Below are 115,343 nucleotides of genomic sequence, written 5' to 3'. Positions count from 1 at the left end.
GAACATCCGTATCAGAGATCCGCTTAAAGTAAAGTTTAAAATGGAAAAACAAGAATATACCATTACCCTATATACAGAGAATTCTATCGGTCTTATCGGCAGGATCTCAACGATTTTTTCAAGAAGAAAAATCAATATCGAAAGCTTGAATACCTCCCCTTCTGAAGTAGAAGGCATACATCGATTTACCATTGTCATTACAGAGGCTGAAGATGTTTTGCGCAAGCTTTGTCGCCAGTTGGAAAAACAGATTGACATTCTTAAAGCCTACTACAACACCAATGACGAAGTAATCTGGCAAGAACAAGCTTTATATAAAGTCCCTGCTGACGTTGTCAATGAAAAGGTATATGTTGAACGTTTACTACGTCAATATGGAGCCAATGTGGTTGTGATCCGTAACGATTATATCGTTTTCGAAACTGCCGGTCACCGTGAGGAAATTGACAAGTTGACTGAGGAATTGACAAAATACGGATTGATCGAATTTGTCCGTGGTGCCCGTATCGCTATCATTAAAGATAGCGCTGGTTTCCACTCCAAATTGGTTCAGTTTGAAGCAAAGGAACCTTCCATAGAAATCGTTGAAAATGAATATCTCGACAAACGGGATGATGTATTTACTATGTAATCACATGCAAGAAACATTTAATTTTATCTTACAGGCACGCCAAAAATTCATTGAATTGGTGGATAGTCTTTCCATAGAGCAACTCAACAAAATCCCCACTGGGTTTAATAATAATATTATCTGGAATTTCGGACATATCGTCGTGAGTACACAGACTTTAGTCTATGTTCGTACAGGTATCAAAGCTGACACTTCTTGGGTGAAATACAACGAAGATTACAGAAAAGATACCAAACCCACACGTTTTGTGGAGCAGGCTGAAATTGATGAATTAAAAGCAATCGCTATCCAAAGTATCGAACAGATCGCCAAAGACTACGAAAATGGTATTTTCGGAGAGATTACCTCTTTTTCAACCGCTACCTATGGTTATCCAATGGATACAGTTGAAGATGTTATCGCTTTGACCTCTGGACATGATAATGTTCATTATGGCTATGCTTTGGCGCAACGTAAATTAGTACAATAAAAAAATAAATAATCAACAACCAATAACAGAAAGTAAAACAATGGCAAATTATTTCAACACCTTACCGCTTAGAGAGCAGTTAGAACAATTAAGTCACGCTGAATTCATGGATAATACTGAATTCACCGATGGTGTAAATGCTTTAAAAGGTAAAAAAATCGTAATCGTAGGATGTGGTGCTCAAGGCTTGAACCAAGGTTTAAACTTAAGAGATAGCGGATTGGACGTATCTTATGCTTTACGTAAAGAAGCTATTGAACAAAAAAGAGATTCTTGGAAAAACGCTACGGACAACAACTTCAATGTAGGAACTTATGAAGAGTTGATTCCAACAGCAGATTTGGTCATTAACTTGACTCCAGATAAACAACATACTTCGGTTATCACCGCTGTTATGCCGTTGATGAAAGAAGGTGCAACCCTATCTTATTCACACGGTTTCAACATCGTTGAGGAAGGTATGCAAATCCGTAAAGATATCACTGTCATCATGGTTGCTCCAAAATGTCCAGGGTCTGAAGTACGTGCTGAATACCTTCGTGGATTTGGTGTCCCTACGTTGATCGCTGTTCACCCAGAGAATGATCCTCAAGGAAAGGGTTGGGCTGAAGCTAAAGCATACTGTGTAGGAACAGGTGGCCACAAAGCTGGTGTATTGAAATCTTCATTCGTGGCGGAAGTAAAATCAGATCTAATGGGTGAGCAAACTATTCTTTGTGGTTTGTTGCAAACAGGCTCTATTTTATCTTTCGACAAAATGATCGAAAAAGGAATTGAAGCTGGATACGCATCCAAATTGGTACAATATGGTGTTGAGGTGATTACTGAAGCCTTGAAACATGGTGGTGTAAGTGGTATGATGGACCGTTTGAGCAACCCTGCAAAAGTAAAAGCTTTTGAGATCTCTGAAGAACTGAAAGATATCATGCGTCCATTGTTCCAAAAACACCAAGACGATATCATGTCGGGTCACTTTAGCAAGACGATGATGGAAGATTGGGCAAATGGCGATGCTAACTTATTGAAATGGAGAGCTGAAACAGGTGAAACTGCATTCGAAAAAACAGCTGCTGGTGATGTTAAAATCAACGAGCAAGAATACTTCGACAATTATACCTTGATGGTCGCTTTCATTCGTGCTGGGGTAGAATTGGCATTTGAAACAATGGTTGAAGCTGGTATCAAACCAGAGTCTGCTTATTACGAATCATTGCACGAAACACCATTGATCGCAAATACGATCGCACGTAAGAAATTGTTTGAAATGAACCGTGTTATTTCTGACACAGCAGAATACGGTTGTTACCTATTTGATCAAGCTTGTAAACCTTTATTGGCTGATTTCATGAAAACTGTTGATACAGATTTAGTAGGTAAAAACTTTAACGAAAACAAAGATGCTGCAGTTGATAATGCACAATTAGTTGTTATCAATGAGATTTTACGTGATCATCCAGTAGAAATCGTTGGCCGAAAATTGCGTAAAGCAATGACCGCAATGAAAGCGATCAAAACTGTTTAAAAATTCATACGAATTATCTGTTTTTTAACGGCCGTATGGACTATCCAAGTGAATTCAATAGACATATGTGCTTCGAAATCATGGAAATTTCGTAATTTAGTATATTAAAACCAAGGTGATATTGAGACATTTACAATATCACCTTGGTTAATATAAAAATAACATAAGAGAGAATAAAAATGTCAAAAACATTAGTAGAAAAGATTTGGGATGCTCACGTCGTCAAGCGTGAAGAGGGATTTCCTGATATTATATATATCGATACCCACTTGATTCATGAGGTTACTTCACCTCAAGCTTTTGATGGCCTACGCAAAAGAGGAATTCCAGTCTTTCGTCCAAAGCAAACGGTAGCTACTGCCGACCATAACGTACCGACCCTCAACCAACATTTACCAATTAAAGAAGAGCTATCGCGATATCAAGTTGATATGCTGACCAAAAATTGTACTGAATTTGGTATTGAATTATATGGTTTGGGACACCCTTATCAAGGGATTGTACACGTGATTGGTCCAGAGTTAGGTATCACACTACCCGGTAAAACAATGGTCTGTGGAGATAGCCATACCTCAACACATGGTGCCTTTGGAGCTATTGCTTTTGGTATTGGAACCTCTCAGGTTGAACAGGTCTTTGCGACGCAATGTTTACTGCAGTCCAAGCCCAAAACAATGAAAATTGAAGTCAATGGTACCTTGCAAAAAGGGGTTGGCGCAAAAGATATTATCCTCTATATTATCGCCAAGATTTCTGCAGCAGGTGGTACAGGCTATTTTATCGAATATGCCGGTTCAGCAATCCGCTCTTTGAGCATGGAAGCACGTATGACCATCTGTAACATGAGTATCGAGATGGGTGCACGCGGTGGACTTATTGCACCGGATCAAATCACATTTGATTATGTGGAAGGTCGTGAATTCGCACCAAAAGGAGAAGAATGGGACAACGCCTTAGCCTACTGGAAAACATTGTATTCAGACGAAGATGCCATCTTTGATAAAGTATTGACCTTTGATGCAGCAGATATCGCTCCAATGATTACCTACGGTACAAATCCAGGCATGGGTATGGGTATTGCAGAACATATCCCAGCAACAAGTGCACAACCTGAATCAGAAAGACCATCGTATCAAAAAGCCTTAGACTACATGGGCTTTAAAGACGACTCCACGGTCTTGGGAAACCGTGTTGATTATGTATTCATTGGAAGCTGTACCAACTCCCGTATCGAAGATTTACGTGAAGTAGCATCATTCGTTAAGGGAAAACAAAAAGCACAGGATGTCGAAGTATGGATTGTACCAGGCTCCAAGCAGGTAGAAAAACAAGCCAAAGAAGAAGGTTTGGATAAAATATTTGAAGCGGCTGGATTCCAATTGCGTGAACCTGGATGTTCGGCATGTTTAGGTATGAACGAAGACAAAATTCCTGCGGGTAAATATTGTGTTTCGACGTCAAACAGAAACTTCGAAGGGCGTCAAGGGCCTAACGCGCGCACCATGTTGGTATCACCACTGACAGCAGCAGCAGCAGCGGTAACGGGTAAAGTAACAGATGTTAGAGAGTTGATCTAGTACTGAATAGTGAGACATGAGAATTGATTTATTTTTGACTTTTTAATTTTTGACATGAAAAAATTTGAAACTTTAACATCACAGGTAGTTCCATTGCCTATTGAAAATATTGATACTGACCAAATTATTCCAGCACGCTTTCTAAAGGCGACCACACGAGATGGCTTTGGAGATAACCTTTTCCGTGACTGGCGTTTTGATAGCGAGAACCAGCCTAAAGCAGATTTCGTATTGAATAACCCAACCTATGCGGGAAAGATATTGGTTGCTGGTAAAAACTTTGGTTGCGGTTCTAGCCGCGAGCATGCTGCATGGGCAATTCAAGACTATGGTTTTGATGTGGTCATCAGTTCGTTTTTTGCAGATATCTTTAAAGGTAACGCCCTTAATAATGGTGTATTGCCGATACAGGTTTCGGAAGAATTTTTAGCGAAAATCTTCGAATTGGTACAGCAAAATCCAAACACAGAAATTATCGTTGATCTCGAAAAACAAACGGTTATGTTAACAGAGACTGGCGATCAATTTGAATTCGAAATCAATCCATACAAAAAATCATGCTTGATTAATGGATACGATGATATCGATTTCATCCTTAATCAAAAAGATTTAATTGAATCATTTGAAACAACTAGAAAATGGTAGACCCAGTCGTCCATATTGCCAATTTAACGATTCAGCATGGTAAAGATACCGTGCTGCAAGATTTAAATTGGCAAATTTTTCCTGGTGAACAATGGATCTTAGGTGGTCCGAGTGGCACTGGAAAAACAACGCTTGCGAAAGCAATTGCGGGACAACTAAAATATCAGGGCAGCCTATCCTTTCATCTAGATATGGATAGCCCTTTACCAGCTCTTGTGCATTACGTCTCCAATTGGTTTCAATTTACCAATCTGGAGGGTGATCGCAATTTCTATTACCAACAACGCTACAATAAATTTGCAAAAAACGATACACTAACGGTTTTTGCTGAATTAAAACATTTTGCAAAGGAACAACAGCTTGCCTTTGAAGATGTAGCACCTTACCTCTCTATCTTTGGATTTGAAAACTTCAAAGATCAACAGTTGATCGAACTTTCCAGTGGCGAACATAAAAGGCTACAGTTGGTCAAAGCGCTATGGCTTCAACCCCAGCTATTGATTATCGATCAGCCTTATACCGGGTTGGATGTGCAGTCCAGAAAAGATCTGAATCAGGTCTTTGATCAGCTTGCAGAAAAAGGTGTATCACTGCTGCTGATCAGTAATGATGACGAGCAACCTGATTGCATCAATCGTTTTGCTGAAATCCAGGAAGGGAAAATAGTCATTCGTCAAAACGGTGGCGAAATTTCAAAAGGAATACCACGAAAGCGAAAGGAATTACCTTATTTCTTGCAACAATCGCCTAAAGTCTCCGCTCCCATCATGGTAAAGATGAAACAGATTCATATTTCCTATGGCGAGAAGCAAGTCTTAAAAAATATTGATTGGGAAGTTAAAGCAGGTGAAAAATGGTTATTGCAAGGACATAATGGCTCTGGAAAATCGACCTTATTAAGTCTGATCAATGGAGACCATCCGCAGGCCTATGCAAATGATATCCACCTTTTTGGTAAAAAAAGAGGATCAGGAGAAAGTATCTGGGAAATTAAAGAACACCTTGGCATCATTTCTCCCGAATTACATTGGTACTACGATATGAATGCCAATGTAGGACAAACAATCGCCTCAGGGTTCTTCGACTCGATGAGTCTCTATCAGAAACTCGGGTACGAGCAACAGCAGAAGCTGGATCAGGTACTTCATTTTTTTGATCTCAAAGAAGTGAAGCATAAAACATTAGGATCTTTACCTTTAGGCCAACAACGATTAGCCTTACTAGCGCGAACCATCGTAAAACATCCCGAATTGCTTATATTAGATGAACCTTGTCAGGGATTAGACAAGGAACAATCGCAATATTTCAATGATGTGATCGATGACCTGAGCAAGAATGGCCAAACCCTTATTTATGTCGGTCATTTCCAAAGCCAATTACCAACCTGTATAGATAACAAGATGGTACTGGAAAAGGGTGAAATTAAATCCGTAGAACGAGTTATCCACAAAAAAGAAACTTTATCAACATAGAAATTGTGGAAAACGATAATTAACAATAGATATTTAGACAATGGACATGAGCAGATGTATATTCAAATTTTATAAAAATAGCATCTCAATACTCATATCTCAATACGCAATACTAATAAAACAATGAAAAAAAATATATTAATCATCCCTGGAGATGGCATTGGCCAAGAAGTAACAACATGGGGTAAAAAAGTTTTAGAAAAGATTGGTGAAAATTATGGTCATGAATTCAGTTTTGATGAAGCGATCATGGGACACACTGCGATTGAGGCTACAGGCAATCCGCTTCCGGATGAAACTTTAGCGAAAGCAAAAGCATCAGATGCTATTCTTTTTGGCGCGATCGGACATATCAAATACGACAATGATCCATCTGCTAAAGTAAGACCAGAGCAAGGCTTATTGAAGATCCGTAAAGAATTGGGTTTATATGCCAATCTTCGCCCTATCCTTTTATTTGATGAGCTATTGGATGCATCGAGTTTAAAGCCTGAAATCCTGCAAGGAACAGATATTCTTTTCTTCCGCGAGTTGACGGGTGACGTTTATTTCGGGGAGAAAAACCGCAATGAGGACAATACCTTCGCTTCGGATCTGATGAACTATCACCGTTATGAAGTAGAGCGTATCGCACGTAAAGCTTATGATGCCGCCCGTACGCGTAACAAGAGATTATGCTCGGTTGATAAAGCCAATGTATTGGAAACTTCCCGTTTGTGGAGAGAAGTTGTCCAAGAAATTGCGAAAGAATACCCCGATGTTGAAACAGAACACATGTTTATCGACAATGCAGCAATGCAATTGGTTAAGAATCCAAAGAAATTTGATGTCGTATTAACAGCGAATCTTTTTGGTGATATTTTGACAGACGAAGCATCTCAGATTGCGGGATCAATGGGTATGTTGGCCTCAGCTTCAGTCGGTGATGGCACAGGTTTCTTCGAGCCTATCCACGGTTCGGCACATGATATCGCGGGCCAAAATAAAGCGAATCCACTTGCCTCAATTTTATCAGCGGCATTGATGCTTGACATTAGCTTTGGACTTCAAGAAGAAGCAAAAGCAGTTACAAATGCTGTTGCTGAAACACTAAAAGCAGGTTGGAGAACGGGGGATATCGCCAATGCCCACACTGAAGCTTCTAAAGTCCTAGGTACGCAAGAAATGGGTGAAAAAGTATTAGCGTTTATTAAATAGTAATGAGATATGGGTAGGGAGTTTTGCTTCTTACTTTTTTATTTGTAAATCTTTTGAATTAAGAAATTATGTTACACGATCCTAATCATCTTTACATCTTCGACACCACATTACGTGATGGCGAACAGGTACCAGGATGCCAATTAACTACTCCAGAGAAAATTGAGATCGCAAAGGACTTAGAAAAACTAGGTGTCGATATTATCGAAGCCGGTTTCCCTGTTTCCAGCCCCGGAGACTTTCAATCTGTAGTAGCGTTATCCCAGGCGGTGAATGATGTTATTATATGTGCATTAACCCGTGCTAATCAAAACGATATTGACGTAGCTGCCGAAGCATTGAAATATGCCAAGCGTCCACGTATCCATACCGGCATTGGTTCTTCAGATATGCATATCAAATATAAATTCAATAGTACGCGTGAAGAAATTTTAGAGCGTGCGGTAGCGGCTGTAAAACATGCGAAATCCTATGTGGAAGATGTCGAGTTTTATGCAGAGGATGCGGGCCGTGCAGATCTGGAATTTTTAGCTAAAATGATTGAATCAGTTATTGCTGCTGGCGCGACAGTGGTGAATATTCCAGACACCAACGGATATTGCTTACCAGACCAATATGGTGCTAAAATCAAGTATCTCAAGGAGAATGTACGTAATATTGATCAAGCCATCATCTCTGCACACTGTCACAATGATTTAGGACTAGCTACCGCTAACTCCATCGCTGCAATACAAAACGGCGCCCGTCAGGTAGAATGTACCATCAATGGTATCGGTGAACGTGCGGGTAACACCTCATTGGAAGAAGTTGCGATGATCCTTAAAGTACACAACCAATCTTTCGGTAGCTTAACTTCAAATATTGATAGCCGTATGTTTACCTATATATCACGTAAAGTGAGTGAAATGATGAACATGCCTGTGCAGCCCAATAAAGCGATTGTTGGCCGGAATGCTTTTGCTCATAGTTCAGGTATCCACCAAGATGGCTTCTTGAAACACCGTGAAAATTATGAAATTATCAGACCCGAAGATGTGGGTCTTGACGATGCAGATATCATCTTAACTGCCCGTTCAGGAAGACATGCACTTAAACACCATTTAGAGCGCTTGGGTTTCCATCTTGAAAAAGATGATCTTGCGGATTGCTATCAACGCTTTTTGGTTTTGGCCGACGAAAAGAAAAATATTTGCGATGATGACCTAAAAAGCCTCATCCAAGAAAAGATATAAAAAAAGGAAAGGCTGCTGATGCAGCCTTTTTTTATCAAGAACATATTTTTTAAGAGGATTTCACAATCACATGTATACACTTTTTTGTTCTATTCACTCGTGGTCTTTCTCATAAAAATCAACTAAATTTAAATCAACTTTTAAACACAGTATAGGTAGAATCTCTAACATAGCGGTGGATATCCCCACTATCTTTACTACCTTCATTAGACATATCATCTAACTATGGATCTATCAACCCTAAACATCGATTCCGAAGCTACACTTGAGCGCATCAAATCTGTGGTCAATCGTACACCCCTACAATACAATCGACATTTATCCGAAAAATATGACGCAGAAGTCTATCTCAAAAGAGAAGATTTGCAAGTCGTACGTTCTTATAAATTACGTGGTGCCTACAATAAGATTATTTCGCTGACAGATGAAGAAAGACAACGTGGCGTAGTCTGTGCAAGTGCAGGTAATCATGCCCAGGGTGTAGCCTTTTCATGCAACAAATTAGATATTAAGGGCGTTATATTTATGCCTGGACCGACCCCTCGTCAAAAAATCTCGCAGACCGAAATGTGGGGTAATGGCAATGTTGAAATTGTATTGACCGGCGACACATTTGATGACTGTCAAAAAGCCGCTCTGGCGTACACAGAAGAACATGGTATGACTTTCATTCCCCCATTTGATGACCTCAAAGTGGTGGAAGGACAAGGTACTGTAGCCGTTGAAGCATTGCAGGATCTTCCCGATATGGACGCCATATTTATTCCGATCGGTGGTGGTGGACTAGCTGCCGGAGCAAGCTATTACCTGAAAAGCAAAAACAAAGCGATCAAGTGTTACGGTGTAGAACCTGAAGGTGCACCATCGATGCAGGCTGCTCTCGAAAACGACGCACCCTTTGAATTAGAGCATATCAACAAGTTTGTGGACGGAGCTGCTGTAAAAAAAATAGGAGCTATAACATTCGCCATTGCTAAGCAATTGCTTGATGATACACGCTCTATTCCTGAAGGTAAAATCTGTACCTGCATTTTGGAGTTATACAACAAAGATGCAATCGTCGTTGAACCTGCAGGAGCACTTTCTGTTGCTGCATTGGAGTTCCACAAAGATGAAATTAAAGGAAAGAAAGTAGTCTGTATTATTTCAGGTGGCAATAATGATATTGACCGCATGAGCGAGATCAAAGAGCTGTCTCTACTTTATGAAGGATACAAGCACTATTTTATCGTTCGTTTCCCACAGCGTCCCGGTGCATTGAAACTTTTCGTTTCCGAAGTTCTCGGCCCTAAAGACGACATTACGCGATTTGAGTTTATCAAAAAAACAGAACGGGAAAGGGGGCCAGCTTTAGTCGGCATTGAACTTAACAAGCCCGAAGATTACGCGACATTGATCGCACGGATGAAAGAATACAAATTCGATGTCATTGAAATCAATAAAGATCAAACATTATTCGAATATTTGGTCTAACAATAAAAAGCCAGGGATTAAATCCCTGGCTTTTTATTGTCGCCTGTTTCCTTTTTTACTTATGACGCTTGATAGACCCCGGTCACAATTTCGTCAAGTTCTAATAAATCAAAAAATTTTCATCATATAAAAATCTTATATTTAAGTGTTTAATCAAAAATAAGCACATATGAGAGTACTAATTCTAACGATTTTGACCCTAATCGGTCAACTTAGTTTCGCCCAGACAGACAAAAGCAAACGTCCAAGTCCTCCAGACAACACCAAGGTAACCACAACAGATGGTGTTACCATCGACATCAATTATAGCCGTCCTTCACTCAAAGGTCGCAAGCTCGGTGTTGATATTGTTCCTACGGGCGTGGTTTGGCGTACAGGTGCCAATGAAGCCACTACAATCGAATTCAATAAAGATGTATTGGTTGAAGGAAAAAAACTAGCCGCAGGGAAATATGGTCTTTACAGTATCCCTGGAGAACACGAAACAACCCTTATGTTCAGTAAAGTGTGGAACCAATGGGGAACAAAATATGACGCCAAAGACGATGCGCTACGCGTTTCGGTCAGTAATGGTAAGTCGGATAACAGTCAGGAACAGTTCAAAATAAATGCGACTCCTGAAGGTAGTATTTCACTGGAATGGGGAGAATATATCATTCCTTTCAAGGTCAAAGCAAGTAACTAGCTTAGCCGAGCATTCCGTTCTATAAAAATAGGCTACCCGTTGAAGTACAGCGGATAGCCTATTTTTGTATGTTCAAAAAGCAGTTCGTATGGGTAATCAATTACGTCTTTTCAGTAACGGTCTTGTCTGTTTTATTCAACCCGTACTTTACCATAAAGGCATTATACTCTTCCTCATCTCGATTCATTTTATCATACCAGTTCTTTTTGAGGATAAGCGTAGTAATACCCAATATCAAAATTGTTGCGAACAAACCCTGTCCCTGTTTGATCACAATATACATTGGCACCAAGGTCAGACAACATTGCCATACAATGCCAACGGCCACGTTGATCATATCCCGTTTAAAATGATTATTCTTCTTGAGATCCGGGTATTTCTCTAGTGCTTTTTGATGAATCGGTCCCCAAAATCCCCAAGGGCGTACACGTACATAAAAGTCTACCAGCACTACCTCCTCGGTAGGCCGGGATAACCATGTCCCCGCAAAACAGCCCAATAAAGATAGGACAAACAAAAAAGGAAAGAAATATAGTGGCAGTGTATCCGGAAAAACCTGTGGCAATATGATCGCGCCAAATATGCCCGCCAGCATCCCCCAGAAAAATCCGGCACCATTAAAACGCCACCAATGCCATTTCAATACGTTTGCGGCAATATAACCACCATATAACGCGGAGACAATCCATTGTAAAACGGAATTTATATTCTGCACATATAAGCCGATAATAGTACTACAGACGACCACAGCGATTGAAACAGCATAACTCAGACGGATCTGCTTTTTAGGTGAAGCAGAACGGTACATAAATTTCAACAACACGTCATTTACAAGATAAGCCTGAGCAGCATTTATCGTTGAAGCAAATGAAGACATGAATGCCGCCAATAGCCCAGCGAGCAATAGCCCAGTCAAGCCAACCTTGCCGAAGCGGCTGATAGCTTTAGGCAGAATAATTTCAAAATCCATCTGATTGCCCATATGTGCAAATTCATCCCGAAAAAATACTAGCGCTAATACCGTGAATCCCATAATCATCAGATACCGTGGGATAAGTAGAATGACCGACACTGAACCGCTCATTAAGGCAGCCTCCTTAGGGGATCTACAGGCTAATATCTTCTGCATGTCATAGTTGGCAGCCGGTCCTGCCATGCTCATAAATATGCCTTTAAATAGCATCATCATGACAAATACCGTAAAAAGATTATATTGATCGTCGGCGATCCGGTCCATTATGGAAGGAAGTAAAGTACTCCAGTCCAAATCCAGGTGCCAACCGAAGAAGGGAGAGTCCCAGCCTTCCGGTGTGTTTGCCGCCAATAGCTCGGGGCTAACCTGCTGCATGGCAATGACAGCGATGGCAATTCCCGAAATAATCATAATACCAAACTTGACCATATCCGCCCACACAATACTATGCATCCCACCAAGCATGACGTAAAAAGTCGTAATCGCTGTAAAGAAAATACCATACAGTTGAGGGGCCATCGCCGGATCAATCCTCAATGGAATAAAGCGGGATACCTGTTCCCACGGAAAAAAAACTTCCATGAATTTCCCTATACCGATAAAGCCGTAACACAGAAAACCCATTACCGCAACAATGGCATATAGAATGACGATGGTATAGGCTCCATCAGCTCCCCGGCCATGACCAAAACGTGTACGGATCCATTCTGCTCCAGTCAGGACATTGGATCGTCGCAACCAGACCGATAGATAGACCATCAAAAAAATCTGATTGAAAACAGGCCATAACCAGGGGATCCACATGCTTTTTAAGCCATATACAAAAGCAAGGTAGACCATCCACATGGTTCCCGAGATGTCGAACATACCCGACGCATCAGAAATACCGAGCATATAATAGGGAAGCGTTTTTCCGCCTAAAAAATAGGAATCAAGATTCTTGGCTGCTCGCTTTTTAAGGATCAAACCAATGACAATCATCGCAAGCAAATAACTGACGATGATAACTATATCTATTACGGAAATTTCCATGAATATTCTTTTCGTGGTCATCCGCAATCTACAATTATATTTCTATTTCTCCAATTGATCAATCACGACCGAAACTGGGTAGTGATCGGATATCCCCTCCAGTGCAGGACCATTATGCACTTCCACCTGTTTCACATGAGATGCTAAAGGCTCAGACAACAAAATATAATCAAGACGTTCAGAAACAGCCTCTAACCGGGAGTCTCCCCATTTCCAATTATAAAGCGTCGCTGCAGGGTAGCTGGCACGTTTGATTTCAGGGAATACATACCGTCCGATACAATCTTCAAAACCGGCGGTCAGAAAAGTTGATAATACACGATAATCAAATCTACCGCCGTTCATATTGCCATACTGTGGATGCTCCTGATCCCATTTCATCAAATTTGTCTTCAATACAGATTGCTTTTCTAGCCAAATAGCGTCCAATGGGGAGTATGCATTTAGGTCTCCCATAATAACACAACTGTCCAGGTGATTGTTCTTTACATAATCTACAATTTGTCTCGTCTCTCCAAGCCGGTATTTCCAGGAAAAAGGACTTAAATGTGTTACGATAAGATCTAAATTTTTGATCTTCACATGCAACATCCCATGCCAAAACTGATCTACTTGAGCTTTTACAAGTCTGATCGGATAACGTGAGGAAATACCGACAGGATAGCCTTTCTCTTTTAATAAAACCGTGTAGGTATGTCCATATGTTTGAGCCAGTTCTGCGAGATCTGTTTGCTTAAAATCGACCAGTTCCTGCAATGCCACAATATCAGGCTGCTCCTTTCGCATCCAATCACTAAATTTATCCTTTCGATCCTGCTGCTTCTCAAAACCATTCCAGATATTATAGGAGATAATTTTTAAGGTACTCGGTTCCTGAGCGTGCACAGAAAACGCCAAACTGAAAAGACTGATCAAAGCGAGAATTTTAACACAAACATTCTTTAACATAGCATTGGTTTGTTCATTGTACATTTTTTTATTCATTTTATTGCACTGCAACTGAAGTGTGCTAAGCGCACTATTTTAGGCATACAATTTACGATCATTTACTGTGGCTCTGTTATACTTTGTATTTCTTGCTGATCGAACACTATTGCGAGAGATGGCCAACCTCTCCTCGACTTTTATTATTTATATAGTGCATGTTATGATCAATCAGATTAATCACCTTGCGTAATGATTCCGCTGAGCGGAGTCCATCTGCTGGTGTATTCAGGCAATAATCCAACAATTTGGTTACAGAAGAAACCGCAACATGCGTACGCGTATCACTGGAGGCATAATAAATATACACGGTACCATCCGCATCCATGATCCAGCCATTTGAAAAAAGTACATTGGAAACATCTCCCACCCTTTCTTCACCTTCGGGGGCCATAAGATAGCCCGCGGGTTCTGCAATTAATTCACTTGGATCCTCTAGGCTCGTGAGATAAAGGTATAATACATAACGTAAGCCTGCTGCAGTTCCCCTGACTCCGTGTGCGAGGTGCAACCAGCCTTTCTCTGTCCTTAGCGGCGCCGGCCCTTCCCCATTTTTTAGTTCCTTGATGGTATGATAAAAACGTTTATTAATAATCTTTTCCTCGTGGATAACAGCTTTAGTGATATCTTCCACCAGGGCCCATCCAATACCACCGCCACTTTTTGCCAGAATAAAATCGTCCTGAGGACGTGTATAAAACGCGTATTTTCCTTCCACAAACTCAGGATGCAGTACCACATTGCGTTGCTGGCTGCCAGCTTTTAAATTAGGTAATCGTTCCCAATGTATCAAATCTTTTGACCGAATGATTCCTGCAGAGGCAACGGCACTAGAAAGATCGCCCGGAGCAGCATCAGACGCACGACGTTCACTACAGAAAATTCCATAGACCCAGCCATCGTCATGTGCCGTAAGCCGAAGATCATAAACATTGGTTTCATCAGATTCCGAATCCGGGAGTAAGACAGGATGATCCCAGAAGCGAAATTGGTCAATTCCATTGTCACTTTCGGCAATTGCAAAGAAAGACTTCCGGTCTACCCCCTCCACACGAACGAATAACAGGTACTTTCCTTTCCAATAGATTGCTCCGGCATTCATGGTTGAGTTGAAGGCAATTCGCTCCAAAAAATGAGGATTTGTCAATGGATTGAAATCGTAGCGCCAGGTAAGCGGAATATGTTCTTTGGTGACAACAGGGTTAAAATAACGTGTGACAATTCTTCCCGGACTGGATAATCCAACGTTTGCTTTTTCTAATAATAAACGTTGTGTTTCGATAATATAAGCTTTTTGGCGTTCAAAGGATTCGGACATAAAATTGCGTAAGTTCAAAAAAATAGTTCTTTATAAATTCGTTGGATAAAGTGGTATACGTGTTACCCTGTGAAATGCTGTTCCGCTACCGGTAGCAATTTCAAGTTCAAACAAAACTTCCTTTGTCTTCGGATCAATTTCCATCACGCGGCCTCCGGTTCCTATGCTTGTTTTCACCCCCATACCTGGGAAAAACAAAATATTACCAGTCTGCGGCAGGTATTGTACTCCAGATAAAGCTTGAGAAAATGCATTTGCTCCTCTTTCTTTGCCATAAGACCAAAGTTGTTGTACTGTTTTCTTAGCCGCATCAATTTTATATTCGACCACTCGGCTATAATTGTTTACACCCGTTCCAAAATTGGGGATCCAACTTCGATTGTATCCATTATCAAAGACTAAAATACGATCTTCGGAAAGTGCTACTGGTGTATGAGGGCCCCAGGGCCAGTCAAATCCCGCGACACTTGCATCACCATTGATGACAGCTGGATCGGTAATAAGGGTACCATCTTCGGCGATAGGTTTTAGCAACAACGATTGATAATTGGCTCCCCAGAATTTATGTGGAGAGATCATCCATTGGGGTTGTCCTGCATGGTTAAAACGCACAATACCCTGATAACGTAAGGTCGCCAATAAGTCATTTCCTATCTCGGCAATGGAGTTGTTGTGTGCCCAGTTATTTGCTGTCTGCGAAAATGCAGGTGGCGTAATACCGTCAGGTTTCACGTAACGAGTGGTATCAAGCTGCTTGGCCAGATCCCATTCATTGACTAAACTCCCTGTTTGGGGATTCAGTTCAACGATATAGTCATTGATACGCGGTTCACCATTAACTAAACGCGCGGCTGTTTTTGTCACTGTTATTAAAAAATTGCCGTTGGCAGCCTCTGTAATTTCATGGTGAAATCCGAATCCCAGTTTAGCGAGGTCCCATTCTCGCTTCAAATTACCGAACATATCAATTTCCACTACCCTTTGCTGTGCTTGATCACCAGCAATAAAAGTTCCGCTTTTCGTACGCTTGAGGCCAATGGAATAAGAGAGCCGTTTTAGTTCGGGAGATGATTTGAGCTGCAGAAGCCAGCGCAATTCCCCTTCCTGATCGATCATGTAAGGAAGTGAAACATCAGCTTCACTCTGACCGGGATAATGCACCAGATTGACACCCGGTTCCATTTTACCGGCTTGGGCTTTTACAATCTTCCACCTTGGGAAGTCCTGTAGACTCAATGCCGCAGTCTGGATATGTATGGTCGTTTTCCCTCTTTCATTGCCTTCCCGATCGGTAAAAATCAAATCGATAACATTATCGTGATCAGGATATAAGCCCAGAACAGGCACACTTTGTCGCGGAATATCGGTATGGCACAAATGTGTAATTGCACCCGCAGCTCCATTTTTTCCTTTCACGGTCACTTTCACACGACCATAAGTAGGCAGCCACACATCGACCATCGCCGCCAACGGATTATACCCGGAGGGGTTGAGCTTGATCTTTTCAATAATATAATCGAGTGATGTCCCTTTCGTCGGAACGACCAATTTGGAACCGTCACTAAATGTAAGATCAGTCCGCCAGCGGGCCAGTTCAGGTTCTATTTTTGAAATATCCGCCAACGGAATGTTTACACTTCCTTTTTCAAAATTGAAGATATACCCATCCACTTTCTTAGTGACGTCCAATAGCAATTCGCCATCCTTAACCTTTACATCCAGGGAAAGCTTAGCTGTTGATTCTACTGCCGTTTCCCGGTCTTTCTTACAAGAAACAAACAGCAACAGTAAGGTTGCTCCATATAAGAGCAAACCTGCAAAAGTACTACCTATTTTTCTCGTTGCTATCATACGTTTATTTCGTTAAATTCGAGCTTTTCTAATATTCCAGCAGTAGGAATTCTACTGCTGGAGAAAAATTTAGGTTTATGTATGCAGTATTGTACTATCAATTACTGCTTTTTGGGGGGTATTTTAATTAGATAACTTACCATGTTCAGTGTCAACCGAAGCCATAGGCTATCTCACATCTATCGCCACAATGGATGCTGCTGAATTTTTGAATTTGTATTGATTTCAGCTTCCGGAATCGGCAAATAGTAATGCTTAGGCTGGAAATTATTAGCACCCTGCTTTTTATTATCGACAAAGATCTGTTTCATTTGTGCGGGTGTATACCAACGTTTTAGATCGAAAAAGCGATGTCCCTCAAAGAAAAATTCCAGCTCATTTTGTTTGATCACCTCCTTCATCAGCTCATCGGCATTGGCCCAGGTTTTATTTGCTAAACCCGCACGATCACGAACACGCTTCAAACTAGATGCGGCTCCCGCTGTATTTCCATTTTTTGCACAGGCTTCGGCATGCAATAACAAAACTTCAGCAAAACGGAATACGCGAAGATTATTATTCCGGTTAGCGGCGTCATACATACTATTCGCTCCGGATATATTTCTATAAAAGTTGGTATATTTCTTAATCAGGAAACGACCAGTTTTACCATCAATTGCGGGAAAAGTGGGCTCGCCGCGTTGACGTTTAGGTCCAGCATTGCTCCACATCAGGTCAAAAGATTGATTACCAAACCAGGCACCATCAGTAAGCCCTGTTTCATAATCAGAGTATTTCCAAAAGAAACTCGTATACATCCTTTTATCAAAGCGCGTATCAGAGCCCACAGGACGTTCTTCGGAAATAAAGTCACGAACGACAGCTGCCCCCGGCATTAATTTAAACCAAGCACCTGTACCATCTGGTCCAGCAAAATTAGGTAGAACGAATCCCATTGCACAAGAAGCACAATCTACGCCCCAATTTCCATCTCCTCCAAATTTGCTGTCGTAGACTATTTCCCAAACTGACTCTTTATTAAGCTTGGTCGTTTCCTTGAAATTATCTTCAAAATTAGCCGTCAAATCGTAAGTATAGGGTGCTGTCAATAAGGTTTTCAGTTCTGCTTCGGCCTCAGCGTACTGCTTACTGTATACAAGTGCCTTACCCAGATAAGCAATCGCCGCTCCTTTCGTAATTCGTCCAGCTTCGGCTGCCGATCGTGTTACTGGTAGATTGTCCTTCGCTATTTTAAAATCTGCAACTACCTGTTTCCATACTTCGGCCTCGGCTGCAGAAGGTTTGCTCGCACCGTCTGGATCATCATCTGTCGGTAACAATCTCAAAGGCACATCACCATAATTTGCCGCCAGCAGAAAATAATACATTCCTCTTAAAAAGTTCGCTTCCCCGATCAATTCCTTCTTCCTGTTTTCATCCATCGAAACACGTGGAATATTTTTCAGAAATACATTCGCTCTGTTTATTCCATTATACAAGCTTCCGAAATCGCTCTCCGGTGTACCTGCTGAATTGAGAAAATTGATATATTCCCAAGTAAACGCCTCTTCACCGCTGAGAAACCACATATCATCCGCCCTGTTCATCGTTTGATAACCACCATATGCTCCATAATAGCCTGACATTTGTGAGCGAATTGGTGAATAAATAGTAGCCATGGCAGATTGAGCGTCGGACTCAATTCTCCAATAGGTTTCCTCAATAGGTAAATTAGGATTGGTTCGATCCAAAAAATCTGACTTACAGCCTCCTAAGAACAATAAGGACGCTGCTATAACCGTATATTTTTTTATTGAAAAGTTCATCTATATCGTATTTAAAACATAAAATTTATTTATATAACAGATCAATTATCCGTTAAAAATTAGCCTGAACACCAAACATAATGGTTCGTGCCAATGGGAAACGACCATGATCCGTACCAGCTGTTAATACACCCGATGGCGTTCCGTTGTCACCATTACTTTGACCTAAATCTGGTGTATAGCCTTTATATTTTGTCACTGTAAACAAATTGTCCCCAGCCAGAAATACGCGTGCATTTTTCAAAGTAGCCTTACTTAGCCATTGTGCTGGCAATGTATATCCTACTTCAATAGTTTTTAAACGGAAGAAAGCTCCGCTTTCAATCCAACGGTCACTGACCCGACGCTTATTGTCATTTGGATCCTGTCTAGTGTAACGAGGGATGTCAGTATTGGTATTGCTGGGTGTCCAAGACTCTAATAAACGAGCGGAATGATTATTCACTTCGTTGGTTTGTTCCATACGCGCTCGGGTATAGTTATAAATTTTATTACCATACATACCATCAAAAAAGACAGTCATATCGAATCCTTTATAGTCTAGACCTCCCCGAATACCATAGGCTAGACTTGGGAAAGGGCTACCAACATACTGACGGTCATTATTGTCAATACGACCATCTTTGTTATAATCTACAAATTTGATATCCCCAGCAGCAGCATTTGGTTGAATTACCTTGCCATCTGCGGATTTATAGGCTTGTGCTTCTGCATCTGATTGGAAAAGTCCATCGGTTTGAATCACCCAGAAACCGCCAATTGGATAACCAACTTTAGCCCAAGTAATTGTTCCTTCTCCTTGTGGATTATAGCCGCCAAATTCTTGTACATTACCTACTGTAACTGCTTTCACTTTATTTTTCACAGTTGAAGCATTCACGCCAATGTTATAGTTCAATTCTCCAACAGAATTCTTGTATGTCGCTAATAACTCAAAACCTTTATTGCTAATTGTTCCAGCATTCATTACTGGTGTTCCTTTAAGTCCAGCGGAAGGAGGTTGATTGATACCTAAAAGAATATCCTTTGTCTCACGCACATAATAATCAGCACTGATGTTCAATTTCTTTTGCATAAATGCTAAATCCAATCCAATATTGCTTGTTGCAGTTTCTTCCCAAGTCAGGTTTCGAGGCGAAACCCAGTTGATGCCTGTACTTGCTCCCTGCCACCAGGTACCGCCTTGTAAGTAATTGATACCGTATGTAGTTATCCGCTGTGTGGTGTAATTTGCAATTTCCTGATTACCTAGTCGACCATAGCTAGCACGTAGTTTAAATTCATTAACTGTACCTTTTGCTGTTTCGAAGAATTTCTCATTCATCACATTCCAGCCTAAAGCGATAGACGGGAACACCCCATATCGCGCTCCATCTGCGAATTTGGAAGAACCATCGCGACGTATTGTGGCAGTAAGTAGGTAACGACTATCATAACTATACATTATCCGTCCAAACTGGGAGATCAATGCAGCCTCATTTAGGCTTCCAGAAGTCGTTTGTTCTGTTGGAGAAGCGGCATCAATAGCATCAGTCCCCAATGGGAGATTATTTCTTCCCACACCAAAACCTCGATTCGTATTTTCCTGCGCAGAATAACCCGCTAAAGCTGAAATGGTGTGTTTGTCAAATGTATTATCATAATGTAATGTATTTTCAACTAACCATTGATTGTTAAAAAATGCGCTTTCATTGAGAAAAGATTTACGCACATCGGTACCATAGGTATAGGCATCCCCTTTATTATAATTCCGGCCAGTTGTCTTGTTGACCCCAACATTTAATTTATATTTTAGCCCCTTAACAAACAAATCTACTTCGGCATATCCATTGAGCATAAGATCTGTCTGATATACATGTCGATTAAATAAGTTCAAAACCCCCACTGGATTGTCCAAGTTCTTCATCCAAGGAGCATAAGTAGCATATCCACCAACTAAATTGGCATCATAAATAGGTACCAGCGCGTTTTGCCGTAAGATATCTGTAATGGTCAGGTCTGAAAATTTTCGGTCACCTGATTTTATCAAAAAGGTATTTCCTACCCGTAAGTGGTTATTAAAAAAACTGAAGGTATTTTTTGTACGTAGATTGAATGCTTTATAACCGGTAGTCTTCAGAATACCTTGTTGATTTAAATAACCTCCGGACACACTATAAGTAGACTGTTCCCCTCCACCCGAAATATCTAGGTTGACCTTATTAACTGGGGCTGTATGAAACACCTCATCTTGCCAATTTGTATTCGTATTCAGATTTTGCGCTTCTGTTGGTAGATACCCGTTATCCTGTTGAAACTGTTTCCATTGTGGGCCATCCATCAAATCCATTTTTTTAGGAAGGCTTTGAATACCTGTGTATGCATTTACGCTTAAAGTCGCTGGAGTTGCTTTTCTCCCGCCTTTTGTGGTAATGATAACAACACCATTGGCCGCCCGAGATCCATAGATCGCAGCAGCTGAAGCATCTTTCAAAACTTCCAGTGAAGAAATATCATTCGGATCCACCATATTGATATCGCCAAATACACCATCAATGACGTAAAGAGGTGCATTATTCCCCATAGAACTTAGCCCACGGACATTAATACTCATACCTGCTCCTGGCGTTCCGCTAGCGCTAGATACCGTCACCCCCGCAACACGACCTTGCAAGGCACCAGCAGCACTCTTCGCTAAATTAGACTGTAGATCTTTACCTGTAACAGAAGCAACAGCTCCTGTCAGATCACTTTTTTTCACTGTACCGTATCCGATAACAACGACCTCGTCTAATTCCGTTCCCGATTGAAGTATAATACTATATGTCGATGCGTCATTAACAAGAACCTCCTGTTCCTTCATTCCCACATAGGTAATTTTTAAGGTTTTCCCTTTCTCAACATCAATCGCGAACGAACCGTCAGCCTCAGTTTTTGTCCCCCCGGTGCTACCTTTGATGTTTACCGTGGCCCCCGCCACTGGCTTATTATCTGCATCAAGGACTTTCCCTCGTACTTTTTGGGATTGTTGCGCCCAAGCAAATGTGCCATAAGCCGAAAGTAAAAGCAGTAGAGCTGTTTTTCTCATATTTTGTGTATTTAAGGTTTACAATAAATAGATAGATTGTATATAATATGTCTATACTTAATTTGGTATGCTATTATTGGTCTATAGGACGAAATTAGAGAAAAGGAAAAGCCAAGGATAGCAAGATCAGGTCATTTGTATTGCACTTTTAATTCATATTTCCGAAAAGTAGATCTCAATAAAAACAAACGCAAACGATTGCGTACTCCTAAAAAGAAAAGAGGTTAATAAAAATATGCGCTGGTTCAACACAAAACACAACGATATGAAAAACAATACGTTATAAATAACGAAACAATAATTCATTGAACTATGAGTTCATTTTTATTGAATTATTTCACAATGTTGAACAACGCTATGCAATCGTTTGTCAGACAACATGGTCCTGTTCTCTGACAAATTGCCTTTGCTTGCCTATTGGTATCGTATGCATGAAAGAATGTACTCAGAATCTGAGTATAGGAGTAAGTTGCGACCAGACCGCTAGATAATCATCTGCTGCTTCCGTAGGCTATTTCTGTATTCAATGGGGGTTATCCCTTTTTTCTTCTTGAATACACGGTAGAAATAAGAAACACTATTAAAACCACATTGCTCGACGATATCAGCAATTGGAGTCTCCTCTTTTAACAGCCGAACGGCCATATTGATCCGGAAGTCTAGTAAGTAGTCGGTAAAATTCAATGTTGTAGCTGATTTCAAAAAACGAGAGAAGGTCGATTTGCTCATGTTCATGATCGCAGCCACCATAGGCAGACTCAATTCCTTGTTGATATTCGCAACAACATATTCCTGTAAGCGTCCCATAAGCAACTCACTATTGCTCAAGACGGAATTTGTTGCTGTAGATAATACACGGATATCCTCACCTTTTGATAATTCATAAAGCAAGACAAGCAGCTTCATAACCGAATAAAACCCATCGCGCTCCAAGGTCAATATGCGAAGCAAAGGAAGCACCCTGTCAACCGTATCTTTACCGAATACAACGCCACGCGACGCTTTTGACAAAAGCTGCTGTATACTTGCAAATTGCTTTTTGTCCAGATATTGATCAATAAGCGAGGGGTGAAACTGTATCGTAATTTCATGGATATCGTTGGACTGACATTCACCATCTTTCCAGGCATGTTCAAGCTCTGGACTCGCAATCAGTACCAGATCCTGCTCACCGATCGTTTCTACAGAATTACCAATGATACGCTGCGCACCGGAAGCCCCCTCCACATAATTGAGTTCATATTCAGGATGGATATGTACCGGAAAAGTGAAAGAAGATTTTCGCCTGTCAAAGACCACAAAGCAATCATCAGAGGACAATGGCGATTTTTCTCGAAATATATCAGGTCTCATAATTAGTTCTTTTTCCCTTTGGTAAATTACCCAAACTTAGCTAAAATTATATGCATAATCAATGCTTTCTTCCTGTCACGAAACATTTCAAGGCAGCAGCAATACGCTAATTTCAGCTATTGTCTCCCAGCGATTCAAGTATTGATCATCAACTTACAACATAGCACAAACGCACTACCATGCATTTTATACAGCCGCAAAGTACCTGATGAGACTTTATTCTCCTTATAGGATAGTCAAAAAAATAAGCTGTCTAAAGACAGCCTATTTTTTCTGAATTGTTGTTTTTTATTGATTCGTATTTTTTCCATTAAGGCATCAATGAGTTCCCTATGGCCGATTTATTGACCCGAAAGAACCTTCAGTCGATTTTCATAATAGCTGGTACTCGCGAAAGCATGCAGGTTATATCATTCAAATACAAGGACTAGTTCTTTAAGTATTTTTCAAGGAATTGATCCTGCTCCCATAGGAGGTGAAAGATATTCTCCTTCGCTACATAACCATGGGCCTCACGTGGCAAAATCACCATACGCACAGGGGCTCCCAAATTCTTTAAGGCCTGAAAATAACGTTCTGTTTGTAGGGTAAATGTTCCCGGATTATTGTCCGCTCCACCATGAATAAGCAGCAATGGTGTCTTCATCCGGTCAGCACTGACAAATGGAGACATTGTCATATATAGTGCTGGGTCATCCCAAAAGTTGCGTTGCTCACTTTGGAAGCCAAATGGTGTTAATGTTCTATTATAAGCTCCCGAACGCGCTATCCCAGCTGCAAATAATTTTGAATTAGACAATAAGTGTGCAGTCATAAAGGCCCCATACGAATGCCCGCCCACAGCAACCTTTTTCCGGTCGATATAACCCAATTTATCCACGGCATTGATTGCCGCTTCTGCATTAGCAACCAATTGCTCAATAAAGGTATCATTCGGTTCTTTCTTTCCCTCTCCTACAATGGGAAATGCAGCATTATCCAAGACTGCATAACCTTTTGATACCCAATAAATAAATGATCCATAGCTTGGAAAAGTAAATTCCTTTGGGTTCGCCGTGCTTTGGCCAGCCGTATTTTTGTCTTTATATTCCCTTGGATAAGCCCACATCAATAAGGGTAATTTCTCCTTTTTATTCAGATCATAGCCGGCCGGCAGATATAGTGTACCCGAAAGCGCCACCCCATCCTTACGTTTATAGTTTAAGATTTCTTTATGAACTTTTTCAAGTGATTTAAATGGATTTTCCAATGTTGTCAATGCAACCTGTTTGCCCGATTTCATGTTTTTCAGGTAATAATTTGGATAGACTGATGCCGATTGGAGCGAGATCAACAATTCGCCGGTTTTTGGATTTACAATCTCTCCAATCCGTTCCTGCAATTCAGATGCTGCAGCCGTATATAAGCGTTTTTTCTTTAACGTTTGCAAATCCAACTCTTCCACAAAAGGAAACTCACCTTCTTTGGTAAAGCCCTTGCCTACAAATAGGACTTTGTCCTTGTCCAGATACATACTGTATGTTCCAAGGGCATTTTTTTGCTGATATACTGTACCCGGATCATTATAGACATCTTGGCTGTTGCGATCATACAACAATTTGGATTCCCCAGTAGAAGGATTGACAATAAAGGTTTTCGCATTACGTGTATCATACCATTGCGAATGAACCAATGCATATTTATCGTTGCCCCAAACAACCCCTGCATAGCGATCTTTAGTTTTGAAAATCAGCTTTCCCGCACCTGTATATGGGAAGTCCAATGTATAAAGCGCATCGCGAAATTCTGCCGGTTTGTTGGCATCACCAGCATCTAGGGCTTCAACATAAGTTAAGGTTGCAGGCTGATCGTCCCGCCATTGCAAAGAACGCCTACCTGGACGTGTAGAAGAAAATCCTTTAGGCATGATCTCCGTTAAAGGCACCTCGTTCACGAGGGCAATCTCTTTTCCCGAAAGATCATAGACCCTCGTCTGTTGTGGAAAACGCGACGCCGGAACCACATAGGAATAGGGTTTGGCAATTGTTGTTACCATCACATAGGCACCATTTGGCGAAAAGGCAACCCCGGTATAGATATCCTTATCTTTGAATTTGGAAATCGTCCCATCCAGATCGACGAACTGTAGATTGGACTGTACCAATGTTTCAAAATTCCGTTCATCCTGCGGACTCTTCAATAAATCTTGGTATGTCCTGAGTTGAGATACTTTGCCATCGCTTGTGGATACGACCGGTCCCGTCGGCAGATCCTTGGCAGGATCCAATAAGGCATTTTTTTCCTTTGGTAAAGCCGTAATAATTAATCGGGTTGAATTGCCCAACCACTGAAAAGGTGCATCCAATGTTGCATTCAGATTATAAGCTGTCAATTGTTTCGCTCTCCGTGTTGCTAAATCCAGTACAAACAAAGCCGTTCCATTGTCGTTTGTATTTGTAAATGCCAAACGGTTATTGTCTGGGGAGAATGCAAAATTTGACAAAAAGGGGTTTTCTGGCATGCCCACAAAGTCTGTTTCTTCCAACTGTTGTCCAATTTTCTTCAGGCCAATCTTATTGTAAAAGACCGTTGAACTTTCCATATTTGTACGTGGATTGATACGCAATCCGGCCAATTTCATTTCCTCCTGTCCCAGTTCCTCCAAGCTCTTATAGGTCGAACGGTAAGTGAATAACATCCATTTGTTATCACTTGACATTTTTATTTGAGGTGGTCGAATAAAATCGGCCAACGCCAAAATTTCGGAAGTCGGTTTTTGGAACGTGATATTCTCCTGTGCCTGCGTCTTCAACGACAATAACAACAAGAGAGCATAGCATAGCTTCTTCATAAATTTATTTTGCAAATTAGGGCAATAAAATGTAATAAATTTATGAAAAAAAAACAAGTATTGTAGCCGTTTTATGACAGTAAAATTAAACTTAGATTGTTTCGTAAAAAACAGGTAAAATTTCTTGATTTAAAGTTATCCACATTCATATTACCCACTATAACAAACACTTAGCGTAACCAACAAGCAGTAAACGCATCCTATGACAAACTTTTACCCAAAATGTGGAAAAGTCAAACTACCGCTTCGCAAGAAAATATATGATATTTGTTAAGCTAATGAAAGAATTGGCAATTCAACGAAGTAACGACCTTTCTTTTTCTACGAAGATTGGATAAAAAAAATAAACATACAAACATGGCAAGAATTATCAAATTTGAGAAAAACGATTGTGCTCCTTGTGCACAAGTATCGGCTTATTTGGATCAAAAAGGTATCCAATATGAAACGGTTAATCCTTTTGATGAACCTGACTTGGCCGCAAAATTCAAAATCCGTACGGTACCAACAGTAATCGTATTGGAAGATGAAGAAATTCAACACCGTATCATTGGCTTTAAACCAGAAGAATTGGCTGCCATTGCGCTTTAATAAATCGAGGGTATCATTAAATTAAAGACAGCAGTATGATACACATTTATTACGATTCCAGAACGGGTAACGTACAGCGTTTTATGGACAAAGTCGCACAGATCACTGGCTGGCAGATCCATAAAATCAGTGCTGACCTTGAGGTAAATCACCCTGGCCATTTGGTCACATTTACCACGAATTTTGGACAGGTGCCCGAAAACACAAAAGAATTCATGAAACGAGAAGCTAAAAATATCTATTCCGTAACCTCCAGTGGTAACCGCAACTGGGGTCCAAATTTCGGTTTGGCAGCTGATCGTATTTCACAGGATTTCGACATTCCACTGGCATTCAAATTTGAACTGTCCGGAACAATGGAAGACATAAACCAATTTATTGACATCTTAAAGAACTTTTGCGATGGTAGCAAACGAAGTAGCAAAAAACTGGATATTGCTTAATAATGAAATCATGATTAAGCATGATGACGAGTTCAGCTTACATAAAGATAAGGAAGCTGTTCGCGCATATTTCCTGGAATATGTAAATAAGAACACTGTGTTCTTTTATACATTGAAAGAAAAAATAGACTATTTGATAGAAAACAACTACTATATTGATTTTTACCAATGGTTTACATTTGAAGAAATGGAAGAGGTATTCAATTATGTGTATGCTAAAAAATTCCGTTTCGAATCCTTTATGGCAGCCTTTAAATTTTTCCAGAGCTATGCACTTCGCGACGACTCTGGTGAAAAATTCTTGGAGCGCTATGAAGACCGCGTTGTTGCTGTATCCCTGTTCTTAGCACGAGAAGAAGGTGTAAAAAAAGCGATAGAATACGCAGAGATCATGATCAATCAAGAGTACCAACCTGCTACACCAACATTCTTGAATGCAGGTAAAAAACGCTCTGGGGAATTGGTATCCTGTTTCTTGGATGAAATTGGTGACAACTTAAACGGTATCGGTTATGCGGTTGATTCAGCTATGAAATTATCCTCTATCGGTGGCGGGGTTTCATTCAATATCTCCAAAATCCGTGCACGTGGTGAGGCTATCAAAGGCGTTGAAGGCCGTGCAGGTGGTGTACTTCCGATCATGAAAATCATGGAAGATACCTTCTCTTATGCAAACCAATTGGGACAACGTCCTGGTGCTGGAGCAGTATACTTAAATATTTTCCACTCTGATATTGAAGAGTTTCTTGATTGTAAAAAAATCAATGTGGACGAAAAAGTACGTATCAAATCGCTTTCAATTGGCATTATCGTTCCGGACAAATTCATGGAGCTAGCAGAGAAAGATGAGCCTTGTTATTTGATCTACCCACATACAGTAGTACAAGAGTATGGACAATTCTTGGATGAAATGGATATGGACAAGATGTACGATGAGTTAATCACCAATCCAAATGTCAAAAAGAAAAAAATCAACGCACGTCACCTGTTAGTTAAGATCGCACAGACACAAAAAGAATCAGGTTACCCTTATATCTTCTTCAAAGAAAACACCAATCGTGTGCATGCGCTGAATGAAATTGGTCAGGTAAAATTCTCCAATCTATGTACCGAGATCATGCAGGTATCACAAGTATCCGATATCGAGATCTATGGCAAACAAGATACAATCCGTTATGGTATCTCCTGTAACCTTGGTTCGTTGAATATCGCTACGGTGATGGACAACAAACGCATCAAAGAAACGGTGAAAACAGCGATGCGTGCGCTAACAGTGGTCACTGATGTAACCAACATCGATATGGTACCTTCGATTGCAAAAGCAAACCGCGAATTGCACTCCGTAGGACTTGGTGCGATGAACCTACACGGTTACCTTGCGAAAAGCTTTATCATGTACGAATCTAATGAAGCCTTGGATTTTGCCAATACGTTCTTCATGATGATGAACTACTATTCATTGGAAGCATCTATGGAAATTGCCAAAGAACGTGGTAAAACATTTGTTGGATTTGAGAAATCAGCCTATGCAGATGGCACTTATTTCAATAATTACATAAACCGTGATTACATTCCAAAAACAGCTAAGGTAACTGAGTTGTTTGAAGGTATACGCATCCCAACTGTTGAAGATTGGTTAGAATTAAAAGCAAAAATCAAAGAACATGGTATCTACCATGCGTACCGTTTGGCGATTGCTCCAAATCAATCTACTTCCTATATCATGAATGCAACAGCGTCTGTCATGCCAATAGTGGATATTATTGAAGTGCGTGAATACGGTGATAGTACCACCTACTACCCAATGCCATATTTGACAAACGACAACTATTTCTACTTCAAATCGGCATATGATATGGATCAGTTCAAAGTATTGAAATTGATTTCGGTCATCCAACGTCATATTGACCAAGGGGTATCTACAATTTTGCATACCAATTCGAAAGACTCCACAAGAGATTTGTCTAGATATTATATCTATGCACATAAATTGGGATTGAAATCCCTTTATTACACACGAACAAGAAAATCGACCATCGACGAATGTGTCTCTTGTTCAGCCTAATCTTGAGATTTTAGTATTTGGATATATAATGTGAGTAGGTCAAAAGTTGCCAAGTTATCGGCAACTTTTGGCTTAATCAACAGATCAGACTTCAAATACATGATAATAAATGCCTAATACTTTAAAATAAAAATGAGTAAAACATATAAAGCTGTCAATTGGAATACTCCCGAGAACGATTATGTATTGATGTTCTGGGAACAAAACATTCGTCAATTCTGGATTGACACCGAATACATTCCATCAAAGGATATCGATAGTTGGAAACGTATCAGCCCAGAAATGAAAGATGCCTATAAAAAAGCATTAGGTGGTTTGACCTTGTTAGATACCTTGCAGAGTCATACAGGTATGCCAAAAATCATCGACCACATAGATACTTTACAGAATAAAGCTGTATTGTCCTATATGTGTATGATGGAGGCCATTCACGCGAAATCATATTCAACTATTTTCACAACGGTTTCAACGACAGCTGAAATCAATGATATCTTCGAGTGGGTTCAACAAAATAAATACCTACAGTACAAAGCGCAGATGATCGACGGTTATTACCGTGCTATCGATAAAGAAGATGCTTCCGATGAGGAGATCTACATGGCTATGGCCGCTTCCGTATTGTTGGAATCTTTCTTGTTTTATTCTGGATTTTTCCTACCATTATGGTTATGTGGTCAAGGTGAAATGGTTGCTTCTGCAGATATCATCAAGAAAATCGTCGCTGACGAATCCATTCACGGTGTATTCGTAGGATTGATGGCACAAGATCAATTCAAAAAATTAAAGAATCAAGATCAGGTAAAAGCACGTTTCTTGGCTTTACTTTATAACTTGTATGAAAATGAGTTGAAATATACAGAAGAGATCTACACTGAAGTAGGTTTGACTGCTGAGGTGAAAGAATATGTTCGTTACAATGCTAACAAGGCATTGATGAACTTAGGGTTTGATCCGATCTTTGAAGTAAAACAAGTCAACCCAATTGTATTGAATGGCTTGAATACAGAAACGACACAACACGACTTCTTCTCTAAGAAATCGACAAACTACGAAAAAGCGACAGAGATCGTCCATCTAAAAGATGATGACTTCAAAATGGATGTAGTTGTTGATATATAACGATTGTCAATAGATCCGATAAAAAAATCCCCAGAAGCGAAAACTTCTGGGGATTTTTTTTGGATAAATAGATGCTATTGCTGAAAAGCTTTAATTGCCTGACCACGCCAAGCAGCATCAAGCGGTGCGCCAAGCAACCAGGTCAATGTAGGCGCGATATCATAAATCATGACCGTACCTTTGATCTCTTTACCTTTTGGTACCCCCGGCCCAGTCATAACCCAAGGAATCTCAACTTCTGCCAATGATTTACCGCCATGGCCTTTACCCGTTCCGCCGTGATCCGCAGCGACAACAAAGATAGTTTCATCAGCAATACCTGCATCCTTGACGGCTTGTTGTAAAGTTCCTATCCGTCGGTCAACATTTTTTAGTTCAGCGTAATATTCTGGTGTATCATGCCCTATATTATGACCAACGCCATCAGGTTGGTCGAAATGCACAAAAGTGATAGTTGGTTTCTCTTTTTTGATGATATCGACAGTAGTATTCAATGCTGCTTCGTCATCATCCTTGGTATTAATGATTTTTTGGACGACCTTATTATCAATTAAATACCCTATCCCAGGCCAGCTATGTACCACAGCAAATTGAGCTTTAGGATTTTTCTGAGCTACAGCATTAAACAAAGAAGGAAACATCCCATTTTCAGTTTTGGTCGTTGACGGGATTTCAGGAGTCTTACTATCCCATTCTGTATAACCATGTGTTGTAGGCCCTGCCCCCATCAGCATGGAAGCCCAGTTCACCGCACTTGACGAAGGTAAAACGGTACGCACATGTGTACTATAGGTTCCATCCTGCATCATCTTTTTGAGATTTGGCATTTCGGCTTTAGGTAAGGCATAAGCACCGAATCCATCGAATCCCACTAAAACGACATGTTTGATTTTTTTACTTTGTGCCATCACAGCAGAGGTAGATAGACCTATCAAAAGGAATGGCAATAATAAATTTCTAATTTTCATAATTGTTGAGCTTTCAAAGACTTAATAATTCAAAAATAAAAACTTTATTCTATTTATTATGTTAAGTAAACATTATTTAATATACCTAACCAACATGTTACATAAGAACCCTAGCACATTAAAAAAACCGCTAGAAAAAAAATCCTAGCGGCTTTCTTAAAACCATTGTAGCCAATAATAGGCTGACTTCCGTGGTTAATTATTTTATTTAAATACTAATAACCCGGATTTTGCTTTAAGTTGGGATTAATAGACAATTGATTTAATGGAACCGGAAACAGCTCTTTGTTCGGATCATTAGAAGGTTTATGATCCCACCAGGTTGCCGTGGTATACTTACCAAAACGTATTAAGTCCGTTCTTCTTTTACCTTCAAAAATAAACTCACGGCCACGCTCAGCCAACAACTCATCCAGGGTTAAGCTAGCGGTGGTATATTTGCTCGCCGCCCAATCGGCATCTTTAAATGCTCTTTTGCGCGAAGTATTAATTAAATCAACTGCTTCTTGCGGAGCGGAGCCTCCATTTTTTCGGATCAGTGCTTCAGCTTTATCAAAATAAATTTCGGTCAGGCGATAAATGATATAATCATTTTCCCAGTAATTTGGATCCTCCAAAGTACCTGATTTATATTTGTTAAAACGTGCTCCTGAATTCTCCTCCCCTTTTGTCATTCCACCTTCTGAAGTTTTATCGCCCTCACTTTCCCGACGGATAGTGTTGACAAATACTAAAGGTTTTCCGCTATATTCTTCCGTTCCAAGGACAGCTGTGCTTGTCCCATACCTATACTGCGGACCGAACAAAAACCATTCCTTCTTTCTAAGATCATTTTCGGTATAAGCATTGAACGCACTTGGAATCACCACCAATGCATTCCAACCACCATAACCAACTTTCAGCACCTCTTTCATATAGTCATAGCCCATATAAAAACCACCCCAGTCGAAGGTTAATCCAGCTTTGCGACTATATTGAAATTGGAAAAGAGACTCTGGGTTTGCACTATTATTATTACTATAGAGCGAAATAAGGTCATTGGATAACGCTGGTGTACCACCTACACCACCGGCCTGGCCTGAAATGATTTTATCACAAACCTGAATACACTGGTCATACATTTTTTTTCCGCCCCATTTCTCTGCATTTAAATACAGCTCGGCGAGCATAGCATAACCTGCTGCCATTGATATTTCCCCGACATTACTTTTCTCGGTTTTTGGCAGTTTAGGGACATTTTGCTCCAGCTCAGCCTGAATAAATGCAAAGACCTCAGCTCTGGGCTTAGTCTCCGGGTTTATGGGTTTATCAACAATTTCCGTAGCAATGGGTACATTTCCCCATAAGTCCATGATTCTGATATAATGAAAGGCCCGCATCACTTTGAGCTGCGTGATGACAATATCCTTCTCCGCCTGGGTCATTCCAACTTTTGCGATATCAGTAGCTTCAATATCATGAATTGCATTGTTCACAAAGCCCAAGCCTGTCCACATACCTTCCCACGCACTTTTTGTCCGGCTTTCCGTACTTGTCCAAGTATGATAATGCTGACGGATATGGTCACCACTATCGTAACCATGTCTGCCCTTTTGCGGCCAGGCGACTTGATCAGCACTCAGTTCCGAATGATAATAATAACCACTGCCCCCCGTGGGCGCCAGCCAGGATTGCATATGTGTAAATGGACGCATTGCAGCCTGCATCACTTCCCTTTTGTCTTTGTAAAAATCTTCCTTGGGTATTGAGCTATATACATTCTCATCCAATTTTGTACAGGATTGAAGTCCATTTGCGCAAACCGCTGCCATCACGACAGGAAATATATAGTGATTGATCTTTTTCATCTGTATAATTTTTTTTAAAATCCAACATTTAAACCTATTGTCCATGATCTTGTCCTTGGATAGAATCCACGACTGTCAATACCCGCATCAAAGCCAGTATCCTTAAGTTCAGGATCCAGGCCCGAGTATTTCGTTATTGTGGCAATATTTCTTCCAGTCATATACACATAAAGATTTCTTATATAGTCAGTCTTCAACTTGAAATTATACCCCAATGTGATATTGTCGAGTTTAACGAAGCTGCCATTTTCTAAGTAATAATCTGAATATTGCGGATCATCTTTAATATTGGCATGTTTGGTAAAAGCGCTTTCAAAGACGTTATTTGGAAGCCATTTCTGGTTACCAAAAAACATATCAGCAGTGTTGAGGATATCGTATTTGAATTTGCCCCGGAAAAATATCGTCAGGTCAAAACCTTTATAGGCGAAACGATTCCCCAATGAGGCTTGAAATTTAGGAACACCATTACCAATGTAAGCACGATCGTCATTGGTCATTTCCGCTGCAGTACCTTTACTGCCGTCAGCTCTGTAGAACTGCCATTTCCCATCCTCTGTAAATCCGGCGAAACGTTTGCCGTAGAAAGATCCGATTTCTCCACCTTCTTCCAATCGGATTGCATTCCCAAGATTTCCTGGCGAAGGCAGACCACCATATTCAAGGAAATCACTTTTAAACACGTCACTCGACATTTTGACTAGCTTGTTCTTTTGGTAATTCCCGGTGAAATCCACCGTCCATTTAAAATCCTCTTTTTGAATTGGAACAGCAGTCAGCTGCAGTTCTACCCCTTTGTTGGATACTTCCCCGACATTGTACCATATTTTGGACTGTGTATAAGAAGGTTGCTGTGCTTGATATTCATAGAGCAGATCTTTTGTTTTCCGGTTATACAGATCGATCGATCCTGTCAGGCGGTTGTTCCATAGGCCAAAATCCACCCCGAAATTGACTTCCGCTTTTTGTTCCCACCTTAAATCAGGATTATAGTTGGAATTCGGGCCATAGGTCTCATAGTATGATCCGAATATCGGATAAGCTCCTCCCCCACCCAGAAGGTAAAGAGATTTATAATTTGGAAAGCCTTGATTACCCGTCACCCCATATCCTAAACGTACTTTCAGATTATTAATAACCTCTTTATTGGAAAAGAATTCTTCATTGGTCACAGTCCAACCCGCTGAAATTGCTGGAAAATTTCCCCATTTATGGTTCTTGCCAAACCGAGATGATCCCTCACGCCGAAGAATTGCACTTACGAAATATTTATCCGCATAATTATAGTTTACCCGTCCGAAAAAGGCGATCAGCTTGTTATCCTCCTTAAAAGAACCCATTGTTGGCCGTGGAAGCTTATCATTTTTCAGGCCAGTTCCAGAGCCCATATCCCAATCCTCCGTTGCGTTTGTTGTAAAGCCATTATTTGCCATCTCAAAGCGTTCATATCCTGTATATTGAAAACTGTAGCCAAGCAAGCCTGTAATGGTATGTTTCTCGTTAAAGGTTTGGTTGTAATCCATCGTCGTTTCAAACGTTTTTGACCAGTTCAGTTCATTGCGCTTCCAAGCATAACCCATACCCTGATATTCGGAATCCTGACGTTGATCCCAATCCAAGCCCGAACGGAATTGCCTATCATTCCAATTATCCCTGACATAGGATCCAAAAGCCGAAATACTCAATGGTTCGATAATCTTTAATTTCAAACGGGCATCTCCCGAAAAAGTCTGTTGATTACGTTCATCAACCCTGTTCGCCAAGCGGCCTAATGGATTAAAATTGTTGTATCCCTGTGTCTGATAGAAGCTTCCATCTGCATTGTATAATGGAGCTGTCGGATTGCGTTGTACGGCTTGTTCAAAATCCGGGACGCTTTCGCTATTGCTATCCTTTTTTCCACCGAGCAGGTTAGCTTTGTTAAAATTTGCGGCTATATTTCCGCTAAAGGTCAAGCGGTCTTTCAGCCCCGTTTGTGAAAAGTTTATCCTTCCACCGAATTGCTGCCGTCCATTTTCCTTGGCAATACCTTCCGCATTCTCATAGTTAATAGAAGCCCGATAATTGGATTTATCTCCACCACCGCTAGCCACGAAATTGTGAAAATTAGAAAAGTTCTTTTTGTTGATCAATTCATCATAGAGGTCGGTTGAAGCACCCAAATCTAGATCCGGTTTATTCTGCCCTTTAATCACATAGTCGCGAAACTGTTGCGCGCTGAGCATGGGTGGTTTTCGTGCCACGGACTCGTGCTGACCATAGGTATAATATTCAAAACGAGGTTCTCCAGACTTCCCTTTTTTTGTTGTTACCAAGATGACCCCACCGTTACCCCGAGTACCATAAATTGCTGCGGCAGAACCGTCTTTCAACACGTCAATGGACTCAATATCACCTTGTTTTACCAGATCCAGATTTCCGCCCGGAATACCATCTATAACAACTAAAGGAACGTTTCCACCATTAATAGATGCCATTCCCCGCAGCTGAATGCTTGTGCCCGAGTTGGGATTACTCCCCTGGGTTCTTGTGACATTAAGGCCGGCAACTTTACCTTGCACCAGATCCATTGGATTTCGCATCCCACCTTGGTTGAAGTCTTTTTCTTTTACTGATGCTACGGCCGAGGTAACCTCGCTTTTCTTCTGTGTACCGTACCCGACGACGATCACTTCTTCCAGCTGATCTTCTGCCGCTGTCAGTTGGATAGTCAATGGACCATTTCCGGATATTTTGACCTCATTGGAGCGGTAACCGATGGAGGAGATAACCAGGATATCCCCGGTTTTCGCCTGGATAACAAAATTACCCTGTCCATCGGCTGTTGTTCCTTTATCTGAGCCTTTTATACTCACCGAGACGCCAGCAATTCCTGCTCCAGTTTTGACATCCTGCACTTTTCCTTTAATCAGCTCCTGGACATGAATTCTACTACTGGAGTAAGTTCTCTCCAATACATTTCCAGAGACAGCAGCATCTGCCTGCTGTATCGTCCCTGCAATAACAGCCAGCGAAAAAAACAACCTCGTGTTCTTCGGTAGCTGTGCAATTGTTTTAAAATCAATCTTGCTCATATAACTAGTGATTTGGGTTTATAAAACGTTTTAGCCATTTGGTAACTAAAACGCTACTATTGATATTAGTCTGTTAAACTGATCGGATCAGGACATAGTGCTAGACAAACTGAGCGATACGATTCTCAATTTAAATTCAAAAAAACGTAAAAAATAGACCTCTTGTGAACAAGCACGCACAAAAGCATGATAAAAAATAGCAAAATCGGTTTTGCTATTTAAAGAAAAAAAACGAAATATAGAATTTGCTTATTGCTATGCAATGTTGATTTTTATTCGCTTTTGGTTATTATTTTTTAGTTTAAGTGTTTGATTATGGATTGAAGATAATGTTTTAATTTTAAAAAAAGAAAGGTTTTTTTGTAAAAAAAATAAAAGATCAGCATGCTTGACAACTCATATATTCCCCAGTTGTCTAGATGCGTGTCTCGCTATTTGGTATAGGAAAACTATCGAATTATTAATTTTTACGAAGGTAATGAAGTAAAGGTTTTACATAATCAGGGAAAGGGGGCCCAATAAGGAGAAAGACTTTGGGCATTGATTCAGATGAATGATCCTTGTTTGAGCGCCAAGCGATATTAATTTCAACGCATTTTATACGATACCTGTTGTGGAGGGAAATTGGAAAGTATAGGATATTGAGTTTGTAGGTCAGCAATTTTTCTCAAAAAAAATGGCCATCATGAGGACGGCCATTTCTTATGCTATGTATTGTCTATTGATACCCTGGATTCTGGGTCAATTTATTGTTACGTTGGATCTCATCAGGAGAAATAGGCCATAATAAATCGGTTTCTTTAAACGTTGCTCCGGATGCATTTTTCGCACCGATTAAAGGTACAAAGTCTATTTTTCCGGCTTCTGTCGTAGAAATTACAGGGAACATCTTCGTCCGTAGGATATCATCCCACATCTTGAATTCCAATGGGAACTCCCGCAACCGTTCTCTCCAACATTCTTTGACAAAATTGTCAGCAGATAAGGTTTGTAATTCTGTTGTCCATGTGGCAACTGTTTTACCTTCGGTATTTGCACGAGCCTTTACCTGAGCTAGATAACCAGCTGCTTCTGCACTAACGCCAGTTGATTTGGCAATACCCTCTGCTGCGATCAACAAGGCTTCAGGGAAACGGTAGAAATTCCAGTCTTTGGTTCCGCGACCCGTTACGGTTGCCGCTTGCTCGTCAAAGTAATACCAAATGCCCGGTACATCCGAAGTCCAGGTTTTACCATTTACCGGATTGGTGTATTTATAATGGAAAAACTGATTCGGTTGAATACGTAAATCTTTCGTATTATAGGCATTCAAGAACTGATTAGTTGGGCCATAAATTCGTTCAAAAATTGAATATTTGTCAAAAACTGAAGTAGCCGAAGAACTAAAAGCATAAGTTGTCCACCAACCACTATTGTTGATTGTCGCATCATACTCTTGTGCGTAAATTACTTCTTCAAGATCATCGGTAGTGCGCAACTTATTGTACGCGCTATTGAATTGCAGATCCACATTGGCTGTCATCTTATGTGGTGAATTGATGACGATCTTAGCCGCAGCTGCCGCATCAGCATATTTACCTTGTTGCAAATAAACACTCGCCAGGGTCATTGCCGCGACATACTTCCCAATACGGTGTCCCCTTGCAGCAAAGGTAGCCGCAGGCAAATCAGCGACAGCATCTTTCAGATCCGTTTCAATCAGCTCATAAACTTTAGCAACATCTGTTCTATCTAAATAAAGCTCGTCTGCCAGCGTCTCATTTGGTTTCACTGATAGCGGAATTGCACCAAATGTTTTAACCAGATAAAAATAATTGTACGCTCTGAAGAACTTTGTTTCGGCCAATAAGGTCTTTTTCCGGGATTCATCCATATTGATCCCAGGTATATATTTGACACCCGCATTGGCGATATTGATCGCTTTATAGCTTTCATCCCAAATGGTATTCATGGTGCTCGATACCACACTGGTATTTTGTTGTCTTGTCAGCTGTCTCGCAAACAAACAGATTTGCTCCTGACCTTCATAGGTATTGATAAAGTAACCGGTGAGCATCGTGTTAATTGAAGCTGTAGGCCCCACATAAGCACTTGCGGCGACAGAGTAGCGTGATGGAGCCCCACGGCGGTAAAGCGAATTCACCGTTGCCATTGCTTGACCGTCATTTGCATAATACTGTTCCAAGGATAAATTGGACCTTGGCTCCTCTTCCAAAAATTTATTGCAAGATGTTGTCAACGCCATGCCGGCTAGCAACAACAGAAATAATTTATTTTTCATTTTTGATAAGTTCTAGATTAAAATGTAACATTTACCCCCAACGAGAAAGTTTTCGCTCTTGGATATGCGAAAAAGGTCATATTTTGTCCAAATTTACCTTCCCCTTGCGAAGTACTCTCTGGATCATAACCTTTGAAATCGTTCGAAGTAAATAAGAACGGATTGTTCGCATTTGCATAGATTCTTAATCTCTGTAGACCAATACGTTTCAGCGCATCAGGTTTAAAGGTGTACCCAAGCTGAATTAAATTGACACGCAGGTAAGATCCATCTGCAATCCATGCATCGTCCACATTAGAGTCCTGTCCACGGTGTCCGCCATTGGTCAGATAAATCGCTTGCTCCTTTGTATTTGGATTTGAACCATTATAAGCGTCTGTCAAGATCTCTTTCAAGCCGTTGGTAATACCAAAACGGTCATAAGTGGAGTGGAAGAATTGCTGCATAATCTCTACGCCTTTCACAAATTGAAGATCGAGTGTAAAGTCAAAATTCTTGTATCTTAAATTATTCACGAAGCTTCCCGTCCAATCTGGTAATCCTTTACCAATAATTTCCTTATCTTTGGTGCGTTTCGCTCGGCCAATATCTTCCAGTTTCGCTTCGCCAGCATCCACGTCAGCCTGTGTATAAACACCTAACCTTCTATAACCATAAAAGCTATTTAAGTTTTCACCCACGCGAATAATACTATTCGCACCGCCTACCCAGCTATTCATCAGGATGTCCGCATTATTCTCACCCAATGTCAATACTTTATTTTTATTGTAGTTGGCATTCACGGACGCTTTCCAATTGAAGTCTTCGTTGTCTATAATCGTTCCGTTAACCATAATATCCAGACCCTGGTTTTGGACAGAACCGATATTTTTCATGACAGTACTAAATCCAGAAGCCGTTGGTAAAGGTGCGTCCAACAATAGATCTGTGGTTTTTTTACGATAATAAGAAACGTCAAAATTCAACCGGTTCTGCCATAATCCCAATTCTACACCAACATCAAACTGTGCGGTTTTCTCCCATTTTAGATCGGGATTGGCAATGGTATTGACAAAAGAATATGGAGCCCGATTATTATCTAATAAGATGGTTCCAGCATCCACAATAGCCAATGATTTGTACGGATCGATCTCAGAGTTACCCGTCATACCAAAACTGGTATGCAATTTCATATTGCTGACAGATTCGCTTCCTTTCAAGAAGTCTTCATTGGAGATATTCCATGCTAAACCTACGGATGGGAAAAAGGCATATTTGTTGTTTTTACCAAATTTGGACGAACCATCGTAACGGCCAGTAACAGTCGCTGAATAACGGTCATCGTATGAATAGGCCGCACGCAGGAAATAGGAGTTCATTGCCCATCTGTTCCAGGCTGATGTTGATGGATCAGGTGTAATACCGATGCCTAAGTTATTATATTCGTAAAAATCATCAAAGAAACCTGTTGTCCGCGAACGGTCGTTATCATAAGTTCTCGCTTGCCAAGACAAACCAGCCATCCCATTGATCCGATGTTTGTCGAATTGCTTATTATACGTCAAATAAGTTTCTTCTTGCCAATAAAGCGTATTGGTATTATTGATCTCGGCCCAACCATTCGGTCTTGAAATATTGTTTAAGGATATGGAAGAGTAGCCCTTATAGATTTTTCGGTGGCTATCAATACCCAATTGGGTCTTTAGGTCCAAGCCGTCTGCCAGGTGGAAGGTCAACGCGGCATTTCCAAAAATCTGGGTATTGTAACGCATTCGCTTTTGCAAATCCAAGATTGACACCGGATTCGCCATTCCTTCGAACCCTAATTTCTCAGAGACTGTAGAGGAAGATGAATTGGTATATTGACCATTCTTATCAAATACAGGATACCATGGCAACATTTCGATCATCGTCCGACGCGCTTCCTGACCACCTCCATCTTCAGGGGTATAACGTCCCCAAGTATGATTAACCGTCATATTAATAGCTGTAGACAACCAAGAGGTAGGCTTGGCATCATAAGATAGCTTCCCATTCACACGTTTATTCCAGGTATTGTTTACTACACCTTGTTGATCCGTATAGTTTAAGAAAGCGCCTACCGATGACTTCTCATCACCTTGCTGTACATTTAACTGGTGATTATGTGAAATGGCCGTTCTTGTTGCTTCCCGCTGCCAATCCGTATCATATAATGGATTTCCACTGCCATCAAAGTAGTTCGGATCATTGAACCAGTCTTTTTTATTTAATGACCAAGGCGTCCAGTTTTTATCTCTATCTTTTAAAAATTGTGCAGCATATTTATTTTCATTTTCCAGACCGATCATAAAGGCATCAACCCATTCCTGGGCATTCAATACATCCATATAACGCTGCACAGAACTTACACCAGCCGATCCTTGATAACTGATTGTACGTGTTCCATCTTTACTCCCACGTTTTGTTGTTACTAAGATAACACCGTTCGCTCCACGAGCACCGTAAATGGCTGCTGAAGAGGCATCTTTTAAGACTTCGATGTTTTCAATATCATTCGGATTCAACAAATGGAAATCTTCCATCACAACACCATCCACCACATATAGTGGGTTTGAAGAAGAGTTGATTGTCGCAACACCGCGAATCACCACCCTATTCGCATAAGCGCCAGGCTGGCTCGAATTGGAGAAAATGTTTACCCCTGATGCTTTACCTCTCAAGGCATCCAAAGGGCTAAAACTTTGATCTTTAATCATGTCAGCACCTTTGACCATCGCAATGGAACCGGTTACATCCGATTTGCGCATCGTACCGTAACCGACAACAACGACTTCATCCAATTGGCCCTGATCCTCTTCCAATTGTACGGTGATGGTAGCACCAGCGACAGTCACCTCTTTCGATTTATAACCGACCGAAGTAACAACCAGTACATCACCAGATTTTGCTTCCACAGAGAAATTCCCCTGTGCATCCGATTGGGTACCATTAGAGGTTCCCTTAACTGCTACAGAAGCTCCTACAAGTGGTTTTCCGGTAGCATCCAATACTTTTCCTTTCAATTGCTGCTGCAGATTACGAACTTCTTTTACAAAGGATTTACCTTCGTAATTCGCTGAAGTTGCTACAGCGGCATTGACTTGTTGAAATGTACCAGCAATGACAGCCAATGAGAAAAATAACTTTGATTTTTTCCCAAGCTGCACAAATGATTTTACGTCAACTGTGCTCATATTAATAGTGATTTGGTTTATAAAAACGTTTTAGCAAAATAATACTAGAAACGTTTAGTTTAATTTAGTTTTCCCTTATAATCGATTATAATAAAAGGTTTTAGCTCATAATCCCTTCCATTATAATTTTTTCGATTTAATATCCCTTCCCTCAAAGCATCAATTTTATCTCAGTTTAATTGATCGCCATAAGTACAGAAAAAATGCTAAATCGCTTTTGCTTTTTTTGTAAAAAAATTTGGTTTGTTCGTTTGGTTTATACTGTTTAGTTTCTGTTTTTCTTTTCTTATTTGGTTATGTTTTTCTGGTGTTAATATCTTAATTAAGGCCGTAATTTAGTGTTTTAATTTCAACTGGGAAAGATTTATTTCCAAAATCTTTCCCAGTTGAAGCTATATATTTCCCTTCTTCATTTCGCTGATGGCATAATCCACGGAACGTGCTGAGAACGCCATGTAGGTCAATGAAGGATTTTGCGTTGATGTCGAAGTCATACAGGCACCATCCGTAACGAAAACATTTTTTACCGCATGCATCTGGTTCCATTTGTTCAATACAGATGTTTTCGGATCGTGTCCCATGCGTGCACCACCCATCTCATGAATATCCAGCCCCGGAGCTTGCCAATGTGTGTCTGGTCGAATATTTGTGAAACCGGCATCGGTAAACATTTCGGTCATGACCGAAATATAATCTTTTTTCATTTTTTCGTCATTGTCGTCATAATCGACGGCAATCTTCAACAATGGAATTCCCCAATCATCTGTTTTATTAGCATCTAGAGACACCATACCTGATTCTTTTGGTATTGTCTCACCCATCATATGCGAACCAACCTGCCAAATACCCAATTTCGGGTTTAACAAATTCTCTTTAAGTCCTAACCCTAGGCCAGAGCGGTCTGATTCTTTGCTTCGTGATGCACCAAAACCTGCCGCATAGCCGCGTAAGAAATCTGTTTCCTGTTTATGTAGGTTGCGAAAGCGAGGAATGTATCCACCGCCGGCAGGATTTCTTCCCTCCGCAGTATAATCCAACAGTCCTTCGTATTCGGCATAAATACGTGCACTATAGTTGTGGAAAGCGACATATTTTCCCAATACACCACTGTCATTTCCCAAACCATTCGGAAAGCGGTTAGATTTGGAATTCAACAAGATCAGATTGGTATTGATGGCAGCTGCATTGACAAAAATCAATTTTGCATAGAAATCAATCTCCTCTTTGGTATCTGTATCAATGACCCGAACACCTACAGCTTTTCCTTTTTGTTCATCGTATAAGATCGAGTGAACCACCGAATGTGGACGAAGGGTCATATTTCCGGTTTTAGCGGCCCAAGGAATTGTCGTTGCATTGGAACTGAAATACCCTCCAAAAGGACATCCTCTCTGACAGAGTACACGATTTTGGCATTGTACACGACCTTGATCAATGTGAATCTGGTTGGGTTTGGAAAGGTGTGCACAACGTGCCGAGATCACCTTACGTTCCGGGAATTTTTTCTGAACTTTCTCTTTAAAATACTTCTCTACAATATTTAACGGATAACCGGGCAAAAATTCACCGTCTGGCAGCTCTGGCAGTCCATCATGATCCCCAGCAATGCCGGCAAACTTCTCTGCATATGCATACCATGGCGCTAAATCAGCATAGCGTATAGGCCAATCTACGGCAAAACCATCACGTGCGGGACCTTCAAAGTCAAAGTCGGACCAACGCTGCGTCTGTCTCGCCCATAACAAAGATTTTCCGCCAACCTGATATCCTCGGATCCAATCAAAAGGTTTTTCCTGTATATAAGGGTGCTCATTGTCCTTTACAAAGAAATGTGCGGCATCTTCATGAAAAGCATAACATTTGCTGACAATCGGATTCTCCTCTTTCACTTTATAAGGCATCTCATTCCGATGTTCAAACTCCCAAGGCATCATATTCGTGGTTGGATAATCCTTAATATGCTGTACATCACGGCCACGTTCCAATACCAGGGTCTTTAGTCCTTTCTCACACAATTCCTTTGCAGACCAGCCACCACTAATTCCCGAACCTATCACGATAGCATCATAGGTTCTATTTTTTTCACTGTCAATATTTAGATTTGCCATATTGGATTTATCCATTAATTTTCACCGCACCATTGTACGGTCCCGGAATAAGCTTATAGATCACCTTATTCTTCATCACATATTCTGAATTCATATAGCCTTGGATCGCACGTGATTTAAAGATCTCAAAAAATGTCTTTTCATCCGTTTTATCGGCCAGATTGGCTAACGTATTTTCTGTTTCTTTGCCATTGGCCAGATTCAGCTGTTTTCTTAGTTTGTTAAAACCAGCGATGAATTTTTCCTGGTTTTCTGGCGACTCACAATCATCCACCATCTTGATCACAAACAGGTGCAGGTTCAGATCCTTCCCACCCGGAGTGTCCGTTTTCGGGATAAGGACATCTACCAGCTCAGCCAAAAACTGCTCATCTTCTGCTGATAATTTCAGCTTATTTAATACAATAGATGCACTACCATCATTCAAACAGGATGACAAAATAGTCAGTCCGCCTGCGATAATGAAAAATTGCTTTATTGCGGTTCTACGGTTCATAATCAGAGTTCCCTTTACAATTCGGTAATATTACATATATCCGAATAAAATTACAAATGCTAAAACGATTAAATTATACGACAACCCCTAAATCCAGTCGGATAACAGCTGTTTTGCCTGTTGCAAGTTTTCCACAATGTTATCAACAGCTGTTAGTCTAGCACGCTCCACCTCCTGTTTTGTGACAGCAATCAACTGCAAGCCAGCGTCCAATGCAGATTTACTTCCTGTTATCGTATCTTCTATTGCGACACAGGATGCTCCTGACAAGCCTAATTTTGACAGAGCCAAACGATAAGGCTCCGGGTTAGGCTTCGGAAACTCCACACATTCCCTTGTCACAAAAAATTCAAAGTAATCCAGCAGTCCATGCTTTCCCAAAACAGTATCCACTGTACTACGGTAACTTGAGGTCACCAGTCCAATGCGGATGTTATTTTGTTTGAGGTAGACCAAAATATCTTGGGCAAAAGGCATCAATTCGATATCGCTCATATTAGAATCAGCGTAAGCGGCACGCGTCCTTTTCCACATGTGCTCTTCGGTCGTATCGTACCCATAGTCTTCAACCAAACGTTTTACATTATGTGCTAAAGTATGCCCGGCAAAATCCCGAATCCAATCTTCATAATTTATTTCCAGATCAAATTCTTGCTTTAAGATAGGAGCCCAATTTTTAAAATAGAAATATTCCGAATCAATTAAGGTACCATCCAAATCAAACAATACGGCTTGTAGTTTATTCATAGTGTTAAAGATACACAAGTCCCCTGAAAAATCCTATTATACAAGGCCACAATAGGTAGAATTTGAAAACTCACCTAAGAAGGTATCCCATACACAAACATACACGTGATAATCGAATTTTTTCGAGTTCAGACCGGGAATCCTAATTGAAATAGACCCTTGATTTACTTCGGCTATGGCAGTTTTCATATCACCGGTTCCATCGAGATTGATCAGCGCCAGATTTACCTTAAATAGATGACCGTTATAAATCGGGACAGCTGTCCATTTCAGATGAAGAATATCGCCCTCTTTCTCAATCTGGCAGTCGGCCAATGGCAGCAGGTTACCAGCAAACACTAAAAGCTTCTCTGGATTAACAAAAGGTTTATTCTCCGCATCGAGTTCCAGTGTTTCGGGAAAAATATGCCGTTGTGCGAGTTGGAAAGCACCGATCCGATCGCCTTTTTTTGATTTATATTGATAGCCAAAATCCAATATAGGATAATTAAATTTAGCAAATTCGCCCGCTACCTTCTGCTTCCTGCGGTTCACCAATTCTTTTTCCGTCGGTAGCGAAGTACGTTTCTTACGCTGTCCCCGCGCAACATTCTGTCCATTTAGTATATACGCATTGACCGATCCAAATTTACCTGTGATTGGACCATTAGGCCCATGATGTAAGATTGCCATATAATTACATTTATCGTATTCAACAATTCGCTCTACCAAAGAAACACCTTCGTCGAAATAAGGTTTTAGCTAAAACTGTTGTAACTACATTTTTACAGGGTGTTTACTTAGGGTTAATAGGGATTTACCCCTGTTTATCCCCTATTATACCCCTGTTAACCCCCTGTTATTCCCTTCTTATTTTTAAAGCTGGTATTAACCAATGGTTAAGAAAACAGGCGTCATTGCCTTACTTTTGGATAAACATGGTACATTTGCTAAGTTTGTGATTCAACGGGCGAATTGAATGGTCTGTTAAACGTTCTACACCCCCATTCAGCCCTTGAGATTCGATACAGTCATTATATATTTTATATCCATGAAAATAATTGCTATAGGTCGCAATTACATCGACCACGCGAAAGAGCTCAATAATCCAGTACCCGAAAATCCCATCATATTTTTAAAACCCGACACCGCGGTATTAAAGGACAATAAAGATTTTTATTACCCAGAATTTTCCAAAAACATTCAGTTCGAGACCGAAGTTGTTCTCCGGATTTGCAAGGAAGGTAAACATGTAACACCTAAGTTCGCCTCAACCTATTATGATGCGATCGGTCTGGGAATAGACTTCACTGCAAGAGATCTGCAACAGGAACTTAAAGCCAAAAGCCTTCCCTGGGAACTAGCAAAGGCCTTTGACCATTCCGCTGTGATCAGCAATTTAATCCCGAAAGAAGAAATCAGCGCTGTCGATGCTATCGATTTCTCCCTGCAACAAAATGGACAAACTGTCCAACAGGGCAATACCAAGGATATGATTTTTTCTTTTGAAGATCTGATTGTCTATACATCCAAATTTATCAGCTTACGCAAAGGCGACCTGATCTATACTGGCACCCCGGTTGGTGTTGGATCCGTCGCAATCGGTGACCTATTGGAAGGATTTATTGGGGAACAAAAAATGTTTAGCTGTAAAATTAAATAGGGAGGGGAAATGATAAAAAAAACAGCAATTTTACTAGGTGTATTGACCTTGGCCCTTAGCCTCGTCCAAGCACAGGATATTATCAAAAGTCGCAATTATCCGCAGAATTATTTCGTACGACCGATGGATATCGCTCCCCAGGCATCGGGCTCATTTGGTGAGTTGCGAGCAACGCATTTCCATGGTGGCGACGATTATCGCACTCAGCAGCGCATCAATATTCCAGTGCACGCAGCGGCGGAAGGTTTTGTGTCCCGTGTACGTGTACAGATCGGTGGCGGCGGAAATTACGTGTATATCGACCATCCGAATGGATATACCTCTGTGTACATGCACTTGGAGAGCTTCAATGCTGATCTGGCAAAAATTATAAAAGACGAACAATACAAACAAAAACGCTTTGATGTTGATGTCTTTCTCAAACCAAATCAAGCACCCGTCAAAAAAGGTGAGTTTATTGCCAATTCGGGAAATACAGGTGGATCAGCGGGACCACACCTACATTTTGAGATCCGCGACACCAAAGCACAACTGCCATTAAATCCCCAATTGTTTGGGCTGTTATTTCCGGATGGTGTAAAACCATTGATCAGAGGTGTAACAGTTTATGACCTTGGCGGTGAAATCTTTGACGAGAACACCCCACGCAGGCACCAGACGATCAGGTCCATCGGTGATGGAAATTATAGTTTGGCATCAGGTGCCCCTATCCCAGTTAATGGCAACTTTGGTCTTGGTATCAATACCGTAGACAGACGTGGTGGTATTTCATTTACCTATGGTGTTTATTCGATCGAACTATTTCTTGACAACAAAAATATAAGCACGGTACTCTTTGAATCCATCCCCTTTGACCAAACCCGTGCGATTCAATCGTATATAGACTATCCTTATCTAAAGAAATCTGGCGTCCGGGTACAGAAGAGTTTTAAGGACCCTAATAATCCGATCAATATCTACAAACAACTGGACAACCTGGGTATGATCGAATTAAAGGACAATGAGGTACATGATGTAAAATATATCGTCAAGGATGTGCAGGGCAATAAAAGCGAACTTAATTTTAAGGTACAGAACAATCCTTCTTTAGCGATCAGCCGTAAGTCAGCTGAAGGGCTCAAAATGTTCCATTATGCCGATGAAAACAAATATGAGGCTGAAAACGCTCGCGTTTATATGGGCAAAAACATCCTCTATAACGATCTTTATTTCAATTATTCCCAAGGCGCCAAACCAGCAAAAGGCTACTCAACGGCGCATTACATCCACAACTCCTATACACCTGTATTCGGCTATTACAAACTGATGATCAAACCAGACTATAGCTTACCAGAGAGCTTGTATAGCAAGGCGCTGATCGTCTCTACAGATGGTGGGGCACAAGGTGGGAAATACGAGAATGGTTGGGTTGTCGCCAATGTGCGCGAATTTGGCGGCTTTTATGTGGCTGTTGATACCATTGCCCCAACCATCAGCGCACGTAACCTGACCGATGGCAAGAATGTATCCAATCAACGCTCCATAGATTTTACCATCAGTGATAATCTTTCAGGAATAGATACCTTCGACGCCTATATAGATGGCAAATGGGCCTTGATGAAATATGATCCCAAAACAAGACACCTGTGGCACGACTTTGAATCCAATCTGAGCGAGGGCACCCACAGTTTCAAATTGGAGCTCAAAGACAATAAAGGAAATTTAAAAACATACGAAGCCTCTTTCAGCAGATAGTTTATCTGCTGTGCGTGGTACATCCTTCATGGGCTTTTATTCTTGGATCATTTTTGGAAACAAGCCTAATGTGCATGCTGGATTTTCATCGGATAATATCGTATCTTAATAGTCTAAATAGAAATACATATGGCAACACTAGAAATAGGACAACAGGCACCGGATTTCAGTGCAAAAAATCAAAATGGTGAAACCGTCCATCTTTCGGATTTCGAAGGGAAAAAAGTGATTCTCTACTTTTATCCGAAAGACAATACCCCTGGCTGCACGACCGAGGCCTGCAATTTTAGGGACAACTATCAATCCCTGAAAAAAGAGGGCTTTGAAATTATTGGTGTTAGCGTGGATAGCGAGGCTTCCCATCAAAAGTTTATCAGCAAACACGAGCTACCATTTCAGCTTCTTGTGGATGAAGACAAAAGCCTTGTAGAGGCCTATGGTGTATGGGTGGAGAAAAACATGTACGGAAAAAAATATATGGGTACAGCACGCACTACCTTTGTGATCGATGAGCGGGGCATCATTCAGCACATCATCAAAAAAGTGGACAACAAGAATGCTTCACAGCAGATTCGTGATTTAGGTATAACTAAATAAGTCTCAGGCTTGAATAAAGAATATGGAGAAAATCTAAATACTCAATACGCAATACTAAAATCTAAATACTAATATCTATATTTGCCACTTATGAGCAAACAGACAGACGATTTTTTCAAAAGTGTAGTATCACACGCGAAGGAATACGGTTTTGTATTCCAATCGAGCGAAATATATGACGGATTAAGTGCCGTTTACGATTACGGTCAATTAGGTTCTGAACTTAAAAACAACCTAAAGACTTATTGGTGGAAATCCATGGTGCAATTGCACGAAAATATTGTCGGTATTGACGCCGCAATTTTCATGCATCCAACCACATGGAAAGCATCTGGTCACGTGGATGGGTTCAATGATCCAATGATCGATAATAAAGATTCCAAAAAGCGCTACCGTGCCGACCAATTGATCGAAGACAAAATTGCACGTTATGAAGCAGACGGAAAGGCTACAGAAGCAGCTGGGCTTTTAGAAGCGTTAAACACTGCATTGAACGCGGACGATCTGGCTGGTTTAAAATCAATCATTGAAGAGCATAATATCGTTTGTCCGGTTTCGGGCACCAAAAACTGGACTGAAGTACGTCAATTCAATTTGATGTTTGCCACACAGATGGGCGCTATGGCAGATGGAGCAGATCAGGTCTATCTTCGTCCAGAAACTGCTCAAGGTATTTTTGTCAACTTCCTGAACGTTCAGAAGACAGGTCGTATGAAAATTCCTTTTGGTATCGCTCAGATCGGAAAAGCTTTCCGTAACGAAGTCATTGCACGCCAGTTTATCATGCGTATGCGTGAGTTTGAACAAATGGAAATGCAATTCTTCTGCCGTCCGGGCACTGAACTGGAGTGGTACAACAAATGGAAAGAAACACGTTTAAAATGGCATTTAGCGCTAGGATTTGATCCGGCTAACTACCGTTACCACGACCACGATAAATTGGCGCATTATGCCAATGCAGCTGTGGATATCGAGTTTAACTTCCCATTCGGATTTAAAGAAGTGGAAGGTATCCACTCCCGTACGGATTTTGACCTGAAACAGCATCAGGAATTTTCGAAAAAGAAAATGCAATATTTTGATCCGGAGATCAATCAAAATTACATTCCTTATGTCATCGAGACTTCCATCGGATTGGATCGTTTGTTTTTAACTGTTTTATGTAATTCATTGGTAACAGAAGATCTTTCTACAGCAGAGAAACAAGATTCTCGCGTTGTATTGAAATTCCCTGCAGCATTGGCACCAGTGAAAGCTGCTATTTTGCCTTTGACTAAGAAAGACGGTTTACCAGAAAAAGCACGTGAGATCCTCAATACATTAAAATTGGATTACAATGTCCAATATGATGAAAAAGATGCGATCGGAAAACGTTACCGTCGCCAGGATGCAATCGGCACGCCAATCTGTATTACTGTTGACTACGATTCTTTGGAAGATAATACAGTAACAATCCGTCACCGTGATACCATGGAGCAAGAGCGCGTAGCGATCGCTGATCTTGAAAGAATCTTAAATAATTTAGCAGGTTGGAATACTTTGCTAAAAAAATTGCTATAAATATAAAAGTAAAAACATCCCTGTTGAGAATAACCTATCAAAAAGACGCTAAGGGGATAAGAATAAAATAGGGTTGTCCGAACTGGATAACCCTATTTTATTTTATTCAAATTGGCGCGTCGGATTGACTTTTTTTAATCAGTATTCTATGACCACATTATCGCGCCATTTTTCATTTTTCATCACCTGAAAGCCTTGACTTCCATTTGCTCCATCGAGCAGCTTTCCCTTAAATAGGAGCTGTACATTATTTCGAATTTCACTGCCCAGTTCAAATGTGCGCATAAGTTCTCCCTTTCGGAAAATGCGTAGCTCATAGCTGACCATCTTATTTTCTGGGAGATCACCCATAAACTGATTAAATAAAAAACTTTTAGAGTTGCTGCTAAAATTGGGAATAATACGTAAGGTAGTCTTATCAGCTTGTTCATCTGCCCCGATTGCAAAAGGATAATATTGGAAGACTTTATGCAGCTGTTTGATCTGAATGCTGTCGACAAGATCAAGTCCCTCGGCATCTGTGCATTCAAATTTAACTTCGCTATAGATACGGTTCATTGTCAATACTCTTTCCATGGATTCTTTCACATCAAAAGTATCGCGTACCGCAAATATCGCTGCAGACTGCTCACTGAAAGCATTAGATACCGAAAGACTCCTAAGATCCGTCACCGATGCCGGAAGGAATAAGGGCAAGCCTGAATTTTTGGATAGTAGGCTCAGGTAATAGGTTCCCATCGGTAGAGCGATATTAAACTTTTCTTTTGAGTTGAGTGTGCCCGCCTTCACCAGCAGCTTGCTATTGGCATCGAAAATATGGTAATACAACTTATCGGGCAAAACGGATTGATCTGTCGTCCCCATAATCTTGACATTGTCCATTTTAAAAGTCCCGGTACTCTCGTTGTAATTACTTCCGCCTTCCCTATTGCCCGAAAATAAGGTGATTTTTAACCAACATCCTTGAGCTGCGATCCGGTTAATCGACCGAAGCGACTGTTCCACGACAAACTTAGCGGTGGTAGTGAGATTTGGCGGATAATGTAGGGTATCCGACAAACTTTTGAATGTTGCACCTTTATCTGTTGAATAACTCAACAATAAAGCACGGGGTCCAGTTCCGGAGCTATTGGCATCAAAAGACAGACTTGCTAACGTAGCAATACCCGATCCAGGTATTTTGATCAGGACCTCTTTGGCCCCTTTAAAGCTAATGCCCTTTCCGGTAGTCGGCCAACCACCCACATAGCTGTAATCGGTTTTACCATTGTTATAGTCAATGACAGCCGCATCCTCAAGCGCCATGGTTGGGTCAGCATTTCCATTATCAAAATTCCAATGGTAGAGGAGTTGATTTTCTGTGCTGCTTCCGGTAGTCGAAGCACTTTTAAACCTGGACGATTGAGCTTTCAAGGGTGTGACAATCGTTTCAAAATCCTTGATCTTGAAGGTTACAGCATGTGTTTTCTCATTGCTTTCATCAGGAAGTTTTGCATTTTTCTTACAGGATGGCGCTACGGCTAAAATCACGATGAATAGGCACGAAAAAATTCCCCAAGTAGACTGGGTTTTCGTTTTCATAATTATGAATGATTTATAAGTTAACTAACCGGCAGATTAAAATTAACTTATAAATCACTAGGGATCAACAGTGTAACTAAAAAATTACTTCCGCCCGATCACTCTTACAGGTTGTTTCTTTGTCTACCTTTTGGACGTAAACTTTTCGGCCAGTAGCAGTTCGTTCTAGTAAGAGCATATTATTTGCACCCGTTGGACGTACATATTCTCCATTGAATTCGTCCCATTCATAAATTGGTTTACCATCTACATCTGACCAGATGTAATTGTAACGTGCATCCACTTTATCTTGTATGATCAACTGTACCTTATTCTTCTTTTTGTTAATCTTGACACGGATATCTTTGGGTTTCTCCACTTTTGGCAGTGTTTTCAATAAGACTTCCGATTGCACGGAATGCTTGTCTTTCCAATATGCGACAACATGATATTTTTTGGACGCGGAGACCTTTTGGATCACCACATTGTTTCCAGTTCCGACAGGCACAGCAGTTTGGCTTTCAAACCAACGGTAAACAAGTCCAGCGATAGGTTTTTTAACCGTAAGCACCTGATCTCCACCAAAACAGGTTTCGAGTGTATCTCCCCAGGTATTCATGGGTTTCGCAAGTTCATAAGATTTAAGCTGATTAAATTTCCATACAATGGAATCCCTATGGTTTACATATTTCGGATTACGGAGCAGATCTGTTGTATCTTGAATAATCACTTTCAATTCGTTCGCACCAACGCTCAACATTCCCGGATCCAAATAGATCGAATCGATATCATGGGCGATAGCTTCATTATTTAAGAGCCATACCAGCTTAAATGTATTTGGGGATGGTTTTGCTAGCTGTAATGTAAATTTCTGAATGCTATCTAGGGTCAATATATTATTCAATAGCGGTTTTACGGCAATAAAAGGGTTGGATTTTTGTTTGATTGAAGCCACAAATTGCTCTTGGCAGACGGGGCAAAAAGGGGCAACAAGATATTGCATTTTACAATACTCATGTGGCCTGAACCAATTGGACGGAGACCCCTTCCCGCCATAAGAATAGATCCCTACGCCATCTTTTCCAATCCAATATTTCCAAGGAACAGCATTTGCATCAGCCGTTTGTGAGCGGTTGACAGATTCAATGGCATATTGATTGCCCGCCCAATACTCATCCGCTAGCTGAGCAAACGAATGCCCGATCTCATGGACAGCGATGTCATTGCTTTTAAAGTTGACCGTCGAGGTGGCCCACTTTCCACCTGATCCACCATAAAATGGTGAATTGACCAATACAACAACTTGTGTATAGTTGGGGGTATGTGTTTTTAACACTTCTTCAATACGCTCATTTTTTTGAGGCACCACAAGGCGGTGCAGTCCACCATTGTCAAAACTGCTTCCAAAAATAGTATTTGGATGCGTGACTGGCACTGCATGATCTCTGGTGAATTTATTGTAGCGTCTTGGATATTTGCTAAGATCGGTGTCACCGTGTACACAATCGCTTGCTTTGCAATCATGCGTAGCACCGGATTCTTCAGATATCGTCCGAATCGCAAATACATTAAAGAAACTGCTGTATTGTTTAAAAGGTTCTATTGAAAAAAAATAATTTGTGAACTGCTTGGAATCTTCTGCGTAATCGTCTAGTTGATCTTTTGTATAACCGTCGCCCAAAATGACCAGGTTCACTATATTTTTAGCTGTCCCTTGGTATTGCAAGGTGTCAATCTTAAAATTTTGAGATTGCGCTGTTACAGGGATCAGATAGCCCAATAACGCAAACAGGACAAAAATTAAATTTTTATTCATCGGAGTAACAATCGTTAGACTCCAAATTTAAGGTTTTCGTATCCCTAATCGTTACATTTTATTGCCGAGTGCTTCTCCGATATTGTCCACTGATCGGAATCTGTAAGGCCATACTAGGCAAGTCTTTCGAACAATGTTCTCCGATACCAGCGATGGCTTAATCCCGCATCCGATGTTCCTGCACATATTCACTTGGGGAATGCTTTGTGATCTTCTTAAATACCCTATTAAAATTGACCACATTGTTGAACCCTGTTTTAAATGCAATATTGGAAACGCTTTCAGATGACTCGTCAATCAACATCTTGCAGGCCCGTTCAATTCTGATTTCATTCAGGAAGGTCACATAAGTCTTGCGGGTGTGTTTTTTAAAATACTTACAAAATGCGTGGGGAGTCATGTGGGCTACTGCTGCAATATCTTCAAGCGAGATTTTATCACCAAAATGCAGAAAGGTATATTGAAATATTTCGTTGATACGCAAGCCCTCAGCATCCGAAAATTTCTTCTGGGGAATTCCAGTATATAGAGAGGTCCATTGATCGACCTTTTTACTCAAAAAATTGATCAGTTTTACAAAGGATAATAAGCGATCTATTCCTGCACTTGTATTGATCTGTACAAATTTATCTTTGAGTGCGATAGCATGTTCGGCATCCAGCTTCTTACTAACATTGATGTGTTCAAGAAAGTATTTGACATCGTCAAATTCAGGGAAATCCAGAAAAGATTTAAAATGCTCATAGTCGAAGAAAATATGGATGGCATGAATGCCGTCCTTGATATCCTCTCCCGTTTTAAACATATGTGGTTCATCTGCATCAACGATATAGATTTCATCCTCTTCAAAACTATGGGTAAAGTTGCCGATCATAAAGGTCCCCCGCCCTTTTAAGATATAGGTCAATTGGATCTCTTTATGCCGATGGTAATTGCTATAGAAGGAGGGCAAGATATCCTCTTGCACGCAAATAGATCCTTGATAAACCACCGGAACTGTAAATTGAACAACTTTCATCGTCTATTGAAATAACAAATATTAAACCGTTAATTCAAATATACCATTTTTTAAGACAATAATCGTTAATTTTTAACCAAAAACTCCTTAACCTTACCAATGAACTTCGGTAAAGTCGGATCTTCACCAGTGAGCGACAAGATTTTGAACGTCTGTGGATTGATCCATAAATAACTTGGTGAACGGTCTATACCAAAGTCATTTTCCATTGTTGCTCGATCATTTGTATTCAAATAATAGCTATGAGGCCCCAAAGCGAGGGAGTTGCTGGTTTTGATCCAGGCATCTTGATCAGCATCTAAAGAAAAGTAAATAACCCGCACTCCCATTGCCTTTAACTGCGCCTCTTTTTTACGTAGTTCAGTAACATCAGAAACACTGTATTTACTGGCAGCTTTCCAGAACGCAGCGATCAACATTTTGGCATTTGAAAATTCACCAATTTTTAGCGAGTCGCGTTGGGCATTCATTGGTGTGATGGGTGGAAAGACAGGCATATTCTCGTAAAAATCTTTCACCCTGTCTACTTTCTCACGTGCAAATTTATAATAAGGATGTTTTTGAAGGGTTGTATCGAAGCGTTGCAAGGCAGCATCAAATTTTTTAAAATTATCTGCATCGACGGAGACATATTTGAAAAAGTAAGGGAGAACCAAAGACGATTGATGTGTACTATCAAGAATAAAGTCTGCATATAAATTGCGGAGATTATAAGGTTTGCCAGCCGACAACCGTTGTATTTCGTCAATAGTTTTCTCGTACGATCCATCGTTGCGTAAGGCCATCGCTGAGAGCTGCCCATTTAATCCACCGATTCTGGCGATCTTATTTTCCTCCTTCAATTTTTCTTCTTTTTCACGCTGGCGATAGTGTTCCGTAAACTGAACAAAATCCGTTGCATTACTGGAGGTTGTAATCAAGGTAAAACCGCCTTTATTTTCTTTCAGTTCATAATCACTTCCACCTTCCAAAAACAGGGTATAAGGCTCTCCGCCACTGATCTGAATCGCATAAAAACCAGTCATTGCCAATTCACCTTCCAAGACAAATTGCCCGTTCGTTACACTTGTTTTTGTAAACTGTTGCATTTTGTTTTCTGGATCGATGAGGGTCACTGAGCTCCCCTCCGCAGCACTTGTCTGCCCAGTAATTTTATAAGCGAACGTTTTCAAAAGCTCTTCTTTTTTAGCTTTGTCTGTTTTCTGGGAACAAGCAGTTGTTCCCAGAAAAATAAATAGAAAGCAAAAATAGCTAACGGACCTTATAGTCCTTATAGGTTCCGTTTTCAAATATGCGAACATTTCCTTTTTTTCCTTTTATGTTAAGCTTGACAATTTTCCCATTTTCCCAGCTCATATCCACGGTGTAATTTCCTCGGGCTTTTAGCCCTTTGATCTGCCCCTTAGACCAGGCCTTAGGCAGCGCCGGTAGCAGATGAATATACCCATTGTGGCTTTGAATCAACATCTCTGCGATACCTGCAGCGCCGCCAAAGTTGCCATCAATCTGAAACGGTGGATGGGCACAGAATAAGTTGGGATAGGTGCCGGCGCCTACACCCTGATAGGTTGTTTCACTGGCAAAAGCTGGTTTCAGCAGCTGACGAAGTATTTCTAAGGCATGATCACCATCCTGCAATCTTGCCCAAAACAATATTTTCCAGGCTCTTGACCAGCCTGTCCCTTCATCTCCCCTGACAGCAAGTGTTTTTCGTGCAGCTTCGGCCCAAGTCGGAGTCGTTTGGGGAGAAATAAATGCCGCAGGATACAGACCATAAAGATGGGATACATGACGGTGTTTGGGTTCAACCTCCTGATAATCTTCGAGCCATTCCATCACACGTCCAGATTTACTAACCACTACTGCTGGAGGAATCTCTTTTAATTTCCCCTTCAAACTAGCTACAAAACTATCCTTGACAGCCAAAATTGAATCTGCCTGAATAACAGCTTGATACAGCTCGCGTACAATCTGATTGTCGATTGTGGGGCCCATCACTACTGCTGCGACCTTTCCATTAGCCATCCGAAACGCATTTTCCGGTGATACCGATGGTGAAGTTACCCACCATCCCGTTTTTGGATCTTGCACCAAGGTGTGGTTGTAGAATTCTGCAGCACCTTTAAGTATCGGATAGATTTCTTTCAGATAGCCCTGATCTCCTGTAAAAAGATAATGCTCCCACAGGTGGTTACATAACCAACCGGAGGCTGTACTTGCCCCCCAGGAAGCCTGTTCACCTGGAGCTGAATATCCCCAGATATTGGTCATCATATAAACAACCCATCCAGGTGCGTTATAATAGGCTTTTGCAGTTTGCTCTCCTGTTTTTGCGATCCGTTTTATCAGCTCGATAAAAGGTTGATGATATTCACTTAGATTGTTTACCTCTACCCCCCAGTGATTCATCTGCGCATTGATATTTAGATGATAATCACCATTCCAAGGTGTTTGGATCTGATTGGCCCATAATCCCTGTAAATTTGGCGGAAGTGCATTTGTATTTTTCGGCGCTGAACTTGAAATATTCAAATAACGACCATACTGATAATAAATCGTTGCCAAATCCGGATCCTGTGTTGGGTCTTTATAAAAATTTGCAATTCGTTCATTGGTTGGAACATTTGCATTTGAGCGATTCCCAAAAAGGTTAAGCTCCACCCGGTTAAAAATCCGTTGATAGGAATTCACATGATTGCGGTACATTTTAGCTGCATCGGACTGCTGTACCGCAGCAATAGTTGCCTTTGCTGTAGCCAGTGGATCCTGTCCATAATAAGATGTGCTCGCCGTGAGATAGATCGACAGGTTTCCTGCCGCTGAAACTTCCAGCACCTGATCTTTTCTGTTGACCTGAAGATTTTTACCTTGTACTTTCAACAACCCGACAAATTTCAGGTTCTTGCCCCCTTTACCATCCGGCAGCGACCCTTCGATCAAAATACCATCATCCAACAGGGTGTAACGGTCTATATTCTCCTTCCGCTCAAAAGAAATACCGACAGTCTGTCTGGCGTCGCTGTTCTGATTCAATAGAATAACACCGACATTCTTGTCAAAGGAGGTGTAGTAGGTACGTTGAATTTTTGTGTTTCCGGCACGAAAAGAAGTCTGTGCTGTCGCCGCGGCCAGATCCAATGATCTTGTATAGTCTTCAATGGAAGAAGATGGCAGTTGATAGTGCAAAAGTAGATCTCCGAGTAACTGATAACAGCCAAAAGGAACATTAGCGCCATTTCCAAAGCCCGAGCCTTTACCTTTGGTAACAAAAGTTTCATTGACCAATTTTTCGGCTTCGTCATTTTTACCAGCTTTCAACAAAGCCTGAATGGCATTGACATTTTTGTGCGCATCATAGTTATTGGGATCTTCCGGGCTTCCAGACCACATACTGATCTCATTCAGTACAATTTTTTCCTGCGTTGGATTTCCATCAGGCATCATACCAATTAGCCCATTACCCAATGGCAGGGTTTCTTCCCAGATTTTGGCAGGCTTATTATACCAAAGACGGAGTGGATTTTGTTGGGCAAACAAAAGCGTGGTCTGACAGATGCAGACCACGAAAAGTATTAAAATTCTATTTCCCATAAAGTTCAAGCTCGGCAATTGTCAGCTCATTCCCTTCAATAAATTGCGTTGGTTCAAATTTGATAAACTTGGTATTATTGCTTGTTTCAAAAAATACCTGCTGCAAAATTGGATTTGCTTTGATATTGGAGAATTCACCTTCTTTGACACTTGTCCACTTTTTGCCATCCATGCTGGTTGAGATCCTGTATTTCGTCGGGATACCGCTTGTCTTTTTATCCTGACGTGGTAAGAAACCAATACCCGAGGTTGTGCCATTTGTTTCAATGACCAAAACTCCCTGATCGCCCACAGTTGCAAAGGTATTTGGATTACCATCTGTTATATAAGCCTTGTCGGTCGTACCTGATGTCTGTAATTTAAAGTCAGTTTGTTTTTTAAGCTCTTTTGTATCGAAGGCAAAAGATTCATTATACTCCTTGAATAGACCAAAATCACTTAAAGTAATTGCTACTGGAGCATAAATATGTAACCGTAAGCGCGCTGTTGTCGTTTGTTGTTCAAGCTTTATCAAGCGATTCGCACCAATACTGGTTGCTTTAGCCAATGGTTTCCAGGTATTGTCAGCCCATTGTTCTACAACAACGCTGTCAATCCGTTGTCCCAATTTGATGTTTTCGCGCAATTGAATCAGATCGAATGTCGCCGCTGACTTTAGTTTAATTTCAAGTGTAGCCGAAGTTTTTGTATCATCGGTCGCCCAATAGCTATAGCGGTCATTATCCGTAATCAGCGATGTCGCGTATGTTTTGGTGTCGGAATTACGTGTATTTGAAGCCGTTATCGCGGCGCCCTTTGCTAGATTGGTACGGAAAGTTTCTTTGATCTTTTTACCAAAAGCTTTTAGGGATTTCACATCATTTTCATGGAGTGTACCTGAAGGCATCGGTGCTAGGCCAAGATTCATACTGGCACCTCGACCAACCGATTTCAGATAGATTTCAAACAGTTGATTGGGTGTTTTTACACGACTATTCTGTTCCTCATGATAAAACCATCCCGGACGTTGAGGAACATCACATTCTGCGGGAATCCAATATTTCCCATTCCGGTCTCCCGATTCGGCGTTATGCGATTCGGTCGCTCCAGGTACCGCTACTTTTCCATTTAGTCCTATTGGTGTAAATGTCGCCCAAGAGGTTTCGGCAGCAAAACCATGTTCATTACCTACCCAGCGCATATCTGGCCCAATATCCGAGAAAATCACCGCATTAGGTTGAAGTTTACGTACGATAGGCCATGTTTTCTCATGCCATTCATAATAAGTTGTTCGGTCAATGATCCGTTTCCCCTCATGTCCACCGTAATAACCATCACCTCCATTGGCGCCATCGTGCCAAGAGGTAAACAAGGGGTCATAATTGCTCATCAATTCGGTGAGTTGCTGTCTGTAGGCATCGGCATAAGCTGGTGTACCATAATGTTCATCGTGACGATCCCATGCAGATAGATATACACCGAACTTCATTCCATTACGATGTGTTGCTTCCATAAATTCCTTTACCATATCACCTTTTCCATTTTTCCATGGAGAGGAGGCAATACTGTAGGAGGTTGTTTTGGTCGGCCATAAACAAAATCCATCATGATGTTTAGCAACACTGATCAGGCCTCTGAAACCTCCATCTGCCGCTGCTTTGGCAATCTGATTTGCATTAAATGCCGAAGGATTAAACAAAGCAGGCTGCGCATCACCATAACCCCATTCTTTATTTTGAAAAGTCGTTGGTGTATAATGGATCAAGCAGTAGGTTTCCATCTCCTGCCATTTTAATTGGCGTTCGGTTGGCAAAGCTCCATAAGGTTTTAACGTATCTGGTTTAGCTACCGTACCGCTGGAAAGTAAGATGGAGGATAACAAGATTGTGAACATATTCTTTATTATAAGTACTAGAAAATTAGGTTGTAAAGCCCTAATATAAGAAGTTTTATAAATTTATCTATGTAACATTTGCGTACAGAAGTGAGATGCAAAAAGGTCAAAATATATTTTAACAGCGGAAAATCAGCCTTATTGAACCATATCAATCGATTGATCTAAAACATCTCGCTGAAACAGTAAAATAGTTTCTTGGGGCTTTGCCGCTGTTCTTTTTTTAGTATGATTCGACCAAAATGAACTTATTTACCTATTGGAATGCAAACAAAAAACACAGATTTGTTATTAATAGAGGATAAAGAAGTTAGCTGTACTATAATAGGTGATTGGATGCTATTAGGACAAGATTGGCATGATAATTATAAGTTGTAGTGCAGAAAAAGGAATGTTTATATATTATTAGAAATTATTATGAAAGTAAATTTAATGATTTTAGCAGTTGCATTGGCATTTTCAACTGTCGCATGCAACACAACAGGGAAAAAATCTGAAGCAACAGGAGCTGGCGATACCGCAACTACAGTCCAAAAACCAAGTGTAGTGGATAACGCATCTTTGGAAGGAACATGGGAGCTTAAGTCTATTACCACACCAGAGACAGCAGGAAAAGCACTGAAGGAATTGTATAAGGACAAAATCCCAACATTAACTTTCACAAGCAAAGACCACAAAGTAGAAGGTAACAACGGTTGTAATGGTATCGGTGGTACCTACGAAAGTGAAAAAGGCAATTCCATTAAAATCGGTGATAAATTGGTATCTACCATGATGCACTGTGAAAATGCGGCTTACAATGAATTTATGAATGGCTTAAAATCTACGACTAACTTTGACGTTAGAGATAATGAGTTAACATTTATTTCTGGCGATATTGTCGTGATGCAATTTGTAAAAAAATAAGGAAATACTCAATAGAATGAATAGGCCCTCGTATTGAGGGCCTATTTTTTTGATTTTACTTTTAGCCTTTGCAAGCTCTTTTAGCATATTAAATTCTTGATTGCTCCGCTATGAATTGTTCTATAATTTTTTTTAAGAAAACGCCTCTTTATTTAAAAAAGTTGCGCTCCCCATGTTCGCTCTTCCTTTAGCAATCGCTCGCCAGATTCGGATACGGTTATGATTGTTTTTGTTAGATAATTATTTTGGGACAATGCTCTTGGCAACAACTCCTCCAATACCATAACTCCTTTTATTTTATTAGGTTTTTTATCATAGTTAGTAAATATCTCAACAGACTTATGGGTGTAAGTGTTATAACTTACGACCAGACTATCCAAATTTCCTGCAGTGTTATAATAAAATGTTCTTCTGGATAAAAACTGACTGTCCTTATAAATTTGCTCTTCCTTCAGCAAGTCACCATTATATTCATACGTATAGATTATGGGCGTATTAGCCTTTTCGAAAATTTTTCGTTCGACGATTTTATTTCCCTGATAACGTAGTTCATGTTTATCTGAAAATGTGACCGATTTATCAATGCTCTTTTTTTCCAATGTTACCCGATTGTCATTTACAGCAACATTCCAATAAACCTCATCCGTGAAAAGTGTGCGGAATCCGCCCACCATAGGTATAAAAGTAAATCCACCAGTAATACGAGTCAGCTGCCCCCCATCATAACTCAGCTTCATTTCATTTACTGTAGGGATAAATGATGCGTTTGTCGGTAACTCCAAATAAAAAACAGGAATTTCTTGAAGTCCTTGACCTAAACTAATTTCTCCATCTTTCGAACATGAAAAACAGGTTAATAACGACAACGTACAGGCTGATAGCCAGTTTTTTTTCATAAAAACAAGTTATTTAACAGCTAAATATACCATATTAAAATTTCATCTCGTAACTTTACACATCATGAAAAAAGATCAATCTAAAATCATACGTGAACAGGTCGATCGTTCAGCACTTCGCGAACATTCGACTCCTTTATACCTCACATCAAGTTTTATCTTCGACAGCGCTGAACAAGGTCGGGCGGTCTTTGCTGGAGAAGAGGATGCAATGATTTATTCTCGCTATGCAAACCCGAATACTTCCGAGTTCATCAACAAGGTCTGTATTATGGAAGGTGCGGAATCGGGCTTATCTTTCGCATCGGGTATGGCTGCAGTATTTGCATCCTTTGCTGCAATTATCGAAAGTGGAGACCATATTGTTTCTTCACGTGCGATATTTGGTTCTACCCATCAGTTATTTACAGAACTTTTTCCGCGTTGGGGTGTTACCACAACGTATGTAGACGCGGCTAATCCCGAGGAATGGGAAAAGGCTATACAGCCAAATACGAAAATTATATTCTTGGAATCACCATCCAATCCCGGATTGGAATTAGTTGATTTAGAATGGTTGGGCAAATTCAAAGAAAAATATCCGAATATCATTCTTTCGATCGACAACTGTTTTGCGACTCCATATCTTCAGAAACCGATTCAGTATGGATTTGACCTAGTCATCCATTCGGCGACCAAATATATGGATGGACAGGGACGTGTTTTGGGCGGTATTGTGGTTGGAAAACAGGAATTGATAGACAAATTGATGTTCTTTATCCGTCACACGGGCCCCGCATTGTCACCATTTAATGCCTGGATTATTTCCAAAAGTCTGGACACCCTAGGTATCCGTATGGATCGCCATTGTTCCAATGCACTCGCACTGGCACAAGCGTTAGAAAATCATCCGGAGATTGAAGATGTAAAATATCCTTTTCTACCAAGCCATCCACAATATGAGCTAGCTAAGAAGCAGATGAAAGCGGGCGGTGGTATTGTTACACTGGTTGTCAAGGGTGGTTTTGAACGTGCAAAAGCTTTTGTTGACCAATTGGAAATGATTTTATATACATCCAACTTAGGTGACTCCAGATCAATTGCTACGCATCCGGCATCCACTACACACTCCAAGCTGTCTGAAGACGAACGACTGAACTTAGGTATACAACCGGGCAGCATTCGATTGTCGGTTGGATTAGAAGATCAGGAAGATATTATCAACGATATCTTACAAGCCCTAGAGAAGACGAAATAAATACTAAAAAAGCGTGCTAAGCACGCTTTTTTAGTATTTAGTATTGAGATATGAGATGCTGGTTGTATAAGCCTTTCGGCTAATAGTTCTGCCTTCTTTATCCTCTTACTACGCATGACTTCCTAGTTCAACGAAGCAATCGCTGCTGCATAGTTTGGTTCGTCAGCGATTTCGGCAACTTGCTCTTCGTACAAGACTTTACCATTCTCATCCAAGGTAATCACAACACGGCTCAATAGACCTGCTAATGGTCCATCGGCGATTGCCAATTGATAAGCATCAGAGAAATTCGCATCTTTATATTCTGATAATGTCACCACATTGCTCAAGCCTTCGGCTGCGCAAAAACGACCTTGTGCAAATGGCAAATCTTTTGATATACATAATACAACCGTATTGTCCAATTGGGATGCTTCTTTGTTAAATGCACGTACCGATGCTGCGCAAGTTCCAGTATCCACACTAGGAAAAATATTTAACACAATTTTTTTCCCTTTGAAGTCTGCGAGTGACTTATCTGAAAGATCGCCTGCAGTTAATTTAAAATCAGGCGCTTGCTCACCAACTTGTGGTAAATTGCCTTTTGTGTTCACTGGATTGCCCTTAAAAGTGATTGTAGCCATAAAATATGATCGTTTAATTTTTAGTTTCCTTGCTCTTAAAGGTACGAGCAAAAAAAATATTACACAACATTTATTAATATTAGCCAAACATTTATTATGTTAGCATTGTATTTTAAAGAGGAATGTTAACCAACAATAAACACTAGTATGAAGAAATTATTATTCTCAATACTTTGTGCATCACCATCACTGCTCTTTGCACAAGGGTCTCAAGTGAACACGCAGGGCGTACGAGCATTAGGTATGGCTGGTGCTGGATCTGCACTATTCACAGACGAAACAAGTATATTCTACAATCCGGGAGGTTTAGCAAAAATGGACCACAATGCGGTATCTGCAGGGATATCTACGGTAATGTATCGATCAGCCTTCAAAGAATCAGGAAGCAATCAAGTCTACAACACACGTTCGCAAGTTACCCCACCATTTTCTGTCTTTGCTACATTTGGCCCAGACAATGCACGTTGGAAAGCTGGTCTAGGTGTTTACACACCTTACGGTGGAGCAGTGGATTGGGGAGACAGTTGGCCTGGAAAATACGAGCTCAACCACCTCAAGTTGCGCGCGATTTACATACAGCCTACCATTAGCTATAAACTTACCGATAACTTAAGTGTAGGTGCCGGATTTGTGTACAACATCGGTATGGTTGATCTAGCGCGGTCATTACCTTTGTTTTTACCTGACGGATCTTCTGCAAGTGCTAAATTAACTGGTACTGGTACTGGTATAGGTTACAACGTTGGTGCACATTACAATTTTGACAACAACGTCGCGATCTCCCTATCTTACCGATCGAAAGTCGTTACCAAACTAAAAAAAGGGGATGCTGATTTTACGGTACCGGATGCTGTTGCAGCCTCGTTTCCTGACACCAAATTCAGTGCAGAGCTTCCTTTACCGGCATCACTCAACCTAGGCATTTCGGTCCCGGTTAGTGACAAAGTGGATGTTGTTGCCGATGGAACTTTTATCCAATATAATATCTATAAAAAGTTAGTATTTGATTATGCAGACAATACACCACTGCTACAAGATACTGAGCAGATAAAAAATTACAAGAATGCATTTTCAGGGAAAATTGGGGTGAATTATAAAGCATGCGAGCATTTGGCCGTACGTGCCGGAGTAGGTTATGTAAAAACACCGGTTGACAAAGACCATGTTTATGCGGAGACTCCAGACAACGACCGTATCATGGGTGCGCTGGGATTGTCATATGCAATTAACGACAAATTCAGCCTACACGCAGCTTATGTTTTACAAAAATTGAAAGAGCGTACTGTCGTAAGCCCAGCTACACAAATTGAGGGTGCTTACAAAACTAACATTCATGCTCCTTCAATTTCATTCACCTATAAATGGTAATAGATTATGAAAAGATTTCAAAAAAATATTAAGCTTTATATTGGTTTTGCGGCGATAGCATTGGCTGCGTCCTGTAAACCGTCTATCGACCTTGACACCAAAGGTGGAAACTCCGAAAATGTAGATTTCAGCAAATATATAGCTGTTGGTAACTCACTAACTTCTGGCTACGCCAATAGTGGACTCAGTCTCAAGGGTCAGGAACAATCTTTCCCGAATATGCTTGCTCAAGAAATGAAAAAAGTAGGTGGAGGAGAGTTTTTGCAACCTTATTTTCCTGCGGAAAACTATAATGGTAGCGGGTTCTTATATTTAAAAGCACTGGTGAACGGTCAACCGCAATTGGGTACAGTTACTGACCACCTGGCTATTCGTGGTCAAACGGAAGACAAAAAGCCGCTTTACATCAAGTACACTGGTCCCATCAATAATCTGGGCGTCCCAGGAATGCGTTTGGATATGGCATTTGCGCCAGGAATAGGTACAACAAAAGGGAATCCTTATTTTGAGCGATTGCTACCAGACAATGCGCCAGTTACCACAACTTATGTAGATTATGCAACGACCAAAGACCATACCTTCTTTTCCTTCTCATTAGGAAATAATGATGTATTGGGCTATGCAACTAATGGTGCCGTGACTACCGATGCCACAAACACCTTGATTTCTGAACAGGACTTTGCGAGGTTTTATACCGGCTTTATCACCAAATTGACCAGCAAAGAACAAAAAGGAGTCGTTGCGACCATTCCGGATGTAACTGCAGTGCCTTATTTTACGACAGTAACACGTCAAGCCTTATTGGCTGCAGCGAATGCAGCATTAAAAGCGCAAGATCCCAATGCCGCACCGCTCACGGATATCTACATTAAAACAAAGACAATCCCACGGGCTGCTACGGATAAAGACATGTTTATTCTGCCATTTTCTTCGGCTGGCTTATTGGGCAGACGAGATCTCAAAGATCCTGTAACTGGCGTTGTCAATCCGGCTCCTTACGGTCTACATCCGGCAAATCCTGTTGGTGACAATTTTGTATTGGATGAGGCTGAGGCAAAAATGGTCCAAGATCGTATCGTCGCGCTAAACACAACGATCAAACAGATTGCGGACAGCAAAAAACTTGCAGTAGCGGATATCTACAGCTTCTTGAACAAAGTAAAATCGGGCTATCAGATTAACGGTATCGCCATCAGTAATAAATATATCACAGGTAATATATTCTCGTTGGATGGAGTTCACTTGACACCTATGGGCTATGCCATTATGGCCAATGTTTTTGTTGATGCGATCAATGCAAAATATAGCACCAAATTAGGGAAAGTAAATGTCAGCCAGTATGGTGGAGTTGCCTTACCTTAGTGCTATAAATTAGCCAAAAGGATAACAAAAAAAGGTCATTTGAATTGAACATTCAGATGACCTTTTTTTGTTAAACAATGCTTATTTTTGTTTAACATTCATCCGTTTCAGAAGCTGCACCAGACAAATCTATATAAGATAAGGGGGTACAGTGGAAATCATCACTGATGGCCGCATGAATGCTTTAACAGACAAATAGAATACGCGTAAACAATTATTCTTATGAAAATCAAATTAAACCGTGTCAACCAAGTTGTGCATTTCGAAGCCAGCAGTGAATTATCTTCCGTCAAAGTGAATATCGATGGTTCTGAAGCGATCGGCGGTGAAGGAAAAGGTGTTCGCCCCATGGAGTTGGTATTGATGGCATTGGGCTCGTGCAGCGTTTTTGACCTACATAGTATCTTGGTAAAACAACGTCAGCAAATTGATGATGTCCAAGTGGAAGTAGAAGGAAAGCGTCGCGAAGAAGTGCCCCAGGTATTTACGGATATTCATATCAATTTTTTCCTCAAAGGGGAAATTGATGAAGTGAAGGCGTCGAAAGCGGCCGAGTTAGCTGTGAAAAAATATTGTTCAGTACATGACATGCTTGCAGCTGGTGGTATCAATATCACTTATTCGCTAAAAATAAACTAAGATTTCAGTATGTCTATCCTTCGTATTTCAAACGAATATGAAGGATAGATAGCTGTTTAAAGAATAAAAGGCTAAAGTCTTTTTTGCTCTTCAGTCTTATTCGGCTGATTGCTGCTCTTGACCTTTTGGTTCCCAAAGTGATACCGTAACGTTACATTTACCTTTCTTGTATCCTGATAATCATCAAAATAATTGTTTTGATCGGCGTATTTTGACGATATTCTCATTTTTTCAGTCCTAAAAATATCCATAAATGCAAGGTTGACTTCTAGTCGCTTATTAAAAAACTTTCGATTGGTCATCACATAGGTACTGGAGTAACCTGTAATCCGAAATGGTCCTTGAATAGTCGGTGAGGTAAACGTATTGCCGAGTTCCAGATTCCAGCCTGCATTTTTGTCCAGTACATAGTTTGAACTTATGTTACCATTACCGATATAAACATCGTTCTTATGTAGCACCGCATCCGCCCCCATAAAATAATTTTCATTGTACATTCCTTCCAGCTGCAGATTTAATCCCCAACGGGAGGTCAATTGAAAGCTCTTCCCCAGATCTATCCCCGCCCCTTGCCCTTTCTTAATATTGGTATATTGAAAGATCAACTGGTGATTGACGTTATCCTGCAAAGCAATTTCCATATTAGGCCATTTTTCAAAACGATAAAATAGATCCACATTCCAATTGTCCTTTGTCCAGGTCAGATTGAGATTATGCACAATCGTAGCCCTCAAGCGGGGATCTCCCTGGAAATATGAAAACAGGTTATAATAGGATTTCGCCGGATTAAGCCATGAATAAGCTGGACGGCTGATGCGTTTACCATACGAAAATCCAAATTGCTGCTGATCTGAGAGCGCATATTGCATGTAGAAAGTGGGAAATAACACAAAATAATCCTTTTTATTAATGTCCTCTGGTTCTGAAACCCGCCCTTCTAGATCGGTATACTCCCCTCTTAACCCCGCTTTCCAGCTCCATTTCTTCCAGCTATAGTTAAATGATGTGTATAAGGCAGCATTACGCTCCTTATAATCAAACAGGCTGCTCTTGTCGGGCCGATATTGAAGGGTACCTGATTCATCGTCCGAAAATATTAAGTCACTTGTTGTTTTTACAGCGCTAAACTTTCCACCGAACTCGACCTCTAGTCCTTTTATCTTTCCCGTAATATCCATTTGTGTGGAAAAAAGTCGGTTTTCGCTATCGTTATTGCTAATAAAACGCGTACTTGACGGCTTTTCCCCTTTAAAATTTAATGCCGTCAAAACATCTTGATCGTTGGAGGCATTACTGGACGTGAAATAAGAAGACCAATTGATACTCCATTTGGAACTGAGTTTCTTGGTTACCTGAAGGTAAAGATTGTTGTTTTTATTGGACCGTTCATGATCATTTGTTGTAAAATAGCTGGATTCTTGCACACGGTCTTTGTTATAGATTGCTGTAGGCACCTCATAGACGCCGTAAGACCTCGGCCCATAATAACCAGTTAAGCCCATATTGATTGACCATGTTGTGTCTGGTGTATATTCCATCGAAAGCACATAACTATTTTGGCTATTATTGGTATCGAAACGATCCATCGTGCCTTCCCATGAGGTCTGTTCCTTCGGGTAATACACGTAGTTTGTTTCATAACGTGCATAGGTACCACGCCCAAAATTGTATGTTGCCCGTAGATTGAATTTTTCATTCTTGTAATACTGTGTCAGTCCAAACAACTGTTTCCAAGTCGTGCTTTTTTCCGCCAGCCCCACTAACGTACCCCGATACCCATATAAGGTAGATTTGGAAAGCTTGATATTGATGATTGTACTTCCCTCCGCTTCATATTTTGCAGGGGGATTGGTAATCACCTCGATGGACTGGACATCGTTGCCAGCGGTATTCTCCAGATAGGTTTTCAGTTCCTCTCCACTGAGCAGAATCTTGCGATCATTAATCAGCACCATAATCTTTTTACTTCCGCGGATCATTAGGTCCGAGCCACTAGCCATCACCAAAGGTGTACGTTTAAGGATGTCCCAGGTATTGAGTGCAGAGAGATTACTATGCTGTACGTTAAATTCTAGGCGATCCAACTTGCGGATCAATCGAGGCTGCCGGCCTACAACATTAACTTCCTCAAGCTCTTTCGCCTTAGGAAGAAGTGTCACGATCAACGGACTTTTTATGGTATCGCTGTAAAAAAATAATTCCTTGGTGCCAAAATTCAAATGTGATGCTTTGAGATAGTATTTCGTATGCTGTGCCAATATTAATTCAAACTTTCCAGAAAGATCAGTCTTCATTTCCCGAATTTGTTGATAAGTACTATCCAATAACACAATAGAAGCATCAACCAGTCGCTCGCCATTTCCATTTTCAATCTGTCCGCCTACTTGTTTAGTCTGTGCTGTAGCAAGCAAAGGTGCTAAGAGCAAAAATAATAATCCTTTCATATTTCGGTATTTAATGCTCCAAAATTGTCCATTACCTCCGCTAAATATGGTTAATGAAGAGTTAATGCTGTGTTAAGGTGTATGATGTTGCTTGCAAGCAATTATATTTGTGTATGGAATTGAAACCTAAAAATTATATTATCCTTTTCATCTTATTTTTTGCTGTCCTTATCGGCATACAAGGTTATCAATTGTACAACACCTACCAACTCAAACAACGTGAGATGCTCGCGATGGTCAAAAAGAATCTGGACAACTTAGATGACTCCGATTCCATTTTTGACCACAACCTATTAAGCAAGGATATCGCTAGAGATTACTACATCAAATTGGTCAAGAAAGAGATCACAGAAGAAAGCCTAAAAAATCTATATCAAACACATGCGCATAAAACTTCCAGAGAGCTGACTAAATATGTCGACAGTATATTTCAGCCCTTGGGTATGCATGTCATCCTTAAACAGGAAATACTAGGTATTTATTATAAAGATGCTGTACAACCATTGGCCAAAGGACCGATCACCGTCTATACAACAAGCGGTACCTTTCACAATCCCACGGAATTATCCACAAGCAAATGGGTTACGGAAAAAACAGAAACAAATAAGATAGAGGATCGTATCGAAAGCAAAGAAATATTATATATTTTTTCAGTTCCGCGAAAGACTTCCTTTGAAGTGGTCAATCTGGGCTGGATTTTATTTAAGGAGCTGACTTCCCTCTTGTTGAGCACCTTATTGATTTTAGCAGCATTTATCTGGCTATTTTATCGAACCATCACTAATCTCCGAAAACAAGACAAACAGATTGCAGTATTGCATGATGTTGTAGACAATATTTCGCATGAGCTAAAAACACCGGTTGCGACCCTAAAAATTGCGGCTAAAACACTCCGAAAGTCTGCAGATGACAATATCATCACGGTTATTGAACGCCAGGTAAGCCGCTTAGAGCAAACCCTAGATCCATTAACCGAGCATCAAACAGTGGCAAGCTTATCCCCAATAACAGCGGATGAGCTACAGGTCATTTTTAGCGATTTTCAACTGTGTAATCCAACCGTCCAGCTCATTTTAGAGCCAGGCCCCAAAGCGCAAATTTGCCTTAACGCCACTGATGCTACGACATTATTTAATAACTTAATGAATAATGCGGTTAAATATGGTGCAACGCAGTTGGTTATTCATTTTGAAGAACCGAAAAACTATTTATCCATTCAGGTTAAGGACAATGGCCAGGGTATGGCAGAAAGCGAGTTGCCCTATATTTTTGAAAAGTTTTACCGTATCCAAAAAGACAATATCCATGACACAAAAGGATTGGGCCTTGGACTATTCCTTGTTAAGAATATCGTCAAGAAATACGGTGGGGAGATCAAGGTTATGAGTAAATTGCAACAAGGAACAACTTTTACAGTGCTCTTGCCACTCTAATTTATCGGGTTATGAAGAATAAACTATTACTGGTAGAGGATGATCCGGATTTTGGATTTATGTTGAAACAATACCTGGAGCTTTCGGATTTTAACGTGGATTGGATTGCACAACCGAATGATCTTACTTCCAATTTTCAAAGGCTCACGAGTTATGATTTAATTATTTTGGATGTTATGCTTCCACAAGTGAGCGGTTTCACTTTAGCAAAAGAGATCAATAGGCTTTTTCCTTTACTTCCTTTTATTTTTTTAACAGCCAAAGAGCAAAAGATTGATAAACTAACGGGCTTGAAAATCGGTGCTGATGATTACATCACCAAACCCTGCGATCCCGAAGAGTTATTACTTCGTATACAGAATATATTAAAGCGTAATCAAAAAAATGTTCCATCAGGTTCCATTCCAATTGGTTCATATCTATTTTTACCTGATCAGCTACTGTTAAGTCATGCTCTTGAACAATATAAGCTCACAGAACGCGAAGCACAGTTGCTGTTATTCCTGTGTCAACACAATGGTCAACTCGTGACGCGGGAAGATATTCTCGAAAAAGTATGGGGAACTGCTGATTTTTTTACGGGTAGAAGCATGGATGTCTTTATCACACGTATTCGAAAATACCTGAGCCATGACCCCACTCTTAGCATTAGTTCGAATCGTGGTGTGGGGTTTACCGTTCATTTCTAAAACCTAAACCAGAGTTTGTTTATACTGCATTCAAGTTGCTATATGGACTCAATCTTTTCTATAGTCGGTTTAAAACATTCAAATAAAATCGGTTTAAGTAAAAAACCACAATATCATTTTTCATAATGCTTTCATTTAACGATGCCATCCATCCTGAGGATTCAATTGTTATTACCTTTCAAGCTCCTCTTTTCGTCTATTCCACAGTTTTTCTGCCCAGCGTCCGACAAACCAAAAGGAAACTGCCAGGATCAAGAAAAATACAGCTCTATTGATATTATCCCATAGGTACTCGACATAGCGTGTATAGATATTCAGTACCAAAAACACAAAACCCACCTCACGGGTGACATTATCTTTTGCTTTTAGCCCATAAATAACGAGAAAAGCGGACACTGCTGTAGATAAAATACCCCAATAAAACATATGGTATTGACGTACGGTGGTCCATTCATAAAAATCCGAATAGTTACCAAAAATGGACAGTGTCCATAAGGAGACCATGAGGTAAATCAATCCAATAATATAACTGACCGGCTGAAAGATCTGCAAGCGTTCGAAACGCGGCTGCAGCCAAACCGCTGCTGCTGTGATTATTGCACCGAAAATAGTAAAGCGCAACGGATAATTCATTCCCCAGAATTTAAATCCCCAGTTGCTGTGATAGGCTGTCTCGGTAGCGAACCAAACGCCAAGGGCCAAAAGCATAAAAGTCCAGATCAGCTTGCTATCGAGCTTTACCGCTAGAATACCATAGATCGCAACGGACAGTAAAAATAAAAGCGAATAATGCATGGTATCTTTATCCAATACCTTGCCCATAAATCCTATGCACGCTGCCGTTCCGAATACTCCGATCAACATCATCGTCTCTGTGGAAAGATTCTTATAAGGATAACGCTTTTTATAACGAAACCCCAGCGTATAGAACAGTACAGCAACCGCAGCAAAAAAGAAGCAGAATAAAATGTTGGGCGCTTCATAGAGGGTATCCACAAAAGCCAGGAAGGAAGCGTCTGTAAATAGCGAAAAAACAGCGAATACCAAAGAAGCTAAGGCGATCCAAAAAGCATAACGCGCCAGTTGCCCCCAATCAAAACTTTTAACATCGAGGCTATGCATCAGTTCACTGGCTTTTTGTTCATCCAAGAGATTCTCCTTTTTCCAAAATTGGACAATATCTTCGATGGATTGTTTCTCCTGTTTGCTGACGTCGTATTTTCGCATTATTTATTGTATTAAGTATTGAGCATTGAGACCCTAGTGAAACATACCTCTGGTTTACAAACTCGTTGAATTGGCTTTTTTAATTTTAACGTTTTATTTTCGAGACACTTCCTGTATAAACTTACAGCTTACAAGGTTGTTATAACGATCCAAACCGACCACAAGATAACAATAACCTTCGTAACTTTCCTAAATCATTGCAGCATCACAAGAGCTCCTCATCACCTGTATATCACATTTTATTCCAAAAGTCAGATAGGCTCGCATAATTCCTTTAAAATCTGTAATTTTGCATGTTTTGCATTTTATCCCTTTACAAGGGTTTTAAGGAGTTTTCATGGCAGTAAAAAGAAGCCCAGATTTGGGCGAACAGAGTGAAGTTCAAGTATTTGGAGCGCGTGCGCACAATCTAAAAAATATAGATGTATCTTTTCCGAGAAATGAATTGGTCGTCATCACCGGTTTAAGTGGCAGTGGAAAGTCTTCCTTGGCTTTTGACACCATTTATGCGGAGGGACAACGTCGGTACATGGAAACTTTTAGTGCCTATAGCCGTCAGTTTTTGGGGGGTATGGAGCGTCCGGATGTGGACAAGATATCGGGTTTGAGCCCTGTGATTTCCATTGAACAGAAAACAACGAGCAAAAATCCAAGGTCAACCGTAGGAACCATCACCGAAGTATACGATTTTATGCGTCTTTTGTTTGCCCGCGCAGGTGAAGCATTCTCCTATGTCACTGGCAAAAAAATGGAACGCATGTCTGACGACCAGGTGATCGACCGTATTTTGGATGAGTTTGAAGGGCAAGCGTTAAATATCCTCGCTCCTGTTGTAAAAGGACGTAAAGGACATTATCGAGAGCTTTTTGAGCAAATTCGTAAACAGGGTTATGTTAAAGTACGTGTAGACGGTGAAATACTGGACCTTGTCCCAAAAATGCAGGTAGACCGCTATAAAATTCACGATATTGAGATTGTCGTTGACCGTCTGAAAATAGAACGTGATGACAAAAAGCGGCTACAGACTTCGGTTATGCAAGCCATGAAAACCGCAAAAGGCATTATCAAAGTGTCTACCAAGGATAATCAGGAACAATTTTATAGTCGCTATCTGATGGATGCGGAGTCAGGGATTTCTTATGATGAACCCCAACCCAATACCTTCTCATTCAACTCACCTTATGGTGCCTGTCCGACATGTGATGGGTTAGGTTATATCTTTGAGATTGATAAAAATGCCGTCATTCCTGACAAGAAACTCAGTATTCAAAAAGGAGGGCTGGCACCATTGGGGCCAACACGGGAGAACTGGACTTTTGAGGTACTTAAAGCAGTAGCCAAAAAATTGGATTTTGCGGTAACAACACCACTGGAAAAACTGAGCGATGAGCAGATCGACCAACTTTTGTTTGGTAATAAAGAAGAACCTATTGTCGTCACTGTATCTTATGGAAGTTATGGCACCCGTGAATATCGTGTAGAATTTGAAGGTATCTTTAAAATGCTCGAGGAATTTTCGGGAAAATCTTCTGATGAAGCACCTTCATTGGATGATTTCAGAACCAAAGTTACTTGCCCTACTTGCGAAGGAGCACGGTTGAAGAAAGAATCGCTTCACTTTATGATCGCAGACAAGAATATCCATGAGCTATCAACATTAGATATTTCTGCATTAAAAGAATGGTTCGATCAGGTAGAGAGCAAACTGGATGAACGCCAATTGGTCATTGCTACAGAAATACTTAAAGAAATAAGGGCTCGTTTGGGCTTTCTTTTGGATGTAGGCCTGAATTACCTGACATTGGATCGTACAGCAAAAACCTTATCCGGAGGGGAAGCGCAACGGATCCGTTTAGCCACCCAGATTGGTTCACAGTTGGTCAACGTACTTTATATTCTGGATGAACCGAGCATTGGATTACATCAACGCGACAATGAACGTCTCATTAAGGCGCTCAAAAACTTACGTGATATTGGCAATTCGGTCTTGGTTGTTGAACATGATAAGGACATGATCTTACATGCGGATTATGTGATTGATATGGGCCCAGCGGCGGGTGTCCATGGTGGTACAGTAGTTGCTGAAGGGCAACCCGACGAGATCTTAAAATCAGACTCCTTGACCGCAGCTTATCTTAATGGGAAAAAAGAGGTTAAGATCCCAGAAAAACGACGTGAAGGCAATAGCAAAATGCTGACCATTCATGGCGCTACTGGGCATAATCTCAAAAACCTGACTGTAACCTTTCCGCTCGGTAAATTGATCGTGGTATCGGGTGTTTCGGGCTCTGGTAAATCGAGTTTAATTACCGGTACATTGTACCCGATCTTAAATAAATATTTCTTTCGGGCGAAAGCGACTCCACTTCCATTCAAAAAGATTGAGGGCTTGGAGCATATTGATAAAGTCATTGAAATTGATCAAAGCCCTATTGGCCGTACGCCACGGTCCAATCCTTCAACCTATACAGGTGTATTCTCCGATATTCGTACGCTCTTCGTTCAGCTTCCAGAAGCAAAAATCAGGGGGTATAAACCCGGTCGTTTCTCATTTAATGTCAAAGGTGGGCGTTGTGAAACCTGTCAGGGAGCAGGCTTGAAGGTGATTGAAATGAATTTCCTTCCTGATGTACAGGTTCCTTGTGAAACATGTCATGGAAAGCGTTATAACCGAGAAACTTTGGAAGTACGCTACAAGGGTAAATCTATTTCAGATGTACTTGACATGAGCATCAATGATGCTGTCGATTTCTTTGAAAATGTACCAAGCATTTACAGAAAAATCAAGACCTTACAGGATGTAGGTTTAGGTTATATTACCTTGGGTCAATCGTCTACGACCTTATCTGGAGGAGAGGCACAGCGGGTGAAACTTGCCACAGAACTTTCCAAGAAAGATACCGGAAACACATTTTACATCCTCGACGAACCGACAACAGGACTTCATTTTGAAGACGTCAATGTGCTCATGGGTGTAATCAACCGACTTGTAGACCGTGGAAATACGGTCTTGATTATCGAACACAACCTTGATGTTGTCAAATCCGCGGACTGGGTAGTTGATATCGGTCCTGAGGGAGGAAAAGAGGGAGGTCAAGTACTATTTGAAGGAACACCAGAAAATTTAATTAAAAACAAGAAAAGCGAAACCGCACGTTTCCTAAAACTGGAGATGTCATAACAGCGGATAGCCCATTTTTTTAAAGACAGGAACAAGGCTTCGACGGTTTTAGATGCCATCTGGAATATCCAGTTGATTTTCATTTGTGTTTGTGCTGTCTAAATATGGATATTTCGTAACTTTGTATTATATGTCGGATATTATTCAATTACTTCCAGATAATGTTGCTAATCAGATTGCGGCGGGAGAAGTGGTGCAGCGACCAGCGTCTGCCATTAAAGAATTGATTGAGAATGCCATTGATGCTGGAGCTGACAAAATAAAACTTATTGTTAAAGACGCGGGCAAATCGTTGATCCAAGTCATTGACAATGGCTGTGGCATGAGCGTAACAGATGCTCGCCTTTGCTTTGAACGTCATGCGACGTCAAAGATCCGGAAAGCTGAAGATTTATTCGCTATTCGCACCATGGGTTTCCGTGGGGAAGCGATGGCGTCCATCGCTGCGATAGCACAAGTAGAACTAAAAACACGCCGTATCGAAGATGAACTTGGTACTGTGGTCGAAATAGAAGGATCAAAAGTTGTCAATCAATATCCAGAAGCTGTTGCTGCTGGAACAAATATTTTAGTCAAAAATCTTTTTTACAATATCCCTGCCCGCAGGAACTTCTTAAAGAGCAATTCTGTTGAAATGCGCCATATCATTGACGAATTTCAGCGTATTGCCTTGTCCAATCCACAGATTTTCCTTTCACTACATAGTGATGGAAATGAAATATACCATCTCCCTGCTGAGACACTGAAACAACGGATTGTCCATATCTTCGGAAACAACTACAACCAACGACTGGTCCCTGTGGAAGAGGACACATCCATTATTAAAGTGGAAGGTTTTGTCGGAAAGCCTGAATTTGCAAAGAAAACACGTGGCGAACAGTTTTTCTTTGTCAACAGGCGATTTGTCCGTGACCCTTATCTGCACCATGCTGTTATGAATGCGTACGAGGATATTATGCAAGCGGAAACTTTTCCGTTTTATGTCCTATTTATCGACATAGATCCTGCTCGTATCGATATCAATGTACACCCAACAAAGACCGAAATCAAATATGAGGATGACAAGGCAATTTATGCTATCATCCGTTCAGCGGTGAAAAGGTCACTGGGACGCTATAATATCATGCCTTCTTTGGATTTTGAACAGGAGACAAGCTTCACCAATCTGATCACAAAGAAATCATTGGATGAAATTATTGCACCGACAGTCACCTTCAATCCAGATTTCAACCCCTTTGACACGGACAAGTCCAAATCATCCTATTCCAGATCGGATAGTTATGCAGAAGGCTTTGCCAAAAAAACTGGAGGAATACCGAGCAATTGGGATTCATTGTACGAAATCGTCGAAAAGGAGGAGTCTGTACAACTTCCTTTGCATACAGGTTCAGAATTGGAGACGGATCGCCCACAGGCCATCCAAGTGGAAGATAAAACTTCTTCTAAATTATTTTTTCAGCTGCACAATAAGTATATTGTTTCACAGATTCATTCTGGTTTTATCCTTATTGACCAACAAGCTGCCCACGAACGTATTTTATTTGAACAGTTTCTGGAGCAACTCGATCAGCATAAAGGCTTAAGCCAACAAAGTTTATTCCCGCAGACCATAGATCTCAACCCTGCAGATAATGAGTTGATGAAAGACTTATTGGACGACATCAACGGTCTAGGTTTTCAGATTCGTGAATTTGGAAAAAATTCCTATATTATTGACGGAATTCCGGCAGACTTGGGGACAGGCTTTGATGAGATCAAAATGATTGAAAAAATATTGGAAGATTATAAAAATAATCAATCCGAATACAAGCTAGCTAAACGCGAGAATCTAGCGAAAAGCCTTGCTCGCAATGCTGCGATCAAACCAGGCACACAGCTTGACAACACCGCTATGGCAGAATTGGTGGACAAGCTCTTTGCCTGTCAATCACCGAATATCTCCATCTATGGTAACCCTGTTATCGTAACATTTACATTGCAGGAATTAGCAGAAAAATTTGGTAAAAACTAGAAGATAAAACTATATGTTTCAACAATTGACACCCGTTATCAAGAATTTACTGATCGTAAATATTGTATTCTTTTTAGGATCAGAATTTGTGCCCATTGCCTATAATTATCTTCCGGTTTTCTACCCAGATTCGCCATATTTTAAAATATGGCAGGTAATCACGCATATGTTTATGCATGCTAACCTCGGTCATATCTTCTTCAACATGTTTTCTTTGGTCATCTTTGGCCCGATGATCGAGCAAGTACTTGGCCCAAAACGTTTTTTGAATTTCTACCTGATTTCGGGTATCGGTGCATGGCTATTGCAAATGGGTGTTCAGGGTGTTGAAATATTTAATGCAACAGGGAGCTTCTTCCCATTGCACCATAGTCTGGACTTGTCCACGCTAAACACATCCAATCCAGGTTTGGTGCAAGAGATCTATACTTCACGTATGCTGGGTGCCTCTGGTGCCATATATGGTGTATTACTCGCTTTTGCTTACCTTTTCCCAAACATACCGCTTCAATTTTTGTTTATTCCTGTACCAATCAAAGCAAAATATATGATCGGAGGATATATTTTGATCGAGATCTATATGAGCTTATCTAGGCCAGGGGATTCGGTAGCCCATTTAGCGCACGTTGGTGGTGCACTGTTTGGCTACTTACTGCTCAAACTTTGGAGGATTAGAAAGGGAATTTATTAATAGCGCGCATAATGAATAGCATTGGTTTAAAAGACTTTTGGAGACAAACATATAAAACAGGTTCGCCGATTCCGATTGTGATCAGTATTCAGGTATGTTTATTTGTCCTCATTTATTTTTTGGATCTGCTCTTTGAGTTGAAATTTATCTCTCAAAGTTTCCTACAGCCTATTGTTAAGCATTTGAGCTTACCAAGTAATTTTTCGGTTTTCTTAGCACAACCTTGGTCCCTGATTTCGTCCAATTTTGTCTATGTTCAGCTTTTAAATTTAATTTTTGACAGCTTATGGCTCTATTGGGTGGGTCAGATATTCTTCACGTTCTTAAACAAGAGACAGTTTTTCTTTCTTTACATTGCCTCATGGCTCTTGAGTAGCACCCTCTATGTTGGTTTTGGCACACTTATCCCTCCGCCAACAGATCTGCATTTAATGGGGGGAGCTCATCCATTGGCAGCGGTACTCGCAGCAATTGTCACTTTAGTTCCGAATTATGAATTGCGGCTATTACTTTTTGGTACTGTTAAATTAAAAATAGTAGCCATCGTCTATTTTGCATTGGAATTTCTATTTTTCGCCATTGGCAACAGACCCGCTGCAGTCTCTTATTTTGCTGTTGTTCTCTTTGGGATGGCTTTTACCTATGCGCTAAGATCAGGCATGGACTGGTCAACACTTTTTCAGAAAAAACAAAAAAAGCCTGCAAAAATGAAAGTTGTTGTAGGCAATCATATACCGACAAATCGGAAACATCGTTATGACTTACCAAATCAGGATGAAATTGATACTATCCTGGACAAGATTTCAGTATCTGGTTATGAGAGTCTGACACACCATGAAAAAGAAACGCTCTTTAGGGCAAGCAATAGTGGCGACAAGGTTGATGGATAGAAGGACATTTTTAAGGAGAAAACTGGGATTTATAAGCAAAACAATGTTCCTGGCAAATATGCTTGCGATCATTGCATTGCTCATGAGTTACTCTGCAACCTTCATCAATCCGAAATCTTTTTGGCCCATTGCATTTATGGGACTAGGCTACCTCCCTATTCTGCTCGTCAATATTGGTTTTATCTGTTACTGGTTACTGCGTAAACGAAAGGTTGCACTCTACTCTTTGGCGGCAATCTTATTGGGTTGGCCCTTTTTAACCAAACATTGGAATATCCGCAAAGAAAACCCGCCTGTGCCATCTGAAACAAGGACATTACGTATCATGACTTTCAATGCCCATTTGTTCAAAAAGGTTAATGAAGAAAAAAAGAACTTTAAAGCCGACGTTGTCCGTATCATTGATAGCATCTCACCTGATGTCATCTGCTTTCAGGAGTATATCAGTAAAATCAAAGGGAAACATGTCTTCTCCGAAGAGTTTAAGGATAAATTAGGTTACGATTATTTCTTCTTTGAACCGAGTTCCAAAAATGACTATGAGGCCTATGGTATGGCTGTTTTATCTCGTTTCCCCATCTACGATTCAGGCACTATTCGTGACAACGACTATGGCATCAACAGAATATGTTATGTGGACATCAAAAAGCAGGACACGTTGGTGCGCATCTATAATATCCACCTGCGATCCTTCGCCCTGCAGAATGAAGACAAGGAGTTTATTCAAAATCTGTCTAACAAGACTGAAACCGATAATAGGGCTACTCGCCGATTGAGCCGAAAGCTAAAAAATGCATTTGAACTCCGCAGTGAACAGGCGCATTCGCTGAAAAAACACATGAATGACTGTCAATACCCTTATATTGCCGTTGGTGATTTTAACGATACACCCATGAGTTACTCGGTGAATCTAATTGGAGATGGCATGTATAACGCCTTTAAGGAAAAAGGAAATGGATGGGGTGTGACCCACCATGCACTTTTGCCAATTTTTCAGATTGACTATATCTTTGCCAGTCCAAAATTTCAGGTTATGAATTATCAGGTTGTCAAACAAAAGCTGTCCGACCACTATCCGGTGTGGTCAGATCTACGACTTAAACCTTAGGCATCTGATAGCCCAACGATTTGAGGCCTATTTCGATAAATTTATCCCTTCTATTTTTTATTTTATAATAAGCTTCTCGGCCAAAATAATACCTTCCGACCAAAGCTTCAATATCTGACTGAATCAGATCATGCAGATTTTTTGCTTCATTTACATTCACAGGAATCCGCTTTTGTGTATTCAAAAATGAAATAAAAAGATCAAACTCTGCCGCAGGTAAATGATAACCACTGATAAAGTTTTCAATGGAATATGCTGGTAGATGTTTGGTGAACCGGTCATACACAAATTCTTCGATTGAATTGGAATGGTAGATCTCCCGATACTTTGCGCTTGTTTCGTTTGTATCAATTGGGATATTCACATCCGGCAAAATTCCACCACCACCAAACACCAATTTGCCCTTGCTTGTTGTAAACATCTCTTTTTGACGGAATTCGGTATCGAGTGTCCAGAGATCAAAACCTGTCATATATTTTGCAGCATCAAAGTTTGCTCGGCAATATTTGCGTTGAATACATCTTCCAAGTGGAGTATAATAGCGTGCAACAGTCAAATTCACAGCAGATCCATCGGAGAAGTCAAATTGCTCCTGGACAAGTCCTTTTCCATACGAGCGTCTTCCTACGACAGTAGCCCGGTCTAAATCCTGTAAGGCACCACTCAGAATCTCACTCGCCGATGCCGTACTTTCGTTGATCAATATGACCACACGACCATCACCAAACTCGCCCGGTTTCTCCGAATAATAATCCTGACGTTGTTCATTAGCTCCTTCGGTATACATCAACAGTCTCTTCTCTTTAAAAAACTGTCCCGCCAGATCTATCGCGGTATGCACAAATCCGCCGCCGTTATTACGTAGATCCAAGATAAGATCCTGTGCACCACTTTTTCGCAGATCAATTAGCGACTGTTTAAATTCGTCAGAGGTCTTATGTCCAAAGCGGCGTATCTTGACGTAAGCAGTCTTAGGAGCGATCATATAGGAGGCATCCAAGCTGGTTACGTTTACCTGATCACGAATGACTTTCAATGGATTAACGAGCGTTTGTCCATTCCGTTGGATCGAAATAAGTACCGCTGTTCCTTTCTTTCCACGGATCAATTTTTCAATTTCTGCCTCAGGCACTTTTTTCCCCGCAAGATCTTTGTTCCCGATTTTTAGAATACGATCACCGATCCGCATACCACTTTTCTCCGCAGGTCCTGCAGAAACCATTCCTACGACAAGCAGTGTATCCTTCAAACGAAAATATTCCACCCCTATTCCATCGAAGGAACCTTCCAGCGTTTCCTGCTTCGCGAGTACCTGATTAGGTCGTAAAAATGTGGAGAAAGGATCAAGGCGAGAAACAACGTGTTCAATGGCTTCGTCTTGCACAGTGTCGACACTAATATTGTCAACGTAATTTTCAGAGATCAGCTGGACCAGGTATTGCAATTTGTCCGAATTTCCATTGGAGCCTAAACTTGAAAAGGTTGTTTTCTGGTTACTCCCCTGTTCTTCAGCATAATTCTGTCCCAACAGCAAGCCAAGAAGCAATACTGCAGCATATGTAGCGGCTACAAAAATATTTCGCTTAATACTCTTTTGCATTGGAAAAACCCAGTGTTTATAAAAAGATAAACCGAGCCTGTGCGCTCATGAAATTACGTCTCAAAAGTAACAAGTTTATTCGGTTTAATCTGTAAACAGCCATATAATTTTACATTAAAAACAAAAAATTGTCGCTGACTGTTTACGTCCAGAAGTTCCAGTCACTCACTTTGACAGAAAACACGAAATAGCAGCAATGAAACTTGCAAATAAGCGCAAATTTATCTTAGTTTGAACTTGGAAAGGAATTTAATATATGCACGAAATCGAACCTTATTACAATTGGCGTGACTATTATATCGCTGCCGAAGACGAACAATCACCATTTTATGGCACGGTATACAGCGAATTCGATTTCGATAAACAGATCTATAACTTTTTGCTACATCCACAATGGGATGAATTCGGTTCACTGACGCTGTATCTAAAGGTATTATTTGTCGATTATGAAAAACAATACTGTATTATCGAGTTGATCGGCGAATGGAATGATGCCATATACAATGATATCATGCTACTGAAAAGAGAACTTATAGATGTCATGATCAGTCAGGGTATAAAATATTTTATTCTCATTGGAGAAAATGTATTGAATTTCCATGCTTCGGATGACTCCTATTATGAGGAATGGTTTCAGGATATCGACGATGGCTGGATTGCAGGCGTAGGCTTCCGTGACCATGTAATTGAAGAGTTTCAACAACAAAATATTGATTATTACATCAATTTTGGCGGTGCACTCAATGAACTATCTTGGCGTGCATTAAAACCAAAGCAGGTATTTCATCATGTGAATGAATTCCTGACCAAGCGTCTTGGCTTTTAAGTCTTGAGTAGAGAGTATTTAGATTTTGGTTATACAAGCCTATGGCTTACTAATTGTTTCAATTTTTGATTTTTACCTTTTAATTTTTACTTTTTACTGTATTATCCGTTAACTTTGTGATCGATGTGTTCTGTGCTTTGCACAGATACTGATTAATTTTTACGTTTTACTTATACAAAACAATATGTCATTCAGAATTGAAAAAGATACGATGGGTGAAGTTCAAGTACCTGCAGATAAATACTGGGGTGCACAAACAGAACGTTCACGCAACAACTTCAAAATCGGACCGGCAGCTTCTATGCCACATGAGATCGTTGCAGGTTTTGCTTACTTGAAAAAAGCAGCAGCGTATGCAAACCACGAATTGGGTGTATTACCTGTTGAAAAACGTGATGCCATTGCAACTGTATGTGATGAGATCCTAGCGGGTAAACTAGACGATCAGTTCCCATTGGTTATCTGGCAAACTGGTTCGGGAACACAATCCAACATGAATGTGAATGAAGTTGTGGCAAACCGTGCCCAAGTATTGGCTGGACATAAGATTGGCGAAGGAGAACCTGTATTAAAAGCTAATGATGATGTAAACAAATCACAGTCATCAAATGATACCTTCCCTACGGGAATGCATATTGCGGCTTATAAAGCTGTTGCCGAAGTAACTATCCCTGGTGTTGAAAAACTACGTGATACCTTGGCTAAAAAAGCTGAAGAGTTCAAGAATGTTGTTAAAATCGGTCGTACACACTTAATGGATGCGACGCCTTTGACATTAGGTCAAGAGATCTCTGGCTATGTGGCACAATTAAACCATGGTCTAAAAGCGCTAAGGAATACACTTTCACATCTATCTGAGGTAGCATTAGGCGGTACTGCTGTAGGAACTGGTTTAAACACACCTACTGGTTATGATGTTGTTGTTGCAAAATACATCGCTGAATTTACAGGTCTTCCATTTGTTACTGCGGAGAACAAATTTGAAGCTTTGGCAGCACATGATGCTATCGTAGAGACGCATGGTGCATTGAAACAATTGGCTGTAGCATTGAATAAAATTGCCAACGACATCCGTATGTTGGCTTCTGGTCCTCGTTCAGGTATCGGTGAAATTCTTATTCCAGAAAACGAACCGGGATCATCTATTATGCCAGGTAAAGTGAATCCTACACAATGTGAAGCGTTAACAATGGTCGCTGCCCAAGTTATGGGGAACGATGTTGCGATCACCATTGGTGGTACACAAGGACATTATGAGTTGAATGTATTCAAACCATTGATGGCAGCTAACTTCTTGCAGTCTGCACGTTTATTAGGTGACGCTTGTATTTCTTTTGAAGAGCACTGTGCTGCCGGTATCGAGCCTAACTACAAACGCATCAAAGAATTGGTTGACAACTCATTGATGTTGGTCACTGCATTAAACACGAAAATTGGTTATTACAAAGCTGCTGAAATTGCACAAACGGCACATAAAAACGGTACTACACTTAAAGAAGAAGCAGTACGTTTGGGTTATGTGACTCCGGAAGATTTTGATGCTTGGGTAAAACCTGAAGAAATGGTTGGAAGTTTAAAATAAGCTGTGGCAATAATTTCAATAAAAAATATATCATCAAAAACATACCTACTGGCTCTTGCCATAGGTATGTTTTTCTTTTTTACCGCCTGCAAATTTAATTCAGATATGCAGGGTGAAGGAGCTTCGTTTTTACAGGGCGAATGGGTACAGGACAGTATTCCGGGACAGCAGCAGATGATGCAATATACATTAGCTGAATTTAAGTTTACCTGTGATTCGGTTTATGCGACCATGCATGTGAACAACAAAGTACAGACTATCCCTGATAGTTGTTATAATAACGGTGCCTGGACAGAGCATGCCAAAGGTATTTATGTACTACGCGGTGATTCGGTTATCGTAGACGGAATATACACCAAAGAAAATGGCAAGCAGAAGATCTCAGGTTGTTATCTTTCGGGGCAATATATCCCACGTTTTAAAGTTGTCTATCATTCTGCGGACTCCGTCGTACTGGAAAGTCGATTTGATCAACGCCCTATTGTCCTTAGAAAGACCAAAGATATTACCTGCGTACCGCAGAAGAGATATTAGTATTGAGATATGAGTATTTAGACTTTACTTGTTCAAGCCAGCGGCTTACGAGCACGGTCTTTAATCCTTGCTCCTTTATCTTTGTTCTCTATGCAAGCCTTTGGTGGTCTACTTCAACCCTATCTTGATCGATTGGCTCGCTTCAAGGGATTATTACATCGATGCATAAATCAACATGTAATAACCCGTTTTTTATTTTTACTTTTGACTATCAACTTCCAACCATCCATATGAACAAAGGAATTATTGCCTTAGCTTTTGGGGGACTTGCCATCGGGATGACTGAATTTACGATGATGGGTATTCTGCCTGATATTGCGAAGGATCTGCATATCGAAATCCCTACTGCGGCTCACCTTATTGCCCTGTATGCGCTCGGTGTAGTTGTAGGTGCTCCTACGTTAGTCTTATTCACGGGTAAATATCCTCCAAAAAAGGTTTTGCTCTTTTTGATGTTACTATTTTTTATCTTCAACGGTTTGTTCAGTATTGCACCGGGACAGTTTCTGATCAGTCTTTCGCGTTTTATGGCTGGACTTCCACACGGAGCATTCTTTGGCGTAGGATCTGTTGTTGCAGCCAAGCTTGCACCAAAAGGCAAAGAGGCTCAGGCCATCTCGATCATGTTTACGGGGATGACCATTGCAAACCTTGCCGGAGTTCCGTTAGGAACTTATCTTGGTCATCATTATTCCTGGCGTCTGACTTACGGCATCATCAGTATACTGGGACTGGTTACCTTTGCAGCAATATATGCTTGGATGCCGAAAATTGAGGCTTCTAAAGGAAATAATATATTCAATCAGCTCAGCTTTTTCAACAAAAAGATCGCTTGGTTATTAATGGCGATTATTGCTATCGGTACAGGTGGGTTATTTGCCTGGATCAGTTATATTGCTCCCTTGGCAACTAAAGTTTCTGGCGTTCCAGCTGACCGGGTGCCACTGATTATGATTTTGATAGGTGTTGGTATGTTTTTCGGAAATCTGATCGGCGGGAAATTGGCAGACACTATTTCACCCACAAAAGCAGCTATCGCGAGTTTTTCAGCTATGGCACTCTGTTTGGTCATGGTCTATTTTGTTTCGCCTCTGGGCTGGACAGCATATCCTTTGGCTTTTATTACTGGCTTGGTTTCTTTTACCATCGGTTCACCAACCCAGCTGATGTTGATCCGGGCTTCGAAAGATTCCGCAACATTAGCCGCCGCGGGCGGACAGGCTGCTTTTAACCTCGGCAATACACTTGGTGCATTTTTAGGAGGCATTCCCATCACCATGGGATTAGCATACAATACCCCTTCCTTAGTAGGTGTAGGTATGGCAAGCATCGGCGCTTTGTTGGCCTTGCTGTACCTCAAGGTTTATGATAATAAACGTTAACACATAAAAAACGATCCTAATGGCCCGAAGTAGTTACATCAGTGTATTGCGTATCATAGCAATCTTTTTGATTATTCTAATCCACTCTTCTTCGGGCTATTTAAATAGTAACGACTTTGATTCTTTTGATTGGGATTATGCCAATTGGATCAACAGCTTTTCACGCTTTGCAGTCCCTCTTTTTGTCATCATCTCAGGTGCATTGCTTTTGCAAAGAGATGAAGATACAGGCACATTCTACAAAAAACGTCTGTTTAAAATTATTCCGCCATTTGTCTTTTGGACCATTGTCTACCTGATCTATTATTTTATCCGTTACATTGATTTTGAGTATGTTGGTTTTCCACAAGTTATCAACATTGTGTTAATTCGCTTAAAGTCAGGAAGCAACGCACACCTATGGTACCTCTACATGCTTATTGGGCTCTATCTAGCAATACCTTTTTTGCGAAAAATGATCCGGAACTGTTCAAAAAGAGAGATTGAGATTTTCTTATGCCTGTGGTTCGCTTCACTGTTTTTCAGCAACAAATGGTTTAATGCATATCTTCCGAATTTTGACCTAACCTTCTTTACAGGCTATATGGGTTATCTCGTCTTGGGTTACTATCTCTACAATCATCCACTCCCCCAGTTAAGATGGTCTAGCCTCCCCTTCTTTATAGGTTGTTGTCTGATTACAGGTTGGGGAACTTATTATCTCAGTGTGGAAAAAGGCGAATTTGACCCTACATTGTATAATTATCTTTCACCCAATATTGCATTAAGTGCTGGCTTATTGTTTGTATTTATTCAATGTCTAAAACTCCCAGAACGGTTGAGTGCATTCTGGGAATTCATCGACATCCATAGTTTTGGCATCTATTTAAGCCATATCTTGTTTTTGAACTATATTCATCCACTGCTACCATTAGCGACGCTGTGGAAAATACCGGCAGCAGCGATTCTCACTTTACTCGCCAGTGCTTTGCTGACGTATTGCCTGCGAAAGATCCCGTTTGGGAAATATGTGAGTGGTTAATTCGATTTGATCCAGCTATTATTTTTCGCCTTCGACCTTATTGTAAATATAGCGATCCGCATTAGGTCCACCGATCTCTTTACCTTCCTGATCCAGTCCGATCAGTCTATTTTCACCTACCTTTAATTTTATATTGGTTTCTTTGCCCGTCAGATGTACAACAGATCCATTGTCATGCCACATGACTTTACCTGAATCTTCAACTTTGGTGTTCTTATTGATATATTCACTTACAATCGAGAAAGTATTGTCATTTTTTAAGGTAATATTTGTTTTGATACCTTCACAATCCGCACAAGGAATGGTTGCTTCATATTTACCGGGCCAATCCAACGAATTTTGAGACGTATGGACGGTATCCACTGTCATCGTTGTATGATCGGACGAATCTGTTGCTACCACCTGTTGATTTTCCTTTTTTGTTTGATTACATGCGCTTAAAGAAAGTGCTGCCAGGCAAATAAATAATACTGATGATTTCATAATGTGCTGTTTTGATTTAAATATACCCCATATCAAGCAATTTCGGCGCCAAGAAAATAATTTATGTGATTCAAAAAATTGGACACCATAAAATAATGAGAGTTACCCAAAGCGTACTGCGAAGCAGTTGGGTATCGAATAAGGACGAGAAAACCGAGGCGGAATATGTACAAAATAAAAAGGACTGTCCAAACTGGGCAGTCCAATCTATATGATATACTGTATGGCAAAATACGATACATACAATTCATGTATCGGCTTTGCTGACAGGATTTGAATGTCTTATTTCAGACTAGAATGGTAAATCATCATCATCTGATGAACCAGACAAATCTACAGGAGCAGGCATATCAGCATAACCTGGAGTAGATGGTGCTGGAGCAGCATTTCCTAGTTTTGTTACACGCCATGCAACCAATGAATTGAAATATGTCGTTACGCCATCTTTATTTGTCCAAGGACGACCACGAAGATTAAAAGATACCTCTACCTCTTCGCCAATAGCTAGGTTATCAAAAATTGAAGTTCTGTCTTGTGTTGATTCAAAACGGATATATTCAACAAATTGTGGGTTTTCGGCATAAGCTACAATCATATCACGTTTTTTGAATGATTCTGTCACTTGTTGTGTCGCTCCTATCTCGTGTACTTTTCCTCTAATTTCCATAATCAAAAAAATAAATATTAAAGCGTAAAATTAAGCAATTTTTGAGGAAGAGTTTAATTAACTTTGTACAAAATATGATGGAAGTTTTCAACACCCCCAATAAAGTTATCATTACGTGCAATAAACGCTTATCGCCGTATTTACAACAGGAAGTTAAAGAGTTAGGTTTTGACATCGTCAGAGCATTTCCTACTGGAGTCGAATTGAAAGTCAGCGTAAATGATGCGATCAAGCTCAATCTGAACTTGCGTACCGCCTCGCAGATTCTATATTCGTTAAAGGAATTTTCAGCGAACAATCCTACTGAGCTTTATGAAGAGCTGAGCACGATTGCTTGGGAAGAGCTCATTCAATTCGATGGTTATTTCTCTGTGAGTTCCAATGTGGACAATGAAACAATTAGTACACCTTTATTTGCGAATGTCAAAGTGAAAGATGCGATTGTAGATCGTATTAAAGATAAAAAAGGTATGCGTCCGAATTCTGGTCCGGAAAACAACAAGGCTGTCGTTCACCTCTACTGGAAGGATGACCGTGCTGAAATTTTCATTGATACCTCTGGAGAAACGCTGGCCAAACATGGTTACCGTAAGATTCCCGGTAAGGCACCCATGCTGGAAGCCTTAGCAGCCTCAACAATTATTGCCTCAAAATGGGATGGCGAATCCGCTTTTGTTAATCCGATGTGTGGATCGGGAACATTGGCCATTGAAGCGGCATTGATTGCAACCAATAGAAAACCGGGACTACTGCGTATGAATTATTCATTCATGCATTTCATCGGTTATGATGAAACTGTTTTTTTCCAGGAACGTCGCCTGCTAAAAGATCAAATCAATAAAAAAGCAGCTCCTCAAATTATTGCTACGGATATCTCCGAAGAAGCAATCAATGTTTCCAAGATGAATGCCCGCACTGCAGGGGTAGAACAATTAATTTCATTTGAAGTATGCGATTTTGCAGAAACGCACGTTCCTAAAGAAGGAGGTGTCATCTTATTCAATCCAGAATACGGTGAACGTTTAGGTACGCATACCAAGTTGGAGATTACCTACAAACGTATGGGTGATTTTATGAAACAGGAATGCAAAGGTTATAGAGGCTATATATTTACCGGAAATCCGGATCTTGCAAAGAAAATTGGACTCCGTGCGTCCAGACGTATAGAATTTTATAACGGTAAATTAGATTGTAGATTATTAGAATACGAATTATACGAGGGTACTCGCGAAAAAACAAAAGTATTGTATGAATAACATTATTGAACGCACAGTCGCATTTGTGCAAGATCGTTTGAAATTTGCAGAAGCAGGCCATGATTGGTCGCATATTCAACGCGTATGGAACAATACGAAGTTAATTTTAGAAGATGAAGAAGCTGATGTCATGGTCTGCGAATTAGCAGCGCTCCTGCATGACATTGCGGACAGCAAATTCCATGACGGTGACGAAACAATTGGCCCTCGCGTTGCTGGAGAGTTTTTGGCAAGTCTAGAGATTTCTCCTGAAATCATTGACCATGTCAAAAAAATCATTTTTAACATGTCTTTCAAAGCAAGTTTAGGTGAAGTTTCCTTCCATTCCAAAGAGATGGAAATTGTACAGGATGCCGATCGTTTGGACGCCATCGGTGCAATAGGTATTGCACGTGCATTTAGTTTTGGTGGCAATAAAGGCCGGGAAATGTACAACCCCAACATTCCGGTACAGGAATATAAAGATAAGGAAGCTTACAAACATTCTGAAGCTCCGACAATCAACCACTTCTATGAGAAGTTGCTTTTGTTGAAAGATAAAATGAATACACAGGCCGCAAAAAGAATTGCGGAACACCGTCACCAATATATGCTTGGATTCTTGGATGAGTTCATGGCAGAATGGAATGGTAAAAAATAAATTACAGTTAACAATAACTACATATAAAAGTGGTACTTTAGATCTTGTGAATCAGGATAAAAAGTACCACTTTTTTATGCTGTAAAAATCAGCTTTCAAACTAACACATATGAAAAAACACATTTTTAGCTGTCTGACGTTGGCTATGGTCATTTCATCGGCAACACTATTTGCACAGACCAAAGCAATTGCACATCGTGGCGTATGGAAAAACAGTCACCTCCCTCAAAATTCCATTGCCTCTTTAAAAGCCGCACATGACCTTAAACTCTTTGGTTCCGAGTTTGATGTACACCTTACCAAAGACAATATTCTTGTCGTCAACCACGACAACGATTTCTACGGGATTGACATCGCAACAGCAACATACACAGAACTCTTAGCAAAAAAACATCCGAATGGGGAATCTATCCCAACATTGGAAGAGTATATCAAAGCAGGAAAAAAATTAAAGGGCTTACGTCTGGTTCTGGAGTTAAAAACCAACAAATTGGGTGTAGAACGAACTCTTGAGGCCGCAACAAAGTCTGTTGAAATGGTAAAAAATCTGAAAGCAGAGAAAATAACAGATTATATCGCATTCAGTTTTGAGGCTTGTCAAAAGATTCATGAACTCGCTCCAAAAGCAAATATCCAATACCTAAATGGGGATAAATCACCTGCTGATGTGAATGCCGCAGGAATCAATGGTCTAGATTATCATTTTTCAGTCTTCAAAAAGAATGCAAGCTGGTTGCAGGAAGCGCATCAATTGGGTATGAAAGTGAATGCCTGGACAGTCAATACGGAAGAAGAAATGAGCAATCTAATTGGACAAAAGATCGACTTCATCACAACAGATGAACCAGAATTGTTGCTTCAGGTATTGAAAAAATAAAGGTTATCCCTGAGATTATTACCAACAAAACAAACTGAAGATCAGCAAAATAACAAAACTGAAGATCTTTTAATTTCCTACAAGTCGAATATAACAAGTTTAGCCTATGGCTTTATTGATACGAGACCCAAGGTGGGAAATACAAATGAAATTCGAAATTAAACAACGGGCAAAATCGGAATACTGCACATCTATATATTAATGAGGTAATTATTCCTAAACTAATTATTCTAATGAAAAAATACTTTATTCTCGCAGCAGCATTATGCTTATCATATATCACCTATGCACAAGATTTTATTGCAGCCACATATAATATAAGACAAAGAAATACAGTAGACACTGGCAATATGTGGGTTGACCGCAAAGAGCCTTTGACCAATCTGATTAAGTATCATGGTTTCGATATATTCGGTGTTCAGGAGGCTTTTCATGATCAGGTTCAGGATCTAAAAACGTTACTTCCGGGATTCGATTATGTTGGTGTGGGGCGTGATGACGGCGCACAGGAAGGCGAGCACTCTGCAATTTATTACAACACCAATCGGTTCAAAGCTATAAAAAGTGGTACATTCTGGCTCTCTGCAACAGATACTGAACATCCGAACAAGGGTTGGGACGCGGCCTTACCACGTATCTGCACCTGGGGAATTTTTGAAGATAAAGCCAATAAAAAGCGTTTTATCTTTATGAATACCCATTTTGACCATATCGGACGTACAGCCCGCACGGAAAGTGCAAAATTGATCCTGGCCAAAGCAAAAGAATTTGCGAAGGATCTTCCACTGATCTTAACAGGCGACTTCAATGTAGACGAAAAAGATGAGGCCTATTTTACACTTGCCAAGAGCAATGTAGTCACAGATGTGCATGAAGTATCTCCGCTTAAATATGAACCCAACTCTTCTTTTAATGGTTGGGGAAAGAGCCTAAGAGCTTCTGGTCGTATTGACCATATCTTTATCACCAAACCTTTTCAGGTGAAGAGATACGGCATTTTGACGGACACTTACCTGAGTAAATTTCCTTCTGACCACTTCCCTGTTGTAACAACACTTTCGTGGAAATAATCCATATTAAATTAAAAAAGCAATTTTATTATATAGCGGATAAAGCGCCCCTTTTTGGGGCGTTTTATTGTTAGACTTTTTCCCTTCCGACAAAGACTGCTGTGACAATGCTTTGCTTTTGCTACATTAAGGTTGTGGCGTATCTGCTACGGATAGGGACAATCTAATGGAAAGAATAGCCGACAATTTAAACTTTTACAAAAATTAACGGTCGATATCCTTAATTTTGACAGCAAAACATATCATGATGAAATTTCCATTACTATATTGTACCCTATTTGTTTCGGGGCTTTTATTCTCCAACAACAGTGAAGCGCAAATCTTTAAAAAGATCAACGATGCACTGAATAAAGCAAATCAGAGTCAAACTGACAGCACGAAAAAGACGAATTCGTCAACTGCGAGCTCTTCAACAACAGGTTCGAACAAGTCGAACCCATTGGCTTCATTATCAAATAAAGATGCTTCATTGGGTATCAAACAGGCTTTGAGCAATGGTCTTAACCTGAGTATTGAGTCTCTGGCAAAAAAAGACGGCTTCTTAGGTGATGCAGCAGTAAAGATTTTAATGCCCGCAGAGGCCCAAAAAGTAGAAAAAACACTTCGTGCAGTCGGTATGGGCAAGCTTTGTGATCAATTTATTCAAAGCATGAACAGAGCCGCTGAGGGTGCAGTAAAAGAAGCCGCTCCGGTATTCGTAAATGCATTATCTAAGATGACCATCACTGATGCGACCAATATTCTATTGGGTAGCAAGCAAGATGCCGCAACAACATTTTTCAAAACAAATACATCAACCGAATTAACGAGCAAGTTTAGTCCGGTCATTCAATCGGCAATGGGCGTGAACAATGTTGACCAATATTGGACACAGCTGACCAGCGCCTATAATAACTTACCGCTAGGCAATAAAGTGGAAACAAATCTGACTGCTTATGTTACACAAAAGGCCATAGATGGTTTGTTTATCAAAGTAGCTGATCAGGAATCAAAAATCAGAAACAATATCGGCGGAAGCAGAAATACAAATATCCTACAGAAAGTATTTGGCTACGCCGACGACAAAAAATAAGCTAAACTTAGGATTAGTCCCAAGAAAAAGATAAAGGATTTTAGCGAAATATTACCTCTAGTAAACAAGACTTGTCAGTTTATTGACAAGTCTTGTTTGTTTTTGGTCGAAGCCCATTAGAATTTGTAAATTTGGTCACCCTTATCACATTAAGGCTATTAAAATGAGTACATTTGAGATTAATAACATAAGTGACTTTTCAGTTTCGGAAAGATTTCAACGCTACGTACAGATTGACACACAATCTGATGTAAATTCACCGACATGTCCATCTACCGAAAAACAGAAAAATCTAGGTAAATTATTGGTAGAAGAACTCTTATCATTGGGCATTTCGGATGCTGCTATGGATGAAAATGGTTACATCTATGCGACCATCCCTTCCAATACGTCCAAGAAAGTTCCAGTTATCTGTTTCTGCTCTCATATGGACACTTCTCCGGATTCTTCGGGCAAAGATGTGAAACCATTGGTACATCGTAATTACCAAGGACAAGATTTGGTCCTTCCGGATGACAATAGCATTGTGATCAAATATGCAGAACATCCCGATTTGGCCAATCAAATCGGAAACGATGTAATCACGGCAAGCGGAACAACACTCTTAGGAGCAGACGATAAGGCTGGTATCGCTGAAATAATGGATGCTGCACGCCTATTGATGAAACACCCGGAGATTAAACATGGTGATATCAAGATTTTATTCACGCCAGACGAAGAAATCGGCCGTGGGGTTGATAAAGCAGACTTAAAACGTCTGGCAGCAGACTTTGCCTACACCATGGACGGCGAAAAAGCCGGCACGATTGAGGATGAGACATTCTCGGCAGATGGAGCAACTTTAACAATTCATGGCGTCTCTGTGCACCCTGGTTTTGCAAAAGGAAAAATGCAAAGTGCAATTAAAATCGCAAGTGCCGTCATTGATGCACTACCGAAAGACAGACTTTCCCCAGAAAGCACGAATAAAAAAGACGGTTTTGTGCACCCCGTGAATATCAGTGGATCGGTGGAGAAGGCTGAGATTCAATTTATCATCCGTGATCATGCGACAGCTAATCTAAAAAAACATGAAGATGAACTGGAAGCAATAGCAAAATCTATTGTTGAACGCTATCCAAATTGTACCTATACATTCGCTGTAAAAGAGCAATACCGCAACATGAAAGAGGTCCTTGATCAGTATCCAGAAATTATGGAAATTGGCATGGAAGCTATTACAAGAGCTGGTATGGTCGCAGAAAGAAGAAGTATCCGTGGCGGTACCGATGGATCACGCCTATCATTTATGGGACTTCCATGTCCTAATATCTTTGCGGGTGGACATGCATTTCATGGGAAGCAAGAATGGGTATCAGCACAAGATATGGAAAAAGCGGTCAAAACAATTTTGCATGTTGTATCTTTATGGGAAGAAAAAGCATAAGTACATTCTAAAATCAACATATTTTTAATGAAAAACGACGTTTTAAAAGCAATACACTACAGAAGATCGGTATTTCAGGCTTCTTTTACCGATGAAGAAGTAAGCAAAGAGGATATCCTTAGCATTTTAGAAGCAGCTAATGCTGCTCCAACACATAAACGGACACAGCCTTGGCGTTTTGTGATCTTCCGTAAAGAAGGACTTCAACGCTTGGGTACTGAATTATCGCGTATCTATAAATCGGTTACACCAACGGAGAAATATACGGAAGCGACAGAGATCACCATGGGCAAGAAAGCAACACAATCGAATGTTGCCATTGCGCTTATCGTCAATTATACGGGTGAAGTTCCTGAATGGGAAGAATTGGCTTGTACTGCTGCCGCTGTAGAAAATATGTGGCTCGCTGCCCATTCGTTGAATATTGGTGGTTACTGGGCAACACCGGGCTTAATCAATCATTTGGGCGGCTTTCTTAATCTAGAAGAGAACCAAAAATGTATCGGCCTATTTTACTTAGGACATCATGAATCAGATGCGCGCGAACCTGTACGTACGCCTATCGAAGAAAAAATTCGCTGGGAAGAATAAGGTACCGCAACATAATATAAAACCAATAAGGGCCCGAATGATTCGGGCCCTTATTGGTTTTATATCCCAAAACAATGTGTTGGTTTGATGATATTCGACTGGGCAGAATTCTTCATCTCCTTCAGCGGAAAAGTGATCTTCAGGCGCCCTTTTGTCCCTTGCCATTTAGCACCTGACTGAAGAAGTCGTACAGCCTCGTCAAAAAGAGCTTGCTCGGGTGTTCCTTCTGCGTGGATCTGATCAGGCAATCCATCCTTTCCGATTGTGAAATTAACAATAATCTCCCCACCTTTTCCGCCATCCCTCACCTGATTGTTTAAATATTGTTCAAAGGCTTTCCATCCACCGACCGGAGCAGCATCACCACCATCCAACAGAGGCTCGATCGCTACAAGGTTTTCTGGTTCACTCAGCGTGACATCTGTCGTCCGTTCGGCTTTACCATTGAAATGTTTAAAATATAGAAGCGCTAATAAAACAACAAACAAAACCCCTGCCGCTGCGCCAATAGCTAAACGTTGCCAAGTATAATATTGTGCATGTCTTGTCGCTACGGTATTTTCCACCCGACGGCTAAGCCGCTGCTGCAGCAAACTTAATTGCTTTGCATCAACTCCATTCTGTAATCGGTATCCATCTATGGCATCCTGTAAAAAGGGATCTTCCAATGCTTCTTTTTCCAGTTGAAACATTTCCTCTCTGCTCATTAGACCATGGATGTAATTATGAATTCGCGATAACTGATAATTATTTTCCATTTTCTTTCCTTTCCATACAGATTTTCAGATTGCGTTTTCCATTCTGGATGGCACTCTTGACTTTATTCAAATCATATCCTGTTAAATCTGCGATATCTTTATAGCACTTTTGTTCCAGATAAAACAAACGTACACATTCTTTTTGCTCTTCATTTAAAGTCTGCAAACAACCTTCTAGTTTTTCAAAATCCCGCTCCTCCCATTTTGCCTCTTCACTGGTATTGAGTTTTTGTTCGCTTTCAAACAAATTATCTTCAATATCCACCTGTGTCGTCCGTTTATCTTTGCGTAATTGCATTAAACAATAGTTCTTACTGTATACGTGCAACCAGCTTTTAAAATTATCAACCTCGTAATGACGCAGTTTCGGAATCAGCTCTTCAAAGATCTGCATGACGGCGTCCTGGCTACGATCGGGATCTTGCAAATACTTGAAGCACACACCATAAAGCAAGGACATATACGGCGAATATAATTTCCCCAGCGCAGACAGGTCTCCTGTTTTTTTATAATGTTGTAATAGCTCTTTTTCGTTCATGCGCAAATCTTTCACCTTAATGATGAATTAAGATACGGTTTTCCATAAATAAAGCAAGTAGAGGTTGCAAATTATCATCGATAAAATTTCTATTGACACAATCTCTCTTTTCGGATACAAAAAAACCGCCTCTAAATAAATCAGAGACGGCTAATGAAAATATGTTATGAATTACAGTCCTAATTTCCCTGTTTCCAATTATACCGGAGCGTTACGCCGTAGGTTCTCGGATCAGCTACGACTCCGGCATATTGACCATAACTCCCCGGAGCTGCGAGCAATTGCTCATAGTAATCTTTATTTGTCAAATTTCTGCTCCACACAAAAACTGAAACGCCATTCGAGCCCCTAAAGCCCAAACGTGCATTCAGCAAAGTATAAGCATCTATATTCAAATACTGCGATGGAGATGAGCTTGAAGAGAATTTGGAGCGATGGAAAAGATCCGCTCCCAAGAAGTAGGAGCCATTGATACCGATCAGTTTACCACTCTGATTAACTTCTCCACCCAAAGACCAAGACCATTTGGATACTCCTGGAAGCACTCCGCCCGAAATATCCTTGAAAGCCTGCGGCCCACCAACTTCTTCCAGCGGAACTGGTGCATTTGTAAATTTTACGTACTTCGCATCTGTATAGGCAAGCGCACCATTCAGGCGCAGAAAGTGACCAATATTAATATTACCGTCCAACTCCACCCCTTTGACACGTACTTTCTCAGCATTGGCCAAGTATCCCCGATTCACACCTGGTTCTGGCGTTTGTACCTGTGTTTGATAATCTTTGATATCAGTCTGGTAAACGGATAAGTTAAGGATCGAGTTGCGTGTTGGGTTAGTTTTCACGCCCAACTCTTTGTGGCGAACCGCTTCTGGTTTTACTTCAGCTAGATCTAGTAGCACAGCACCATTTGCTGTTGGCAATCCGCCAACATTGATTCCAATTGGCTTATAGCTGATGGAGTAGGTTGCATAAGCATTAATCTTGGGGTTGAAACGGTATTTCGCAGACAGTTGTCCTGAGAAATTATCCGCATCCGCGTTTATATCAAAAGTTTGGTTGGTATAGACCCCATTTTTTAGTGCCAACAGCGCCGGATCGGATGTCTGTAGTCCACCATAGGTCTGTCTATCGTAGTTTGCTTTCTTTTTGTCGTAGTTATAGCGCAGTCCTGGTAAGATATGAAGTTTGGAGGTCACCTCCCAGTCAATCTGTGTATAAGCGGCTAAACTTGTGCTTTTGATTCCATAAACAGTCTTAATCCCGAAATTGTCAAATAATCCTGGAGTCTCCCATAAGGCGCTCGTCGAACTTTTCTGAAAACGCCAGAATGCGGATCCTGTTTCCTCTGTATGCACAGGATCAGTACCAAGATCCTGCCAAAGGCCAAATAAGCCGACTACACCACTTACTTTCTCACTGATTTTGCCCGAATACCTAAATTCTTGTGACCATTGATTATGGACTGAATTACCTGCGGAAACTGTATAGACAGGAAGGCCTAGATAATCCCTGTCATTGAGTGGTACCCAAGTCCATTTTCGCCAAGCGGAAGTAGACGTCAATGTTCCCTCTCCAATTTTGATGTCCGCATTCAGCGCTACACCACCCAATTTATTATCAGCTTTGGATTGTGTATCGAGATCAATCTTACGTTCAAATGCACTTTTGTAAGGCAACTCATAACCTAGATCTTTGATAATAGCATCAAATTGTCGGTAATCAGCTCGTTGGGTTTTGACCACACCTGCGACTGCCCATCCATACCCATCGGGTTTTTGGGACGATACATCTCCTGAGAGCACCAATTTGATATTCTCAGTCGGTGTAAACAACAATTGCCCCCTAAATCCGAGGTTATTGATATCATTGATTTTTCGATTGGTATGGACGTTAAACAGGTTACCATCCCGCTGTGTACCCGAAAAGGAAGCCCGGGCAGCTAGATTCTTAGCCAGCGGTCCGGAGATGGATGTCTTTGCCTGAATAAATCCCTGATTGCCATAGCTAACTTCAACATTAGCCTCCGGTGTAAATTGGGGTAGCCGTGAAGTAATATTAAAGGCTCCGGCAGTGGTGTTTTTACCAAAGAGTGTACCCTGTGGCCCCCGTAGTACTTCGATCTGATCAATATCAATAAAATCTAACCAAGTCGCAGCTGGCCTAGCGATGTAAACACCGTCCAGATAGAATCCGACACCAGGGTCGATACCATCATTGGTAAGACCGTAAGTTGAACCAAGTCCACGGATATTCAGTGTCGTGTTACGTGCATTGGAAGAATACAGTTGTACCGTCGGAACAAGTTCTTTCAGCCGGTTGACGTTAAAGGCTCCGGCATCTTCCAATGCCGCTCCACGGATAATAGAAACGGGAATCGGTACATCCTGCAATTGCTCCTTGCGTCTACGGGCAGTCACAACGACTTGGTCTAAAGCTTCCAACCGGGGGGTCAATTCGATCACGGCAGGCGACTGATCCACGACAACCCGCCGTGTCTGATAACCTACAATAGATACAATAAGTGAAAACGGCAGTTTCTGTCCGGTAACAAATTGAAATACGCCTTTGCTATCGGTCTTCACCTGGTGGGTAACTGCTTCAATTTGGACAGTTACACCCTGTAGAGGCTCTTTTGTAACCGCATCTATCACAGTACCTGTTAATGAAGCATTTATAATGGGTTTAGGATTTTCTACCTGCGCATAAGTCTGATAAGAACCAGCTAAAAGCAAGCTAAAAATGACGCTAATTCGAAAAATAGCATTTTTTTTCATAAATTTATTCAGTTTAATAGTGAAAATAAACAAGTGCCAACGCCAATAGAACTTGTTTCATTGTTAAAACTTTGTTTAAAAAGGGAAGCCTCGGCTTCCCTTTTCTAATATAAGAGAGTGTAAGAGAGAAATTTTAACAACACATTCGTTTTTCACTATTTCCTAGGGTAGTAAAAACCACTTCCAATGAAGTAATCTGTAAGCTTGTTTTTAAAAAGTAATCTTTTTTCATTCTTTCCATAATTAAGTATGCTCATTTTTTGCCAGTCCTCGTGACTCACTGTAAATCAGGACGACAGTACAAATATAGAAATATTTTTTAAAAGACTACTAATTTGATAGATTTTATAAATATTTTTTTCACAAACCATCATTAAACACTAACTAACAGTCACTTACATAACACAAAATAGATTTTATACATTATATTTTTTGTATAAACCATTCACATCCATTCCTATACATGAGACATTTCCCTAAGGTTTAGCTTTGCTTTTTCATGCGCGACCAACATTGTCTTATTCGACAAACCAAACACTTTAGTAAGAAAAAATTGAATCATCTATTTTCTTGGAGGCCATTCGGCAGAACTATTGCGAGATTGAGAAAATGAAAAAAGGTAGAACAAAAAAGTCCGCCAAGGATGGCAGACTTTTTTTGTAAATGTTATTTAACTCCGAAAGTATTCGGCCCATATCTTTATCTATAAGTTATCGGAACAGCACCAATGCGATCAACAAAGTCACTACGACATTAAAAGTCTGTGCAATCAAAAATGCATAAAGGGGTTTCTTATTATCTTGTACAAAAAGGTCTTTGAAATTGGTTTCTAGACCGATCGAAGTAAATGCCAAGGTAAACCAGAGTCCTTGCAGGTTTTTCAGACTACCCTTGACGGCATCAATTTTTTCAGGAGAAATTACAAAGGAAAATAATAGCGACGCAAATACAAACCCAAGCACAAATTTAGGAAAGCGTTCCCAGATAATCTTTAGTGTCGGTTTATCCCGCTTTGTTTCATCATCCACAGATTTTGCATAGGTCCAATAAATACTGATCGCGAATGCTGCGAGTCCTAGCAATACATTCTGCGAGAATTTGACAATTGTACTGATTTTTAACGCTTCCTCTCCAACAAGGGAACCTGAAGCAACAACGGCTCCTGTTGTATCGATACTACCTCCTAGCCATGCGCCGGTCACCTCTTGCGATAAGCCCATCCATTCAGCCATATAAGGCATAAAAATCATCATTGGAATTGCAGTGATCAACACCAGGGAAATCACATAAGAAAGTTTTTTGCTATCACCTTTAATGGCTCCGGAAGTAGCAATGGCCGCTGAAACACCGCAAATAGAAACTGCACTGGACAACATCAGGGACATCTCCTTGTCAATTTTCAATTTTTTACAGAGCCAAAAAGCGAAATACCACACTGACAACACAACTGCCAAAGCTTGGATAAGCCCTAACGAACCCGCTTTAAGGATATCCCCAAAGATAACGGTGGTACCCAATAGAATCAATCCGATCTTGACATACAATTCTGTACTCAAGGCCTCTTTAAACCAGGTAGGCAGCTTAAAACAATTGCTAATGACCAAACCTATAATCAAACTAAAAATAACAGCCTCGAGGTTATATTCTTTCACTGTCGAATTGCCCGCTAATACCAGCGCGAATACAGTCAGAATAAACACTACAGGAAATACGACCAGTAGATATTTAACAGATTTACCGAGCAAAACTGCCCCCAGAATACCTGTCGCAAAGACAAAGATAAACTGCTGGAAAATCTTGTTGAGATTGGCCGAATCAAAAATTGTGGCGGTCAGTTCGGAAGAGTTACCCCAGGAAAAATTAGGTACAGGTGCAAAAATACCCGAAAGTGCTAAAAAAATGGTAGCGAGTCCCAAAATGACGACTACCCAGTCTTCTGTAAGTGCAAATGATCTTGACGATGTCATATAACGGTTAGTATTAAAAGGCTAAATTTAATATAATTGCTGCTACTTTTCGTTATTGTAACACAAAAATGGCCGAAGAGTTCTCTCCGGCCACACAACCAAAACCAATAATCATTATCAATCAAAAACAATATTTATTTTCTTCTATTAATTTTTTTGCAATCCGCTGACGTGCATCTTTGATGTTAAATGGCTGCGCCTTGGTAAACCTACGTAATCCAACGAGCATCATATTCAATTCATCACCTTCACCAAAGGAATACAGGGCTTCTTTACCCGCAGCATTTATTTTATCAATCGCACCATATAGATAGATCTTCGCCATATCTGTCGCGTACTCGGCCTTTTCAGAACCAGTATGGACAAGCTTTTCCGCACGCAACAGTACCGATTCCGCGATGTATACGTAACCGATAATATCTGCGATATTCATCAGGATCTCTTCTTCTTTTGAAAGCGACATCATCAACTTTTGAACCGCAGCTCCAGCAATGAGTAAGCCTGCTTTTTTGAGGTTGGCGACAATTTTCTTCTCTGCTGCGAATGGCGTATCATCTTCTTCTCCGAAGTCAGGAATAGCCAACAGTTCACTTGCCACCGCCTGTGCTGGCCCCATCAGATCCAGTTCACCTTTCATGGCTCGTTTCAACAACATATCTACAACAAGCAGTCTATTCACCTCATTAGTACCCTCGAAGATCCGGTTGATACGTGAATCGCGATAAGCACGCTCCATCGGTGCATCAGCTGAATAACCCATTCCACCATAGATCTGCACACCTTCATCCACCACATAATCCAACATCTCTGAACACCATACTTTGATAATGGCACACTCGATCGCAAATTGTTCAACGGATTTCAATTTGGCTTTTGCTTCATCCATACCGCCTGCAATCAATGCCTCATAGGCATCATCAATATTTTGACCTGCACGATAGGATGCTGATTCCACAGCAAATAAACGTGTCGCCATCTCCGCCAATTTGTATCGAATGGCACCAAACTTAGAAATCGGCAAGTTAAACTGCACACGTTCATTGGCATATTGAACCGCATGATTGATCACCATACGAGCTGAACCATTTGTCGCAGCACCTAGTTTGATCCTTCCGATATTCAGGATATTTACGGCAATCTTAAATCCATTTTCCCGCTCGGATAGCATGTTTTCAACAGGCACGGGACAATCATTAAAGAAAATCTGACGTGTAGAGGATCCCTTGATTCCCAATTTATGCTCTTCGGGGTTCATGGTGATCCCACCAAAATCTTTTTCGACAATAAATGCTGTCAGGTTTTTATCATCATCGATTTTTGCAAATACAATAAAGATATCTGCAAATCCACCATTGGTAATCCACATTTTTTGACCGTTGATCAGATAGTGGGTTCCTTCAGCATTTAGTTTTGCGGAAGTGCGGCCAGAATTGGCATCCGATCCCGCATTTGGTTCCGTCAGACAGTAGGAAGCCTTCCATTCGCCTGTGGCGAGCTTGGGAATATATTTCGCTTTCTGCTCCGCATTACCATAATAAAGGATAGGCAAAGTACCAATACCCGTATGTGCAGACAAGGCGACGGCAAAAGAAAAACCTCCACCTACGGCCTCTGCTACGAGCATCGACGTATTGAAGTTCTTGCCAAACCCACCATACTCTTCTGGAATCGACACCCCAAGCATTCCCAGTTCACCCGCTTTATCCATCAGGCTAGGCATCAATCCCTCTTCCTGTGCGTCAATACGGTCAAGCTTATTTAGCACTTCTGTATCTAAGAAATCCAAACAGGTCTGACGAATCATTTTAGCTTCTTCATCAAACTCCTCTGGGATAAAAATAGCTGTATAGGGAGTCTCTCTAATAACGAACTCACCGCCTTTGATTGCTTTATTTTCGCTCATTGTTTTTTAGATTTGAGGTGCAAGCCCTGAGCTGGCTTTTGGCCACCCAGGTTTACACAATATTTTGAATATTTTTACCCGCTATGAGATTAGCAAATAAAATGGTTTATACTGTTATTTTTAGTGTTCGAACTTAGTCCAATAGTTCAAAGATACCGGCCGCTCCTTGACCAGTTCCCACACACATGGTCACCATACCATATTTTTTACCACGACGTTTCAATTCATGCAAAACCTGCACGGTCAACTTCGCTCCTGTACAGCCTAGCGGATGTCCCAAGGCTATCGCCCCGCCATTGACATTGACTTTTTCCTCATCAAGTCCCAACTCACGAATAACAGCCAAAGACTGAGAAGCGAAAGCTTCATTTAATTCAAATAAATCAATATCTTCTTTTTTAAGCCCAGCCCGTTCCAAAGCTTTAGGTATTGCATAGATTGGTCCGATTCCCATGATCCGTGGCGGCACCCCTGCAACAGCAAAACTGACCAACTTGGCAATGGGTTTAACCCCTAGCTCTTTCACTTTTGCCTCCGACATGACCAGCACAAATGCTGCTCCATCCGAGGTCTGCGATGAATTTCCTGCAGTCACTGAACCATTGGCTGCGAAGACAGGTCTCAACTTACCCAGAGCTTCCAAGGATGTATCTGCACGAGGTCCTTCATCGGTATCTACAACATATTCACGTGTCGTGATCTTCCCGTCTTTCAGATAGTTTTCTTTGACAGTGATCGGCACAATACCATCTTTAAGATGACCATTTTGAATAGCTGCTATTGCTTTTTGATTGGATTTAAGTGCAAAGGCATCTTGATCTTCACGGGAAACATTGTAGTCTTTCGCGACAGCCTCCGCAGTCAGCCCCATACCCCAATACCAATCGGGATGCTCTTTGGCCACCTCAGGGTTGGGAACAATCTTCCAGCCCCCGAAAGGCATTCCGGACATCACTTCAACACCTCCTGCGATAATGACATCAGCCATCCCCGTTTTGATCTTTGCAACCGCCGTAGCGATGGTCTCCAATCCAGAGGCACAATACCGATTGACAGTGACGCCAGGCACCTTATCTGTATCTAACCCCATCAGGGAAATAAAACGTGCCATGTTCAACCCCTGTTCTGCCTCAGGCATTGCATTGCCCACAATGACATCATCTATATCTTCTTTATTTAAATTCGGCACAGTGGACACAAGATGTTTAATCACATCTGATGCTAAATCATCAGCCCGCATAAAGCGAAATCCTCCTCGAGGCGCTTTACCTACTGCTGTACGAAATCCTGCTACTATGTATGCTTCCATTATTTTTATTTTAGTAGTGAGTAGTGGGTATTCAGTATTGAGTACCACCACTCAATTATCATTCATTTTAAAGACTTTATAAGATTGTATAGCATTTTTTCAATTTCTTCGATTTCCGCAACCAATCCATCTTTAATTTCTTTATTTAAAAATGTAAGTCGATAAGCCAATTCAATCTGTGTCTGTAACTCATAAGCAGAGCCGTTTGCTATTCCAAGAAATTGTATAAACTCGCCTTTTGTATTTCTACCTGCACCTTCAGCAATATTTGAGCAAATAGAGATTGTACTTCTCCTGATTTGGGATATCAATCCGAATTTCTCTGTATTCGGAAGATTTTCTGTACAGCTATAAATGCTGACAGTCATATCCATTGCCTTTTGCCATACTTTTAATTCTTGAAACTTATGCATTGCTCAATACTCAATACTCATTACTCATTACTCATTACTCAATACTAATTACGTAAAGGCTTTCCTTTTGTCAACATGTACTGGATTCTTTCAAGTGTTTTACGCTCAGCACAGAGTTCGAGGAATGTTTTACGTTCAAGATCCAACAAGTACTGCTCAGAGACTTCTGTTGGCGATGACAGGTTGCCACCACACATCACCCAACCTAGTTTTTCCGATATTTTGCGGTCATAGTCGGAGATATAATTTCCTTCACGCATCGATGATGCACCCACATATACAATCCCTAAACCTTGATTGCCCAACACTTTGATATCGTTTCGTGGTGCAGGCTGCACGTAACCGTCATCCGCCAACTCCAATGCCTTTGCCTTTGCATCGGCAAGTAAGCGTGCACGGTTCATCGTGATCGCAAACTTATCTTTTTGTAGATACCCCAGTTCATAGGCCTCGTAAGCAGAAGTCGAGACTTTCGCCTGACCAATGGTCAGGAATTTATCCTTTAACGTATTCTGAACGATTTGGTCATCTTTAAATTCTTCGGAAGCACGCAATGCAAATTCCTTAGTTCCGCCACCACCAGGGATCACACCTACACCCAATTCCACTAAGCCCATATAGGTTTCGGCGTGAGCCTGCACAAAATCTGCATGCATTGAAAATTCACATCCACCACCTAAGGTCATCTGAAATGGTGCTACGACAACCGGAATGGATGAGTAACGCAAGCGCATTGAAGTATTTTGAAAGGCTCGAACAGCCATATTTAACTCATCAAAATCCTGCTCCACAGCCATCATAAAAATCATTCCGATATTGGCTCCAGCAGAGAAATTCTTCCCGTCGTTGGAAACCACAAGTCCACGATATTCCTTTTCAGCAAGATCTATTGCCTTATTCAATCCCTGAATCACATCGCCACCGATCGTGTTCATTTTGGTATGGAACTCACAATTGATAATTCCATCACCGAGATCAATAATTGAAACACCTGTATTTTTCCAAATTGTTTTGCTTTCGCGGATATGATCCAAAACAATCAAATCCTCTGTTCCAGGAATAGCTTTGTAAGATTTGGATGCAATATCATAATAATGGCGAACGCCATTTTCTATTTTATAGAAAGACTCATGTCCCGAATCCAACATTTCGTGCACCCAGGATGCAACCTCACCATCCTGGCCCGGCAACCGTTTCTCTTCAGCCTTAATCTTAGCCAAGGTCTCACGCACACCTAAAGCATCCCATACTTCAAATGGCCCGAGTTCCCAACCAAAGCCAGCACGCATCGCATCGTCAATACGGAAGAAATCATCTGTAATCTCAGGAACACGGCGTGAAACGTATTCAAACAATGGATAGTGCATGGCACGGAAAAGCTCCGCGGCCTTGTCTGTTCCCTGTTCATAGACTTTCATCCGCTTCCGAATATCTTCAATTGGTTTTGTAGCCTCTAAGGTTGTTGACTTAACTTTTTGTTGCGAGCCAAATGTTAATGTTTTAAGATTTAGGGAAAGAATTTCAGAATTACCATCGGCGGCTTTTACCTTTTCGTAAAATCCTTTTTTTGTTTTTTCACCTAACCACTTATTTTCAACCATCTTACTGATAAAGGCAGGAAGCTGGAAGACACCTTTGGCTTCATCTTCGGGCGCATTCTGTGCCAGCCCATTGGCCACATTCACCAAGGTATCAAGACCTACAACATCCGCAGTACGGAAAGTTGCTGATTTAGGATGTCCCATCGCGGGGCCTGTATATTTATCCACTTCCTCCACTGTCAAACCCAAAGGCTCGACCAGATGAGTCACCGCCAACATCGAATAAACACCAATCCGGTTACCGATAAATGCTGGGGTATCCTTACATAGAACTACTGTCTTCCCTAACATCTTATCGCCAAAATGAAGAACGAAATCGACAACCTCTCGCTTGGTATGCGGCGTCGGAATTACCTCCAATAAAGGTAGATAACGCGGCGGGTTGAAGAAGTGTGTCCCACAAAAATGATCTTTAAAATCTTCGCTACGTCCCTCTGTCATGAGATGAATAGGAATACCAGAAGTATTGGAAGTAATCAATGTACCTGGCTTACGAAACTGTTCTACTCGGTCAAAAACAGATTTTTTAATATCCAAGCGCTCTACAACCACTTCAATGATCCAGTCCACTTGCGCGATATCTTGGAGGTTATCATCAAAATTTCCTGTTTTGATACGTTTTACAAATGATTTGCTGTAAATTGGTGAAGGATTTGTCTTTAATGCAGTCTCTAACGAACTATTGACAATCCGATCCCGAACGGCCTTACTCTCTAACGTTAGACCCTTAGCTTGTTCTGCTGGCAGCAGTTCGCGGGGAACAATATCCAACAACAAAACCTCGACACCAATGTTAGCAAAATGACAAGCAATTCGCGAGCCCATAACACCCGAACCGAGAACCGCCACTTTTCTAATATTTCTGTTCATCATAACATATTTATCATGCACATCCGTACATTTGGTTTAACTTCTATACGATCACTTCTTCCTTATAACTGGTCGCCAGCTCATTGAGCTTAGCCAAAGAAGCAATCAATTGATCACGTTCATTTTCCGAAAAATTATCAGCGAGGTACTGATTAAAGTTGCGTACCACATCCTTGGCTATTCTTCTTTTCTCCCGGCCCAGATCTGTCAGATACACCTTTACAGAGCGTTTATCCGTTTCGCTGGTCTCCCTGTAAATGAACCCTAAGGATTCTAAGTTATTTAACACCCGGGACAAACTCGTTGTTTTGACCCCCGTCAAATTCGCAATCTGAGAAACAGGTGTACCCTCTTTATGGATATTGATTAAAATATAACCAGCAGCCTGGGTAAAGCCATACTGCGAAGCAATTTGATTATATTTATTGGCAATCGTTTGCCAACCTGTTTTTAAAAAATAGTCGATTGTCTGATTTTGGTCCATAGCGTAATCACAAGCGATTTATTATTATGCTTGCATAACAAATATAATAGTTAAGAATTAGAATAACAAACTAGAAAATGTAATTTTTATGAATTATCGCCCAGCACCTTCTAACAAGTGTATTTCTTGCACTTTTATGACCAAAGCCCCCATTGTGGAAAACTTTTAACAACTGACACACAGCGAAATAAAGTAAAACATAAAACTTTTATTAACAATCAATGTATAATATTCAAAATTAATTGCGTTAAATTTGTCCTAAACAAACATCAACTTCGTATGGCTTTAGTAAACATACCTCGCTTGGACTTGTTACATTACACACAAGGAACCCAAGAACAACGAAATCAATTCATTCAGGATATTGGCACGGCTTTCAACGAGACAGGCTTTGTAACGATTGCAAACCATGGTTTATCAAAAGAATTAATTGAGGAATTATATCAGGTCGTTCCAGAATTCTTTGGTTTACCAACTGAAACAAAAGAAAAGTATGAATTTCCTGAACTTGCGGGCCAACGTGGATATACGGCTAAGGGAAGAGAAAAAGCGAAAGATGCTAAAACACCAGATCTAAAAGAATTTTGGCAACGTGGTCAAACTATCGTTGGTGAAGAATATTCAAAAGCTGACTTTCCAGACAATCCTCAAGTGGAAGAAATACCGCGCTTTAATGGTGTAACGGCTGAAGTTTATAAAAAACTAGAAGACACAGGTCGTGAACTGTTAAAAGCTATTGCCACTTACTTAGATCTTGAAGAAAGTTATTTTGAGAAATTTGTGATCAATGGTAACTCAATTTTGCGTGCGATCCATTATTTCCCAATTGCAGATCCAGACGCATTAGCTCCTGACGCCGTACGTGCAGGTGCTCATGAAGACATCAATTTGATTACACTATTAATTGGTGCTAGCGCAGATGGACTAGAAGTCTTAACAAAAGATGGTCAATGGTTCCCGATCAAAGCGAAGGGCGAAGATATTGTCATCAACGTGGGAGATATGTTGCAGCGTTTGACCAACAACAAACTGAAGTCAACAACTCACCGTGTAGTCAATCCTCCGCGTGAAAAAATGGGTACTTCCCGCTTTTCGATTCCTTTCTTTTTACATCCAAAATCTTCTATGAGCTTAGCTTCGTTGGACTCTTGTATTGACGGAGCTCATCCAAAGGCCTATGAAGACTATACCGCAGGTGAGTATCTGGATGAAAGATTGAGAGAGATCGGTTTAAAAATGTAGTACGAGTCGCTTCGTTTAAGCCTTAAATAAAAACAGTCCGTTAGTTTGATTACTAACGGACTGTTTTTATTTTATCCTAATGAAATTGAGGTATAAAATAATGAGACTATTATCGGATGGTATACGATCCGTTTTTGTTAGAAATTGTATCCAAATCCTACATTAAGGTAGATATTATGCATACCAAAATCTATGGAGGTAAAATCTTTTTCTAAAATATTATTAAAACCGTAGGTAAGATCTGTCAACAATTTGAAATGTCTGTTCATCTTCCACTCCGCTCCAAGTTGCGTTCCCCATTGAAATTTCCGGATATTATCAGAGAAGTCATAAGAAGCTTGGCTCCCTTCTTCAAATGTAATTTTCGTTCCTACCGGAGTATTTTGTCTCAAATATCCATCCGATACATTTCCATCAAATGTATTATCCAGCAATGTCGAGAAGTAAAACCCTCCATATAAATTCCAATGATCCGACAATTTGTAAACAGCTAAAACGGGCAATGTAAGATAGGTGTTTTGTACGTTGGTCTCTACCTTTCCAGTATAATATCCTTTCACTTTTGAATTATCTTTTACAATCTCGGTTAGATAATTTTTCACACGGGCTTCGGTCTTCATTCCCTTCGTCTCAAAACGAATTCCCGTACGAATTCCCCATCGTTTATCTCCCGGCAACCACTTTGTGGCATTTGCCTCCAGGCCTACCTGTAACCCGGGATTGTAGCTTTCGATTTTGCGTATTGTCTTCGGAAGGCCCAATGGGCTACTACCACCGATACTGAATTGTGCCTGCACAGAGTAGTCAATATCTGTATTAAAAAAATTCGGATTACGGCTTGAGAGACCATTTTGAGCCTGCACATAACCGGTCGCCATCATGAAAACAGCTATTATATAAAGTATTTTGTTCATTAAAATATTCCTTTGATGTATGTTCGTCTTCAGAAATCAGCAGCTTATATCTTAGAACCTGCTCTTCCCCACACAAGCATTCTTGTAAAAATTCACCTAATTAGCAATTTAAAATTGCGCACAGCATTTACACCACATTGCTGTATTCAACATATGGACCAATGACTATTTGGCATCATCGACGACTAGTTCAACTTCATCAATAAGCAATGTACTTCCCGCGGCGCCGTTAAATTTATCTCCCTCTTTACTCGAGCTGAACACAATCGTATACATATATTCTTTATTGGGGTCAAATGATTTGCCATTTACAAAAGAAAAGGGTAAGCTAAATACGGTCCACTCGTTAGTCTCGATCTGTTCTTTGGCTCCGACCCGTGCTATTGCGACTATTCGCTTGTCAACAAAGCCATGGTCACCCGACAAAAAGTCGTCATTGGGTGGTAGAGCTCTTTCAAATAACAGCGCATAACCATCCCAGGTATCCTTGGTAAGCGATGATGGCTTATTATTGACAACAAATTTTTCACCCGCCTTATATTTAAAAAATCCCTTTATAGCTAATGGTGCAGCTTTTTCCTCATACAATATGCCAAAACGAGGAGATTTGATCGTCGGAAAAGTTGTTTGAAATGCCCCTAAAAACAAATTACCAGCAGCCAGAGGTGTGCCGAAAATCCCACCTAAAGAGCCTGTACTCTTAGTCACAAGCCGCGCACCTTTACCAATATACCCGTCGGCAATTTGGGATGTTGGATAAAAACTGGGAACCAATTCCTCTCCTTCCTCCAAAAGTGTTTCAGCCAGAATATTATAGCCATCATTTGCGGTGGCCCAGCTATATGTCTTCTGTCCAAGTTTTGTTAATTCATAAAATTTATGGTAGTGTCCTTCAGGACTATCGGTATCTACCACTTCAGCATATTCAAACGCTGAATACAAATCTGCGCCTTCATCAATAACAAATGAAACAGTGTAGGTCTTGGACCAAGCTCCATCCGCCGAAGTAACCGTGTATTTCTGTGGTTCAGTAAAATCAAGTTGGGTTCCGCTTTTCGGCTCTATTGTCGCTCCTGGAGTTAATACAAATTCAGGCGACTGCACATAACTTCCCGTGAAACGTTTTAGAGAAAAAACAACTGTATTATTATCAATGGAAGGTTTTCTCTTTAAAAACTGGTCACTCTGAGCAATAGTAGCTCCTTCAATATCCGCCTCAGCATTTAATGCTTCTTCTTTTATGCAACTCCCCAGACTAAAAAGTAGCATAAAACAAATTACCCAAGGGTAAATTCGTCTTTGTTTCATAAAAAATAGTATTAGTGTAAATATACTCCCAATGCTTTCGATTAGGCATTGAAATGACCGCAAAGCTACTATTATAGCCCCCAAGAAAAGTCATTTCTATCACCTTTTCCTTCAAAGCAACTAATTCTTTACACTTCAGAAGGATATTAACTACCTTTTATTTCCTGTTTAACTTTAGTTGGCAAACTTTCAACAATCAGGCTATAACTGTGCAACACAAGATCTTCCAGCGCCCGATCATTCAGTTCCCGATTCGCAATGACGGTATTCCAGTGCTTTTTGTTCATATGATACCCCGGAAATACAGTCTGATCATATCTTTCCCTGAGTTCCACCGCTTTCTCTGGATCGCATTTTACATTAAATCGCAGCATATCGACCTGATCTAATCCGACCAATAAAAATATCTTACCCCCAACCTTAAACACCAAAGTATCTGGCCCAAAAGGCGTCTCCTCTGTAACTGGCCCAATGGACAAACAATAATCTCTTAGATCTTCAATATTCATATCTTCTTAATTTAAGTTCGCTCATTTTCAACTACTAACAGTTAGATTTATATATAAATTTGACAATAATCAATATAAATCTAACAAAACAACCGCTTTTTTTGTACCTAAATTTGTAGTATATCAAAAAGCGAATACAAAGAAACTAAAATGAATAATAAAGATTATTAACTCATTCCTCAAAATGAAAAATTTATACATTAAGATAGTGTTGCTTGTTATCATATCAACACTTTCAGTACAGTGCAAAAGTATGGACACAACAAATCAAGACAATATCGCACCGAACGACATCATTGAAGCCGTTTCCAAGGGCCAGATCAGCACCGTAAAAACACTATTGGACAATGGAGCTAGTGCAAACCAAAAAGGCAAAGATTCAAAACCGCTGTTGTTGATCGCCACAGAGAAGAAAGACCTCGCTATGGCGAAATTACTTATTCAATATGGTGCGAATGTGAATCAGCAGGACAATATCCTAGACAGCCCCTTTTTATACGCTGGTGCTTTGGGCTATACTGAACTGGTTAAACTTTACCTCGATCACGGTGCAGATTTCAAGATTTTCAATCGGTACAATGGTACAGCACTTATTCCGGCCTGCGAACGCGGTCACGTGGAGACTGTAAGACTATTGGCTAATACAAAAGGGTTCCCTATCGACCATATCAATAGACTGGGTTGGACCGCGCTATTAGAGGCAATTATACTTGGAGATGGCAGTCAAAAATATATGGATATTGTCCAGATACTACTGGACGCCAACAGCGATAAAAATATCGCCGACAATGAAGGTGTAACACCGCTCCAGCATGCAAGAAAAAGAGGGTTTAATAAAATTGTAACACTACTCGAGGCAAAGAGCAGTATAAAACAATAGCTGGATTTTCGAAAATAAACCTCTATAGAAAAAATAGCAAAAAGGAAGAACCAAATCAAGTGAATCTAGTTCTTCCTTTTTATCACCTTTCTTCTATTTCTGCAAAAGCGCCTGAATCTCCTTTTGGATCTCCGTTCCCTTATCCGTATTATACCATTTTTGAATCTCTTCTTTAATATCAGAGAAATCTTTCCCTTGTTCCTTCAAGCTCAAGAATAGGTCTTGACAGCCCTTTGGCCGTGGTCCCCAAACAGCTAAATCTGCACCATCCTGATTTCGGATTACTAGAATCGGGATTGATTTCCCGCCGTTTGTTAAATACGAATCTATTAAAAAGGGAGCGCTATCACGCAACTGGATATCGACAGTAATATTGGGATTTTGGGCCGCCATCTTAGCCAGCATTGGGACAGCGTGTGCCGCATCGCCACACCAAGGCTCCGTAATAATGATCCATTGTTGTCGTTCCGAAATCGTGTCAATAAACTGTTGAAAAGCCTCATTTGGTTCAAAACGTTTTAACCAACGGCTCATCCTTGTCCAGTTCATTTTAGTGTATTGATAGTACTCGTCATCCTGATAGGTGGGGTGATTTTCAGGATGATTCAATATATCTTCGAATTGTTGCAAATAATTTTCAAACGTCATAACATCAATTTTGTGCAAAGGTAATTTTTAGATCCTACTTTGTCAAAAATCTCTATACCAAAGATTTTACACTCCTTGACAATAATTTCACATTTATTAACAATTAACTAAATTATCTTTGGCACATACAACCAGTAAATGAAAAGATTAATTCAATTATTCCTATTATTTTTTGTTATCAGCACAGCTTATTCCCAGACAAGCATAAAGGGGAAAATTTTAGACAAAGCTGACAATAAGCCATTGACCAATGCCTCAATCATCCTGTTGAATAAAGACTCTGTGCTCCGATATTTTAACAGAGCCAATGAGGAGGGGAAATTTCTGATCAAAAATATTAAACCAGGAAGCTATATACTTTTAGCCACCTACCCAAAGTTTGAACTTTATAGTGACACCATCGACATTAAGGATAAGGAAATCGACCTCAACGACATTAAAATCAATTCGCAAAAAAATGTTCTTGAAGAAGTTATCATTACACGTAGACTGCCCATTACACTCAAGGGAGACACAATAGAATATGATGCAGCAAGTTTTGCAACCGAGAAAAACGCAAAGCTCGAAGATCTTTTTCGACGATTGCCAGGTTTCACAGTGTCTGGAGATGGAAATATCACCGCTCAGGGTAAAGCAGTACAGAAAGTCTTTATTGATGGCGAAGAATTTTTTGGTTATGACCCTAAAATTGCCATACGGAATGTACGGGCCGATGCAGTAGACAAAGTACAATTGTATGAGAAAAAATCAGAAGAGGCCGAACTTTCGGGTATAGATGACGGTGTACGTATTCAGACCGTCAATGTGGTATTAAAAGAAAAGGCGAGAAAGGGTATCTTCGGAAATGCTGAGCTATTAGGTGGTACCAAGGAGCTCTACACTGGAAATTTGTTTGCAGCCAAATTCAATCAGACGGAACGGATTGGCATCACCGCCAATCACAATAATATGGGGAGCTCTAATAGTCGTGAAGGCTCTTTGCGGATGAACAACCAGATCACCGGGCAACCACTGAACACATCTCTCGGCGCTAACTACGAAAACCAGTTT

89 protein-coding genes (2 of these 89 cut by a window edge) are annotated in these 115,343 nt (G+C 40.6%); 46 read left to right on the top strand and 43 right to left on the bottom strand.

The features are described from left to right. The 11 genes from ilvB to M2408_RS05585 form a co-directional block, all read left to right on the top strand. Positions 1 to 32: the 3' end of a biosynthetic-type acetolactate synthase large subunit gene (ilvB, locus tag M2408_RS05635; RefSeq protein ID WP_259180063.1), read on the top strand. The gene continues 1,711 nt to the left of window position 1, outside the view; only the last 32 of its 1,743 coding nucleotides appear in the window; its start codon lies off the left edge, out of view; the stop codon is at positions 30 to 32. 8 nt (positions 33 to 40) lie between these two features. Further along, positions 41 to 631, top strand: a complete 591-nt coding sequence (ilvN, locus tag M2408_RS05630; RefSeq protein WP_070570155.1) for an acetolactate synthase small subunit — start codon at positions 41 to 43, stop codon at positions 629 to 631. Positions 632 to 635: 4 nt separating this feature from the next. Then, positions 636 to 1,100, top strand: a complete 465-nt coding sequence (locus M2408_RS05625) for a DinB family protein (protein ID WP_259180051.1) — start codon at positions 636 to 638, stop codon at positions 1,098 to 1,100. A 40-nt stretch (positions 1,101 to 1,140) separates the two neighbouring features. Then, positions 1,141 to 2,622 carry a ketol-acid reductoisomerase gene (gene ilvC, locus M2408_RS05620; protein WP_120260208.1) on the top strand — a complete coding sequence of 494 codons (1,482 nt, stop codon included), beginning with the start codon at positions 1,141 to 1,143 and terminating at the stop codon, positions 2,620 to 2,622. Positions 2,623 to 2,801: 179 nt separating this feature from the next. Then, the gene (leuC, locus tag M2408_RS05615; RefSeq protein WP_259180048.1) at positions 2,802 to 4,199 is read left to right on the top strand and encodes a 3-isopropylmalate dehydratase large subunit; all 1,398 of its coding nucleotides are present in this window, start codon (positions 2,802 to 2,804) and stop codon (positions 4,197 to 4,199) included. A gap of 54 nt (positions 4,200 to 4,253) precedes the next feature. Further along, a complete protein-coding gene (leuD, locus tag M2408_RS05610) occupies positions 4,254 to 4,844 on the top strand; it encodes a 3-isopropylmalate dehydratase small subunit (RefSeq protein WP_259180046.1) in 591 nt (196 codons plus the stop codon). Further along, a complete protein-coding gene (locus M2408_RS05605) occupies positions 4,838 to 6,316 on the top strand; it encodes an ATP-binding cassette domain-containing protein (protein ID WP_259180045.1) in 1,479 nt (492 codons plus the stop codon). The genes leuD and M2408_RS05605 overlap by 7 nt, the downstream gene beginning before the upstream one ends. A 123-nt stretch (positions 6,317 to 6,439) precedes the next feature. Further along, entirely contained in the window at positions 6,440 to 7,513 is a 1,074-nt protein-coding gene (gene leuB / locus M2408_RS05600) for a 3-isopropylmalate dehydrogenase (protein WP_120260213.1), read from the top strand. Positions 7,514 to 7,581: 68 nt separating this feature from the next. After that, on the top strand, positions 7,582 to 8,745 hold the full coding sequence (locus M2408_RS05595) for a 2-isopropylmalate synthase (RefSeq protein WP_259180042.1): 1,164 nt from the start codon (positions 7,582 to 7,584) through the stop codon (positions 8,743 to 8,745). 225 nt (positions 8,746 to 8,970) lie between these two features. Continuing rightward, positions 8,971 to 10,218 carry a threonine ammonia-lyase IlvA gene (gene ilvA, locus M2408_RS05590; RefSeq protein WP_259180040.1) on the top strand — a complete coding sequence of 416 codons (1,248 nt, stop codon included), beginning with the start codon at positions 8,971 to 8,973 and terminating at the stop codon, positions 10,216 to 10,218. Positions 10,219 to 10,387: 169 nt separating this feature from the next. Further along, complete coding sequence (locus tag M2408_RS05585; RefSeq protein WP_259180038.1) at positions 10,388 to 10,903, top strand: DUF2911 domain-containing protein; 516 nt, start codon at positions 10,388 to 10,390, stop codon at positions 10,901 to 10,903. A 100-nt stretch (positions 10,904 to 11,003) separates the two neighbouring features. On the opposite strand, the gene M2408_RS05580 is transcribed toward M2408_RS05585, so the two are convergent. From M2408_RS05580 to M2408_RS05545, 8 genes are all read right to left on the bottom strand, one after another. Continuing rightward, positions 11,004 to 12,908, bottom strand: coding sequence for a sodium:solute symporter family protein (locus M2408_RS05580; RefSeq protein ID WP_259180036.1), 1,905 nt, complete (start codon positions 12,906 to 12,908; stop codon positions 11,004 to 11,006). Positions 12,909 to 12,950: 42 nt separating this feature from the next. Continuing rightward, positions 12,951 to 13,880 carry an endonuclease/exonuclease/phosphatase family protein gene (locus M2408_RS05575; protein ID WP_259180034.1) on the bottom strand — a complete coding sequence of 310 codons (930 nt, stop codon included), beginning with the start codon at positions 13,878 to 13,880 and terminating at the stop codon, positions 12,951 to 12,953. A gap of 118 nt (positions 13,881 to 13,998) precedes the next feature. Continuing rightward, positions 13,999 to 15,210, bottom strand: a complete 1,212-nt coding sequence (locus M2408_RS05570) for a glycosidase (protein WP_259180033.1) — start codon at positions 15,208 to 15,210, stop codon at positions 13,999 to 14,001. A 30-nt stretch (positions 15,211 to 15,240) separates the two neighbouring features. After that, positions 15,241 to 17,061 carry an aryl-sulfate sulfotransferase gene (locus M2408_RS05565; RefSeq protein ID WP_259180030.1) on the bottom strand — a complete coding sequence of 607 codons (1,821 nt, stop codon included), beginning with the start codon at positions 17,059 to 17,061 and terminating at the stop codon, positions 15,241 to 15,243. Between the two features lie 179 nt (positions 17,062 to 17,240). Next, positions 17,241 to 18,866 carry a RagB/SusD family nutrient uptake outer membrane protein gene (locus tag M2408_RS05560; protein WP_259180028.1) on the bottom strand — a complete coding sequence of 542 codons (1,626 nt, stop codon included), beginning with the start codon at positions 18,864 to 18,866 and terminating at the stop codon, positions 17,241 to 17,243. A gap of 52 nt (positions 18,867 to 18,918) precedes the next feature. Beyond that, complete coding sequence (locus tag M2408_RS05555) at positions 18,919 to 21,933, bottom strand: TonB-dependent receptor (protein ID WP_259180026.1); 3,015 nt, start codon at positions 21,931 to 21,933, stop codon at positions 18,919 to 18,921. 483 nt (positions 21,934 to 22,416) lie between these two features. Then, positions 22,417 to 23,286, bottom strand: a complete 870-nt coding sequence (locus M2408_RS05550; protein WP_120260223.1) for an AraC family transcriptional regulator — start codon at positions 23,284 to 23,286, stop codon at positions 22,417 to 22,419. Positions 23,287 to 23,713: 427 nt separating this feature from the next. After that, positions 23,714 to 26,116 (bottom strand): prolyl oligopeptidase family serine peptidase, encoded by a 2,403-nt coding sequence (locus M2408_RS05545; RefSeq protein WP_259180024.1) that lies wholly within the window; start codon positions 26,114 to 26,116, stop codon positions 23,714 to 23,716. Between the two features lie 357 nt (positions 26,117 to 26,473). Here M2408_RS05545 and M2408_RS05540 point away from each other — a divergent pair, with 357 nt between their 5' ends. From M2408_RS05540 to nrdF, 4 genes are all read left to right on the top strand, one after another. Next, positions 26,474 to 26,707 (top strand): co-chaperone YbbN, encoded by a 234-nt coding sequence (locus M2408_RS05540; protein WP_077437059.1) that lies wholly within the window; start codon positions 26,474 to 26,476, stop codon positions 26,705 to 26,707. Positions 26,708 to 26,742: 35 nt separating this feature from the next. Then, positions 26,743 to 27,150 (top strand): class Ib ribonucleoside-diphosphate reductase assembly flavoprotein NrdI, encoded by a 408-nt coding sequence (nrdI, locus tag M2408_RS05535; RefSeq protein WP_223581801.1) that lies wholly within the window; start codon positions 26,743 to 26,745, stop codon positions 27,148 to 27,150. Then, a complete protein-coding gene (nrdE, locus tag M2408_RS05530) occupies positions 27,110 to 29,215 on the top strand; it encodes a class 1b ribonucleoside-diphosphate reductase subunit alpha (RefSeq protein WP_259180017.1) in 2,106 nt (701 codons plus the stop codon). Before nrdI ends, nrdE begins: the two co-directional genes overlap by 41 nt. Positions 29,216 to 29,347: 132 nt before the next feature. Then, the gene (nrdF, locus tag M2408_RS05525) at positions 29,348 to 30,334 is read left to right on the top strand and encodes a class 1b ribonucleoside-diphosphate reductase subunit beta (RefSeq protein ID WP_257087099.1); all 987 of its coding nucleotides are present in this window, start codon (positions 29,348 to 29,350) and stop codon (positions 30,332 to 30,334) included. A 74-nt stretch (positions 30,335 to 30,408) separates the two neighbouring features. Here the strand turns inward: nrdF and M2408_RS05520 are convergent, their stop codons facing one another. The 9 genes from M2408_RS05520 to M2408_RS05480 all read right to left on the bottom strand — a co-directional run bounded on the left by M2408_RS05520 (position 30,409) and on the right by M2408_RS05480 (position 45,721). After that, positions 30,409 to 31,302 carry an alkaline phosphatase gene (locus M2408_RS05520; RefSeq protein ID WP_259180008.1) on the bottom strand — a complete coding sequence of 298 codons (894 nt, stop codon included), beginning with the start codon at positions 31,300 to 31,302 and terminating at the stop codon, positions 30,409 to 30,411. Between the two features lie 215 nt (positions 31,303 to 31,517). Continuing rightward, positions 31,518 to 33,149: a RagB/SusD family nutrient uptake outer membrane protein gene (locus M2408_RS05515; protein ID WP_259180007.1), complete on the bottom strand. Its 1,632-nt coding sequence runs from the start codon at positions 33,147 to 33,149 to the stop codon at positions 31,518 to 31,520. A 14-nt stretch (positions 33,150 to 33,163) separates the two neighbouring features. Then, positions 33,164 to 36,223, bottom strand: a complete 3,060-nt coding sequence (locus tag M2408_RS05510) for a SusC/RagA family TonB-linked outer membrane protein (RefSeq protein WP_259180006.1) — start codon at positions 36,221 to 36,223, stop codon at positions 33,164 to 33,166. A 718-nt stretch (positions 36,224 to 36,941) separates the two neighbouring features. Next, on the bottom strand, positions 36,942 to 38,504 hold the full coding sequence (locus tag M2408_RS05505) for a RagB/SusD family nutrient uptake outer membrane protein (protein ID WP_259180003.1): 1,563 nt from the start codon (positions 38,502 to 38,504) through the stop codon (positions 36,942 to 36,944). A gap of 17 nt (positions 38,505 to 38,521) precedes the next feature. After that, complete coding sequence (locus M2408_RS05500) at positions 38,522 to 41,698, bottom strand: TonB-dependent receptor (protein WP_259180002.1); 3,177 nt, start codon at positions 41,696 to 41,698, stop codon at positions 38,522 to 38,524. A gap of 392 nt (positions 41,699 to 42,090) precedes the next feature. Continuing rightward, positions 42,091 to 43,806 carry a GMC oxidoreductase gene (locus tag M2408_RS05495; protein ID WP_259180000.1) on the bottom strand — a complete coding sequence of 572 codons (1,716 nt, stop codon included), beginning with the start codon at positions 43,804 to 43,806 and terminating at the stop codon, positions 42,091 to 42,093. 7 nt (positions 43,807 to 43,813) lie between these two features. Further along, the gene (locus tag M2408_RS05490) at positions 43,814 to 44,302 is read right to left on the bottom strand and encodes a gluconate 2-dehydrogenase subunit 3 family protein (protein ID WP_259179998.1); all 489 of its coding nucleotides are present in this window, start codon (positions 44,300 to 44,302) and stop codon (positions 43,814 to 43,816) included. Positions 44,303 to 44,389: 87 nt separating this feature from the next. Next, on the bottom strand, positions 44,390 to 45,049 hold the full coding sequence (locus M2408_RS05485) for an HAD family phosphatase (protein ID WP_259179995.1): 660 nt from the start codon (positions 45,047 to 45,049) through the stop codon (positions 44,390 to 44,392). 36 nt (positions 45,050 to 45,085) lie between these two features. Further along, positions 45,086 to 45,721 (bottom strand): hypothetical protein, encoded by a 636-nt coding sequence (locus M2408_RS05480; RefSeq protein ID WP_259179994.1) that lies wholly within the window; start codon positions 45,719 to 45,721, stop codon positions 45,086 to 45,088. A 358-nt stretch (positions 45,722 to 46,079) separates the two neighbouring features. On the opposite strand from M2408_RS05480, the gene M2408_RS05475 reads away from it, so the two are divergent. The 4 genes from M2408_RS05475 (at position 46,080) to M2408_RS05460 (ending at position 50,582) form a co-directional block, all read left to right on the top strand. Continuing rightward, complete coding sequence (locus M2408_RS05475) at positions 46,080 to 46,691, top strand: fumarylacetoacetate hydrolase family protein (protein WP_259179993.1); 612 nt, start codon at positions 46,080 to 46,082, stop codon at positions 46,689 to 46,691. Between the two features lie 9 nt (positions 46,692 to 46,700). Further along, positions 46,701 to 48,425 carry a M23 family metallopeptidase gene (locus tag M2408_RS05470; protein WP_259179991.1) on the top strand — a complete coding sequence of 575 codons (1,725 nt, stop codon included), beginning with the start codon at positions 46,701 to 46,703 and terminating at the stop codon, positions 48,423 to 48,425. Positions 48,426 to 48,554: 129 nt separating this feature from the next. Beyond that, complete coding sequence (gene bcp, locus M2408_RS05465) at positions 48,555 to 49,022, top strand: thioredoxin-dependent thiol peroxidase (protein WP_259179990.1); 468 nt, start codon at positions 48,555 to 48,557, stop codon at positions 49,020 to 49,022. Between the two features lie 90 nt (positions 49,023 to 49,112). Beyond that, positions 49,113 to 50,582 carry a glycine--tRNA ligase gene (locus tag M2408_RS05460; RefSeq protein WP_259179988.1) on the top strand — a complete coding sequence of 490 codons (1,470 nt, stop codon included), beginning with the start codon at positions 49,113 to 49,115 and terminating at the stop codon, positions 50,580 to 50,582. Positions 50,583 to 50,720: 138 nt separating this feature from the next. Here the strand turns inward: M2408_RS05460 and M2408_RS05455 are convergent, their stop codons facing one another. From M2408_RS05455 to M2408_RS05430, 6 genes are all read right to left on the bottom strand, one after another. Beyond that, complete coding sequence (locus tag M2408_RS05455; RefSeq protein WP_259179987.1) at positions 50,721 to 52,163, bottom strand: hypothetical protein; 1,443 nt, start codon at positions 52,161 to 52,163, stop codon at positions 50,721 to 50,723. Between the two features lie 76 nt (positions 52,164 to 52,239). Further along, a complete protein-coding gene (locus tag M2408_RS05450) occupies positions 52,240 to 53,958 on the bottom strand; it encodes a M64 family metallopeptidase (protein WP_259179986.1) in 1,719 nt (572 codons plus the stop codon). Between the two features lie 157 nt (positions 53,959 to 54,115). Then, positions 54,116 to 54,976 carry an AraC family transcriptional regulator gene (locus tag M2408_RS05445; protein WP_259179985.1) on the bottom strand — a complete coding sequence of 287 codons (861 nt, stop codon included), beginning with the start codon at positions 54,974 to 54,976 and terminating at the stop codon, positions 54,116 to 54,118. A gap of 65 nt (positions 54,977 to 55,041) precedes the next feature. Further along, entirely contained in the window at positions 55,042 to 56,148 is a 1,107-nt protein-coding gene (locus M2408_RS05440) for a hypothetical protein (RefSeq protein WP_259179983.1), read from the bottom strand. 79 nt (positions 56,149 to 56,227) lie between these two features. Then, positions 56,228 to 58,567 carry a glycoside hydrolase family 95 protein gene (locus M2408_RS05435; protein ID WP_259179981.1) on the bottom strand — a complete coding sequence of 780 codons (2,340 nt, stop codon included), beginning with the start codon at positions 58,565 to 58,567 and terminating at the stop codon, positions 56,228 to 56,230. Further along, on the bottom strand, positions 58,557 to 60,440 hold the full coding sequence (locus M2408_RS05430) for an alpha-L-fucosidase (protein WP_259179979.1): 1,884 nt from the start codon (positions 60,438 to 60,440) through the stop codon (positions 58,557 to 58,559). Before M2408_RS05430 ends, M2408_RS05435 begins: the two co-directional genes overlap by 11 nt. A gap of 417 nt (positions 60,441 to 60,857) precedes the next feature. Here M2408_RS05430 and M2408_RS05425 point away from each other — a divergent pair, with 417 nt between their 5' ends. Beyond that, positions 60,858 to 61,346, top strand: a complete 489-nt coding sequence (locus tag M2408_RS05425) for an META domain-containing protein (protein ID WP_120260243.1) — start codon at positions 60,858 to 60,860, stop codon at positions 61,344 to 61,346. 152 nt (positions 61,347 to 61,498) lie between these two features. Here the strand turns inward: M2408_RS05425 and M2408_RS05420 are convergent, their stop codons facing one another. Then, on the bottom strand, positions 61,499 to 62,242 hold the full coding sequence (locus M2408_RS05420; protein ID WP_259179975.1) for a hypothetical protein: 744 nt from the start codon (positions 62,240 to 62,242) through the stop codon (positions 61,499 to 61,501). Positions 62,243 to 62,306: 64 nt separating this feature from the next. Here M2408_RS05420 and M2408_RS05415 point away from each other — a divergent pair, with 64 nt between their 5' ends. Next, on the top strand, positions 62,307 to 63,479 hold the full coding sequence (locus tag M2408_RS05415; protein WP_120260245.1) for a PLP-dependent aspartate aminotransferase family protein: 1,173 nt from the start codon (positions 62,307 to 62,309) through the stop codon (positions 63,477 to 63,479). A 122-nt stretch (positions 63,480 to 63,601) separates the two neighbouring features. Here M2408_RS05415 and tpx read toward each other — a convergent pair whose 3' ends face one another. After that, a complete protein-coding gene (tpx, locus tag M2408_RS05410) occupies positions 63,602 to 64,102 on the bottom strand; it encodes a thiol peroxidase (protein ID WP_120260246.1) in 501 nt (166 codons plus the stop codon). 147 nt (positions 64,103 to 64,249) lie between these two features. Between tpx and M2408_RS05405 the strand changes: the two genes are divergently transcribed. The 3 genes from M2408_RS05405 to M2408_RS05395 all read left to right on the top strand — a co-directional run bounded on the left by M2408_RS05405 (position 64,250) and on the right by M2408_RS05395 (position 67,471). Beyond that, entirely contained in the window at positions 64,250 to 65,470 is a 1,221-nt protein-coding gene (locus M2408_RS05405) for an OmpP1/FadL family transporter (RefSeq protein WP_223581732.1), read from the top strand. Positions 65,471 to 65,476: 6 nt separating this feature from the next. After that, positions 65,477 to 66,832, top strand: coding sequence for an SGNH/GDSL hydrolase family protein (locus M2408_RS05400; protein ID WP_259179970.1), 1,356 nt, complete (start codon positions 65,477 to 65,479; stop codon positions 66,830 to 66,832). A 222-nt stretch (positions 66,833 to 67,054) separates the two neighbouring features. Beyond that, positions 67,055 to 67,471, top strand: a complete 417-nt coding sequence (locus M2408_RS05395; RefSeq protein WP_259179969.1) for an OsmC family protein — start codon at positions 67,055 to 67,057, stop codon at positions 67,469 to 67,471. Positions 67,472 to 67,542: 71 nt separating this feature from the next. Here the strand turns inward: M2408_RS05395 and M2408_RS05390 are convergent, their stop codons facing one another. Next, positions 67,543 to 69,915, bottom strand: a complete 2,373-nt coding sequence (locus M2408_RS05390; RefSeq protein WP_259179966.1) for an outer membrane beta-barrel family protein — start codon at positions 69,913 to 69,915, stop codon at positions 67,543 to 67,545. A 113-nt stretch (positions 69,916 to 70,028) separates the two neighbouring features. On the opposite strand from M2408_RS05390, the gene M2408_RS05385 reads away from it, so the two are divergent. Both M2408_RS05385 and M2408_RS05380 read left to right on the top strand, forming a co-directional pair. Next, positions 70,029 to 71,348 (top strand): cell wall metabolism sensor histidine kinase WalK, encoded by a 1,320-nt coding sequence (locus M2408_RS05385; protein ID WP_259179964.1) that lies wholly within the window; start codon positions 70,029 to 70,031, stop codon positions 71,346 to 71,348. Between the two features lie 11 nt (positions 71,349 to 71,359). Next, positions 71,360 to 72,037, top strand: a complete 678-nt coding sequence (locus M2408_RS05380) for a response regulator transcription factor (RefSeq protein WP_259179962.1) — start codon at positions 71,360 to 71,362, stop codon at positions 72,035 to 72,037. A gap of 171 nt (positions 72,038 to 72,208) precedes the next feature. Here M2408_RS05380 and M2408_RS05375 read toward each other — a convergent pair whose 3' ends face one another. Then, positions 72,209 to 73,264, bottom strand: coding sequence for a DUF2157 domain-containing protein (locus tag M2408_RS05375; protein ID WP_259179960.1), 1,056 nt, complete (start codon positions 73,262 to 73,264; stop codon positions 72,209 to 72,211). A gap of 337 nt (positions 73,265 to 73,601) precedes the next feature. Between M2408_RS05375 and uvrA the strand changes: the two genes are divergently transcribed. The 5 genes from uvrA to M2408_RS05350 all read left to right on the top strand — a co-directional run bounded on the left by uvrA (position 73,602) and on the right by M2408_RS05350 (position 81,145). Further along, complete coding sequence (gene uvrA, locus M2408_RS05370) at positions 73,602 to 76,445, top strand: excinuclease ABC subunit UvrA (protein WP_259179956.1); 2,844 nt, start codon at positions 73,602 to 73,604, stop codon at positions 76,443 to 76,445. 130 nt (positions 76,446 to 76,575) lie between these two features. Further along, positions 76,576 to 78,456 carry a DNA mismatch repair endonuclease MutL gene (mutL, locus tag M2408_RS05365; protein WP_223581717.1) on the top strand — a complete coding sequence of 627 codons (1,881 nt, stop codon included), beginning with the start codon at positions 76,576 to 76,578 and terminating at the stop codon, positions 78,454 to 78,456. A gap of 13 nt (positions 78,457 to 78,469) precedes the next feature. Next, the gene (locus M2408_RS05360) at positions 78,470 to 79,147 is read left to right on the top strand and encodes a rhomboid family intramembrane serine protease (RefSeq protein WP_259179953.1); all 678 of its coding nucleotides are present in this window, start codon (positions 78,470 to 78,472) and stop codon (positions 79,145 to 79,147) included. Positions 79,148 to 79,158: 11 nt separating this feature from the next. Continuing rightward, complete coding sequence (locus M2408_RS05355) at positions 79,159 to 80,037, top strand: rhomboid family intramembrane serine protease (RefSeq protein ID WP_259179952.1); 879 nt, start codon at positions 79,159 to 79,161, stop codon at positions 80,035 to 80,037. After that, positions 79,982 to 81,145 (top strand): endonuclease/exonuclease/phosphatase family protein, encoded by a 1,164-nt coding sequence (locus tag M2408_RS05350; RefSeq protein WP_259179951.1) that lies wholly within the window; start codon positions 79,982 to 79,984, stop codon positions 81,143 to 81,145. The genes M2408_RS05355 and M2408_RS05350 overlap by 56 nt, the downstream gene beginning before the upstream one ends. On the opposite strand, the gene M2408_RS05345 is transcribed toward M2408_RS05350, so the two are convergent. Further along, positions 81,135 to 82,745: a S41 family peptidase gene (locus M2408_RS05345; RefSeq protein ID WP_259179947.1), complete on the bottom strand. Its 1,611-nt coding sequence runs from the start codon at positions 82,743 to 82,745 to the stop codon at positions 81,135 to 81,137. The genes M2408_RS05350 and M2408_RS05345 overlap by 11 nt on opposite strands. Before the next feature lie 256 nt (positions 82,746 to 83,001). On the opposite strand from M2408_RS05345, the gene M2408_RS05340 reads away from it, so the two are divergent. The 5 genes from M2408_RS05340 (at position 83,002) to M2408_RS05320 (ending at position 88,090) form a co-directional block, all read left to right on the top strand. Then, on the top strand, positions 83,002 to 83,571 hold the full coding sequence (locus tag M2408_RS05340) for a hypothetical protein (RefSeq protein WP_259179946.1): 570 nt from the start codon (positions 83,002 to 83,004) through the stop codon (positions 83,569 to 83,571). 184 nt (positions 83,572 to 83,755) lie between these two features. Then, a complete protein-coding gene (fumC, locus tag M2408_RS05335) occupies positions 83,756 to 85,153 on the top strand; it encodes a class II fumarate hydratase (RefSeq protein WP_223581705.1) in 1,398 nt (465 codons plus the stop codon). A gap of 3 nt (positions 85,154 to 85,156) precedes the next feature. Then, positions 85,157 to 85,687: a fumarate hydratase gene (locus M2408_RS05330; protein ID WP_259179942.1), complete on the top strand. Its 531-nt coding sequence runs from the start codon at positions 85,157 to 85,159 to the stop codon at positions 85,685 to 85,687. 230 nt (positions 85,688 to 85,917) lie between these two features. Further along, on the top strand, positions 85,918 to 87,069 hold the full coding sequence (locus tag M2408_RS05325; RefSeq protein WP_259179940.1) for an MFS transporter: 1,152 nt from the start codon (positions 85,918 to 85,920) through the stop codon (positions 87,067 to 87,069). 19 nt (positions 87,070 to 87,088) lie between these two features. Further along, positions 87,089 to 88,090, top strand: coding sequence for an acyltransferase (locus M2408_RS05320; protein ID WP_259179938.1), 1,002 nt, complete (start codon positions 87,089 to 87,091; stop codon positions 88,088 to 88,090). A gap of 18 nt (positions 88,091 to 88,108) precedes the next feature. On the opposite strand, the gene M2408_RS05315 is transcribed toward M2408_RS05320, so the two are convergent. After that, the gene (locus M2408_RS05315; protein ID WP_259179936.1) at positions 88,109 to 88,573 is read right to left on the bottom strand and encodes a copper resistance protein NlpE; all 465 of its coding nucleotides are present in this window, start codon (positions 88,571 to 88,573) and stop codon (positions 88,109 to 88,111) included. 292 nt (positions 88,574 to 88,865) lie between these two features. Then, on the bottom strand, positions 88,866 to 89,240 hold the full coding sequence (locus M2408_RS05310; protein ID WP_120260264.1) for a DUF3127 domain-containing protein: 375 nt from the start codon (positions 89,238 to 89,240) through the stop codon (positions 88,866 to 88,868). 77 nt (positions 89,241 to 89,317) lie between these two features. Here M2408_RS05310 and M2408_RS05305 point away from each other — a divergent pair, with 77 nt between their 5' ends. The 7 genes from M2408_RS05305 to M2408_RS05275 all read left to right on the top strand — a co-directional run bounded on the left by M2408_RS05305 (position 89,318) and on the right by M2408_RS05275 (position 96,172). After that, on the top strand, positions 89,318 to 90,496 hold the full coding sequence (locus M2408_RS05305) for a class I SAM-dependent RNA methyltransferase (RefSeq protein WP_259180325.1): 1,179 nt from the start codon (positions 89,318 to 89,320) through the stop codon (positions 90,494 to 90,496). Next, positions 90,489 to 91,136: an HD domain-containing protein gene (locus M2408_RS05300; protein WP_223581695.1), complete on the top strand. Its 648-nt coding sequence runs from the start codon at positions 90,489 to 90,491 to the stop codon at positions 91,134 to 91,136. The genes M2408_RS05305 and M2408_RS05300 overlap by 8 nt, the downstream gene beginning before the upstream one ends. A 109-nt stretch (positions 91,137 to 91,245) precedes the next feature. Further along, positions 91,246 to 92,013: a glycerophosphodiester phosphodiesterase family protein gene (locus M2408_RS05295; protein ID WP_259179928.1), complete on the top strand. Its 768-nt coding sequence runs from the start codon at positions 91,246 to 91,248 to the stop codon at positions 92,011 to 92,013. Positions 92,014 to 92,246: 233 nt separating this feature from the next. Continuing rightward, positions 92,247 to 93,083: an endonuclease/exonuclease/phosphatase family protein gene (locus M2408_RS05290; protein ID WP_259179927.1), complete on the top strand. Its 837-nt coding sequence runs from the start codon at positions 92,247 to 92,249 to the stop codon at positions 93,081 to 93,083. 244 nt (positions 93,084 to 93,327) lie between these two features. After that, positions 93,328 to 94,155, top strand: coding sequence for a DUF4197 domain-containing protein (locus M2408_RS05285; RefSeq protein WP_259179925.1), 828 nt, complete (start codon positions 93,328 to 93,330; stop codon positions 94,153 to 94,155). 163 nt (positions 94,156 to 94,318) lie between these two features. Next, positions 94,319 to 95,581 carry a peptidase T gene (pepT, locus tag M2408_RS05280; protein ID WP_259179924.1) on the top strand — a complete coding sequence of 421 codons (1,263 nt, stop codon included), beginning with the start codon at positions 94,319 to 94,321 and terminating at the stop codon, positions 95,579 to 95,581. Between the two features lie 27 nt (positions 95,582 to 95,608). Beyond that, on the top strand, positions 95,609 to 96,172 hold the full coding sequence (locus M2408_RS05275) for a nitroreductase (protein WP_259179921.1): 564 nt from the start codon (positions 95,609 to 95,611) through the stop codon (positions 96,170 to 96,172). A 59-nt stretch (positions 96,173 to 96,231) separates the two neighbouring features. On the opposite strand, the gene M2408_RS05270 is transcribed toward M2408_RS05275, so the two are convergent. From M2408_RS05270 to M2408_RS05230, 9 genes are all read right to left on the bottom strand, one after another. After that, positions 96,232 to 96,930 carry an energy transducer TonB gene (locus M2408_RS05270; protein ID WP_259179919.1) on the bottom strand — a complete coding sequence of 233 codons (699 nt, stop codon included), beginning with the start codon at positions 96,928 to 96,930 and terminating at the stop codon, positions 96,232 to 96,234. Then, the gene (locus M2408_RS05265; RefSeq protein WP_259179917.1) at positions 96,920 to 97,468 is read right to left on the bottom strand and encodes an RNA polymerase sigma factor; all 549 of its coding nucleotides are present in this window, start codon (positions 97,466 to 97,468) and stop codon (positions 96,920 to 96,922) included. The genes M2408_RS05270 and M2408_RS05265 overlap by 11 nt, the downstream gene beginning before the upstream one ends. 179 nt (positions 97,469 to 97,647) lie before the next feature. Then, on the bottom strand, positions 97,648 to 100,245 hold the full coding sequence (locus M2408_RS05260) for a TonB-dependent receptor (RefSeq protein WP_259179916.1): 2,598 nt from the start codon (positions 100,243 to 100,245) through the stop codon (positions 97,648 to 97,650). Between the two features lie 710 nt (positions 100,246 to 100,955). Beyond that, a complete protein-coding gene (locus tag M2408_RS05255) occupies positions 100,956 to 102,212 on the bottom strand; it encodes a YeiH family protein (protein ID WP_259179914.1) in 1,257 nt (418 codons plus the stop codon). A 121-nt stretch (positions 102,213 to 102,333) separates the two neighbouring features. Continuing rightward, a complete protein-coding gene (locus tag M2408_RS05250; protein ID WP_259179913.1) occupies positions 102,334 to 104,115 on the bottom strand; it encodes an acyl-CoA dehydrogenase family protein in 1,782 nt (593 codons plus the stop codon). Positions 104,116 to 104,248: 133 nt separating this feature from the next. Beyond that, entirely contained in the window at positions 104,249 to 105,424 is a 1,176-nt protein-coding gene (locus M2408_RS05245) for an acetyl-CoA C-acyltransferase (RefSeq protein ID WP_120260275.1), read from the bottom strand. A 62-nt stretch (positions 105,425 to 105,486) separates the two neighbouring features. Next, the gene (locus tag M2408_RS05240; RefSeq protein WP_259179909.1) at positions 105,487 to 105,837 is read right to left on the bottom strand and encodes a four helix bundle protein; all 351 of its coding nucleotides are present in this window, start codon (positions 105,835 to 105,837) and stop codon (positions 105,487 to 105,489) included. Positions 105,838 to 105,881: 44 nt separating this feature from the next. Beyond that, positions 105,882 to 108,311 carry a 3-hydroxyacyl-CoA dehydrogenase/enoyl-CoA hydratase family protein gene (locus tag M2408_RS05235; RefSeq protein WP_259179908.1) on the bottom strand — a complete coding sequence of 810 codons (2,430 nt, stop codon included), beginning with the start codon at positions 108,309 to 108,311 and terminating at the stop codon, positions 105,882 to 105,884. 40 nt (positions 108,312 to 108,351) lie between these two features. Continuing rightward, a complete protein-coding gene (locus M2408_RS05230) occupies positions 108,352 to 108,792 on the bottom strand; it encodes a MarR family winged helix-turn-helix transcriptional regulator (RefSeq protein ID WP_120260278.1) in 441 nt (146 codons plus the stop codon). A gap of 279 nt (positions 108,793 to 109,071) precedes the next feature. Between M2408_RS05230 and M2408_RS05225 the strand changes: the two genes are divergently transcribed. Continuing rightward, the gene (locus M2408_RS05225; protein WP_259179907.1) at positions 109,072 to 110,034 is read left to right on the top strand and encodes an isopenicillin N synthase family oxygenase; all 963 of its coding nucleotides are present in this window, start codon (positions 109,072 to 109,074) and stop codon (positions 110,032 to 110,034) included. 137 nt (positions 110,035 to 110,171) lie between these two features. Here M2408_RS05225 and M2408_RS05220 read toward each other — a convergent pair whose 3' ends face one another. The 3 genes from M2408_RS05220 to M2408_RS05210 all read right to left on the bottom strand — a co-directional run bounded on the left by M2408_RS05220 (position 110,172) and on the right by M2408_RS05210 (position 112,765). Further along, on the bottom strand, positions 110,172 to 110,948 hold the full coding sequence (locus tag M2408_RS05220) for a porin family protein (RefSeq protein WP_259179905.1): 777 nt from the start codon (positions 110,946 to 110,948) through the stop codon (positions 110,172 to 110,174). Between the two features lie 165 nt (positions 110,949 to 111,113). Next, complete coding sequence (locus tag M2408_RS05215; protein ID WP_259179902.1) at positions 111,114 to 112,256, bottom strand: PCMD domain-containing protein; 1,143 nt, start codon at positions 112,254 to 112,256, stop codon at positions 111,114 to 111,116. A 146-nt stretch (positions 112,257 to 112,402) separates the two neighbouring features. Beyond that, complete coding sequence (locus M2408_RS05210; protein WP_259179901.1) at positions 112,403 to 112,765, bottom strand: MmcQ/YjbR family DNA-binding protein; 363 nt, start codon at positions 112,763 to 112,765, stop codon at positions 112,403 to 112,405. Positions 112,766 to 113,018: 253 nt separating this feature from the next. On the opposite strand from M2408_RS05210, the gene M2408_RS05205 reads away from it, so the two are divergent. Next, entirely contained in the window at positions 113,019 to 113,645 is a 627-nt protein-coding gene (locus M2408_RS05205; protein WP_259179899.1) for an ankyrin repeat domain-containing protein, read from the top strand. Between the two features lie 93 nt (positions 113,646 to 113,738). Here the strand turns inward: M2408_RS05205 and M2408_RS05200 are convergent, their stop codons facing one another. Continuing rightward, the gene (locus M2408_RS05200) at positions 113,739 to 114,293 is read right to left on the bottom strand and encodes a thioredoxin family protein (RefSeq protein ID WP_259179898.1); all 555 of its coding nucleotides are present in this window, start codon (positions 114,291 to 114,293) and stop codon (positions 113,739 to 113,741) included. A 138-nt stretch (positions 114,294 to 114,431) separates the two neighbouring features. Between M2408_RS05200 and M2408_RS05195 the strand changes: the two genes are divergently transcribed. Further along, a protein-coding gene (locus M2408_RS05195) for an outer membrane beta-barrel protein (protein WP_259179896.1) crosses the window boundary here: on the top strand, positions 114,432 to 115,343 show its beginning. It continues 1,773 nt past the right edge of the window; 912 of the gene's 2,685 nt are visible here — the first part of the coding sequence; its start codon is at positions 114,432 to 114,434; the stop codon falls past the right edge of the window.

The organism is Sphingobacterium sp. BIGb0165, from assembly GCF_024810095.1.
GTDB lineage: Bacteria > Bacteroidota > Bacteroidia > Sphingobacteriales > Sphingobacteriaceae > Sphingobacterium > Sphingobacterium detergens.
This window is presented reverse-complemented; position numbering and strand designations above follow the sequence as displayed.

Bases quoted from the DNA above. Each gene is read 5' to 3' on its own strand.
- leuD (WP_259180046.1), top strand. From the start codon at position 4,254: ATGAAAAAATTTGAAACTTTAACATCACAGGTAGTTCCATTGCCTATT.
- mutL (WP_223581717.1), top strand. From the start codon at position 76,576: ATGTCGGATATTATTCAATTACTTCCAGATAATGTTGCTAATCAGATT.
- M2408_RS05295 (WP_259179928.1), top strand. From the start codon at position 91,246: ATGAAAAAACACATTTTTAGCTGTCTGACGTTGGCTATGGTCATTTCA.
- M2408_RS05260 (WP_259179916.1), bottom strand. From the start codon at position 100,245: ATGAAAAAAAATGCTATTTTTCGAATTAGCGTCATTTTTAGCTTGCTT.
- leuB (WP_120260213.1), top strand. From the start codon at position 6,440: ATGAAAAAAAATATATTAATCATCCCTGGAGATGGCATTGGCCAAGAA.
- M2408_RS05555 (WP_259180026.1), bottom strand. From the start codon at position 21,933: ATGAGAAAAACAGCTCTACTGCTTTTACTTTCGGCTTATGGCACATTT.
- M2408_RS05265 (WP_259179917.1), bottom strand. From the start codon at position 97,468: ATGAACGAAAAAGAGCTATTACAACATTATAAAAAAACAGGAGACCTG.
- M2408_RS05400 (WP_259179970.1), top strand. From the start codon at position 65,477: ATGAAAAGATTTCAAAAAAATATTAAGCTTTATATTGGTTTTGCGGCG.
- M2408_RS05435 (WP_259179981.1), bottom strand. From the start codon at position 58,567: ATGGGAAATAGAATTTTAATACTTTTCGTGGTCTGCATCTGTCAGACC.
- M2408_RS05305 (WP_259180325.1), top strand. From the start codon at position 89,318: ATGGAAGTTTTCAACACCCCCAATAAAGTTATCATTACGTGCAATAAA.
- leuC (WP_259180048.1), top strand. From the start codon at position 2,802: ATGTCAAAAACATTAGTAGAAAAGATTTGGGATGCTCACGTCGTCAAG.
- M2408_RS05255 (WP_259179914.1), bottom strand. From the start codon at position 102,212: ATGACATCGTCAAGATCATTTGCACTTACAGAAGACTGGGTAGTCGTC.
- M2408_RS05430 (WP_259179979.1), bottom strand. From the start codon at position 60,440: ATGTTCACAATCTTGTTATCCTCCATCTTACTTTCCAGCGGTACGGTA.
- M2408_RS05390 (WP_259179966.1), bottom strand. From the start codon at position 69,915: ATGAAAGGATTATTATTTTTGCTCTTAGCACCTTTGCTTGCTACAGCA.
- M2408_RS05355 (WP_259179952.1), top strand. From the start codon at position 79,159: ATGAATAGCATTGGTTTAAAAGACTTTTGGAGACAAACATATAAAACA.
- M2408_RS05380 (WP_259179962.1), top strand. From the start codon at position 71,360: ATGAAGAATAAACTATTACTGGTAGAGGATGATCCGGATTTTGGATTT.
- M2408_RS05445 (WP_259179985.1), bottom strand. From the start codon at position 54,976: ATGAAAGTTGTTCAATTTACAGTTCCGGTGGTTTATCAAGGATCTATT.
- M2408_RS05545 (WP_259180024.1), bottom strand. From the start codon at position 26,116: ATGAAGAAGCTATGCTATGCTCTCTTGTTGTTATTGTCGTTGAAGACG.
- M2408_RS05225 (WP_259179907.1), top strand. From the start codon at position 109,072: ATGGCTTTAGTAAACATACCTCGCTTGGACTTGTTACATTACACACAA.
- M2408_RS05505 (WP_259180003.1), bottom strand. From the start codon at position 38,504: ATGAAAAATAAATTATTTCTGTTGTTGCTAGCCGGCATGGCGTTGACA.
- M2408_RS05345 (WP_259179947.1), bottom strand. From the start codon at position 82,745: ATGCAAAAGAGTATTAAGCGAAATATTTTTGTAGCCGCTACATATGCT.
- M2408_RS05210 (WP_259179901.1), bottom strand. From the start codon at position 112,765: ATGAATATTGAAGATCTAAGAGATTATTGTTTGTCCATTGGGCCAGTT.
- M2408_RS05320 (WP_259179938.1), top strand. From the start codon at position 87,089: ATGGCCCGAAGTAGTTACATCAGTGTATTGCGTATCATAGCAATCTTT.
- M2408_RS05285 (WP_259179925.1), top strand. From the start codon at position 93,328: ATGATGAAATTTCCATTACTATATTGTACCCTATTTGTTTCGGGGCTT.
- nrdI (WP_223581801.1), top strand. From the start codon at position 26,743: ATGATACACATTTATTACGATTCCAGAACGGGTAACGTACAGCGTTTT.
- M2408_RS05395 (WP_259179969.1), top strand. From the start codon at position 67,055: ATGAAAATCAAATTAAACCGTGTCAACCAAGTTGTGCATTTCGAAGCC.
- M2408_RS05425 (WP_120260243.1), top strand. From the start codon at position 60,858: ATGAAAGTAAATTTAATGATTTTAGCAGTTGCATTGGCATTTTCAACT.
- fumC (WP_223581705.1), top strand. From the start codon at position 83,756: ATGTCATTCAGAATTGAAAAAGATACGATGGGTGAAGTTCAAGTACCT.
- uvrA (WP_259179956.1), top strand. From the start codon at position 73,602: ATGGCAGTAAAAAGAAGCCCAGATTTGGGCGAACAGAGTGAAGTTCAA.
- tpx (WP_120260246.1), bottom strand. From the start codon at position 64,102: ATGGCTACAATCACTTTTAAGGGCAATCCAGTGAACACAAAAGGCAAT.
- M2408_RS05455 (WP_259179987.1), bottom strand. From the start codon at position 52,163: ATGAAAACGAAAACCCAGTCTACTTGGGGAATTTTTTCGTGCCTATTC.
- M2408_RS05470 (WP_259179991.1), top strand. From the start codon at position 46,701: ATGATAAAAAAAACAGCAATTTTACTAGGTGTATTGACCTTGGCCCTT.
- M2408_RS05625 (WP_259180051.1), top strand. From the start codon at position 636: ATGCAAGAAACATTTAATTTTATCTTACAGGCACGCCAAAAATTCATT.
- M2408_RS05565 (WP_259180030.1), bottom strand. From the start codon at position 17,061: ATGATAGCAACGAGAAAAATAGGTAGTACTTTTGCAGGTTTGCTCTTA.
- M2408_RS05205 (WP_259179899.1), top strand. From the start codon at position 113,019: ATGGACACAACAAATCAAGACAATATCGCACCGAACGACATCATTGAA.
- bcp (WP_259179990.1), top strand. From the start codon at position 48,555: ATGGCAACACTAGAAATAGGACAACAGGCACCGGATTTCAGTGCAAAA.
- M2408_RS05235 (WP_259179908.1), bottom strand. From the start codon at position 108,311: ATGATGAACAGAAATATTAGAAAAGTGGCGGTTCTCGGTTCGGGTGTT.
- M2408_RS05275 (WP_259179921.1), top strand. From the start codon at position 95,609: ATGAAAAACGACGTTTTAAAAGCAATACACTACAGAAGATCGGTATTT.
- ilvN (WP_070570155.1), top strand. From the start codon at position 41: ATGGAAAAACAAGAATATACCATTACCCTATATACAGAGAATTCTATC.
- nrdE (WP_259180017.1), top strand. From the start codon at position 27,110: ATGGTAGCAAACGAAGTAGCAAAAAACTGGATATTGCTTAATAATGAA.
- M2408_RS05575 (WP_259180034.1), bottom strand. From the start codon at position 13,880: ATGTACAATGAACAAACCAATGCTATGTTAAAGAATGTTTGTGTTAAA.
- pepT (WP_259179924.1), top strand. From the start codon at position 94,319: ATGAGTACATTTGAGATTAATAACATAAGTGACTTTTCAGTTTCGGAA.
- M2408_RS05340 (WP_259179946.1), top strand. From the start codon at position 83,002: ATGCACGAAATCGAACCTTATTACAATTGGCGTGACTATTATATCGCT.
- M2408_RS05585 (WP_259180038.1), top strand. From the start codon at position 10,388: ATGAGAGTACTAATTCTAACGATTTTGACCCTAATCGGTCAACTTAGT.
- M2408_RS05250 (WP_259179913.1), bottom strand. From the start codon at position 104,115: ATGAGCGAAAATAAAGCAATCAAAGGCGGTGAGTTCGTTATTAGAGAG.
- M2408_RS05310 (WP_120260264.1), bottom strand. From the start codon at position 89,240: ATGGAAATTAGAGGAAAAGTACACGAGATAGGAGCGACACAACAAGTG.
- M2408_RS05325 (WP_259179940.1), top strand. From the start codon at position 85,918: ATGAACAAAGGAATTATTGCCTTAGCTTTTGGGGGACTTGCCATCGGG.
- M2408_RS05200 (WP_259179898.1), bottom strand. From the start codon at position 114,293: ATGACGTTTGAAAATTATTTGCAACAATTCGAAGATATATTGAATCAT.
- nrdF (WP_257087099.1), top strand. From the start codon at position 29,348: ATGAGTAAAACATATAAAGCTGTCAATTGGAATACTCCCGAGAACGAT.
- M2408_RS05240 (WP_259179909.1), bottom strand. From the start codon at position 105,837: ATGCATAAGTTTCAAGAATTAAAAGTATGGCAAAAGGCAATGGATATG.
- M2408_RS05485 (WP_259179995.1), bottom strand. From the start codon at position 45,049: ATGAATAAACTACAAGCCGTATTGTTTGATTTGGATGGTACCTTAATT.
- M2408_RS05510 (WP_259180006.1), bottom strand. From the start codon at position 36,223: ATGAGCAAGATTGATTTTAAAACAATTGCACAGCTACCGAAGAACACG.
- ilvC (WP_120260208.1), top strand. From the start codon at position 1,141: ATGGCAAATTATTTCAACACCTTACCGCTTAGAGAGCAGTTAGAACAA.
- M2408_RS05480 (WP_259179994.1), bottom strand. From the start codon at position 45,721: ATGGCAATCTTACATCATGGGCCTAATGGTCCAATCACAGGTAAATTT.
- M2408_RS05490 (WP_259179998.1), bottom strand. From the start codon at position 44,302: ATGAACCGTAGAACCGCAATAAAGCAATTTTTCATTATCGCAGGCGGA.
- M2408_RS05520 (WP_259180008.1), bottom strand. From the start codon at position 31,302: ATGAAAATTAGAAATTTATTATTGCCATTCCTTTTGATAGGTCTATCT.
- M2408_RS05360 (WP_259179953.1), top strand. From the start codon at position 78,470: ATGTTTCAACAATTGACACCCGTTATCAAGAATTTACTGATCGTAAAT.
- M2408_RS05580 (WP_259180036.1), bottom strand. From the start codon at position 12,908: ATGGAAATTTCCGTAATAGATATAGTTATCATCGTCAGTTATTTGCTT.
- M2408_RS05460 (WP_259179988.1), top strand. From the start codon at position 49,113: ATGAGCAAACAGACAGACGATTTTTTCAAAAGTGTAGTATCACACGCG.
- M2408_RS05350 (WP_259179951.1), top strand. From the start codon at position 79,982: ATGAAAAAGAAACGCTCTTTAGGGCAAGCAATAGTGGCGACAAGGTTG.
- M2408_RS05315 (WP_259179936.1), bottom strand. From the start codon at position 88,573: ATGAAATCATCAGTATTATTTATTTGCCTGGCAGCACTTTCTTTAAGC.
- M2408_RS05515 (WP_259180007.1), bottom strand. From the start codon at position 33,149: ATGAAAAAGATCAATCACTATATATTTCCTGTCGTGATGGCAGCGGTT.
- ilvA (WP_259180040.1), top strand. From the start codon at position 8,971: ATGGATCTATCAACCCTAAACATCGATTCCGAAGCTACACTTGAGCGC.
- M2408_RS05230 (WP_120260278.1), bottom strand. From the start codon at position 108,792: ATGGACCAAAATCAGACAATCGACTATTTTTTAAAAACAGGTTGGCAA.
- M2408_RS05220 (WP_259179905.1), bottom strand. From the start codon at position 110,948: ATGAACAAAATACTTTATATAATAGCTGTTTTCATGATGGCGACCGGT.
- M2408_RS05450 (WP_259179986.1), bottom strand. From the start codon at position 53,958: ATGAATAAAAATTTAATTTTTGTCCTGTTTGCGTTATTGGGCTATCTG.
- M2408_RS05245 (WP_120260275.1), bottom strand. From the start codon at position 105,424: ATGGAAGCATACATAGTAGCAGGATTTCGTACAGCAGTAGGTAAAGCG.
- M2408_RS05605 (WP_259180045.1), top strand. From the start codon at position 4,838: ATGGTAGACCCAGTCGTCCATATTGCCAATTTAACGATTCAGCATGGT.
- M2408_RS05375 (WP_259179960.1), bottom strand. From the start codon at position 73,264: ATGCGAAAATACGACGTCAGCAAACAGGAGAAACAATCCATCGAAGAT.
- M2408_RS05215 (WP_259179902.1), bottom strand. From the start codon at position 112,256: ATGAAACAAAGACGAATTTACCCTTGGGTAATTTGTTTTATGCTACTT.
- M2408_RS05550 (WP_120260223.1), bottom strand. From the start codon at position 23,286: ATGAGACCTGATATATTTCGAGAAAAATCGCCATTGTCCTCTGATGAT.
- M2408_RS05595 (WP_259180042.1), top strand. From the start codon at position 7,582: ATGTTACACGATCCTAATCATCTTTACATCTTCGACACCACATTACGT.
- M2408_RS05300 (WP_223581695.1), top strand. From the start codon at position 90,489: ATGAATAACATTATTGAACGCACAGTCGCATTTGTGCAAGATCGTTTG.
- M2408_RS05560 (WP_259180028.1), bottom strand. From the start codon at position 18,866: ATGAACTTTTCAATAAAAAAATATACGGTTATAGCAGCGTCCTTATTG.
- M2408_RS05405 (WP_223581732.1), top strand. From the start codon at position 64,250: ATGAAGAAATTATTATTCTCAATACTTTGTGCATCACCATCACTGCTC.
- M2408_RS05495 (WP_259180000.1), bottom strand. From the start codon at position 43,806: ATGGCAAATCTAAATATTGACAGTGAAAAAAATAGAACCTATGATGCT.
- M2408_RS05570 (WP_259180033.1), bottom strand. From the start codon at position 15,210: ATGTCCGAATCCTTTGAACGCCAAAAAGCTTATATTATCGAAACACAA.
- M2408_RS05540 (WP_077437059.1), top strand. From the start codon at position 26,474: ATGGCAAGAATTATCAAATTTGAGAAAAACGATTGTGCTCCTTGTGCA.
- M2408_RS05415 (WP_120260245.1), top strand. From the start codon at position 62,307: ATGAAAAAAGATCAATCTAAAATCATACGTGAACAGGTCGATCGTTCA.
- M2408_RS05290 (WP_259179927.1), top strand. From the start codon at position 92,247: ATGAAAAAATACTTTATTCTCGCAGCAGCATTATGCTTATCATATATC.
- M2408_RS05420 (WP_259179975.1), bottom strand. From the start codon at position 62,242: ATGAAAAAAAACTGGCTATCAGCCTGTACGTTGTCGTTATTAACCTGT.
- M2408_RS05385 (WP_259179964.1), top strand. From the start codon at position 70,029: ATGGAATTGAAACCTAAAAATTATATTATCCTTTTCATCTTATTTTTT.
- M2408_RS05500 (WP_259180002.1), bottom strand. From the start codon at position 41,698: ATGAGCACAGTTGACGTAAAATCATTTGTGCAGCTTGGGAAAAAATCA.
- M2408_RS05475 (WP_259179993.1), top strand. From the start codon at position 46,080: ATGAAAATAATTGCTATAGGTCGCAATTACATCGACCACGCGAAAGAG.
- M2408_RS05270 (WP_259179919.1), bottom strand. From the start codon at position 96,930: ATGGAAAATAATTATCAGTTATCGCGAATTCATAATTACATCCATGGT.